The organism is Pseudomonas sp. BO3-4 (assembly GCF_034044115.1).
Lineage (GTDB): Bacteria > Pseudomonadota > Gammaproteobacteria > Pseudomonadales > Pseudomonadaceae > Aquipseudomonas > Aquipseudomonas alloputida.
Genome location: NZ_CP139018.1, coordinates 4,836,091 through 4,949,236, shown reverse-complemented (window position 1 = coordinate 4,949,236; position 113,146 = coordinate 4,836,091). Strand labels below are relative to the sequence as shown.

The following is a 113,146-nucleotide window of genomic DNA, read 5'->3' as shown; positions in this document are numbered from 1 at the left end:
GGAACTTTCCCAGGCTGGAGCGGTATTCCGGGCCTTGAGCAGGCCCGGAATGCTGGGGCGCAGGATTATTTGTCGGTGTCGACTGTCGCGTTGCTCAAGTTGTGCAGGTGCTGGCGGGACAGGGAGAGAAAGCGCGGTGTAGGACCAACGTCTTCGTACAGCGGGTCGCCTTCTTCGTCGGTGGCGATGACCTGGCGGCCCTGCACATAGGGGAAACTGGCTTCCAGTTCTTCAAGGGCGGCGGCGACCAGTTCGCCGAGCAGTTCTTCGGCGGTGCGCTTGGGGTACATGTCGATCAGCGCGGCCAGGCGCGCTTCGGACTCCAGGTCCAGATGCAGGACATGGCCGGTACGGCTGAGGGTACCGGCGGCATTCTGTTCCCAGTGCTGGGCGAGTTCACGGATTTTCATGATGACCTCTGTTGACGCCTGGAAAGGCTGCACTGCATGGGAGTGCTGTGCTTTCACTTTAGTTTGGTTTGGCCGATCACGGCTTGCCATCGTCGCCCGGCTGTGGGCACTCTTGGGGGATACCGCCCCCCTGTAGGAGCGGGTTTACCCGCGAACACCGGCAACGCCGGTGCCAGACACCGCATTGGGCTCTTCACGGGTTACCCCGCTCTGGCACAGGGCGCGCCAAGGCTGAGAGGGATGCAACGGAGAGAGCGCCAGTGACCGATATCGATGTGCGTTTGCGTGAAGATGTCCATGTGTTGGGGGAGCTGCTTGGCGAAACCATTCGCCAACAGCACGGCGATGCGTTCCTGCAGAAAATCGAGGACATCCGCCACAGTGCCAAGGCCGACCGCCGTGGCCCGGGTGAGCAGCTGAGCTCAACCTTGGCGGACCTGGCCGAAGAAGACCTGCTGCCCGTAGCGAGGGCCTTCAACCAGTTCCTCAACCTGGCCAACATGGCCGAGCAGTACCAGTTGATCCGCCGCCGCGACGCTGACCAGCCCGAGCCGTTCGAAGCGCAGGTACTGCCCGAGCTGCTGGGGCGCTTGAAGCAGGCCGGCCACAGCAACGATGCCCTGGCCCGGCAACTGGCCAAGCTCGATATCCAGTTGGTGCTCACCGCACATCCCACCGAAGTGGCCCGTCGCACGCTGATCCAGAAGTACGACGCGATCGCCGGCCAACTGGCCGCGCAGGACCATCGTGACCTGACCTCGGCAGAGCGCCAGCAAGTGCGTGAACGCCTGCGCCGGCTGATCGCCGAGGCCTGGCACACCGAGGAAATCCGCCGTACCCGGCCTACGCCGGTAGACGAGGCCAAGTGGGGTTTCGCAGTGATCGAGCATTCACTGTGGCATGCCATCCCCAGCCACCTGCGCAAGGTCGACAAGGCCCTGCTGGAGGCAACTGGCCTGCGCCTGCCGCTGGAGGCCGCGCCGATTCGCTTTGCCTCGTGGATGGGTGGGGACCGGGATGGCAACCCCAATGTAACGGCTGCCGTCACCCGCGAAGTACTCCTGCTGGCGCGCTGGATGGCCGCCGACCTGTTCCTGCGCGACATCGATGCACTGGCCGCCGAGTTGTCCATGCAGCAGGCCAACGACGCCCTGCGCAAACAGGTTGGCGACAGTGCCGAACCCTACCGCGCTGTGCTCAAGCAACTGCGCGACCGCCTGCGTGCGACACGCGCATGGGCGCATTCGGCCTTGACCAGCAACCAACCGGCCGGTGCCGACGTGCTGGTGGACAACCGCGAGCTGATCGCGCCGCTGGAGCTGTGCTACCAGTCACTGCACGAATGCGGCATGGGCGTGATCGCCGAGGGGCCGCTGCTTGACTGCCTGCGTCGTGCGGTGACCTTCGGCCTGTTCCTGGGCCGCCTGGACGTACGCCAGGACGCTGCCCGCCACCGTGATGCGCTGACCGAGATTACCGATTACCTGGGCCTGGGGCGTTACGCCGACTGGGATGAGGAGCAGCGCATCGCGTTCCTCCAGGCCGAGCTGAAAAACCGCCGGCCCCTGTTACCTGCGCATTTCAAGCCGCAAGCGGACACCGCCGAAGTGCTGGCGACCTGCCGGGAAGTGGCCGCTGCGCCGGCCGCCTCGCTGGGGTCTTACGTCATCTCCATGGCCGGTGCCGCCTCGGATGTATTGGCGGTGCAACTGTTGCTCAAGGAAGCCGGCCTGACCCGCCCCATGCGTGTGGTGCCACTGTTCGAGACCTTGGCCGACCTCGACAACGCCGGCCCGGTCATGCAGCGCCTGCTTGGCCTGCCGGGCTACCGCGCGGGCCTGCGCGGCCCGCAGGAAGTGATGATCGGCTACTCCGATTCGGCCAAGGACGCCGGCACCACGGCTGCTGCCTGGGCGCAGTACCGGGCTCAGGAAAACCTGGTGCGTATCTGTGCCGAGCATCAGGTCGAGCTGCTGCTGTTCCACGGCCGTGGCGGTACGGTCGGGCGAGGCGGCGGCCCGGCCCATGCCGCGATCCTGTCGCAGCCGCCGGGTTCGGTGGCGGGGCGTTTCCGCACCACCGAGCAGGGTGAAATGATTCGCTTCAAGTTCGGTTTGCCGGGCATCGCCGAGCAAAACCTCAACCTGTACCTGGCTGCCGTGCTTGAAGCCACGCTGTTGCCACCACCGCCCCCGCAGCCGGCCTGGCGTGAGGTGATGGACCAGTTGGCCGCCGATGGTGTCCAGGCCTACCGCAGCGTGGTACGGGAGAATCCCGATTTCGTCGAGTACTTCCGCCAGTCGACGCCAGAACAGGAGCTGGGGCGCCTGCCGTTGGGCAGCCGCCCGGCCAAGCGTCGTGCCGGGGGCATCGAAAGCCTGCGGGCCATCCCGTGGATCTTCGGCTGGACCCAGACCCGGCTGATGCTGCCGGCCTGGCTGGGCTGGGAAACGGCGCTGACTAATGCCTTGGCCCGTGGTCAGGGTGAGTTGCTGGCGCAAATGCGCGAGCAATGGCCGTTCTTCCGCACCCGAATCGACATGCTGGAAATGGTACTGGCCAAAGCGGATGCGCAAATTGCCGAGGCCTACGACGAACGTCTGGTGCAACCGCACTTGCGTCCTTTAGGTGCGCACCTGCGCGACCTATTGTCGCAGTCATGCCAGGTCGTGCTGGGTCTGACCGGGCAGCCGGTGCTACTGGCGCACAGCCCCGAGACACTGGAATTCATTAGCCTGCGCAATACCTATCTGGACCCGTTGCACCGCCTGCAGGCAGAGTTGCTGGCCCGCTCGCGCAGCCGCGAAGCCGCTCTGGACAGCCCGTTGGAGCAGGCCTTGCTGGTGACCGTGGCGGGTATTGCCGCCGGGCTGCGCAACACCGGCTAAGGACAAGCCCGGGTCATGTCTGGTGACGGCCATACAGGCCCGGCACAATGACGGGGAGGGCGGTTGCGCCAGGCGCAACCGCCTGCCCGGTCAGCCGCAAGTGGCGCATTCCTGCAACTTTGGGACGCTTGTCTGGCTGCCGGGCGCTGTGTATCTTGAGCAGCCTTCTGACCGATTTATGGTCATACCCGATTATCCGGACTTGGCCCTGGTCGCCGAATCCATTGAATTTCATAAAAAAATTTGAGGAGCACAAGATGCGCGTAATTCTGCTGGGAGCTCCCGGGGCCGGTAAAGGTACTCAGGCAAAGTTCATCACCGAAAAGTTCGGTATTCCACAGATCTCCACCGGTGACATGCTGCGTGCCGCCGTCAAGGCCGGCACCCCGCTGGGCCTGGAGCTGAAGAAAGTCATGGATGCCGGTCAGCTGGTCTCCGACGAGTTGATCATCAGCCTGGTGAAGGAGCGCATCGCTCAGCCTGATTGCGCCAACGGCTGCCTGTTCGACGGCTTCCCACGCACCATCCCGCAGGCCGAAGCCATGGTCGCTGCCGGTGTCGACATTGATGCCGTGGTCGAAATTGCCGTGGACGACGAAGAAATCGTCGGCCGCATGGCTGGCCGCCGCGTGCACCTGGCCTCGGGCCGTACCTACCACATTCAGTACAACCCGCCGAAAGTGGAAGGCAAGGACGACGAGACCGGTGAAGACCTGATCCAGCGTGACGACGACAAAGAAGAAACCGTTCGCCATCGCCTGTCGGTCTACCACAGCCAGACCAAGCCGCTGGTGGATTTCTACCAGAAGCTGTCGGCTGCCAATGGCGGCAAGCCGAAGTACAGCCACATCGAAGGTGTCGGCTCGGTTGAAGCCATCACCGCCAAGGTCCTGGCAGCCCTGAGCTGATCCGGCGCCTGACGCACCTCGACAACGGCCCGCTTCTGTGGGAGCGGCCTTGTGTCGCGAAAGGGCTGCAGAGCAGCCCCAGACAATGGTGTGATACCGCTGAAACCCTGGGGCCGCTTTGCGGCCCTTTTCGCGACGCAAGGTCGCTCCTCCAGGGCCAGTGCAGGCTTTGAAATCAGCGTGATGGGCCGCACAGCGGCCCCCTCGGGACACAACGCCGCTGCTGCTCTATACTGCCGCTCTTTTTCATTCGCATCTGGATACCCGTTCGATGACCACCCTGCTGGCCCTGGATACCGCCACCGAAGCCTGTTCCGTCGCGCTGCTGCATGACGGCAAGGTAACCAGCCATTACGAGGTGATCCCGCGCATGCATGCCCAGAAGCTGCTGCCGATGATCAAGCAACTGCTGGCCGACGCTGGCGTGGCACTGAATGCGCTGGATGCCATTGCCTTTGGCCGTGGCCCGGGCGCTTTCACCGGCGTGCGTATTGCCATCGGGGTTGTGCAAGGCCTGGCCTTCGCCCTCGAACGCCCAGTGCTGCCGGTGTCCAACCTGGCCGCTTTGGCCCAGGGTGCATTGCGCGAGCATGGCGTGCAGCAGGTGGCCGCTGCCATCGATGCGCGCATGGATGAAGTGTACTGGGGCTGCTACCAGGCCACGGCGGGCGAAATGCGCCTGGTCGGCCGTGAAGCCGTGTTGCCGCCCGAGCAGGTGGCGCTACCGGCAGGCAGCAATGGCGAGTGGTTCGGTGCCGGTACCGGATGGGGCTATGCCGAGCGCCTGGCGGTACAGGTGGCGGCTAGCAACCCGGGTGCCTTGCCCAACGCCCTGGACGTCCTCAGCCTGGCCACCTTTGCCTGGGCCCGTGGCGAGGTAATCGTCGCCGAGCAGGCGCAACCGGTTTATCTGCGCGATAATGTAGCCACGCCCAAGAAGCACTGAGTGCTGTTCGTCGATTATCGCCGAACACGCTAAAACCTTTTGCGCGATCTGTGGTCCAGTTATCACTCAAGCATTAGCGACGGAACTCTGATGCTGCTAAATTGCCATCATTGGTCCTGAGTGCTCATGCCATGCGTATCGACGGTTTCTCATCGCAGTCCTACCCGCTCAAGCGCATCTCGCGCAAAGCAGCGGTGCGTGACGAGGCCATCGACGATGCTGAGGTGATCGAGGAGGCAGAAGCCGCCCCGCAGGAAGCCACCGCCCGCCGCCCTGGTGGTGGCCTGCCAGCCCGCCAGCAGGATATGGTTTTCCCACGCGCCCGTGACCGCCGTACCGCCACCGCACTGGCCAGCTACCTGAGCACTGCAGGCTTTACTGACTGGGACATGGAAGTACTGGGGCTCGACCTGTACATTTGATGGATGAATCCCCTACCACTGCCTTACTTTCTCGGTTGCCCGTCGTGGAGCGAAAACGCCTGGCGCGACTACCTATACCCCGCTGACGCCAACAGTAATCAAATGCTTGGCTTCTACAGCCAGGTCTTCAACGCCGTCGAAGGCAACACCACGTTCTACGCACGTCCCGCTCCCGGCACCATTGCCCGCTGGGCGCAGGTCATGCCAGAGCACTTTCGCTTCACTGCCAAGTTTCCGCGGGATGTCAGCCATGAAGGCGACCTGCGAGACCAGCTTGAGCCTGCCTTCGACTTCACTCGGCTGATGGCCCCGCTGGGCCAGCGCGTATCACCCTACTGGTTGCAGTTGCCGGCCCAGTTCGGCCCGGCGCGCCTGGGTGAGCTTTGTCACTTCCTCGATCAGATTGCCGTGCCCGTGGCTGTGGAAGTGCGCAACCAGGCCTTTTTTGCCAAGGGTGAGGAAGAACGCCTGCTCAATCGCCTGCTGCACGAGCGCGGTGTGGAGCGTATCTGCCTCGACCCGCGTGCGCTGTTCAGTTGTACCTCGTGCGACCCTGCCGTGCTGCATGCGCAGTCGAAGAAGCCCAGGGTGCCACCGCGTCCGGCAGCCTTCAGCCAGCACCCTCAGGTTCGCTTCATCGGCCATCCGGAACTGGAGGCCAACCACACCTTCCTCAGCCCTTGGGTAGAAAAAGTCGCCGCCTGGATCGAAGAAGGCCGCAATCCCTATATCTTCCTGCACACCTCGGACAATCGCCTGGCTGCGGCGCTGGCCCAGCGTTTCCATCAGCGCCTGATGGCACGCCTGCCGGGCCTGGCACCTTTGCCGGAATTGCCGCGCGCCCCTGAGGTCGAACAATTGGGGCTACTCTGACCTTTCCCTGACTGCCGGAGGTTGAACCATGGATGTGCAAACCCTGCGAGCTGAGGCCTTCAAGGCGTTACACGCGCGCGACGGCGCGTTCGTCATCCCCAACCCGTGGGATGCCGGCTCCGCCAAGTTGCTCGCCAGCCTGGGTTTCGAGGCGCTGGCTACCACCAGTGCAGGCCTGGCCTTCAGCCTTGGCCGGCCGGACGCCGAACGCGCCTTGAGCCTGGACGATACGCTGGACAATGCCGGCGAGATCGTCGATGCCACCGCGCTGCCGGTGGCCGCCGATCTGGAAAACGGCTTTGGCGACTTGCCCGAAGACTGTGCCCAGACCATTCTGCGTGCCGCCGAAATTGGCCTGGTGGGCGGTTCCATCGAAGATGCCAGTGGCCGCAGTGATGCGCCCATCTATGACTTCGGGCTGGCTGTGGAGCGTGTGCGCGCCGCTGTGCAGGCTGCGCGAAGCCTGCCATTCCCGTTCACCTTGTGCGCCCGTGCAGAAAACCTGCTGCACGGGCGCATGGACCTCGACGATACCATCCTGCGCCTGCAAGCCTATGCCGAAGCCGGTGCCGACGTGCTCTACGCCCCCGGGCTGCGCACCGTGGAGGAAGTCCGTGCCGTGGTGCAGGCAGTCGCACCGCGCCCTGTGAATGTGCTGATGGGCATGGCGGGCGTGCCGCTGAGTGTCAACCAGTTGCAGGACCTGGGTGTGCGCCGCGTCAGCGTTGGCTCTTCGCTGGCCCGTGCTGCGCTCGGGGCCTTCTACCGGGCCGCGCAGGAAATTCGCGATGAGGGCACGTTCGGCTACGGTGAGCAGACCATGCCGTTTGCCCAGCTGAACGACCTGTTCCGTCGCTGATGCGGGCATTGCTGGCGCTACTGGCCGGCCTGCTGACGGTGGCCGGCCTGGCCTGGCACTTCGGCTGGCGCCTGCCTGCCGCATGGAACCCCTGGGCGCCGCTGGACGTACGCCAGCCGCCCAACCTGCTGACCCCCTACAAACTGTCGCGCCTGCGCGATGACCCAGCGCTGTGCCGGCAGGCGCTGGAAACCAGCCACCTGCGTTACCGGGCACAAGCCGACAGCCCGGCGTCGGCCAACTGCCCGCTGCAGAACGTATGGCGCATTGAGGGCGGCCAGGCGCGGTTGGGCAGCAGCTTTCTGGCCAGTTGCCCGTTGGCGGTGGCCTATGCACTGTTCGAAAACCATGGCTTGCAGCCGGCGGCGCAGGAGGTGTTTGGGCAACCGGTGACGCAGGTCGATCACCTGGGCAGCTTTGCCTGCCGCAACGTCTACCACCGCAAGCAGGGCCGTTTGAGCCAGCACGCTACGGCCAATGCGCTGGACATCAGCGGATTTCGCCTGAAGGACGGCCAGCGCATTATTCTGGCGCGTGACTGGCAGGCGGGCGGGCAGAAGGCGGAATTCCTGCACCGGGTGCAGCGGGCAGCTTGCGAGAGCTTCAGCACGGTACTGGGGCCGGACTACAACGCTGCGCACCGCAACCACTTCCATCTGGACATGGGGCGCTGGCAGATCTGTCGTTAGCTTCAGGCGTACGCGCGCACGTTGTTCAGCACCACTGGGCGCGCCCAGTGGATGTCGAACGCCAGGTCATTCTGCTGCTTGGCCAGGGTGGCGTCGTCGAACGGTTCGGGCGCCGGGTCCAGCAGGTTGGTCTCGAACTCGGCAATGGGCAGGAACAATGACCGTGGCGTGGGGCCAGGGCCGGGTTCGGCGATCGGCTGACCCTGGTTCATCACCACCGGGCGCAGCCAGCTGTTGTTGATGTCGAGCTGGCGCTGTTGCTCGATCAGTTCCATGGCGCTGAACGGCTCGGGGGCGGGCGGCAGCAGCTTGGCTTCAAGCTCGGCCTTGGGCAGAAACAACGGTTCGGGCGGCGCCACGATGGTGTCATGCACCGGGCAGGCGCGCTGGGCGTCGATCAACGCCAGTGCACGGGCGCCGCCGATGGGTTCGCCGCTGTCCTGGTCGTACTGCACGAACGACTGGCTGACGCCGTCTACGGGCTCTTCCTGCTGCTCGGCCATCGCCCGGGCAAAGAAATCCTGCCACAGGTGGCTGACGCCCCCGAGTGCCTGGGTGTTGTGCTGACTGTAGTTGCCGACAGGCGACAAATAGGTCAAGCCGATGGGAAGAGTATCTGACATGGCAGTCGTGCGCGCTGTGCTCTGGCAGAATAGCGGGATATTGCCTGTATCGGCCGTGGCTGCCGATTCATTAAGGGCTTGGTTTGATTTTTCGGGTGTGAACGATGGAAGAGCAAGGCACGGGTATCAGGGTCGAGGCGATGGCAGCTGAGTATGCGCAACAGGCCAGGGCGTGGGCTGAACGCCTGGGCCTGCCGCTGCAGGACGATACCGCCGCCTTCGCTGTGCAGGTGGGCGCCGACGGCTTGCAGATTCAGCAACTGGGCCCGCAGGCGCCCGGGCCGGTGCGTGTAGACTTCGTCGAAGGCCAGGCTGCGCATCGCCGCCAGTTTGGCGGTGGCAACGGGCAGATGATCGCCAAGGCTGTGGGCATTGCCCAAGGTATCCGGCCGCAGGTGCTGGATGCCACGGCGGGGCTGGGCAAGGACGCGTTCGTGCTGGCCAGCCTTGGCTGCCAGATGACCCTGATCGAGCGCCAGCCGCTGATTGCCGCGCTGCTGGAGGACGGCCTGGCGCGGGCGCGAGCGGATGAAGAAGTGGGCCCGATTGTCGGGCGCATGCGCCTGCTGACCGGCAACGCCATCGAGCGCATGCGCGCCTGGGAAGGGGAGGCGCCGCAGGTGATCTACCTCGACCCGATGTTCCCGCACCGCGACAAGAGCGCCCTGGTGAAAAAGGAAATGCGCGTGTTCCGGCCCTTGGTGGGCGATGACCTGGATGCCCCGGCGCTGCTCGAAGCCGCCCTGGCGCTGGCCAGCCACCGTGTGGTGGTGAAGCGCCCACGCAAGGCACCGATCATCGACGGGCCGAAGCCCAGCCATAGCCTGGAAGGCAAGTCGAGCCGGTATGACATCTATCCGAAGAAGGCTTTGAAGGCCTGACCTGCCCCTATCTGGCCGGCTAGCACGATTGTAGGAGCGGCTTTAGCCGCGAACACCGGCAACGCCGGTGCCATTCACTGCGGCGCCTCCTGCGCGGGAAACTCGCTCCCACAATGACCTGTTATTTCTGCCAGTAGTCATTAGTTGGCTAAGGGCGCGATCCTAACGGACATTTGATCCTGATGGAGGGTAATGTTGATGTCGCCTGCTCCTTATGCCCGGCAAGCTGGCCGCCAGTTTTTTTACTGTAACGGCAAGATAGTTGCTGAATTGAATGGCGATGCCCGCTGGCGTTTCTTTCAGGCTAATGACCTGGTGCTGGCTCAGAAAGATCATCAGTCCTCGGGCTTGTCCAGCATGCTGACGGCATCCGACCAGCAGCGCTCGGTCCTACTCATTTATGAAAAGAAACGCCTGGAATCACAGGCTTACTCGCCCTATGGGCATCACAATCAGGGTAGCGGCTTGCTGTCGTTGCTTGCCTTCAGTGGCGAGCGGCTGGATGCGAGTTCGGGGCTTTACCATCTGGGGAATGGTTACAGGCAATTCAGCCCGGTCATGATGCGCTTTTGCAGCCCGGACAGTTGGAGCCCATTCGGTGCAGGTAGTTTTAATGCGTATGCGTATTGTGTGGGAGATCCTGTGAACCGTATTGACCCGACGGGGCATGCTGGAGTTAGGGTGACAATTCAAAGAAAACAATCAAGGCCAAATAGACCCGTGCAGAAAGTAATGGAGTCTAACTCTCTAGTGTCGAAGGAAAGAATCTATAAGCGTAATGGGGCTGATCGTATCATACCAGAGAGTAGAGCAGGGGTTGGAGAGGATGTTTCATTTGAGTCATTATTCAATTCGCACGAAATCGCTGAGCAGCATCGTTTGTTTGCGCAGTTTAACGCACCTGCGAGAACATCTTCAGAAAGCAAGAAAGTATTCTTCCAATCGCATGATTCAGGTCCGGATGTTGAAGCCGGAAAGCGCTATGCTCAATCGTTGAATGTACACAAGGACTCGCTCGAAAGTGAAATCAAAGCGCGTGATTTGAAAGATCTTTTAAGTGATTTGGATGCGGTTAATGCTCGTATGTCCGCAGCGGGATCCTCGCGAGACCTAATGATTCAAGCCGCGTTAATAGCAGAGATCAGAAGGCGTCCCGCATAAATGGCTTGGGTGTGATGAGCTCTATATCAGCTGCCTTCTGCGTGCACTCACGTAGAAGGCAGAAGTTTGGCTAGTGAGTGATTGAAAAAGTATTAATGAAGATTTTTCTCAGTCCCTAAACGCCCGTAAGAACACTTTTACCACCTCGCGCACATGCGCCTCGGCTTCATCGCCTTCCAGCGGCCCCGCACATCCCAGCAGCAAGCGGTAATCTGGCGCCCCCTTGACCAGGCAGAAGAAGTGCTCCGCCGCCCTCAAGGGGTTGTCGATGCGCAGCAGTCCGCGCTCATGTGCCCCGCGCAGTAGCGCTTCCATGCCTGCGAGCACGCGCTTGGGCCCGGCTTCGTAGAAGTACTCGCCAAAACTCGGGTCCAGGCTGCCCTGGGCCATGATCAGGCGGCTGAGCTTGACCGCTTCGTCACTGCTGATAAGCGCCTGGAAGTTGCGGGCAATGGTCAGCAGCACGTCTTCCACCGGCACCCCCTCGGGATACTCGAACAGCAGGTCAGGCAACTGGATCTGGCAGGTGGCCATGACCGCCGAGCAGAACAGGGTCTGCTTGTCGGTGAAGTGGCTGTACACGGTGAGCTTTGAAACACCTGCCGCCGCAGCGACCGCATCCATGCTGGTGTTGGCGTAGCCAAGGCTGAGGAACAGCGCCTTGGCCGCTTCGAGAATCGCCTCGCGCTTGGCCAGGTCCTTGGGCCGGCCCGGGCCGATGGGTGCGTCGTTGGACATTGTGGTCTGCATCTGGTTGAAGGTTCACCATCTTAACGGGTCACGCGCCATCCGGCTAAAGCCAGGCTGCATTATCTGCTGTCTGCCAGTGGACAGTTGATTGACAAGAATGTCGTTGCGAAGGTGCCGTTGACCACCCACTGCGCACCCAGGCGCGAAACGCGGGGGGTAATGGGCTCAAACCGCACCCTCGAAAAACCCGCGCATACCCTTCCCGGCATCGTTGCGCTGATTTAATATACCAGCCAGTACAAATATTAAATGTGCACTCCGCGAAAGGATTCATCATGTTGCGCCATGCCTTGTCCATCGCTCTGCCCGCCGCCGCTGCCCTGCTTCTGGCGGCGTGTGGTCAGGAAGCCGCCCCACCCGCCGCGCCGCGCCCGGCGCTGGTGGTGCAGCCACAGCCTGCCGAAGCCGCTGCCGACAGTTACCCCGGCGAAGTGCGCGCGCGCTTCGAGCCGGAGCTGGCCTTCCGCATTGGCGGCAAGGTCAGCAAGCGACTGGTGGAGGAGGGGCAGCGGGTCAAGGCCGACCAGCCACTGGCCGAGCTGGACCCGCAGGACGTGCGCCTGCAACTTGAAGCCAACCGCGCCCAGCTGGCGGCTGCCGAGGCCAACCTGGCATTGGTGCGCGCCGAGCGCGACCGCTACCAGAAGCTGCTGGAACGGCAGATGGTCAGCCACTCCCAGTTCGACAACGCCGAAAACCTCTACCGCGCCGGCCTTGCCCGTCTGAAGCAGGCCAAGGCCGAGTTCGATGTGGCGGGCAACCAGGCCGAATATGCCGTATTGCGTGCGCCGCAAGCCGGGGTGATCGCCAAGCGCCAGGTTGAAGTGGGCCAGGTGGTCGCCGCCGGGCAGACCGTGTTTACCCTTGCCGCCGATGGCGAGCGAGAAGTAGCCATCGGCCTGCCGGAGCAGCAGTTCGCCCGCTTCGCTGTGGGCCAACCGGTGAGCGTGGAGCTGTGGTCTAACCCGCAGGCGCGTTTTCAGGGGCGCATTCGCGAGCTGTCACCGGCCGCCGACCCGCGCTCGCGCACGTTCGCGGCGCGCATCGCCTTTACCACGGCCGCCGTACCGGCCGAGCTGGGCCAGAGCGCCCGGGTGTTCATCGCCAAGGACGGGCTGATCCCGCTGGCGGTACCGCTGTCGGCCGTGACTGCGGAAAACGGTCAGGCCTATGTCTGGCGGGTGAACAAGGAAAGCCGCCTGGAGCGGGCGACCGTGCGCCTGGGGGCTTATGGCAGCGACAGCGTGCCGGTGCTCGAAGGCCTGGACCCGGGTGACTGGGTGGTTGCCGCTGGTGGCCATGTACTGCGCGAGGGCCAGGAGGTACGCCCCGTGGACCGCAGCAACCGTGTAGTGAACCTGACGGCCAAGGAGTAAGTCCCGATGGGTTTCAACCTTTCTGCCTGGGCGCTGCGCAACCGCCAGATCGTCCTGTTCCTGATGATCCTGCTGGCCGTCATTGGCGCCATGTCGTACACCAAGCTTGGCCAGAGCGAGGATCCGCCATTCACCTTCAAGGCCATGGTCATTCGCACCCTGTGGCCAGGCGCCAGCGCTGAAGAAGTGTCGCGACAGGTGACCGAGCGCATCGAAAAGAAGCTGATGGAAACCGGTGAGTACGAGAGAATCGTCTCGTTCTCTCGCCCCGGCGAATCGCAGGTTACTTTCATGGCCCGCGACTCGCTGCACTCCAAGGACATCCCCGAGTTGTGGTACCAGATCCGCAAGAAGGTTGCGGACATTCGCCACACCTTGCCGCCGGAGATCCAGGGCCCGTTCTTCAACGACGAGTTCGGCACCACCTTCGGCAATATCTATGCGCTGACTGGCGAAGGCTTTGACTATGCGGTGCTCAAGGACTACGCCGACCGCATCCAGATCCAGCTGCAGCGGGTCAAGGATGTGGGCAAGGTCGAGCTGATCGGCCTGCAGGACGAGAAAGTCTGGATCGAGCTGTCCAACCTCAAGCTGGCCACCCTCGGCGTGCCCCTGGAAGCCGTGCAGAAGGCATTGCAAGAACAGAACGCGGTGAGCACCGCCGGTTTCTTCGAGACGCCCAGCGAGCGCTTGCAACTGCGCGTGAGCGGGCGTTTCGACAGTGTCGAGCAGATCCGCCAGTTCCCCATTCGCGTGGGGGATCGCACCTTCCGGATTGGTGATGTCGCCGAGGTGCACCGTGGCTTCAACGACCCACCTGCACCGCGCATGCGCTTCATGGGCGAGGATGCCATTGGCCTGGCGGTGTCGATGAAAGACGGTGGCGACATCCTGGTACTGGGCAAGGCCCTGGAAGGCGAGTTCGAGCGCCTGGCGCATAACCTGCCTGCCGGCATGGCGCTGCGCAAGGTTTCGGATCAACCGGCGGCGGTCAAGGCCGGCGTGGGCGAGTTCGTGCAGGTGCTGGTCGAGGCGTTGGTCATTGTGCTGCTGGTGAGTTTCTTCTCGCTGGGCCTGCGCACTGGCCTGGTGGTGGCGCTGGCCATTCCGCTGGTGTTGGCCATGACCTTTGCCGCCATGCATTACTTCGGCATCGGCCTGCACAAGATTTCCCTTGGCGCGCTGGTGCTGGCCTTGGGCTTGCTGGTGGACGACGCGATCATTGCCGTGGAGATGATGGCGATCAAGATGGAGCAGGGCTATGACCGCCTCAAGGCAGCCAGCTATGCCTGGACGAGTACGGCCTTCCCGATGCTCACCGGGACGCTGATCACGGCAGCAGGCTTTCTGCCGATTGCCACTGCGGCCTCCAGCACCGGCGAATATACCCGGTCGATCTTCCAGGTGGTCACCATCGCTTTGCTGACCTCTTGGGTGGCGGCCGTGGTGTTCGTGCCTTACCTGGGCGAGCGCCTGCTACCCGACCTGGCCAAGCTGCATGCCGCGCGCCATGGCAAGGACGGCCATGCTCCAGACCCATACGCCACCCCGTTCTACCAGCGCGTGCGACGGCTGGTGGAGTGGTGCGTACGGCGGCGCAAGACGGTAATCCTGCTGACCGTTGCCGCTTTTGTCGGCAGCCTCCTGCTGTTCCGCTTCGTACCCCAGCAGTTCTTCCCGGCCTCCGGGCGCCCGGAGCTGATGGTTGACCTGAAGCTGGCCGAAGGCGCCTCGCTGGCCAATACCGCCGAGCGGGTCAAGCAGCTGGAGGCGCTGCTCAAGCAGCAGGACGGTATCGACAACTACGTGGCCTATGTGGGCACCGGTTCGCCGCGCTTCTACCTGCCGCTGGACCAGCAACTGCCGGCAGCCAGCTTTGCCCAGTTCGTGGTGCTGGCCAAGTCGATGGAAGACCGCGAACGCCTGCGCAGTTGGCTGATCAGCACGGTGGACCAGCAGTTCCCCGACCTGCGCGCCCGGGTCACGCGCCTGGAAAACGGCCCACCCGTGGGCTACCCGGTGCAGTTCCGGGTCACTGGCGAGCATATCGAGAAGGCCCGTGCACTGGCCCGTGAAGTGGCGGACAAGGTGCGCGAGAACCCGCATGTGGTGAACGTGCACCTGGACTGGGAGGAACCCAGCAAGGCGGTGTTCCTCGAAATCGACCAGGACCGCGCCCGTGCGCTGGGCGTGAGCACTTCGCACCTGGCGAGCTTCCTGCAAAGCTCGCTGATCGGTACCACGGTCAGCCAGTACCGCGAGGACAACGAACTGATCGAGATCCTGCTGCGCGGCACCCGGCAGGAACGCAGCGAGCTGGGCAACCTGGGTAGCCTGGCGTTGCCCACCGACAATGGCCAGAGCGTGGCGTTGTCGCAGGTGGCAACCCTGGAGTACGGCTTTGAAGAAGGCATTATCTGGCACCGCAACCGCTTGCCGACGGTGACCGTGCGTGCCGATATCTACGACCAGGAGCAGCCGGCGACGCTGGTGAAGCAAATTCTGCCGACCCTGCAGGACATCCGCGCCAAGCTGCCCGATGGCTACCTGCTGGAGGTGGGCGGCACGGTGGAGGACTCCGAACGGGGGCAGAAATCGGTGAATGCCGGCATGCCACTGTTCATCGTGGTAGTCCTGAGCTTGCTGATGATCCAGTTGCGCAGTTTCTCGCGCACGGTGATGGTGTTCCTCACCGCGCCGCTGGGGCTGATTGGTGTGACCCTGTTCCTGCTGGTGTTCCGCCAGCCGTTCGGCTTTGTCGCCATGCTCGGCACCATTGCACTGGCGGGGATGATCATGCGCAACTCGGTGATCCTGGTGGACCAGATCGAGCAGGACATCGCAGCGGGGATGGAGCGCTGGCAGGCGATCATCGAGGCTACGGTGCGGCGCTTCCGGCCGATCGTGCTGACCGCGCTGGCGGCGGTGCTGGCCATGATCCCGTTGTCACGTAGTGTGTTCTACGGGCCGATGGCGGTGGCGATCATGGGCGGGTTGATCGTGGCCACGGTGCTAACACTGCTGTTCCTGCCGGCGTTGTATGCGGCGTGGTTCAGGGTGAAGAAGGGCTGAAGACCGCAGGGGGAGGGCTTAGCCCTCCCTTCGCGGGTGAACCCGCTCCTACGACGGCCTGTGTCCAACCCCGCCGCCGTGTAGGAGCGGGTATACCCGCGAATACGGTGGCGGCAGCAACGGTGAGCGGCTGGTGAAAATTGGCCAGCAGGCCCGGCCCTTTCGCGGGTGAACCCGCTCCTACAGCGCGCCGAAGACCTTCTTGGCCAGGCTGGTAGCCGCAGCTGCCGGGTTCTGGCGAATACTCTGCTCCTGTTTGCCGATCATTTCGAACAGGCCATCCAGCGCCTTCTCGGTCACGTAGTTCTCGATGTTGGCGTCATCCTTGACCAGCCCCAGGCCTTTGGCCTGGGCGGCGAAGGCATTGTACTGCTGGGCCACGCCAACCTTGTCGGTGGCCTGCTTGACGATTGGCAGGAACTTGGCGCGGATCTGCTCGCGGCTGCTCTTGTTCAGGTACTGGGTGGCCGAGTCGTCACCGCCGCTGAGAATGCCCTTGGCATCGGTCACGCTCATGTTCTTGACGGCATCCACCAGAATCGCCTGGGCCTGCGGCACGGCTGCCTCGGCGGCTTTGTTCATGCTGGTTTCCAGGGCTTCGACCTGTTCACCCTTGCCGAACATTTTCATCGCCTTGGCGGCTTTGCCCAGGTTGCCTGGCAGCTCGATGCGCACGTCCGGGTTGTTGCTGAAGCCGCCTGGGGTGCTCAGTTGCTTGACGGCCAACTGCGCACCTTGGGTCAGGGCATCTTTCAGGCCGCCGGTGGCGTCTTTCTGGCTCAGGTCGCCCAGCGACAGGGCCAGGGCACTGGCCGACAGCAGCAGGCCGGCGCACAGGGTGGTGAAGCGCAGGGAAGTGCGGATCATGAAGCTTTCCTTGTAAACGGATGAGTGCGGGTATCAGCGAACCTGATCTACCTTGATGCGTACCGATTGCGGGTCACTGCCATCAAGCGCGACACCGTGGTGTTCGGTATTGATGAACAGCAACTTGCCATTCAGCTCGATGCGCGCGCTCACCGCATAGCGGTGGCCAGGCTTGACCTGCGCGGGGTCATAGGTGAGATGGAACGGCAGCGGCACGTTGCCTTTGACCGGGCCGGCCTGGCGCGCCAGGGTCACGGCAGGGGCGTCCATCAGCGACACATCCTGCAGTTCCACGCTCAGGGTGGCGGCAGGCGGCAGGGCAATGCGCTGCAGGTAGAAGACTTCACCGTCCAGGCTGGCCTGGTTGGGTGGGGTTTGGCTGGAGCAGGCTGCAAGCAGGGATGCGCAACACAGCATAAAGAGCTTTTTCATGGAATCTCCGGTGTCCTTGGAGCTGGCTTGTGGCCAACCCCACGGACTTTAGCGGATTTTGCCGACCGATGAACCGTTAGAGGGTCGAAGTTTCCAACCCGTCGTCACGGTGCAGAGCCACTTGGCGGATCGACAGGCGCAGCTCGGCCGACAGCACTCGCTTGGCCACGCCCTCGGCCAGCTCGCCGAGTTTGTCGTGATAACCCAGCTTGCCTTGCGCATCGGCGTGCAGAACCCCTTGCTGGAGCAGGGTCTGGATGAAGTGGCGGAACAGCGTCTTGTCGAAGAACTCCGGTGCGTTCAGGCCATGCAGGATCGACAGGCGCTGGGCCATCATCACGCACAGGTCTTCCAGCGCTTCGGCGCTCAGGCTGTTCTGCCCGCTGTTGATCAGCAGCGAGGTGGCCATGTAGAAGCGCTGCAGGGTCTGGGTGATGGTGCGGGCGAGCAGGGTCAGCAACACGAACTGCCGCGAGCTGGGCGCCGGGCGCACGTACAGGTCGTTGTCCTGGCGCAGCAGGCCCTGTTCCACCAGCGCGACCAGCCATTGGTCGATGACCTCGTCCAGCTGTTCTGGCGTCCAGCGCAGGAACAGTTCGGCCTGTAGGTAGGGGTAAAGCGCGTGCACATACTGGCCCAGCAGTTCACGGCTCATGCGTGAACTGCTGAGGAAGAAGCTGGCCAGCAGCGCCGGCAGGGCGAAGATGTGCAGCACGTTGTTGCGGTAGTAGGTCATCAGCACCGCGTTGCCTTCATCCAGGTAGAGGATGCGGCCCAGGGCATCCTTCTGCTCGGCCACCAGGTTCATGCTGCGCACATGTTCGATCAGTGCCTGGCCGTCGCCCTCGGGCAGGGTGGTGTGCGGCGAGTAGGGCACTTGGCGCAGCAGCGCCAGGTACAGGTCGAGAACGCGGGTCAGGGCGCGCTCGTCCAGGGCAAGGCGGCTGGTGGACAGCAGTGCCAGGGCCACCAGGTTGACCGGGTTGATGGCCGCCGCCTCGTTGAGGTGGCGGGCCACGGTTTCTCCCAGGCGGGCGGTGGTGGCGTTGAGCCAGTCCGGCCGGTACTGCGGACCGTGATCCTGTTCACGCCAGCCGGGCTGCTGCTGGTCGAGGAAGCCAGCCAGGCGGATGGGTTCGCCGAAGTTGACGTAGACCTGGCCAAAGCGCTGCTTGAGTGCGCCGAACACCTTGAAGATGTCCAACACCGACTCCTTCTTCTTGCTGGCGCCGCGCAGTTCGCCCAGGTAGGTACGGCCTTCAAGCACGCGCTCGTAGCCGATGTACACCGGCACGAACACGATTGGCGTACGCGACGAACGCAGGAAGCTGCGCAGGGTAATGGCCAGCATCCCGGTGCGCGGCTGCAACATGCGCCCGGTGCGCGAGCGGCCGCCTTCGACGAAGTACTCGACCGGGAAGCCCTTGGTGTACAGGGTATGCAGGTACTCATTGAACACCGCCGTGTAAAGCGGGTTGCCCTTGAACGTGCGGCGCATGAAGAAGGCGCCACCACGGCGTAGCAGGTTACCCACCACCGGCATGTTGAGGTTGATGCCTGCAGCCACGTGCGGCGGAGTGAGGCCGTTGCGGAACAGCAGGTACGACAGCAGCAGGTAGTCGATGTGGCTGCGGTGGCACGGCACGTAGATCACTTCATGGCCAGGGGCGATACCCTGCACCTGTTCGATGTGGTTGACCTTGATGCCGTCGTAGATCTTGTTCCAGAACCAGCTGAGCACCACTTCGAGGAAGCGGATGGCGGTATAGGTGTAGTCCGAGGCTATCTCGTTGCCATAGCGCAGTGCCTGGGCCTCGGCTTTGGCCTGCGGAAGGTTCTCGCGCTGCGCTTCGTCGGCAATCGCCTGGCGCACTTGCGGGGCATGGACCAGGCCTTTGACCAGGGTGCGTCGGTGCGAGATGTCCGGGCCGATGACGGCAGTCTTGAGGTTGCGAAAGTGCACGCGCATCAGGCGCTGGGCCATGCGCACGGTGCGCTCGTGGCCTTTGTTGTGCTGCACCAGCTCGCGCAGGTGGATTGGCGCGGAGAACTGTACCCGGGTCTTGCGCCCCAGGATCAGTACGGTCAGCAGCCGGCGCAGGCGCCCGGTTACCGCCCAGCTGTCGGCGAACAGCAGCTTCCAGGGGCTGGACTCGCTGGCCGGGGTCTGGCCCCAGAACACGCTGACAGGAATGATCTGCGCATCTTCTTCAGCATGCTGGCTGACGGCAGCCACCAGGCGTTCGAGGGTGGGCGGGGCGCCGCTTTTGTCCTGGCGGCCGAGCCAGTCCGGGTCGGGGGTCAGGTAGAAGAACGCGGCGGGTTCCTGCAGTGGGCCGACAGCTACCGGCAGCACCGGGCGCGGTAGCCCCGCCTTGGTGCACTCGTGGTCGAGCACGGCCAGGTCGGTGAGCGCGGGCGAGGGCAGCGCATAGAACACCGGCCGGCTGCGGTCGAGGTTGAGGGTCATGGAAGACTGGTTGATGGTCTCGGAGCGCACCCACAGGTACAACAGGCGACGCAGGCCGCCGAAGATCAGGCGGTGCAGGGGGGAACGGGTCATGGGGTGTGTGCCCTGGGTGTGATGTTCAGGTGGGTATTCTGCTATTTAGTCTGCCGTATCGGCGTAAGTTCAGCAAAATTCGGCCAACGGCGGCGCCGTCATCAATTTTTTTTGTTCTGTGTCATATACTCGGCCTGCCACTTGCAGGATATTTCGGCAAGCGGCGTTGGCACGGGGCAGGTGACCTCATGCCTGCAAGGCGATCTTCACAATAAAAATCCGGAGTAGTTCAGATGTCGTCTCGTGAGACTGGGAATGTAAAGTGGTTCAACGATGCCAAGGGTTATGGCTTCATTCAGCGCGAAGGTGGTGCGGATGTGTTCGTCCACTATCGGGCGATCCGCGGTGAGGGGCATCGTACCCTGGTCGAAGGGCAGCGGGTGGAGTACGCCTGCGTGCAGGGCCAGAAAGGCCTGCAAGCCGAAGACGTAGTGGGCCTCTGAGCCTCTGGTTTCAAGCCGTAGGAGCGGGCTTGCCCGCGAAGCAGCCACCACGGTGGCTGCCACGGGCATAGCCCGTGTTCGCGGGTAAACCCGCTCCTACAGAAACGAGCAAGGCTGCCGTTTCATGATGTACGCCAGGTGATTTCCTCTTCACCGTCGGCGCTGATGCGGACCCAGCGGTCGGCATCTTCTTCCCCGTCTTCCTCGACCCAGCCACCCGGCGCGCAGCGCACTTCCACACCCAGCGCGGCAAATGCGGCGCGGGCGCAGGCAACGTCGTCGGCCCACGGCGTCTGGTCGCTTTCCAGGTACAGGCTGTTCCATTTCCCTACAGCCTTGGGTAACCAAGTGACCGGAATGTTACCGGCCTGGCATTTGAAGGTTTGGCCTTTCTGCTTCCACTCGGTGCACGGGCCGATTGCCTGGGCGAGCCACTCGGCAATCTGCTTGTGGTCGACGTCGGCGTCCTTCAGGTAGATCTCGATATCAGGTTGACGCATAAGGGCTCCGGGTGTGCTCAGTCTTGGCGCACGAAATAGTCATAACGCATGGAAACCGTGACCTCGAACGGCTCGGGCTGGTCGATCACCCGGGCACGTTTTTCGGCGCTGGCGCGCCAGCCGTGTGGGGTCATGGCCAGCAGATCGGCGCGGGCCTTGGGCGCGGCCAGGCTCAGGCGGAACTCGAGGGTTTCGCTGTGTGCATGGGCCATGCCTTCAGGGACCAGGGCCAGGTGCTTGTCGTCGGCGTAAGGGCGTACTTCATCGTAGAGCACTTCACGCAGTTCCATCAGGTGGCCGCTGGTGGGGCCGACCCGCATCAGGCCGCCGCCGGGGCTGAGCAAACGCTTGGCCTCGGCCCAGTCCAGCGGGCTGAAAACGCTGGCGATGAACTGGCAGCTGGCGTCGGTCAGCGGCACGCGGGCCATGCTGGCGACCATCCAGGTGACCGCCGGTGCCCGGCGGCAGGCGCGCTTGACCGCTTCGCGGGAGATGTCCAGCGCATAGCCGTCGGCGGCCGGCAAGGCCTGGGCGATCTGTGCGGTGTAGTAACCCTCGCCGCAGCCGATGTCCAGCCAGGCGCCAGGCTGGCGCTCGGCGGCCAGCTCGGCCAGGCGGCGGGCGACTGGCGCGTAATGGCCGGCGTCGAGAAAGTCGCGGCGTGCCTCGACCATCGCCTGGTTGTCACCGGGGTCGCGGCTGTTCTTGTGCTGCACCGGCAGCAGGTTCAGGTAACCCTGGCGGGCGCGGTCGAAGCGGTGGCCGGCCGGGCACACCACACCATTGTCGAGCCGGCTCAGCGGCGCCTGGCAAAGCGGGCAGGCAAGCATCAGGCGAGCAACCGGACCAGGGTCTGGTAGTAGATTTCGGTCAGCAGATCGAGGTCGCTGGCCAGGATCCGCTCGTCAACCTGGTGGATGGTGGCGTTGACCGGGCCGAGTTCGACCACCTGGGTGCCCATGGTTGCGATGAAGCGGCCATCGGAAGTGCCGCCGCTGGTGGAGGGCTGGGTATCGCGACCGGTGACGCCCTTGATGCTGGCCGCCACGGCGTCGAGCAGCTCGCCTGGTTCGGTCAGGAACGGCAGGCCCGACAGTGCCCAGTCGACCGACCAGTCCAGTTCATGCTTGTCGAGAATCGCCGACACTCGGGCCTGCAGGCCTTCGACGGTGGACTCGGTAGAGAAGCGGAAGTTGAACAGCGCGGTCAGCTCGCCCGGGACCACGTTGGTGGCGCCGGTGCCGGAATTGAGGTTGGAGATCTGGAAGCTGGTTGGCGGGAAGAACGCATTGCCTTCGTCCCAGTGCTCGGCAGCCAGTTCCGCCAGGGCCGGGGCGGCCAGGTGGATCGGGTTGCGCGCCAGGTGCGGGTAGGCCACATGGCCCTGTTTGCCGCGTATGGTCAGCTTGGCGCCCAGCGAACCGCGGCGACCGTTCTTGACCACGTCACCCAGCAAGGTGGTGCTGGACGGTTCGCCGACGATGCACCAGTCCAGGCGCTCGTTGCGCGCTTTCAGGCGCTCGACCACCGCTTTGGTGCCGTGGTGGGCGGGGCCTTCCTCGTCGCTGGTGATCAGAAACGCGACCTTGCCGCGGTGGTTCGGGTAGTCCTGCACGAAGCGCTCGCTGGCGATGACCATGGATGCCAGGCTGCCCTTCATGTCGGCGGCGCCACGGCCGCAGAGCATGCCGTCGGCGTCGATCAGTGCCTCGAAGGGTTCATGCTGCCATTGCTGGACCGGGCCGGTAGGCACCACGTCGGTGTGGCCGGCAAAACACAGTACCGGGCCGTCCTGGCTGCCGTGGGTGGCCCAGAAGTTGTCGACGTCTTCAATGCGCATCGGCTCCAGCTGGAAACCGACGGCGCCCAGACGGTTCATCATCTGCGCCTGGCAATCGGCGTCGACGGGGGTGACCGAGGGGCGACGGATCAGGTCGCAGGCCAGTTGAAGGGTAGGCGAGAGCTCGGCAGGGGCCGTCATGGGGGACTCCGGGGCAAGGCGGGGAAATCTGAGGGGCGTTATCTTATATCAAATGGTTTCGGGCAGCACGGCCCATTCGCGGGCACGCCCGCTCCATCAGGTACCGCACAGCTCTGAATGCCTGTGCCAGGCCTGTGGGAGCGGGCGTGCCCGCGAATGGGCTGCACAGGTCAGCCCCGGCAATCTCAAGCCTGCTGCGCTTGGGCAGCCTTTTCTGCGGGCTTGGGCAGCGACGACAGAAACGCCATCACCAGCGCTGCCACATAAGGCAACGACTGCACCAGCAACATTGCCACCCAGAAGCGCATGTCCGAACTCGGCAGCCCCTGAACCAGGTAGATGCCCAGCGCCGCGCCCCACAGCAGCAACATGATGAACAGCTCTTCACGGGCTTCGGAAATCGCCACCAGCAACCCATGGCTGTCAGCGTTCTTCGGCGTGCGGAAGAACGGCATGCTGCTGGTGAAGAAACCATACAGTACCGCCTTGGCGATGGTGTGCGACAGCGCCAGCCCGGCCAGCGCAGCTGCGAAGGCATCCTTGAGGTTCACCCCCACCGCTCGGCGGTACAGGAAGATGATCTTGCCGACCTTGAAGAAGAACAGCGCCAGCGGCGGGATGGCGAAGATCATCAGGGGCGGATCGACCCGATGCGGCACGATGATCATCGCCGCCGACCACAACAGCGCGCCGATGGTGAAGAAGATATTCATGCCATCGGCGATCCACGGTAGCCAGCCGGCCAGGAAGTGGTAGCGCTGGCCACGGGTCAGCTGGCTGCCTTTGCCGCGCAGCAGCGCGCCGGCGTGGTGCTTGATGATCTGGATGGCGCCGTAGGCCCAGCGGAAGCGTTGTTTCTTGAAGTCGATGAAGGTGTCGGGCATCAGGCCCTTGCCGTAGCTGTTGTGGGCGTAGGCGGCGGACAGGCCTTTCTCGAACACACGTAGGCCCAGTTCGGCGTCCTCGCAGATGCACCACTCGGCCCAGCCCAGTTCTTCCAGCACACTGCGCCGGGTCATGGTCATGGTGCCGTGCTGGATGATCGCGTCACGGTCGTTGCGGGTAACCATACCGATGTGGAAGAAGCCTTTGTATTCGCTGTAGCACAGCTTCTTGAAGGCGCTTTCGTGCTGGTCACGGTAATCCTGCGGTGACTGCACCACGGCAATTTTCGGGTCGGCGAAGTGCGGCACCATGTGCTTGAGCCAGTTGCGGTCGACGCAGTAGTCCGAGTCGATCACCGCGATCACTTCGGCGTCCTTTGCCGTGTGCGGGATCAGGTAATTCAGCGCGCCACCCTTGAAGCCGGCCAGCGGCGCGACGTGGAAGAACTTGAAGCGCTCGCCAAGCTTTTCGCAGTGGGCCTTGAGCGGCTCCCACACGGCCGGGTCCTTGGTGTTGTTGTCGATCACCAGCACTTCGTAGTCGGGGTAGTCCAGGGCGGCCAGGGCGTCCAGGGTCTGTTTCACCATCTCAGGTGGCTCGTTGTAGCACGGCACATGCACCGACACCTTGGGCCGGTAGGCACTGTCGGCCTGCACGGGCAGGAACTCGCGGCGGCGCTTGTGTATCCAGACCGCCTCGGCCAGTTCGTGGGCCTCGGTGAGCAGCACGATGAACACGCCCAGCGCGCCGAGGGCCAGCAGCACGCCCACGGTAAGGCTGAACCAGGTGCTGTATTGCTGGCTGTAGTCGTAGGCGATCCACACCAGTACCGACCCGCACAGGAAGGTGATGAACGTCAGGAAGGTACGGCCACGCTGGCGCAGGGCCGAGCCATCGATGAACAGCACCATCAGGGCGATCATTGCCAGCACCACCGACGCCACTGCCAGGGCCCGCCACTGCGGGATCGCCACCACGGGGCCGTCGAAGTTGAACTTCTGCTGGCGCTCGGCGTTGTAGACACCCCAGTAGGCGCCTACCGAACCTTCGTCGCTGGCCTTCCAGGGTTGGTCATAGGCTTCAATGACAAAGTAGTTGTAGCCACGGCGGTTGAGGGTGTTGACCAGGGTGCGCAAGTAGATGGCCTGGTCGGCCTGTGTGGCATCGGCACCACCGCGCATGCGGCCGTTGCTCGGCCAGCCGACTTCCGACAGCAGCAGCGGTTTGCGCGGGAACTGGTGCTTCAGTTCACGGGCGCGCTCGAGGACGAACTCGACCGAATCCTTCATCGGCACGAACTCCCAGTAGGGCAGGATGTGCGCGGCAATCAGGTCGACGTGCCTGGCCAGCTCAGGATGTTCCTTCCAGATGTGCCATTGTTCACTGGTGGTCACGGGCACCTTCACGGCTGCGCGTACCCGGTCCAGGTATTTGATCAGGTTTTCCGGTGTGACCTCTTCACGGAACAGCGCCTCGTTGCCGACCACCACCCGCACCACGCTGCGCGACGTGTTGGCCAGCTGGATGGCCGTGGCGATTTCGCGCTCGTTGCGCTCCAGGTCCGGGCTGATCCATATCCCCAGCGTCACCCGCAGGCCGAACTCCTCGGCCAGGCGCGGGACGTCGGCCTGGGTGCCTTCCACGGTATAGATACGGATGCTGTCGGTCAGTTTGCTCAGTTGCTCCAGGTCCTGGCGCATTTCGTCGTCAGTGGGGTACTGACCCTTCTGTGGGCTTTCGCCCAGGCGGAACGGCGAATACGAAAAGCCAGAGATCTGTTCTGGCCAGGCGGGGGCGGAGACCGGGCGGTTGATCAGTGCCCAGAACCCGGTGAACAGTGCGGCGATGGCCAGCACCACTACCAGGTTCAGGCCGAATTTACGTGAAGACATCGTCGTCCATTCATGTCGAAGTGATAGGACATTAAAGCAGGGTTGGCAGTCTCTTTCCTAACGATGCAGGCCAAGGGCTCACTGGCATATAATGCGCGCCGGTTTTTTGGGGTATGAACATGAGCACAGAAGATCCACGCTTTGCCGGCGTTGCCCGGTTGTATGGCGACCAGGGGCTGCAACGTCTGGGCCAGGCCCATGTGGCTGTGGTCGGTATTGGCGGGGTGGGCTCGTGGGTGGCCGAAGCACTGGCACGCAGCGGCGTGGGCGAGATCACCCTGTTCGACCTGGACGATGTCTGCGTCAGTAACACCAACCGCCAGGCCCATGCGCTGGAAGGGCAGGTGGGGCGGCCCAAGGTCGAGGTCATGGCCGAGCGCCTGCGGGCGATCAACCCGGGGTGTACGGTGCATGCGGTGGCCGACTTCGTCACCCGCGAGACCATGGCCGAGTACATCACCGAGCACCTCGACTGCGTGATCGACTGCATCGACAGCGTCATGGCCAAGGCGGCGCTGATCGCCTGGTGTCGGCGGCGCAAGATTGCCATTGTCACTACCGGTGGCGCGGGTGGGCAGATCGACCCGACGCAGATCCAGATCGCCGACCTGAACAAGACCTTCAATGACCCATTGGCTTCGCGGGTGCGTTCCACCCTGCGCCGCGACTACAACTTCTCGCGTAATGTCAGCCGCAACTATGGCGTGCCGTGCGTGTTCTCCAGTGAACAACTGCGTTACCCCAAGGGGGATGGCAGCGTTTGCCTGCAGAAAAGCTTCGTGGGTGAGGGCGTGCGCCTGGACTGCTCGGGTGGCTTTGGTGCAGTGATGATGGTGACTGCGACCTTTGGCATGGTAGCGGCGAGCAAGGCGATAGAAAAACTGGTGGCTGGAGCGCGCCGGCCGTCGGAACGGGTCAAGCCTGAATAGACCGCGTGGGCGTCTTCGCGGGCCCGCCCGCTACAGGTATTGCATCTCTTCCAAGCATGATGCCGTACCTGTGGGAGCGGGCAGGCCCGCGAAGCAACCAGCGCCGATTCAGCGGTTGGACGCCAACTCCGCCATCCGCTGCAACACCGCATGCAGCCCATTGCTGCGCGACGGCGACAATTGGCGCTCCAGCCCGAGCTGGGTAAACCACTCGCGCAGATCAATCCCGGCCAGCTCCTCACTGGCCAGTCCCTGCACCCGCACCAGCAACAGCGCCAGCAGCCCACGCAACAAGCGGGCATCGCTGCTGGCCTTGAACCGCCACACGCCCTCGATCTGCTCGGCCACCAGCCACACCAGGCTCTCGCAGCCATGCACCCGGTTGGCCTCGGTCTTTTCGGCGTCTGCAAGCGGCTCCAGGCGGTCACCCCACTGCATCAACAGCCGCGCACGCTGTTCCCAGCCTTTGCCCTGTTGAAACGCTTCCAGCGCTTGGTGCGCCTGTTCCGGCAGGCTCATCGCAACAGCTCCAGGCCTTGGTCCAGCGCGTCGAAGAAACGCTGCACGTCATCGCTGTCGTTGTACAAACCCAGCGATACCCGTATCGCGCCCTCCAGCCCCAGCCCCTTCAGCAGTGGCATGGCACAGTGGTGACCGGCACGCACGGCAATGCCCTGTTCAGTCAGCAGGTGAGCGATATCGGCGTTGTGCACGCCCTCGATGACGAAACTGGCCAGGGCCGTCTGCGGTGTGCCCAACACCCGCACGCCCTCGCGATCGCCCAAGCCACGCAGCAGGTGCTGGTGCAGGCTGGCTTCATGCGCTGCGACCGCATGGGCATCGAGGCTGGCCAGGTAGTCCAGCGTTGCACCCAGGCCGATCACCCCGGCAATCGGCGGCGTACCCGCTTCGAAGCCCAGGGGCGCGGGACGGAAGCTGGCGCTGTGGTACTCGGCCAGCTGCACCATCTCGCCACCGAACTGCCAGTGGCGTAACAGCTCCAGGGCCTGGGCGCGGCCATAGAGCACGCCGACGCCGTCCGGACCGTACAGCTTGTGGCTGGAAAATACATAGAAGTCGCAGCCCAGTTGCTGCATGTCCTGGCGACCATGCACCACGCCCTGGGCACCATCAACCACCGTCAGCGCGCCCTGGGCGCGGGCATGGGCCAGCAGCGCTGGCAGCGGTTGCCAGGTACCCAGCACGTTGGACAGCTGGCTGATGGCGAGCACTCGGGTGCGCGGGCCGATCAGTTGCAGTGCCTGGTCCTGGTCGATACGACCCTGGGCGTCCAGTGGCAGCACCACCAGGCGCAGGTTGCGTCGGTGCGCCAGCTGTTGCCAGGGCAGCAGGTTGGCATGATGCTCCAGGGCACTGACGGCAATTTCGTCACCGGCTTCGAGGCGGCGCTCCAGGCCATAGGCCAGCAGGTTCAGTGCCGAGGTGGCGCCGTGGGTGAACACGATCTGCCGCGAGTCTGCGGCATTGAGCCAGGTGGCGACCTTGTCGCGGCTGGTTTCGAAGGCCTGGGTCGCCAGCGCACCTGGCAAATGCTGGGCACGGTGCACGTTGGCCGCGCCATGGCCGTAGTAATGGCTCAGGGCATCGAGCAAGGCTTGCGGCTTCTGGGTGGTGGCGGCGCTGTCCAGATAGGTCTGGTGCTGCCGTTGCAGGGCGGCGATGGCGGGGAAGTCGGCACGCCAGGGAGAGGGCTGGAACATGTTTGCGAGGCCTGGAATGAAAATCGGGTCTGGTGCATTGGCGCCAGACCCGATCTTAACACCTCAAACCCGGCAGGGTTCTCAGTTGTGAGCGTGCAGCGCTTCGTTCAGCTCGATGGCCGACTTGTGGGTCTTGCACTCTACCGCGCCGTTCAGCGAGTTGCGGCGGAACAGCAGGTCGGTCTGGCCGGCCAGGTCGCGGGCCTTGACCACTTTGACCAGTTCGTTGTTCTCGTCCAGCAGGTTCACCTTGGTGCCCGCGGTGATGTACAGGCCGGCTTCGACGGTGTTGCGGTCGCCCAACGGAATACCGATACCGGCGTTGGCGCCGATCAGGCAGCCCTCGCCGACTTTGATGACGATGTTGCCGCCACCGGACAGGGTGCCCATGGTCGAGCAGCCGCCGCCCAGGTCCGAGCCCTTGCCGACGAATACGCCAGCGGAAACGCGGCCTTCGATCATGCCCGGGCCTTCGGTGCCCGCGTTAAAGTTGACGAAGCCTTCGTGCATGATGGTGGTGCCTTCGCCAATGTAGGCGCCCAGGCGCACACGGGCGGTGTCGGCGATACGCACGCCGGCCGGGACCACGTAGTCGGTCATTTTCGGGAACTTGTCCACCGAGAACACTTCCAGCAGCTCGCCCTTCAGGCGTGCTTCCAGTTGCAGCTCGGCCAGTTCGCCCAGGTCGACCGCGCCCTGGTTGGTCCAGGCCACGTTCGGCAGCAGCGGGAAGATACCGGCCAGGCTTACGCCATGCGGCTTGACCAGGCGGTGCGACAGCAGGTGCAGCTTGAGGTAGGCCTCTGGGGTCGAGCTCAGGGCAGCGTCTTCGGCCAGCAGGGTGGCGACCAGCGGCTTGTGGCTCTCTGCCAGGCGGGTCAGCAGGGCGGCCTGGGCAGCGTCCACGCCCTTCAGGGCTTCGGCCAGTTGTGCGGCCTGGGCGTTGCTGAAGGCGATGGCCTGGTTGCCACCTTCGTAACCGAGAACAGGGGCTACTGCAGCAACCAGTTCGGCGCTCGGGTTGAGCAGCGGTTGTGCGTAGAACACTTCCAGCCAGGCGCCCTGGCGGTTCTGGGAGCCGACACCGAAGGCCAGGCTGAACAGGGTATTGGACATGTGATTACCTCGTGCGAAATAGGGTAGGGGCTCAGGCCAGGGCAGCGGCGTACAGGTCGGGCTTGAAGCCAACCAGGGTACGCGCGCCAAGGTCGAGCACCGGGCGTTTGATCATCGACGGCTGGGCCAGCATCAGCTCGACGGCCTTGGCCTGGTCGAGGTCTGCCTTGCTGGCGTCGTCCAGCTTGCGGAAGGTGGTGCCGGCACGGTTGAGGATGACTTCCCAGCCGTGTTCGTCGCACCAGCGGTTCAGGCTGTCGCGGTCGATGCCTTGGGTTTTGTAATCGTGGAATTCGTAGGCGATGGCTTTGTCTTCGAGCCAGGTACGCGCCTTTTTCATGGTGTCACAGGCTTTGATGCCGTAGAGCGTGTAGGTCATTGTGTACATTGGGGATACAGGTTGCCCCAATCTCTCCGTTTTTCGATGTCAGTCGCGGGATTATGCGGGAACGAGACTGGGAGCGCCACGGGTGTGCAAGTCTTGGGGGTTGGTGGGGCGTGGTTAGGTCTGCCTTGAGTCTTGTAGCGCGTTTGAGATCGAACGCCGCCTGGTTCCTGGCTTAAGAGATTCAGCGCCTGTGAGAACGAGCGCCGCCAGGTTCCGGCTTAAGATATTCAGCGCCTGTGAGAACGAGCGCCGCCAGGTTCCCGGCTTAAGAGATTCAGCGCCTGTGAGATCGAGCGCCGCCCGCGCGGCGCTCGTTCTCGCAGGCGCTGAATCTTTTAAGCCGGAACCTGGCGGCGCTCGATCTTGGCGCACGCCTCGATATCGCGTCGTACAAACAAGGCGGTCGCGCGGGTCTGGCACAGGCGATACTGGCCCGAAACAAACGTAGGAGCGGGTTTACCCGCGAAGCGCCGCGCGGGCGGCGCTCGATCTCGCAGGCGCTGAATCTCTTAAGCCGGGAACCTGGCGGCGCTCGATCTCTTGGCGCACGCCTCGATATCGCGTCGTACAAACAAGGCGGTCGCGCGGGTCTGGCACAGGCGATACTGGCCCGAAACAAACGTAGGAGCGGGTTTACCCGCGAAGCGCCGCGCGGGCGGCGCTCGATCTCGCAGGCGCTACAAGACTCAAGGCAGGCCCTACCATCAAACCTAAGTATCATCATGTTACATATTCAACCGCCACCTGCGACTATCGTGCAGCGGCCCCAGCTCGCCGATCGCCGCTAACATATTGTTTCAATGGCGATGTTTCGCCCCGTTGTCGTTTCTGGTTCACAAAGGAAGCCTTACCGGATGCAGTCCGCCTACACCGTCCTCATCCTGCTGACCCTGGTCAGCCTGTCGAAGCTGGTCGGCCGTGTGATCCCGCTGCCATTGCCGCTGGTACAGATTGCCGCCGGTGCCTTGCTGGCGTGGCCGACGCTGGGCCTGCATGTAGCCCTTGACCCCGAATTGTTCCTGTTCCTGTTCCTGCCTCCGCTGCTGTTCGCCGACGGCTGGCGCATCCCCAAGCGTGAGTTATGGCGCATTCGTGGCCCGGTAGTGGCGCTGGCCGTGGGGCTGGTGTTGTTCACCGTGGTCGGCGCCGGTTACTTCATCCACTGGTTGCTGCCGAGCATCCCGTTGCCGGTGGCCTTCGCCCTGGCCGCAGTGCTTTCGCCGACCGACGCCGTGGCCGTTTCGGCCATTACCCAGGACCGCCTGCCCACTCCCCTGATGCACATGCTGCAGGGCGAGGCGCTGATGAACGACGCGTCGGGCCTGGTAACCTTCAAGTTCGCCTTGGCGGCGGCGATCACCGGGGTGTTTTCGTTGGCTGACGCCAGCTTCAGCTTCGTGTTGGTCGCACTGGGCGGCCTTGCGGTGGGCGTGGTACTGAGCTGGTTGATCGGTCGCCTGCGCATGTGGATGATCACCCGGGGCTGGGACGATCCGGCTACCCATGTGGTGTTCATGTTGCTGCTGCCGTTCGCAGCCTACGTGCTGGCCGAGCGCCTGGGCGTTTCGGGTATTCTCTCGGCAGTGGCGGCCGGCATGATGCAGAGCTGGCTCGACCTGCTGCCGCGTCAGACCAGTACCCGCCTGCTCAACCGCAGTGTCTGGTCGTTGCTGGAGTTTGCCTTCAATGGCCTGATCTTCCTGTTGTTGGGCTTGCAGTTGCCAGACATCATCAAGGCTGTGGTCAGCCACGAAGCGACCCTCTGGCCGACATTGGCCTACCGCTGCCTGGACGTGGTGGCGATCTTTGCCGCACTGATTGTGTTGCGGTTCATCTGGGTCCAGAGTATCTGGCGCTCGATCGGCGTGGTCCGTCGCTGGCGCGGCAAGCCGGCACTGGTGCTGATGCCTACGGCGCGTTCCTGCTGGTTGCTGACCTTGGGGGGGGTGCGCGGCGCTGTCACCCTGGCGGGTGTCATGTCGATCCCGTTGCTGATAGGGGCTGGCACCGCTTTCCCGGAGCGTGATCTGCTTATCTTCATTGCTGCGGGGGTAATCCTGCTGTCGTTGATCAGCGCCTGCATCGCGCTGCCGATATTACTGCGCGGGGTGACCAAGAGCCCGGACGAGCGCTTGCACCAGGAAGTGCAGGAAGCCTGGCGGCGCACGGCCGAGGCGGCGATTCATGCCTTGGAGGCAGAAGAGGTGATCGACAGCAACGCCCCGCAGGATGCTGCGCAGGCAACGTTGGCGACCGAGTTGAAGGCGCGCTTGATGGCTGAATACCGGGATGAGCTGGAAAGCTACGACGACAGTGCTGAAGCCAAGGCCCTGGCCGCACAGATGGACTTGCTGGAGCGGCGTTTACGCTTGCGTGCCCTGAGGGCGCAGCGGCTGGAATTGTATAACCTGCATCGTCAGCACCTGGTGGGGGATGAGGTGGTGCGGCAAGTACTGGGTGAGCTGGATATGAGTGAGGCGAACCTGGGGCAGGTCAAGTAGACCCTATCAAGGCCCTTCGCGGGCACGCCCGCTCCCACAGGTACTGCGCTGCGCTTGAAATCAGCGCAGTACCTGTGGGAGCGGGCGTGCCCGCGAAGGGGTTGATCAGCTGTTTTGCAGGAAGGCGCGAATCCGCTCGGCCGCCTCGATGCATTCGGCCAGCGGTGCAACCAGTGCCATGCGCACGCGCCCGGCACCCGGGTTCACCCCATCTACTTCACGCGACAGGTACGACCCCGGCACCACGGTCACATGCTGGGCTTCGAACAGGTCGCGGGTGAACTCGGCATCGTCGCCCGGTACCTTGGCCCACAGGTAGAAACTGCCGTCCGGGCGTTGCACGTCCAGTACCGGCTGCAGAATATCCAGCACGGCATCGTACTTGGCTCGGTATTGGTCGCGGTTCGCGCGTACATGCGCCTCGTCCTGCCAGGCAGCGATGCTGGCCAGCTGGGTTTGCACCGGCATCGCGCAGCCGTGGTAGGTGCGGTACAGCAGAAACGGCTTGATGATCTGGGCATCGCCCGCGACGAAGCCCGAGCGCAGCCCAGGCAGGTTGGAGCGCTTGGACAGGCTGTGGAACACCACGCAGCGCGCAAAATCGCTGCGGCCAAGCTCGGCGCATGCCGACAGCAGGCCTGGCGGTGGCGCGTCCTCGTCGAAGTACAGCTCGCTGTAGCACTCGTCGGCGGCGATCACGAAGTCGTGTTCGTCAGCCAGGGCAATCAGCTTCTTCAGGGTGTTCATTGGCACCAGCGCACCGGTAGGGTTGCCCGGCGAGCACAGGAACAGGATCTGGCAACGCTTCCACACCTCGGCCGGTACGGCGTCGAAGTCCGGGTTGAAACCGTTGTTTTCCAGGCACGGCAGGTAGTGCGGGGTGGCACCGGCCAGCAGCGCTGCGCCTTCGTAGATCTGGTAGAACGGGTTGGGGCTGATCACCAGGCCGTCATCGGCGCGGTTGACCACGGCCTGGGTGAAAGCGAACAGCGCTTCACGGGTGCCGTTGACCGGGAGGATGTGGCGGTCGGCGTCCAGCCAGCCGGCGGGCACGCCAAAGCGTCGTTCGCACCACTGGCCGATGGCCTGGCGCAGGGCTGGCAAACCAAGGGTGCTGGGGTAAACCGCCAGCTTGTCGAGGTTGTCGGCCATGGCCTGGGCAACGAACGCCGGCGATTCGTGCTTCGGCTCACCGATCGACAGGGCGATGGCGCGTTTGTCCGCCGCAGGCTTCACGCTGCCCAGCAGGGCGCGAAGCTTTTCGAACGGATAGGGCTGAAGCTGGGTCAAGGCATGGTTCATCGGCGCAAGGTCTCGTCAATCGTCTAATCGTTAAAAGGTCACGCGGGTCTGGCTGGTGTCGCCACCTTGGCCGGCCTGCAGTTGCTGCACGATGGCTTCCTGCAGGCGGCTGCACAGCTGCGGGTCTGACAGCGGCTGGTTGTCGGCATCGGTAATGAAGAACACGTCTTCTACCCGCTCGCCGAGGGTGGCGATCTTGGCGTTTTGCAGTGACAGGTCGAACTCCAGGAAGATCCGCCCCAGCCGGGCCAGCAGGCCCGGGCGGTCTGGCGCGGTGATTTCGAGGATGGTCACCGGCCGCTGGGCATCGTTGAGGATGGTCACTTGCGGTGGGAAGTCGAAGTGCTTGAGCTGCCGCGGTACCCGGCGCTGGATGATGGTCGGGTAGTCCTCGGGGTTGCGCAGCGCTTCGGTCAGGCCATCGCGAATCTGCTTGACCCGCTGCGGGTTGTCGCCGATCGAGCCACCGTCGTTGTCCAGCACAATATAGGTGTCGAGGGTGAACTGGCTGCTCGACGTGATGATCCGTGCGTCGTGGATGTTCAGGTTCAACTGCGACATGGCCGCCACCGTCACGGCGAAGAAATCGTGCTGGTCGGGGGCATAGATGAAGATCTGCGTGCCGCCTTCGAACTCGCGCTGGGTGGTTTCCTTGATCAGCACCAGCGGCCCGCCATCGGCCGGTTGCTGCAGGATCGCATCCGTGTGCCAGGCCACGTCGGCGGCGGTGTGCTTGAGGAAATAGTCATCGCCCAGTTGCGCCCATAGCTGCTCGACGTCGTCCGGGTCGGTGCCCTCGCGCACCAGGATATCCAGCGCTGAAGACTGGGTCTGGCGAATCTGCTCTTCGCGGTCCAGCGGGTTTTCCAGGCCGCGGCGCAGGGCGCGCTTGGTTTCGGTGTACAGCTGGCGCAGCAGGCTGGCCCGCCACGAGTTCCACAGGCTGGGGTTGGTGGCGTTGATGTCGGCCACGGTCAGTACGTACAGGTAGTCAAGGCGCGTCTCGTCGCCCACGTGCAGGGCAAAGTCGTTGATCACCTGCGGGTCGGACAAGTCCTTGCGCTGAGCGGTGGTCGACATCACCAGGTGGTTCTGCACCAGCCAGACGATCAGGCGGCTGTCCCAGGCCGGCAACTGGTGCCGTTCGCAGAACTTCTGCGCGTCCACTGCACCGATTTCCGAGTGGTCGCCCTGGCGACCCTTGCCAATGTCGTGGTACAGGCCGGCCAGGTAGATCAGCTCGGGTTTGGGCAGGCGTCCCATGAGCTTGCTGGCCAGCGGGAATTTCTCGGACACCGGCGTGTATTGCAGCTTGCGCAGGTGCTTGATGAGGTTGAGGGTATGCGCGTCGACCGTATAGATGTGGAACAGGTCGTGCTGCATCTGCCCGACGATCAGGCCGAACTCTGGCAGGTAACGGCCGAGAATGCCGTAGCGGTTCATCCGGCGCAGGTTGCGGTGGATGCCGATTTCGCACTTGAACAGCTCGATGAACAGGCTGGTATTGCGGATGTCGGTGCGGAACGTGTCGTCGATCAGGTGGCGGTGTTCGCGCAGCAGGCGCACGGTATCGGCACGCACGCCCTTGATCTCGGGGTGTTGGGCCATCAGCACGAAGATTTCCAGCATGGCGAATGGCGTGCGCTTGAACACGTTCGGATGGGCGGCCTCGATGTAGCCGTCATGCAGGCGGAACCGCGCATTCAGCGGCTGGGTGCTGCCACTTTCCTCGTCGGCAAGGATAACCTCTTCGAAGTGCTGGATGATCAGGTCGCACAGCTGGCTGATGCTCATCACCACCCGGTAGTACTGCTGCATGAACTGTTCGATCGCCCGCTTGGGGTTTTCATCGCTGTAGCCCAGCAGCGTGGCGATGCTGCGCTGGTGGTCGAACAGCAGGCGGTCTTCGGCGCGTCCGGCCAGCATGTGCAGGGCATAACGGACTTTCCAGAGGAAGTCCTGGGACGAAGCCAGCAGTTCATTCTCGCTTTCCAGCAAGAAGCCTTCGCCGGCCAGTGCATGCAGGTTGAGCGTCCCGTACTGGCGGCGGGCCACCCAAAGGACCGTCTGGATGTCACGCAGGCCACCTGGCGAACCCTTGACGTTGGGTTCGAGGTTGTACTCCGTGTCGTTGTACTTGTGGTGGCGGGCCTTGAGTTCGGCGCGCTTGGCCAGGAAGAACTCCTTGCTCGGCCACATGTGCGCGGTGCTGGTGACTTCCAGCATGCGCTGACGCAAGGCCTCGGGGCCGGCGATGGTGCGGCTTTCCATCAGGTTGGTGATTACCGTCAGGTCGGCACGGGCCTGTTCGGCGCACTCGTCGACGGTGCGCACGCTCTGGCCGACTTCCAGGCCAATGTCCCACAGCAAGGTCAGAAAGCGCTCGATGGCGTCGCGGTACTGCTCGTGCTCGGCAGCGCCCAGCAGAATCAGCAGGTCGATGTCCGAGTGCGGGTGCAGTTCACCGCGCCCGTAGCCGCCCACCGCAACCAGGGCGATGCCGCTCTGGTCGCCCCAGTCGAACTGGTTCCACGCCTGTTGCAGGATATTGTCGACGAGCCAGGCGCGGGCCTCGATCAGCGGGCGGATGTCGCTGCCGGCGCTAAAACGTTTGTCGAGCACCTCGCCGGCCAGGCGGATGGCTTTCTTGAAGGCGGCGATGGGGCTCGCCTTGAGGGCCAGTTCCGCCTGGAACTGGCCACGGTCGAACAGCTCGGGATCCACCTGGGGCATCGCGTCACTTTCCTGTCGTGGGGTGGCCTGTCGGAGTGCGGTCAGGCCGAAGTGCGCGGGATGGTGTCGTCCTTGCGCAGGGTGAAGATCTCGTAGCCAGTGGCAGTCACCACCAAAGTGTGTTCCCACTGGGCCGAGAGCTTGCGGTCCTTGGTGATGGCGGTCCAGCCGTCGCCCAGCACCTTGGTGTCGGCCTTGCCTTGGTTGATCATCGGCTCGATGGTGAAGGTCATGCCTTCCTTCAGCTCCATGCCCGTGCCCGCGCGGCCGTAGTGGAGGATCTGCGGCTCTTCATGGAACACCTTGCCGATGCCATGACCGCAGAACTCGCGCACTACCGAGAAACCGTTCTTTTCCGCGTGCTTCTGGATCACTTCACCGATGTCGCCCAGGCGGCAGCCCGGCTTGACCAGCTCGATGGCCTTGTACATGCATTCCTGGGTGACCTTGGACAGGCGCTCGGCCCAGACCGGCACGTTACCGACGTGGAACATGCGGCTGGTGTCGCCGTGGTAGCCGTCCTTGATCACGGTGACGTCGATATTGAGCGTGTCACCGTCCTTGAGCGGCTTGTCGTTGGGGATGCCGTGGCAGACCACATGGTTGATCGAGGTGCAGATCGACTTCGGGTAGCCCTTGTAGTTGAGCGGGGCCGGGATGGCCTGCTGAACGTTGACGATATAATCGTGGCACAGGCGGTCGAGCTCTTCGGTGGTGACACCGGGCTTGACGTGTTCTTCGATCATTTCCAGCACTTCGGCGGCCAGGCGGCCAGCGATGCGCATCTTCTCGATGTCTTCTGCGGTCTTGATGGTGACGGTCATTACAGGCTCTCTACGGCGCCGTGCACGGCGCGAACAAACGGGAAAGGCCGGATTCTAGCAGAGCAGGGCGCCGATCGGTCGGGATAAAGGCGGCCATGCTGTTGTCTATAGCTGGCATTCTGGCGCGAAAGCCGAGGTGCTGCAAAAAGTGCTGACAGACGCAACAGTATCCGGGTTCCGTTCGCTCGCGGTCTGTGGTATAAAATGCGCCGCTTTCGGGGACGACCCCGTCAGCACTTAACCCACACACGTGTCGACACGATGACCTGGGTGCCCCGAGTTGCAGAATTCGCGGGTTGGTCATTGGGATACGTGGAGGCCCAACCCGACTTATCAAGGAACTATCATGTCCCAAGTCAACATGCGCGATATGCTGAAGGCCGGTGTGCACTTCGGCCACCAGACCCGTTACTGGAACCCGAAAATGGGCAAGTACATTTTCGGCGCGCGTAACAAGATCCACATCGTCAACCTGGAAAAAACCCTGCCAATGTTCAACGACGCTCTGTCGTTCGTAGAGCGCCTGGCCCAGGGCAAGAACAAGATCCTGTTCGTCGGCACCAAGCGTTCCGCCGGCAAGATCGTCGCCGAGCAAGCAGCTCGTTGCGGTTCGCCGTACGTTGACCACCGTTGGTTGGGCGGCATGCTGACCAACTACAAGACCATCCGCGCTTCGATCAAGCGTCTGCGCGACCTGGAAACCCAGGCCGAAGACGGCACTTTCGCCAAGCTGACCAAGAAAGAAGCCCTGATGCGCTCCCGCGACCTGGAAAAACTGGATCGCAGCCTGGGCGGCATCAAGGACATGGGCGGTCTGCCAGACGCTCTGTTCGTTATCGACGTTGATCACGAGCGCATCGCGATCACCGAAGCCAACAAGCTGGGTATCCCGGTTATCGGCGTTGTCGATACCAACAGCAGCCCGGAAGGTGTTGACTACATCATCCCAGGTAACGATGACGCCATTCGCGCTATCGAGCTGTACATGACTTCGATGGCTGACGCAGTCATCCGCGGCCGCAACAACGTTGCCGGCGGCACCGAAGTTTACGCTGAAGAAGCGGCTGCACCTGCTGCTGAGTAATAGGCGCTAGCGTCTACTTGGCACGCAAAAAGGGGGCTTTGCCCCCTTTTTGCCACCTTGAAATCCTGCTGTCAGCATCGGCCCCGCATCATGGGCCTGCTGAAATGAAAACAGCGGATTTGCAGAATTGAACGCCCGTGATTGACGGGTGGAATGGTTGAAAAACTTTCCAAGAGGATTTTGAAATGGCAGCAATTACTGCAGCGCTGGTAAAAGAACTGCGCGAGCGTACCGGCGAAGGCATGATGGATTGCAAAAAGGCCCTGGAAAAGGCCGGCGGCGACATCGAGAAAGCCATTGACGACATGCGTGCCTCGGGCGCCATCAAGGCCGCCAAAAAGGCTGGCAACGTCGCTGCTGAAGGCGCTATCGCCGTCAAGACCGACGGTACATCCGCCGTCCTGCTGGAAGTGAACTCGCAGACCGACTTCCTGGCCCTGCAAGACGACTTCAAGAACTTCGTGGCCGAAAGCCTCGAAGAAGCCTTCGCCCAGAAGCTGACCGACGCCGCTCCGCTGATCGCCTCGCGTGAAGCTGCTCGTGAAGCCCTGGTTGCCAAGTGCGGCGAGAACGTCAACATCCGTCGCCTGGTGCGCGTTGAGGGTGACGTTGTCGGTGCCTACCTGCACGGCAACAAGATCGGCGCTGTCGTCGTTCTGAAAGGCGGTGACGTGGAGCTGGCGAAGAACATCGCCATGCACGTTGCAGCTTCGAACCCTGAGTTCCTGGATTCGTCGGAAATCTCCGCCGAGGCCATCGAGCGCGAGAAGAATGTCTTCCTGCAGCTGAACGCCGACAAGATCGCCGGCAAGCCGGAAAACATCGTTGAGAACATGATCAACGGTCGTATCACCAAGTTCAAAGCCGAAGCCTCGCTGAAAGAGCAAGCCTTCGTCATGAACCCGGAAGTCAAGGTTGGCGAGCTGGCCAAGAAAGCCGGTGCTGAAATCGTTTCCTTCACCTACTTCAAAGTAGGCGAAGGCATCGAGAAGCCAGTCGACGACTTCGCTGCTGAAGTTGCCGCTCAGGTAGCTGCTGCCAAGCAGTAAGACAGCCCCGTCTGTCGCCCCAAAGAGGCTGCCCGCTCACGCGCGCAGCCTCTTTGTCAAAACGGAGAGGGGTTTATACGACTCCCTCTTCGCTGGCACCGAAGCGGTGCCACGCTACAGTTAGCAGGCTGCAAACAGCCCGCACGAATTTTCTAAAAGTACGCCGCAGGAGAGACTCGCAATGGCTCAGCAGGTGAGTGGTCGCCAACCTCGCTATAAACGCATTTTGCTCAAACTTAGCGGCGAGGCCCTGATGGGCTCGGAAGACTTCGGGATCGACCCGAAAGTGCTGGATCGCATGGCGCTTGAAGTTGGCCAGTTGGTAGGGATCGGCGTCCAGGTCGGCCTGGTGATCGGTGGTGGCAACCTGTTCCGCGGCGCCGCGCTCAGCGCAGCCGGCATGGACCGCGTCACGGGTGACCACATGGGGATGCTGGCTACCGTGATGAACGGCCTGGCCATGCGCGATGCGCTGGAGCGCTCGAACATCCCGGCCCTGGTCATGTCGGCCATTTCCATGGTGGGTGTCACCGATCATTACGATCGCCGCAAAGCTATTCGTCACCTCAACTCCGGGGATGTGGTAATTTTCTCCGCCGGTACCGGCAACCCGTTCTTCACCACCGACTCCGCGGCCTGCCTGCGCGCCATCGAAATCGATGCTGACGTGGTGCTGAAGGCGACCAAGGTCGATGGCGTGTACACTGCCGATCCATTCAAGGACCCGCATGCCGAGAAATTCGATCACCTGACCTACGATGAGGTTCTGGATCGCAAGCTGGGTGTGATGGACCTGACCGCAATCTGCCTGTGCCGTGACCACAAGATGCCATTGCGGGTATTCAACATGAACAAGCCTGGCGCCCTGCTGAACATCGTGGTGGGTGGCGCTGAAGGCACACTGATCGAGGAAGGCCAAGCATGATCAACGACATCAAGAAAGACGCGCAGGAGCGCATGGGCAAGTCCATCGAAGCCCTGTCCCGCAACCTGGCTGCAATCCGCACCGGTCGCGCTCACCCAAGCATCCTGGACAGCGTCAAGGTTACCGCCTGGGGCAGCGAAATGCCGTTGAACCAGGTCGCCGCGATCACCGTCGAAGATGCCCGCACCCTGAAGATCGTCGCTCACGACAAGAACCTCAGCGCTGCCATCGAAAAGGCCATCCTCACCTCCGATCTGGGCCTTAACCCGTCCAGCGCCGGTACCACCATCCGTGTCCCGATGCCGGCCCTGACCGAGGAAACCCGCAAGGGCTACACCAAGCAGGCCAGCGGTGTTGCCGAGGATGCCAAGGTAGCCGTGCGCAACGTGCGCCGCGACGCCCTGGCTGACCTGAAAAAGCTGACCAAGGACAAGGAAATCAGCGAAGACGAAGAGCGTCGCGCCGCGGACGAGATCCAGAAGCTGACTGACAAGTTCGTCGCCGAAGTCGATGCTGCCTTCAAAGCCAAGGAAAAGGACCTGATGGCCGTCTAAGGCCGGGGTTTTTTAATGGAAAAGACCAAGCCAGCGGCGCCGTCCTCGGTGCCGCGTCATGTCGCGATCATCATGGATGGCAACAACCGCTGGGCGAAAAAGCGCCTGCTGCCCGGCGTGGCCGGGCACAAGGCGGGTGTGGACGCCGTTCGCGCGGTCATCGAAGTCTGTGCCAAGTCCGGGGTCGAGGTACTGACCCTGTTCGCCTTCTCCAGCGAGAACTGGCAGCGCCCTGCCGAAGAGGTCGGTGCGTTGATGGAGCTGTTCTTCTCGGCGCTGCGCCGTGAGGCCAAGCGCCTTGACGAGAACAATATCAGCCTGCGCATCATCGGCGACCGTTCGCGTTTCCATCCTGAGCTGCAGGCCGCCATGCGCGAGGCCGAGGCAGTGACCGCTGGCAACAACCGCTTCATTCTGCAGATAGCAGCCAACTACGGTGGTCAGTGGGACATCGCCCAGGCTGCCCAGCGGCTGGCGCGGGAAGTGCAAGCCGGGCACCTGCGCCCGGAAGACATCACCCCGGGTCTGCTGCAGACCTGTCTGGCAACCGGCGACCTGCCGTTACCGGACCTGTGCATTCGCACCGGTGGCGAGCACCGCATCAGCAATTTCCTGTTGTGGCAGCTGGCCTATGCCGAGTTGTATTTCTCCGACCTCTACTGGCCGGACTTCAAACACGAGGCCATGCGCAATGCCCTGGCCGATTTCGCTTCGCGCCAGCGCCGCTTCGGTAAGACCAGCGAGCAGGTCGAGGCTGGAGCTCGTGCTTAATGCTTAAACAACGCATCATTACTGCGCTGATCCTGCTGCCGGTCGCGCTGGGTGGTTTCTTCCTGCTCAATGGCGGGGATTTCGCCCTGTTCATCGGCTTCGTAGTGACCCTCGGTGCCTGGGAGTGGGCGCGCCTGGCCGGGCTGATGGCCCAGCCGCTGCGCATTGCCTATGCAGCGGTGGTCGCGGGGGCGCTGATGCTGCTGTACATCCTTCCGGAACTGGCGCCCTGGGTACTGGGCGCTGCGGTGATCTGGTGGGGGCTGGCCACCTGGCTGGTGCTTACCTACCCGCGCAGCAGCGACCTGTGGGCCAGTGCTGCCTGTCGGTTGCTGATCGGCCTGCTGGTGTTGCTGCCGGCCTGGCAAGGGTTGGTGCTGCTCAAGCACTGGCCCCTGGGCAACTGGCTGATCCTGTCCGTCATGGTGCTGGTGTGGGCCGCCGACATCGGTGCGTACTTCTCTGGCCGGGCATTCGGCAAGCGCAAGCTGGCTCCGCAGGTCAGTCCGGGCAAGAGCTGGGAAGGCGTGTACGGTGGCCTGGCGGTCAGCCTGTTGATTACCCTGGGTGTCGGCATCAGCCGCGACTGGGGCTTTGGTCAGATCCTGCTGGGCCTGTTGGGCGCTGCGTTGCTGGTGATGTCCTCGGTGGTCGGTGACCTGACCGAGAGCATGTTCAAGCGTCGCTCCGGTATCAAGGACAGCAGCAATCTGTTGCCCGGGCATGGGGGTGTGCTCGATCGCATTGACAGCCTGACTGCGGCAATCCCGATCTTCGCCGTCCTGTTGTGGGCTGCCGAATGGGGTGTGATGTGAGTCGCCCGCAGCGTATTACCGTACTCGGGGCCACCGGCTCCATTGGCCTGAGCACGCTGGATGTGATTGCGCGTCATCCTGACCGTTATCAAGCGTTTGCCCTCACTGGCTATTCGCGCATCGACGAGCTGTTGGCCTTATGTGTGCGTCATCGCCCGGCATTCGCTGTGGTGCCGAGCACTGAGGCGGCGGTGAGGTTGCGTGCGGGTCTGGCTGCGGCCGGCTGCACCACCGAGGTGCTGGAAGGTGAGGCCGGGCTTTGTCAGGTGGCGTCGGCCGCTGAAGTGGATGCAGTGATGGCAGCCATTGTCGGTGCTGCCGGCCTGCGGCCCACGCTGGCAGCGGTCGAGGCCGGCAAGAAGGTGTTGCTGGCCAACAAGGAAGCACTGGTGATGTCGGGCGCACTGTTCATGGAGGCGGTGCGGCAAAAAGGGGCCGTGCTGCTGCCGATCGACAGCGAACACAACGCTATCTTCCAGTGCATGCCAGGCGACTACACCCGTGGTCTGAGTGCCGTCGGTGTGCGCCGGATCCTGCTTACCGCGTCCGGCGGGCCGTTCCGCGAAACGCCGGTCGAGGCGCTGCTGGACGTGACCCCGGAGCAAGCCTGTGCGCACCCTAACTGGTCCATGGGGCGCAAGATTTCCGTGGATTCGGCCAGCATGATGAACAAAGGCCTCGAGTTGATCGAAGCCTGCTGGTTGTTCGATGCCGTGCCATCCAAGGTTGAGGTAGTGGTGCACCCGCAGAGCGTAATCCACTCGCTGGTCGACTACGTGGACGGTTCGGTACTCGCGCAGTTGGGCAACCCGGACATGCGTACGCCGATCGCCAGCGCGTTGGCCTGGCCGGAACGGATCGATTCCGGGGTTGCCCCTCTGGACCTGTTCGCCATCGCCCGTCTGGATTTCCAGGCGCCCGACGAACAACGCTTCCCTTGCCTGCGCCTTGCGCGGCAGGCTGCCGAGGCCGGCAACAGCGCGCCTGCCGTGCTCAATGCGGCCAACGAAGTCGCGGTCCAGGCATTTCTTGAACGGCGCATCCGCTTCCCGGAGATCGCGGGTATGATCGAACAGGTACTCGACCAGGAACCCGTCGTACCGCTGCCGTCGCTGGATGCGGTATTTGCCGCCGATCAGCGTGCCCGGGAGCTTTCCCGTGAGTGGCTGAGGCGTCACGGCCGCTGATGCAGGCCCGCCAAGGTTCGTGAGGGGGCTGGGCAGGATGCCGGCCCGCTGAACATCATTCGGAGATGGACATGACAGCGCTCTACATGATTATCGGCACCCTCGTGGCGTTGGGTGTGCTGGTCACTTTCCACGAATTCGGTCACTTCTGGGTGGCGCGCCGCTGCGGCGTCAAGGTGCTGCGTTTCTCGGTGGGTTTCGGCACGCCGCTGCTGCGGTGGCATGACCGCCACGGCACCGAGTTCGTTGTTGCGGCCATTCCTCTGGGTGGCTACGTCAAGATGCTCGACGAGCGCGAAGGCGATGTGCCGCCGGCGCTGGCCGGGCAGTCGTTCAACCGCAAGTCGGTGCGCCAGCGTATTGCGATTGTCGCGGCAGGCCCGATCGCCAATTTTCTGCTGGCTATCCTGTTTTTCTGGGTGCTGGCGATGCTGGGTGCCCAGCAAGTCCGCCCGGTTATCGGCGCGGTCGACAGTGGCAGCCTGGCAGCATCTGCAGGGCTGACCGCAGGTCAGGAAATCGTTTCTGTAGATGGCAAGCCGACCAACGGTTGGTCGGCGGTCAATTTGCAGCTGGTTCGTCGTCTGGGCGAGAGCGGTACCTTGCAGATTGGTGTGCGCGATGAGGGCGCCAGCGCCGAGCGTCAGCTGCAGGTCAAGCTGGACAATTGGCTCAAGGGCGCCGACGAGCCGGACCCGATTCAATCCCTGGGGCTGCGCCCTTGGCGACCGGCGATCACACCTGTGCTGGCCGAGATCGATCCGAAGGGGCCGGCTGCCGCTGCGGGCCTGAAAACCGGTGACAAGCTGCTGGCTCTGGACGATGTGGCAGTGACTGAATGGCAGCAGGTTGTCGACCGCGTGCGCGCCCGCCCGGATGCCAAGGTCGTGGTGCGAGTGGAGCGCGATGGCGCTGCCCTGGAGCTGCCGGTGACCTTGGCCCGCAAGGGGGAGGGCAAGGCCGTCGGTGGCTATCTTGGCGCTGGCGTCAAAGGTGGCGAATGGCCTGCCAACATGCTCCGCGAAATCAGCTACGGCCCGCTGGATGCGGTGGGTGAGAGCTTGTCGCGTACCTGGAACATGAGCGTCCTGACCCTTGAATCGCTGAAGAAAATGCTGTTCGGGGAGCTCTCGGTAAAAAACTTGAGTGGACCGATAACCATTGCTAAAGTGGCGGGCGCTTCAGCCCAGTCCGGCGTGGGGGATTTCCTGAATTTCCTGGCCTACCTGAGCATAAGCCTGGGGGTTCTTAACCTGCTGCCCATTCCAGTACTGGACGGGGGGCATTTGCTGTTTTACCTGGTCGAGTGGGCGCGCGGTCGTCCGCTGTCGGATCGGGTGCAAGGTTGGGGGGTTCAGATCGGTATCAGTTTGGTCATAGGGGTGATGTTGCTCGCCCTGATCAACGATCTGGGTCGACTATAAAGCTTCGCTCAATTGCGAACCTGCCGTTCTGTGACGGCAGGTTGTTTATTGCCAGTTGGAATAAAAGGACTTCATGAAACGTCTGCTGCTAACTGCGGTCATGTCCGCACTGATGATCGCTGAAGTTCACGCCGAGTCCTTCACCATCTCCGATATTCGCGTCAACGGCCTGCAGCGGGTTTCCGCTGGCAGTGTGTTCGGTGCCTTGCCGCTGAACGTTGGCGACCAGGCCGACGACCGCCGCCTGGTGGACTCGACTCGTTCCTTGTTCAAGACCGGGTTCTTCCAGGACATCCAGTTGAGCCGCGATGGCAATGTGCTCATCATCAACGTGGTCGAGCGCCCGTCGGTGTCGAGCATCGAGATTGAAGGCAACAAGGCGATCAGCACCGAAGACCTGATGAAGGGCCTGAAACAATCGGGCCTGGCCGAAGGCGAGATCTTCCAGCGTGCCACCCTCGAAGGTGTGCGTAACGAGCTGCAGCGCCAGTACGTGGCCCAGGGGCGCTACTCGGCCGAGGTCGACGCCGAAGTGGTGCCGCAGCCGCGCAACCGTGTGGCGCTGAAGATCAAGATCAACGAAGGCACCGTCGCCGCCATCCAGCACATCAACATCGTGGGCAACAACGTATTCGATGATGAGACCCTGGGGCAGCTGTTCGAGCTGAAGACCACCAACTGGCTGTCGTTCTTCAAGAACGACGACAAGTACGCCCGTGAAAAACTCTCCGGTGACCTGGAGCGCCTGCGTTCCTACTACCTGGACCGCGGCTACATCAACATGGACATCGCCTCCACCCAGGTGTCCATCACGCCGGACAAGAAGCACGTCTACATCACCGTCAACATCAACGAAGGCGAGAAATACACCGTTCGCGACGTGAAGCTGTCCGGTGACCTCAAGGTGCCGGAAGACCAGGTCAAGTCGTTGCTGCTGGTGCAGCCGGGCCAGGTGTTCTCGCGCAAGGTGATGACCACCACGTCCGAGCTGATCACCCGCCGCCTCGGTAACGAAGGCTACACCTTCGCCAACGTCAACGGCGTGCCGCAACCAAACGACCAGGACCACACCGTCGACATCATGTTCGTGGTCGACCCGGGCAAGCGTGCCTACGTCAACCGCATCAACTACCGCGGCAACACCAAGACCGAAGACGAAGTGCTGCGTCGCGAAATGCGCCAGATGGAAGGCGGCTGGGCGTCGACCTACCTGATCGACCAGTCCAAGACCCGTCTTGAGCGCCTGGGCTTCTTCAAGGAAGTCAACGTCGAGACCCCGCAGGTGCCTGGCACCGACGACCAGGTCGACGTCAACTACAGCGTCGAAGAGCAGGCCTCCGGCTCGATCACCGCCAGCGTCGGTTTCGCCCAGAGCGCCGGCCTGATCCTGGGGGGGTCGATCAGCCAGAGCAACTTCCTCGGTACCGGTAACAAGGTGTCCATCGGCCTGACCCGTTCGGAATACCAGACCCGTTACAATTTCGGCTTCGTTGATCCCTACTTCACTGCCGATGGCGTCAGCCTGGGCTACAACGCCTTCTACCGCAGCACCGATTACGACGACCTCGACGTCGACGTTGCCAGCTATGCGGTGGACAGCTACGGTGCCGGCGTCAGCCTGGGCTACCCGATCAGCGAAACCTCGCGCCTGACCTACGGCCTGAGCGTGCAGCAGGACAAGATCAAGACCGGCAAGTACACCGTTGACGAGATCTTCGACTTCCTCGAGCAGGAAGGTGACAACTTCCTGAACTTCAAGGCCTCGATCGGCTGGTCCGAGTCGACCCTGAACAAAGGCGTACTGGCCACCCGTGGTCACTCGCAAAGCCTGACCCTGGAGTCCACCGTTCCGGGCAGCGACCTGTCGTTCTTCAAGCTTGACTACCGTGGCCAGCTGTTCAAGCCGATCACCAGCGACTACACCCTGCGCCTGCATACCGAGCTGGGCTATGGTGATGGGTACGGCAGCACCTCCGGCCTGCCGTTCTACGAGAACTATTTCGCGGGTGGTTTCAACTCCGTCCGTGGCTTCAAGGACAGCAGCCTGGGCCCGCGCAGTACCCCGAGCATCGGCGAGGCCGCAGGTGGCAAGCCAGGCACCATCGCCGACCCGGATCAGGATCCGTTGCCGTTTGGTGGTAACGTGCTGGTGCAAGGCGGTGCCGAGCTGCTGTTCCCGCTGCCGTTCGTCAAGGACCAGCGTTCACTGCGCACTTCCGTGTTCTGGGACGTGGGTAACGTGTTCGACACCAATTGCGGCAACAAACCTGATTGCGAGAAGGTCGGGTTCTCGGGCATGGCCAGTTCGGTCGGCCTGGGCGTGACCTGGATTACCGCACTGGGCCCGCTGAGCTTCAGCCTGGCAATGCCGGTCAAGAAGCCGGACGATGCCGATACCCAGGTGTTCCAATTCTCTCTGGGCCAGACCTTCTAAGGTCGGCCCTTGCTTAATGACAACGGTTTATCCAGGAGTGCATCGTGCGTAAATTGGCTCAATTGGCCGTAGTGGCCGCGGCGCTGGTCGCCACCCCGGCTTTCGCCGAAATGAAGGTTGCCGTCCTGAACTACCAGATGGCCCTGCTCGAGTCGGATGCCGCCAAGAAGTATGCGGTTGATGCCGAGAAGAAATTCGGTCCGCAACTGACCAAGCTGAAAAGCCTGGAAAGCAGTGCCAAGGGCATCCAGGACCGCCTGATCAAGGGCGGCGACAAGATGCAGCAGCAGGAGCGTGAGCGCCTGGAGCTCGAGTTCAAGCAAAAGGCCCGCGATTTCCAGTTCCAGTCCAAGGAACTGAACGAAGCCAAGGCCGTTGCTGATCGCGACATGCTCAAGCAACTGAAGCCGAAGCTGGATGGTGCTGTCGAGGAAGTGATCAAGAAGGGCGGCTACGACCTGGTCCTCGAGCGTGGTGCGGTCATCGATGTCAAACCTCAGTACGACATCACCCGCCAAGTCATCGAGCGCATGAACCAAGCCCGTTGATATGAGTGTGACCATGACGCTAGGCCAGCTGGCCGAGGTACTCGGAGCTACCCTCAAGGGGCCCGAGGCGCTGCAGATTACCGGGTTGGCCACCTTGCAAGAGGCTGGCCCGACGCAGTTGAGCTTCCTCGCCAACCCGCAGTACCGCAAGTACCTGGACAACAGCCAGGCCGGCGCGGTGCTGCTCAAGGCTGCGGATGCCGAAGGCTTTGCCGGCAATACCCTGGTCGTGGCGGACCCGTACCTGGCTTACGCGCGGATTTCCCACCTGTTCGATCCCAAACCCAAGGCTGAGGCGGGAATACATCCCAGCGCCGTGGTGGCGGAAGATGCCCAGGTGGACGCCAGCGCCAGCATCGGGCCGTTCGCGGTCATCGAAAGTGGTGCGCGCATCGGCGCCAACGTCAGCATCGGCGCACACTGCTTCATCGGTGCCCGCTGTGTGGTCGGTGAAGGTGGTTGGCTGGCACCGCGGGTCACGCTGTATCACGACGTGACCATCGGTAAGCGTGTGGTCATCCAGTCGGGTGCCGTGATCGGCGGCGAGGGCTTCGGCTTTGCCAACGAGAAGGGCATCTGGCGCAAGATTGCGCAGATCGGCGGCGTCACCATTGGTGATGACGTGGAGATCGGTGTCAATACGGCTGTCGACCGTGGCGCGCTGTCCGATACCCGGATCGGCGACGGGGTCAAGCTGGATAACCAGATCCAGATCGCTCACAACGTGCAGATCGGTGATCACACTGCCATGGCCGCTTGCGTCGGAATCTCCGGCAGCACGCGCATCGGCAAGCACTGCATGCTGGCCGGTGGTGTGGGGCTGGTTGGGCACATCGATATTTGCGATAACGTTTTCGTTTCCGGAATGACCATGGTTACCCGTTCGATCACTGAACCGGGTTCCTATTCTTCCGGCACTGCCATGCAGCCGCTGGCTGACTGGCGCAAGAGCGCCGCGCGTATCCGCCACCTGGACGACATGGCCAAGCGTCTCCAGCAGCTGGAAAAACGCGTCGATACCGTGACCTCAGGTGGCCTGCCGACATCAGAAGGCTGATACCATTCCCTGAGCAAGAGTGAACAGTCGCTAGCTGGCTCCTCTTTGGATTGCAAAAGGAGCGTGTGGTCAGCACCTGCGCTCCCTATTCTTATTACAGGCTTCCCCACCGAAATGATGGACATCAACGAGATTCGCGAATACCTGCCTCACCGCTACCCGTTCCTGCTGGTAGACCGTGTGACGGATCTGGACTTCGAGGCCCAGAGCATTCGTGCCTACAAGAATGTCAGCATCAACGAGCCGTTTTTCAATGGCCACTTCCCGGCACACCCGATCATGCCGGGTGTCCTGATCATCGAAGCCATGGCCCAGGCGGCCGGCATCCTTGGTTTCAAGATGCTCGATGCCAAGCCGGCCGATGGCACCCTGTACTACTTCGTCGGTTCCGACAAACTGCGTTTCCGTCAGCCGGTTCTGCCGGGTGACCAGCTTGTGCTGGAGGCGAAGTTCCTCAGCCGTAAAAGCATGATCTGGAAGTTCGAGTGCCGCGCCCTTGTCGATGGCAAGCCGGTCTGCTCGGCAGAAATCACCTGTGCGGAACGCTCCCTATGAATTCGATTGATCCTCGGGCCATTATCGATCCGTCGGCCAAGCTGGCCGACGGCGTCGAGGTCGGCCCTTGGTCGATCGTTGGCCCTGATGTCGAAATCGGGGAGGGCACCGTTATCGGCCCGCATGTTGTGCTCAAAGGCCCGACCCGCATCGGCAAGCACAACCGTATCTTTCAGTTTTCCTCGATCGGTGAAGACACCCCGGACCTTAAGTACAAGGGTGAGCCGACGCGCCTGGTGATCGGCGATCACAATGTGATTCGCGAAGGGGTGACCATCCACCGCGGTACTGTTCAGGACCGCTCGGAAACCACCGTGGGTGACCATAACCTGATCATGGCCTATGCCCACATTGGCCACGACAGTGTCATCGGCAACCACTGCATCCTGGTCAACAACACGGCGTTGGCAGGTCATGTACATGTGGGTGACTGGGCGATCCTGTCCGGTTACACCCTGGTTCACCAGTACTGCCATATTGGCGCCCACGCGTTTTCCGGCATGGGCACGGCCATTGGCAAGGACGTTCCGGCCTTCGTTACCGTGTTCGGCAGCCCGGCCGAAGCCCGCAGCATGAACTTCGAGGGCATGCGCCGCCGCGGTTTCAGCGACGAGGTGATCCATGTGCTGCGTCGTTGCTACAAGATTGTCTACCGTCAGGGCCTGACCGTCGAAGACGCGCTCAAGGAGCTGGCCGAACCGGCCACGCAACACCCTGAGGTCGAGCTGTTCCGTCAGTCGATCCTGAGCTCCGCTCGCGGCATCACGCGCTGATATGGCCCAGCTTTGCGTAGCGCTGGTCGCGGGTGAGGCCAGTGGCGATATTCTTGGTTCAGGCTTGATGCGTGCCCTCAAGGCACGCCACCCCGACGTGCGGTTCATCGGGGTTGGCGGCCCCTTGATGGAGGCCGAGGGCCTGCAATCCTATTTCCCCATGGAGCGCCTGGCCGTCATGGGGCTGGTCGAGGTACTGGGGCGTCTGCGCGAGCTGCTCAAGCGCCGCAAGCTGCTGATCCAGACCCTGATCGAAGAAAAACCCGACGTATTCATCGGCATCGACGCCCCTGACTTCACCCTCAACATCGAGCTGAAGCTGCGCCAGGCCGGGATCAAGACCGTGCACTATGTCAGCCCGTCAGTGTGGGCCTGGCGGCAAAAGCGGGTGCTGAAGATCCGCGAAGGCTGCGACCTGATGCTGACGCTGCTGCCGTTCGAGGCGCGGTTCTACGAAGAGCAGGGTGTGCCAGTGCGTTTTGTTGGCCACCCGCTGGCAGACACCATCCCGCTTGAAGCCGACCGCCCGGCCGCGCGCGCCGCGCTGGGCCTGGGCGAGGGGCCTGTGGTGGCGTTGATGCCGGGCAGTCGAGGGGGCGAAGTAGGGCGCCTGGGCGCGTTGTTCCTCGACGCCGCCGAGCGCCTTTGCCAACAAGTGCCGGGTGTGCGCTTCGTGTTGCCCTGCGCCAACGCCACGCGGCGCACCCAGATCGAACAGATGCTTGAAGGGCGCCAACTGCCGCTGACCCTGCTCGATGGCCAGTCGCACCAAGCCCTGGCAGCCTGTGACGCGGTACTGATCGCCTCGGGTACCGCCACCCTCGAGGCGCTGCTGTACAAGCGGCCGATGGTGGTGGCGTACCGCCTGGCGCCCTTGACCTTCTGGATTCTCAAGCGTCTGGTGAAAAGCCCTTACGTGTCATTGCCGAACCTGCTGGCCCAGCGAGAGCTGGTGCCCGAGTTGCTGCAGGACGACGCTACCAGTGAAGCGCTGGCCAACACCCTGGCGCCGCTGGTGCGCGATGGAAGCCAGCAGACCGAACGTTTCGACGAAATTCACCGCACCCTGCGCCGTGACGCCTCCAATCAGGCGGCCGAGGCGGTACTGGCCCTGCTCAAGGACCGCTGACATGCAAATTGGACTGGACTTCAACCTGGTAGAAGACCTGGTCGCCGGCGTTGACGAAGTGGGCCGCGGCCCGTTGTGCGGCGCGGTGGTAACGGCGGCCGTGATTCTTGATCCCGCGCGGCCGATTCTCGGTCTGAACGATTCGAAGAAACTCACCGAAGCCAGGCGTGAGGCGCTGTTCGACGAGATCTGCGAAAAGGCCTTGAGCTTCTGCATCGCCCGCGCCGAAGTCGAGGAAATCGACAGCCTGAACATCCTGCAGGCCACCATGCTGGCCATGCAGCGGGCAGTGGAGGGCTTGCACATTACACCAAAGCTGGCCCTGATTGATGGCAATCGCTGCCCGAAGCTGGCGGTGCCGGCAGCACCGGTGGTCAAGGGGGATAGCCAGGTGCCGGCCATTGCGGCGGCATCGATCCTGGCCAAGGTGACCCGTGATCGGGAGATGAGTGCGTTCGAACTGATCTACCCGGGTTACGGCATTGGCGGGCACAAGGGCTACCCGACCCCGGTGCATCTCGAGGCGTTGGCGCGCCTTGGGCCTACGCCCATTCATCGGCGTTCCTTCGCCCCGGTGCGGGCGGCTTGGGAAGCGCGCGAAGGCGTCACCGATTCCCTGATCTGACCTATTGGGGCCGCTTTGCGGCCCTTCGCGGGCACGCCCGCTCCCGCAGGATTCATCGGTCTGAGCAGCGGGGCCGTACCTGTGGGGGCGGGCGTGCCCGCGAAGGGCTGCAAAGCAGCCCCAAAAAAAGCCCCCAGTTAGGCTACAATCCCGCCCTTGTCGTTAAGCTCTGCTACAGGATCTTCCATGTCGGTTCCCTTCGTTCACCTGCGCGTCCATTCCGAATTCTCGCTGGTCGACGGCCTGGTGCGGATCAAACCGCTGGCCAAGGCGCTGACCGGGATGAACATGCCGGCGGTCGCGATCACCGATCAGAGCAACATGTGCTCGCTGGTGAAGTTCTACAAGACGGCCATGGGCGCCGGCATCAAACCGATCTGCGGTGCCGACCTGTGGCTGGCCGGTGCCGACCCGGAAGCCCCGCTGTCGCGCATCTGCTTCCTGGCCATGGACCCCAAGGGCTATCGCAACCTCACCGAACTGATCTCGCGCGGCTGGACCGATGGCCAGCGCAATGGCCTGGTCATCCTCCAGCGTGAATGGATCGCCCCGGCCAGCGAGGGCCTGATTGCCCTGTCCGCGGGCAAGGAAGGCGACATTGGCATGGCGCTGCTGGCGGGTCGGCAAGACGAAGCCGAAGCGCTTCTTCAAGACTGGATGGGCATGTTCCCCGAGCGCTTCTATGTTGAAGTGCAGCGCACCAATCGGGCACGCGACGAAGAATACGTGCACGCGGCGGTCGCATTGGCCGACAAGCTTGGCGCCCCGCTGGTGGCTACCAACGACGTACGTTTCATCAAGCAGACGGACTTCGACGCCCACGAAACCCGCGTATGCATTGGCGAGGGATGGACCCTTGACGACCCGCGCCGTCCGCGTTGCTACAGCGACCAGCAGTACCTGAAGTCGGCCGAGGAAATGGCCGAGCTCTTCAGCGACCTGCCCGACGCCATCGCCAACACCGTCGAAATTGCCAAGCGCTGCAACATCCAGGTACAGCTGGGCAAGTACTTCCTGCCTGACTTCCCCACGCCCAACGGCATGGGCATCGACGACTACCTGCGGCATGTGTCCCACGAAGGCCTGGAAGAGCGCCTGGCCGTGCTGTGGCCGAAAGAGACCACGCCCAATTATGAAGAAAAGCGTCAGGTTTACCTGGACCGCCTGAAGTTCGAGCTGGACATCATCATCCAGATGGGCTTCCCCGGTTACTTCCTGATTGTTATGGACTTCATCAAGTGGGCCAAGAACAACGACGTACCGGTTGGCCCGGGCCGCGGTTCGGGTGCTGGCTCGCTGGTGGCCTATGTACTGAAGATCACCGATCTCGACCCGCTGGCCTACGACCTGCTGTTCGAGCGCTTCCTCAACCCTGAACGTATTTCCATGCCCGACTTCGACGTCGACTTCTGCATGGACGGCCGTGACCGGGTGATCGACTACGTGGCCGAGGCCTACGGCCGTAATGCGGTGAGCCAGATCATCACCTTCGGTACCATGGCCGCCAAGGCGGTGGTGCGTGACGTGGCGCGGGTGCAAGGCAAATCCTATGGCCTGGCCGACCGCCTGTCGAAGATGATCCCCTTCGAAGTGGGCATGACCCTGGAGAAGGCCTACGAGCAGGAAGAAATCCTGCGTGACTTCCTCAAGGGCGACGAAGACGCCCGTGAAATCTGGGACATGGCCCTGAAGCTGGAGGGTGTGACCCGGGGTACCGGCAAGCACGCCGGTGGTGTGGTTATCGCACCGACCAAGCTCACCGACTTTTCGCCGATCGCCTGTGATGAAGAGGGTGGTGGCCTGGTAACCCAGTTCGACAAGGATGACGTCGAGGCCGCCGGCCTGGTGAAGTTCGACTTCCTCGGCCTGCGTACCTTGACCATCATCAAGTGGGCGATGGAGATCATCAACCGCGAGCAGGCCAAGAAGAACCTGCCCGACCTCAACATCGACTTCATCCCGCTGGACGACCGCAAGACCTACGAGCTGCTGCAGAAGGCCGAAACCACGGCGGTGTTCCAGCTGGAATCGCGCGGCATGAAGGAGCTGATCAAGAAGCTCAAGCCCGACTGCCTGGAAGACCTGATCGCACTGGTTGCGTTGTTCCGCCCGGGCCCGCTGCAATCGGGCATGGTGGACGACTTCATCAACCGCAAGCACGGCCGCGCCGAGCTGGCCTACCCGCACTCCGACTACCAGTACGAAGGCCTCAAGCCGGTACTGGCGCCAACCTACGGCATCATCCTGTACCAGGAACAGGTGATGCAGATCGCCCAGGTGATGGCAGGTTATACCCTGGGTGGCGCCGACATGCTGCGCCGGGCCATGGGTAAGAAAAAGCCCGAGGAAATGGCCAAGCAGCGCGGTGGTTTCATCGAAGGTTGCGTAGCCAACAATATCGATGCGGACCTCGCCGGTAACATCTTCGACCTGGTAGAGAAGTTCGCGGGCTACGGCTTCAACAAATCCCACTCCGCCGCCTATGGCCTGGTGTCGTACCAGACCGCCTGGCTGAAAACCCACTACCCGGCGCCGTTCATGGCCGCGGTCCTGTCGGCGGATATGCACAACACCGACAAGGTGGTGGTGCTGGTGGAGGAGGTGCGCAGCATGAAGCTGCGCCTCGACGCGCCGGATGTGAACTTCTCGGACTTCAAGTTCACCGTCAACAACGACGGCCGTATCGTCTACGGCCTTGGTGCCATCAAGGGTGTCGGCGAAGGCCCGGTGGAGGCGATTGTCGAGGCCCGTGCCCAAGGCGGTCCCTTCAAGGACCTGTTCGATTTCTGTGAACGCATCGACCTCAAACGGGTCAACAAGCGTACCCTTGATGCGCTGGTGCGCAGTGGCGCGCTGGACCGCCTTGGCCCGCACTTCCATGACGAGATCAAGGCCTACCACGCCAACATCGACATCAACCGGGCAACCTTGCTGTCGGCGCTGGGCGAGGCCATCAAGGCAGCCGAGCAGGCCGCACACACCGCTGACAGTGGCCATGTCGACCTGTTCGGCAGCATGTTCGACGCGGCAGATGTCGATGTGTATGCCAACCACCGCAAGGTGCGCGAGCTCACCCTCAAGGAGCGTCTGAAGGGGGAGAAGGACACCCTTGGCCTGTACCTCACCGGCCACCCGATCGACGAGTACGAGACCGAGATCCGTCGCTTCGCCCGCCAGCGCATCGTCGACCTCAAGCCGTCGCGCGAAACCCAGACCATCGCGGGCATGATCATTGCGCTGCGGGTGATGAAGAACAAGAAGGGCGACAAGATGGGCTTCGTCACCCTGGATGACCGTTCCGGGCGGATCGAGGCATCGCTGTTTGCCGATGCCTTCATGGCGGCACAGTCCTTGCTGCAGACCGACGCGATGGTGGTGGTGGAAGGCGAGGTCAGCAATGACGACTTCTCCGGGGGCTTGCGCCTGCGGGTGAAGCAGGTGATGACCATGGAAGACGCACGCACCAAGCTGGCCGAGAGCCTGCGCCTGAAGGTGGCGCATGACGCACTGAAGGGCGACCGGCTGAAGTGGCTGGGCGAGCTGATCACCCGCCATCGCGGTGCCTGCCCGATCACGCTGGAGTACACCGGCAGCGACGCCAAGGCCATGCTGCAGTTTGGCGAGCAGTGGGCGATCGATCCGGCCGATGGGCTGATTCAGGCGCTGCGTGACCAGTTCGGGCGTGAGAACGTCTTCCTGCAATATCGTTGAACCGACAAAAATTTAATCTCGACCTGAATGCGCCTGATCCCTTAAGGTATGGCGCCAAACGGATCAACCGGCCGGCCGCCTGGCCGTAGACCCAAGACGGATGACTATGAACCCGAATTTCCTCGACTTCGAACAGCCGATTGCCGACCTGCAAGCCAAGATCGAAGGCCTGCGCCTGGTGGGCAACGACAACTCGCTGAACATCAGCGATGAAATTGCCCGTCTGCAAGACAAGAGCAACACCCTGACCGAAAGCATCTTCGGCAACCTGACCAGCTGGCAGATCGCCCGCCTGGCCCGTCACCCGCGTCGTCCATACACCCTGGACTACCTGGAGCACATCTTCACCGAGTTCGAAGAGCTGCACGGGGACCGTCACTTCTCTGACGACGCCGCCATCGTGGGTGGTACTGCGCGTCTGGACGGCAAGCCGGTCATGGTCATTGGCCACCAGAAGGGCCGTGAAGTGCGCGAGAAAGTGCGTCGCAACTTCGGCATGCCGCGCCCGGAAGGTTACCGCAAGGCCTGTCGCCTGATGGAAATGGCCGAACGCTTCAAGATGCCGATCCTGACCTTCATCGACACGCCGGGCGCCTACCCGGGCATCGACGCCGAAGAGCGCAACCAGAGTGAAGCCATCGCCTGGAACCTGCGGGTCATGGCACGCCTGAAAACCCCGATCATCGCTACCGTGATCGGTGAGGGTGGTTCCGGTGGGGCACTGGCCATTGGCGTGTGCGACCAACTGAACATGCTGCAGTACTCCACCTACTCGGTTATCTCGCCGGAAGGCTGTGCTTCGATTCTGTGGAAAACGGCCGATAAAGCAGCAGACGCGGCCGAGGCCATGGGCATCACCGCCGAGCGTCTGAAGAGCCTGAATATTGTCGACAAGGTCATCCAGGAGCCGCTGGGCGGCGCCCACCGTGACCCGGCTAAGATGTCCGAAAGCATCCGTGCCGATCTGGTGCAGCAGCTGGACATGCTCGGCAAGTTCGACAACGATGCGCTGTTGGCCCGTCGTTACGAGCGCCTGATGAGCTACGGCCTCTGATTCTGATTAGCCCTGGGGCCGTTTTGCGGCCCTTGTGATTGATGGCACCGGCTTCGCCGGTGTTCGCGGGTAAACCCGCTCCTACAGGTTGCGCTGCCCTTGAGGCTTGCGCCGTACATGTGGGCGCGGGCATGCCCGCGAATGCTTTCTTGAATCGAGCGAGGGCTAGATGATCAACCTCACTCCTTGGCTCAACGCCCCCACCTGGCACGTCGCCTTCTCCGGCGGCCTCGATTCCACCGTCCTCCTGCACCTGCTGGCCGAATACGCCCGCAACCACGCCTCCCCCCCGCTGCGCGCCATCCATATCCACCACGGCCTGCAAGCCGCTGCCGACGCCTGGCCCACCCACTGCCAAGCCATCTGCGACAATTTCGACGTTGAACTCCAGGTCATCCACGTCCAGGTTTCCCCAGGCGCCAGCCTGGAACAGGCGGCCCGAGAGGCCCGCTATGCCGCCTTCAGGCAAGTGCTCGGCCCGGGCGATATCCTGTTCACCGGCCAGCACCGCGACGACCAGGCCGAGACCCTGCTGTTCCGCCTGTTGCGCGGCGCCGGCCTGCGTGGCCTGGCGGCAATGCCGGGGCAGCGGGCGCTGGGGCAGGGCAGCCTGGTCAGGCCGTTACTGACCTGTTCCCGGCAACATTTGCAGGATTATGCCCAAGCCCAAGGGCTGACCTGGATCGAAGACCCGTCAAACGTCGACACACAATTCGCCCGCAACTACCTGCGCGGCGAAGTGATGCCGCAGTTGCAGCAACGTTGGCCACAGGCCAGCCAGAACTTCGCCCGGGCAGCAGAGCATCTGGGCGAGGCGCTGGGTTTGCTGGACGAACTGGCCCAGGAGGATCTGACGCTTGCGCGCAAAGGGGCGCCTCTCGCCTGGCCGGGGCTGGATTCCCTCGACCTGGCCGCCCTGCTGGCGTTATCGCCGGCCCGTCAGCGCAATGCCTTGCAGTACTGGCTTAGCCAGCGCACCCGTTTGCCCGATACCCGGCACTGGGCCGGCTGGGCAGACCTGCGCGATGCCGGTGCCGATGCCCGGCCAGTCTGGCGGCTTGCCGATGGACGGTTGGTGCGTAGCCACGGGCGCATCTGGTGGTTGAGCGGTGATTGGCTACAGCAACCGGCTGGCTCGCTGGCCTGGCCCGACCCTGATGGGCCGTTGCGGTTGCCGGGCAATGGTTGCGTGCGTCTTGTTGGCGCAGCCGTGCCGAGCGGGTTGCGCATTGCCTACCGTCAGGGGGGGGAAATGCTGGAGGTTCCCGGCCGTGGTCGGCGGGACCTCAAGCGCCTGCTCAACGAACAGCAGGTGCCGCATTTCCTGCGCTCGCGCCTGCCGTTGCTGTATCACGGCGAATGCCTGCTGGCGGTGGCCAACCTGCCCGGGCTGGTGCAGGCGGATTGCCAACTGCACTGGCAGTTACCGACGAACGCGCAAGGTTTGAGCTGAAGGGTACATTCCGGTAGACTACCCTCCCTTCTTGATACAACTTCTGTGGGTTCCGCGAAAACACAGGAGTTGCCGATTACCAAGCAGTTTTTTGCCGAGCTGATTCTGGAAATGACGAGCGAACGCCATGCCGGGTATACCCTGGCTGTACAGACGCGGCAGTTTTTCGAGATGCACTGTGATTGACGCAGGTGATCGGGGGCTTCGGCCTTCCTTCGCTTTCTCCGGCGGCGCTGGCCGCCTTAACGCAGACTTCTAGGGTTTTTCATGACGCGCTACATATTCGTCACGGGCGGTGTTGTTTCTTCATTGGGGAAAGGCATTGCCTCGGCTTCCCTGGCGGCCATCCTGGAAGCGCGGGGCCTGAAGGTCACCATGCTCAAGCTGGATCCGTACATCAACGTCGACCCGGGTACCATGAGCCCGTTCCAGCACGGTGAAGTTTTTGTCACCCACGATGGCGCCGAGACCGACCTCGACCTGGGTCACTACGAGCGGTTCATCCGCACCACCATGACCCAGAACAACAACTTCACCACTGGCCGTATCTACGAGCACGTGCTGCGTAAAGAGCGTCGTGGTGATTACCTGGGCGCGACCATCCAGGTCATCCCGCACATCACCGACGAAATCAAGCGTCGCATCATCAAGGGTGCCGGCGATGCCGACGTGGCCCTGGTGGAAATCGGCGGTACCGTGGGGGATATCGAGTCGCAGCCGTTCCTCGAGGCGATTCGCCAGCTGCGTGTCGAAGTGGGCTCCAAGCGTGCCATGCTGATGCACCTGACCCTGGTCCCGTACATCGCCACCGCTGGCGAAACCAAGACCAAGCCGACCCAGCACTCGGTCAAGGAGCTGCGCTCCATCGGCCTGCAGCCTGACGTGCTGATCTGCCGCTCCGACCACCCGGTGGATGCTTCGTCGCGTCGCAAGATTGCGCTGTTCACCAACGTTGAAGAGCGTGCGGTGATTTCGCTGGAAGACGTCGACACCATCTACAAGATCCCGGGCGTACTGCATGCTCAGGGCCTGGACGACTTCGTCGTCGAGCGCTTCGGCCTGCAGTGCAATGGTGCCGACCTGTCCGAGTGGGACAAGGTGGTTGATGCCAAGCTCAACCCGGAGCACGAAGTGACCATCGCCATGGTCGGCAAGTACATGGAGCTGCTGGATGCGTACAAGTCGCTGATCGAAGCGATGAGCCACGCCGGCATCACCAACCGGACCAAGGTCAACCTGCGCTACATCGATTCGGAAGACATCGAGAACCAGGGCACCAGCCTGCTCGAAGGCGCCGATGCCATCCTGGTACCGGGCGGTTTCGGCCTGCGCGGTGTGGAAGGCAAGATCACCGCGGTGCAATACGCCCGTGAGAACAAGGTGCCGTACCTGGGTATCTGCCTGGGCATGCAGGTGGCCGTCATCGAATTCGCCCGTAACGTGATGGGCTGGAAAGACGCCAACTCCACCGAGTTCGACCGTAACAGCGGCCACCCAGTGGTCGGCCTGATCACCGAGTGGGCCGATGCCACCGGTGCCGTCGAGACCCGCGACGAGGCTTCCGACCTGGGCGGCACCATGCGCCTGGGCGCACAGGACTGCCAGCTGGCTGCCGGTTCCAAGGTGCACGACTGCTACGGCAAGGACGTGATCACCGAGCGTCACCGTCACCGCTACGAAGTGAACAACAACCTGCTGCCACAACTGGTGGAAGCTGGTCTGGTGGTTTCCGGCCGTTCCGAAGACGGCGCGCTGGTGGAAGTGGTCGAGTCCAAGGACCACCCATGGTTCGTCGCTTGCCAGTTCCACCCGGAGTTCACCTCCACCCCGCGTGACGGCCACCCGCTGTTCAGCGGCTTCGTCAAGGCAGCCCTGGCTCAGAAGAACAAGGCCTGATCGATGACCCAGAAGATCATCCGCGTCGGTAACATCGAAATCGCCAACGACAAGCCTTTCGTCCTGTTCGGCGGCATGAATGTTCTGGAGTCCCGTGACCTGGCGATGAAGGTCTGCGAAGAGTACGTGCGGGTTACCGAGAAGCTCGGTATCCCGTATGTGTTCAAGGCCAGCTTCGACAAGGCCAACCGTTCGTCGGTAACGTCCTACCGTGGCCCTGGCATGGAAGAGGGGCTGAAGATCTTCGAAGAGATCAAGCGCACCTTCAACGTGCCGGTGATCACCGACGTGCACGAGCCTTACCAGGCCGAGCCCGTCGCCAAGGTATGCGACATCATCCAGTTGCCGGCTTTCCTGTCGCGGCAGACTGACCTGGTAGTGGCCATGGCCAAGACCGGCGTGGTGATCAACATCAAGAAGGCTCAGTTCCTCGCACCTCAGGAAATGAAACACATCCTGGCCAAGTGCGAAGAAGCCGGTAACGACCAGTTGATACTCTGCGAGCGTGGTTCGAGTTTCGGCTACAACAACCTGGTGGTCGACATGCTGGGCTTCGGCATCATGAAGCAGTTCGACTACCCGGTGTTCTTCGACGTGACCCACGCCCTGCAGATGCCGGGTGGCCGCGCCGATTCCGCCGGCGGCCGTCGTGCCCAGGTCACTGACCTGGCCAAGGCCGGCATGAGCCAGGGCCTGGCCGGGCTTTTCCTCGAAGCCCACCCCGATCCGGACAACGCCAAGTGCGATGGCCCATGCGCCTTGCGCCTGGATAAACTGGAGCCGTTCCTGGTCCAGCTCAAGCAATTGGACGACCTGGTGAAAAGTTTTCCGACGGTAGAAACCGCGTAAAGCTCATTTCTCGGGTAAAGTACCGCCCGATCCACCCCTGACCAGTCGGTCAGGGGCTCCCTTCATCAGGCCTGCCCAAAGCAAGTTCGCCTGGTGAACGGCAAGAATTTCCTAAGCTAAGTTGTTTTCGTCAAATTCTGGAGTGCTTACAACAATGGCAAAAATCGTCGACATCAAAGGTCGTGAAGTTCTCGATTCGCGTGGCAACCCCACTGTGGAAGCCGATGTACTGCTCGACAACGGCATCATCGGCAGCGCTTGCGCGCCGTCCGGTGCTTCTACCGGCTCGCGCGAAGCGCTGGAGCTGCGTGATGGCGACAAGAGCCGTTACCTGGGCAAGGGCGTGCTGAAGGCCGTCGCCAACATCAACGGCCCGATCCGTGACCTGCTGCTGGGCAAGGATCCTTCCGACCAGAAGGCGCTGGACCGCGCCATGATTGAACTGGACGGTACCGAGAACAAGGCCAAGCTGGGCGCCAACGCCATCCTGGCTGTTTCCCTGGCTGCCGCCAAAGCTGCTGCCCAGGACCAGGACCTGCCGCTGTACGCGCACATCGCCAACCTGAACGGCACCCCGGGCCAGTACTCGATGCCGGTTCCGATGATGAACATCATCAACGGTGGCGAGCACGCCGACAACAACGTCGACATCCAGGAGTTCATGGTTCAGCCGGTTGGCGCCAAGACCTTCTCTGACGGCCTGCGCATGGGTACCGAAATCTTCCACCACCTCAAGGCCGTCCTGAAGGCCCGTGGCCTGAACACCGCCGTAGGTGATGAAGGTGGTTTCGCCCCGAACCTGGCATCCAACGAAGACGCCCTGGGCGCCATCGCTGAAGCTGTCGAAAAAGCCGGCTACAAGCTGGGCACCGACGTGACCCTGGCCCTGGACTGCGCGGCTTCTGAATTCTACGAAGACGGCAAGTACAACCTGTCCGGCGAAGGCAAGTCGTTCGACGCCGAAGGCTTCGCCGACTACCTGAAAGGCCTGACCGAGCGTTTCCCGATCATTTCGATCGAAGACGGCCTGGACGAGTCCGACTGGGCTGGCTGGAAAATCCTCACTGACAAGATCGGTGAAAAAGTCCAGCTGGTCGGTGACGACCTGTTCGTGACCAACACCAAGATCCTCAAGGAAGGCATCGAGAAAGGCATCGGTAACTCGATCCTGATCAAGTTCAACCAGATCGGCTCGCTGACCGAAACCCTGGAAGCCATCCAGATGGCCAAGGCTGCTGGTTACACTGCAGTGATCTCGCACCGTTCCGGTGAAACCGAAGACTCGACCATTGCCGACCTGGCTGTGGGTACTGCTGCTGGCCAGATCAAGACCGGCTCGCTGTGCCGTTCCGACCGCGTTTCCAAGTACAACCAGCTGCTGCGCATCGAAGAGCAACTGGGCGCCAAAGCGGTTTACCGCGGTCGTGCCGAGTTTCGCGGCTAAGCAAGAGATGGTAAAAAGGCAGCAGCCGAAGTTGTAGGAACGTTCGTACTGAACTTTCCTACGTACTAACGGGTTTCTGTCGACGAAGCCTGGCCTCGGCCAGGCTTCGTGCTATTCGAGGCCCCGAAGTAAAAACGCGGCAGCCTTTTTAACCTGGATAACGTGATGCGCAGTCCCTATTGGTTGTTCCTCGTTCTGCTCTTGCTGTTGGGTGGCCTGCAGTACCGCCTGTGGGTGGGTAACGGCAGCCTGGCGCAAGTGACCGAACTGAAGCAGCAGATTGCCGATCAGCATGCCGAAAACGAGCGCTTGCTCGAGCGTAATCGTGTGCTCGATGCTGAAGTGCTAGAGCTGAAAAAAGGCATGGAGACCGTTGAAGAACGGGCCCGCCACGAATTGGGGATGGTCAAAGAGGGCGAAACCCTCTTCCAGTTGCCACAGAAATGATCGATACCTTGCCGGCCTTCTGGGCCGTGATTCCTGCGGCGGGTGTGGGTGCCCGCATGGCTGCCGACCGCCCCAAGCAATACCTGGAGCTGGCTGGGCAGACCCTTCTCGAGCACAGCCTCGACTGTTTTCTTGGCCACCCGGCACTTAAGGGCGTGGTGGTCAGCATTGCCGAAGACGACCCGTACTGGCCTGGCCTGCGCTACGCCAGCGACCCACGCATCCAGTGCGCGGCGGGCGGGCGTGAACGCGCTGACTCGGTGCTTAACGCCTTGCTGGTGCTGCATGCCCAGGGGGCGGGGGACAGCGACTGGGTGCTGGTGCACGATGCTGCGCGGCCGAACCTGGCACGCAGCGACCTGGACAAGCTGTTGTCGGAGCTGGCGGACGACCCGGTGGGTGGCCTGCTGGCGGTGCCGGCGCGCGATACCCTCAAGCGTGCCGACAGCCATGGCCGGGTGAGTGCTACGGTGGACCGCAGCACGATCTGGCAGGCGTACACACCGCAGATGTTCCGCCTTGGAGCGTTGCACCGGGCGCTGGCTGAGTGCCTGGTGTCGGATGTGGTGGTGACCGATGAAGCCTCGGCCATCGAATGGTCCGGTCAGGCGCCGCGGCTGGTGGAAGGGCGCAGTGACAACATAAAGGTAACCCGGCCCGAAGATCTCGAATGGTTGCGCCAGCGCTGGGCGGGTAAACGCTGAGCGTTCTACTGGGGCGGCCAATTTCCACCCGGCGTTCACCGTTGGCGCCGCCGCCGTATTCGCGGGTAAACCCGCTCCTACATACGCATCGGTGCTTGGGCACAGGTCGTCGTAGGAGCGGGTTCACCCGCGAAGAGGCCAGTACATGCAGCACATCCCGTCAGCCGAAACGATACTCCGGCAACCCCGCCAACCCCTCCTTCAGGTAATCCACCAGCCGCCGTACCTTCGGCGACAGGTGCCTCTGCTGCGGATACAGCGCCCACACCGCCGTATTCGGCGGTTGGTGCGCCTCCAGCAGCGACACCAGCGCACCACTGTTCAGGTGTTCCAGCACGTAGTAATCCGGCAACTGGCACAACCCGATCCCTTGCAGCGCCGCATCCAGCACTGCCTGGCCACTGTTGCAGCGCCAGTTACCCTGTACCCGCTGGCTGATCTCACGGCCATCCTGCTGTAGCGCCCACAAGTCCGAACTCCCCACCAGGCAATTGTGCCGCGCCAGCTCCGACAGGCTGTGTGGCCGGCCATAGCGCTCAAGATAGGCCGGCGAGGCGCACAGGTACATGCGCCTTGGCGCCAGGCGGGTAGCCACCAAGCGAGAGTCGGCCAGGCGGCCAAGACGGATGGCCAGGTCCATGCCTTCATGCAGCAGGTCGAGGGTGTGGTTGCTCAGCTCCACATCCACGCGCAGCTGCGGGTACAGCGCCATGAATCGCGTCACCAGCGGCACGATGAAGCGCTCGCCGTAGGCCACTGCGCACGTCATGCGCAACAAGCCCTTGGGTTCGCTGGCCAGGTCGCCCATGGCGCGCAGCGCTTCCTCGCGGCCATCCTGCAAGCGTTGGCAATGCTGCAGGAAAGTCTGCCCTGCCTCGCTCAGGGTTACCCTGCGGGTACTGCGGTACAGCAAGCGCGTTTGCAGGCGGTCCTCCAGCCGGGCGATCTGCCGGCTGATGTGCGATGAGGAAACCCCCAGGCGTTCGGCGGCGGCAGTGAACTGGCCCGATTCGGCCACGGCGACAAATTCGTCGATGCCTTCCCATCGGCTGCTCATCGATTATCCCTGTATGGCAATAATGTTTTGTCTTTGGCCTGATTATTAATCAAATGACGCTGAATTACACTGCAAGACTGAATCGATCCACTGTCTGGAGACCTTTGATGATCAAGTCCCGTGCTGCCGTTGCCTTCGAAGCCAAGAAACCCCTGGAAATCGTCGAAGTCGACGTGGCCATGCCAAAGGCCGGTGAAGTGCTGCTGCGCGTGGTCGCCAGCGGTGTCTGCCACACCGATGCCTATACCCTGTCCGGTGCTGACCCGGAAGGTATCTTCCCGTCGATCCTCGGCCACGAAGGCGGTGCCATCGTCGAAGCGGTGGGCGAGGGGGTGACCTCGGTCGCCGTGGGTGACCACGTCATCCCGCTGTACACCCCAGAATGCGGCAAGTGCAAGTTCTGCCTCTCGGGCAAGACCAACCTGTGCCAGGCCATCCGCGCCACCCAGGGCAAGGGCCTGATGCCGGACGGCACCACGCGCTTCTCGTACAAGGGCCAGCAACTGTTCCACTACATGGGCACCTCGACGTTCTCCGAATACACCGTGCTGCCGGAAATTTCCGTGGCCAAGATCCAGAAAGAAGCACCACTGGAAAAGGTCTGCCTGCTGGGCTGCGGCGTCACCACCGGTATCGGCGCGGTACTCAACACTGCCAAGGTCAAGCCAGGTGATACCGTGGCCATCTTCGGCCTCGGTGGCATCGGCCTGTCAGCCGTGATCGGTGCGGTCAAGGCCAAGGCCTCGCGTATCATCGCCATCGACATCAACCCGGCCAAGTTCGAAATCGCCCGCCAACTGGGTGCCACCGATTGCATCAACCCGAAAGACTACGATCGCCCGATCCAGGAAGTGATCGTCGACCTCACCGATGGTGGCGTGGACTTCTCCTTCGAGTGCATCGGCAACGTTCAGCTGATGCGCGCCGCCCTGGAATGCTGCCACAAGGGCTGGGGTGAGTCGGTGATCATCGGTGTGGCCGGTGCCGGCCAGGAAATTTCCACGCGTCCGTTCCAGCTGGTTACCGGTCGGGTCTGGCGTGGTTCGGCGTTCGGCGGGGTGCGTGGCCGCAGCGAACTGCCGAGCTACGTGGAAATGTCCGAGAAAGGCGAGATCCCGCTGGACACCTTCATCACCCACACGATGGGGCTGGAAGACATCAACAAGGCCTTCGACCTGATGCATGAAGGCAAGAGCATCCGTAGCGTGATCCACTTCTGAGGTCTGCCATGAGCCTGGATAACATCTCCTGCCAGAAGAGCTTCGGCGGCTGGCACAAGCGTTACCGGCATCATTCCAAGGTGCTGGGTTGCGATATGGTGTTCGCCGTGTACCTGCCACCGCAGGCCGAGCAGGGCGAAAAGCTGCCGGTGCTTTACTGGCTCAGCGGCCTCACCTGCACCGACGAGAACTTCATGCAGAAGGCCGGCGCCCAGCGTCTGGCCGCCGAGCTGGGGCTGATCATCGTTGCCCCCGATACCAGCCCGCGTGGCGAGCAGGTGCCGGGCGATCCGGACGGCGCCTGGGACTTCGGCCTGGGCGCTGGCTTCTACCTCAACGCCACCCAGCAACCCTGGGCCCAGCACTACCGCATGCACGACTATGTGGTGGAGGAGTTGCCAGCCCTGATCGAGGCCCACTTCCCGGCGTCGGGCGAGCGCAGCATCAGCGGCCACTCCATGGGTGGGCATGGCGCGCTGGTGTGCGCCTTGCGCAATCCGGGGCGCTACCGCTCGGTGTCGGCATTCTCGCCAATCAGCAATCCGATGGATTGTCCGTGGGGCGAGAAAGCCTTCAGCCGCTACCTGGGTGAAGACCGTGGGCGCTGGCGTGAGTGGGATGCCAGCGTGCTGCTGGCCGAAACCCCGGCAGGCCAATGCCCGCCGTTGCTGGTGGATCAGGGCGACCGTGACGACTTCCTCGAGAAGCAACTCAAGCCTGAAGCGCTGGAACAGGCGGCACGCAAAGGTGGCCATGCAATGACCCTGCGTATGCAGCCGGGTTATGACCATAGCTACTACTTCATTGCCAGCTTCATCGAGGAGCACCTGCGCCATCATGCGGTGGCACTGGGGCGGGTTTAACGCTTGCTGTGGGAGCGGGCGTGCCCGCGAAGGGCTGCACAGCAGCCCCAATCCCACAAATCCCCTGCAAAGCAGGTAGAATCACGCCCTGACTCATTCAGGGCGTTTTTTTATGCGTATTGGCCACGGCTACGATGTGCACCGTTTCTGCGACGGTGATTTCATTACCCTGGGCGGGGTGCGTATCCCCCACAAATACGGCCTGTTGGCCCATTCTGACGGTGACGTGCTGTTGCACGCCCTGAGCGATGCCTTGCTTGGCGCTGCGGCGCTGGGCGACATCGGCAAGCACTTCCCTGACACTGACCCGCAGTTCAAGGGGGCTGACAGCCGCGCGCTGCTGCGCCATGTGGTCGGCATCGTCAAGGCCAAGGGCTGGAAGGTCGGCAACGTTGACGCCACCATCGTCGCCCAGGCACCGAAAATGGCCCCACACATCGAAACCATGCGCCAGCTGATCGCCGAAGACCTGCAGGTCGAGCTCGACCAGGTCAATGTCAAGGCCACCACCACAGAGAAGCTTGGCTTTACCGGCCGCGAGGAGGGCATTGCCGTGCATTCGGTCGCCCTGCTGCTGCCAGCATGACCGAACTGGAATTGCTGGGCCCGCGCGCATCGGGCGAACCCCTGGGCACCGCCGTCCTCAAAGCGGTTGCCGAAGACTTTCAGGTTGACGAAGTTCTGGATATACCGCTATCCGGCCAAGGCGAGCACCTGTGGCTGTGGGTCGAGAAGCGTGACCTGAACACTGAAGAAGCCGCCCGGCGCCTTGCCCGCGCCGCTGGCGTGCCCGTGCGCAGCATCAGCTATGCCGGCCTGAAGGACCGCCAGGCGCTGACCCGCCAGTGGTTCAGCCTGCACCTGCCGGGCAAGGCCGACCCGGATCTGTCGCGTGCCGAGGATGCCAGCCTGCGTGTGCTCAAACAGGTGCGTCACCAGCGCAAACTGCAGCGCGGCGCGCATTCGGCCAACGGGTTCACCTTGCGCCTGACCGCCCTGGCTGCCGATCACCAGGCGGTGGATGCGCGCCTGGAGCAGCTCAGGCAGCAAGGTGTGCCCAACTATTTCGGCACCCAGCGCTTCGGGCACGGGGGTGGCAACGTCCATGACGCCCTCGATTGGGCCGCACGCAAGGCTTTGCCTGAACAGCGCAACGTGCGTTCGCGGCTGCTTTCGGCCGGGCGCAGCTACCTGTTCAATCAGTTGTTGGCTGCGCGTGTCGCTGATGGTAGCTGGGCCCGAGCCCAGGTCGGCGACCTGCTGGCGTTCACCGAAAGCCGCAGTTTCTTCCCGGCGGGTGAGGCGGAATGTGCCGACCCGCGGCTGGCGATTCTCGACTTGCATCCAACCGGCCCGATGTGGGGGGAGGGCGCTTCACCTGCTGGCGGTGCGCCTGCCCAGCTGGAAAACGCTATCGGCGCACGTCAGCCGGCACTTTGCCAGTGGCTGGCTCAGGCGGGCATGGATCACGAACGGCGAATTCTGCGGCTCCCTATTGGCGGCCTGACGTGGCATTATCCCGAGCCTGATATCCTGCAACTGGAATTCGTCCTGCCGGCCGGATGCTTCGCCACCGTGGTGGTGCGTGAAGTCGTGGATCTGGTGTCGGCAGGGCAGACGGACAGCCCATGCGTATTCTGATTTCGAATGACGACGGTGTTACCGCACCTGGCATCGCCGCGCTGCACGCTGCGCTGGTGGATTATGCCGAGTGCGCGGTGATCGCCCCGGATCAAGACAAGAGCGGCGCCAGCAGTTCGCTGACGCTGGACCGGCCACTGCATCCGCAGACCCTGGCCAATGGCTTCATCAGCCTCAACGGCACGCCGACCGACTGCGTGCACCTGGGGCTCAATGGGCTGTTGCCGCAGACGCCGGATATGGTCGTGTCGGGGATCAACCTCGGTGCCAATCTGGGCGATGACGTGCTGTATTCGGGAACGGTCGCTGCGGCGCTGGAAGGCCGCTTCCTCGGCGGTACCTCGCTGGCGTTCTCGCTGTTGTCGCGCCAGCCGGACAACCTGCCGACTGCGGCCTATATCGCCCGTCGTCTGGTCGAGGCACAGTCGCGCCTGGTGTTGCCGCCACGCACTGTACTCAACGTCAATATTCCCAACTTGCCACTGGAGCACATCCGTGGCATCCAGCTCACCCGTCTCGGTCACCGCGCGCGGGCGGCGGCGCCCACCAAGGTGGTCAACCCGCGTGGCAAGGAAGGCTACTGGATTGCCGTGGCCGGTGATGCCGAGGACGGCGGCCCGGGCACCGACTTCCACGCGGTGATGCAAGGCTACGTATCGATTACCCCATTGCAGCTCGACCGCACCTTCAATGATGCCTTCGAGCAGCTCGATGGATGGCTGGAGGGCCTGCTCTGATGCGCGAGGACGATATGCTGCGGCGTGGCATCGGCATGACCTCTCAGCGTACCCGGGAGCGGCTGATACAGCGTTTGTGCGAAGAGGGGGTTTCGAACACCAAGGTGCTCGACGTGATCCGTCGTACGCCGCGCCACCTGTTCGTCGACGAGGCGCTGGCGCATCGAGCATACGAAGACACCGCGCTGCCGATCGGCCACAACCAGACCATCTCCCAGCCGTTCATGGTTGCTCACATGAGCGAGCTGTTGCTCGAGGCCGGGCCGCTGGACAAGGTGCTGGAGATTGGCACCGGTTCGGGCTACCAGACGGCGATCCTGGCTCAGCTGGTCGAGCGGGTGTTTTCGGTAGAGCGCATCAAGGTGCTGCAGGACCGGGCCAAAGAGCGCCTGGTGGAGCTTAACCTGCGCAACGTGGTATTCCGCTGGGGTGACGGTTGTGAGGGGTGGCCGGCGCTTGCGCCGTACAACGGCATCATCGTCACCGCCGTGGCGCCGGAAGTGCCACAGGCACTGCTCGACCAACTGGCACCCGGTGGACGCATGGTCATTCCGGTAGGGCCGGCCGGCGAAGCGCAGCAACTGATGCTGATCGTGCGCGAGGAGCATGGATTCTCCCGTCGCGTACTGGGGGCTGTGCGCTTCGTGCCGCTGCTCAATGGGCCTCTGGCCTGAGGCCTGTTGATCTGAGCTGCGCAGGCATGAGGCGCGGTGTATTTTTGTGCCGGTGGCGAATTCTTGTCGCTTCGCCCTGTCTATCAGGCGGTGCGAAGCGCTAACGCACAGCGTGCACCGGGGTTTTATGCCCGTCTTTTGAACCCGTCTGCCATTACCGGCTGGCTTGGTTATAATTGCAACAATATTGCATTTCTTGTCTTCATATCGATTTTCGGCACCATGAGGGGAGCGCGGGTGGGTCACACAGTCATTCGGCAGCGCAAGGACGGGTCGGGTTTCAAGCTTCTGGTGATTGCATTGGCCATGGGCACGCTTCTGGTGGGTTGCTCAAGCACCAGCAGCAACAGCGCGCGGGTGGTCGACCGCAACAACACCGTGCCCAAGCGCCCGGCGGTGACTTCTGGGCAATACATCGTCAAGCCAGGCGACACCCTGTTCTCCATCGCCTTCCGTTATGGCTGGGACTACAAGGAGCTGGCTGCACGCAACGGCATTCAGGCGCCTTATACCATCCGCCCGGGCCAAGCGATTCGTTTCAGCAGCGGTTCCAGCAGCCGCACCACGGTGGTGTCCAGCCCGTCCTCGTCAAGCCGCACCACGGTCACGCGGCGGCCTGTGGGCAGCACTGCCACGGCGCCTGCCAGCACCAGCAAACCGGCCACGTCGGCGCCTTCCACCCCTGCCCCTGTGGTCGCTACCGTACCAGCCGCAGAGCGCGCGGTAGGTGGTTGGACCTGGCCTGCCAATGGCGTGCTGATTGGAAAATTTGCTTCAAACGGTAGTTTGAATAAAGGCATTGATATCGCCGGTGATTTGGGACAGCCTGTTTTTGCTGCGTCTGATGGTGCGGTGGTTTATGCCGGGAGTGGTTTGAGGGGCTACGGCGAGCTGATCATCATCAAGCACAGCGACACCTACGTCAGTGCCTACGGTCATAACCGCAGGCTGTTGGTTCGGGAGGGGCAGCAGGTCAAGGCAGGGCAGTCGATTGCTGAAATGGGGTCTACGGGCACAGATCGGGTGAAGCTGCATTTCGAGATTCGCCGCCAGGGCAAACCCGTCGATCCACTCCAGTTCCTGCCACGTCGTTGACCGTTGTACCCAGCCTGTTCCTGTGATGTAGAGGGGACAGGCTCAAGCGCTGCCAGGGAGAAAGGTGCCGCTCGAGTCTGAGTTCGAACTCAGCAAAGGATTATAACAATGGCTCTCAGTAAAGAAGTGCCGGAGTTTGACATCGACGATGACGTCCTCCTGATGGAGACGGGTATCGTTTTGGAAACGGATGTGGTGTCAGACGAACCTGCTGTATCTTCGGTTCGGACGAGGGCCAAATCGGGCTCTTCGCTCAAGCAACACAAGTACATCGATTACAGCAGGGCGCTCGATGCCACCCAGCTGTATCTCAACGAGATTGGTTTCTCGCCGCTGCTTTCGCCGGAAGAAGAAGTGCATTTTGCGCGCTTGTCGCAAAAGGGTGACCCTGCCGGCCGCAAGCGCATGATCGAAAGCAACCTGCGCCTGGTTGTCAAAATTGCCCGTCGTTACGTGAACCGTGGCCTGTCGTTGCTCGACCTGATCGAGGAGGGCAACCTGGGGCTGATCCGGGCGGTCGAGAAGTTCGACCCGGAGCGTGGTTTCCGTTTTTCGACCTACGCGACCTGGTGGATTCGCCAGACCATCGAACGGGCGATCATGAACCAGACTCGCACCATTCGCCTGCCGATCCATGTGGTCAAGGAACTGAACGTCTACCTGCGCGCCGCGCGCGAGCTGACGCAGAAACTCGACCACGAGCCCTCGCCGGAAGAAATCGCCACCTTGCTGGAAAAGCCGGTCGCCGAGGTCAAGCGTATGCTCGGCCTGAACGAACGGGTGTCTTCGGTAGACGTGTCGCTTGGCCCGGATTCGGACAAGACGCTGCTCGATACCCTGACCGACGACCGCCCGACGGACCCGTGCGAACTGCTGCAGGATGACGACCTGTCGCAGAGCATCGATCAGTGGCTGGGCGAGTTGACCGACAAGCAGCGTGAAGTGGTTGTACGCCGCTTTGGCCTTCGCGGCCATGAAAGCAGTACCCTGGAGGATGTTGGGCTGGAGATCGGCCTTACCCGTGAACGCGTGCGGCAAATCCAGGTGGAAGGGCTCAAGCGCTTGCGCGAGATCCTTGAAAAGAATGGTCTGTCCAGCGAGTCATTGTTCCAGTAGCTAGCGCTGTAACAAAAGACGCCCCGATGCTCTCGGGGCGTTTTTGTTTGTGGCGAAAAGCGAGGTTCCCTTTCAGATTGCCGGGGCGCATGGCGCCCAGACGCTACCTGGTAAGACACCTATCAAATGTGTACCGCGCTACCCCAGTAACATCGCGTGTAAGCCTTTACTTACTCGTTGTGTAAGCTTTCCATGCAACCTTCAGTAAATCAAAGTCGTTTCCAAAGGCTGAATTTTTACAACCCATTGAAAAGCATGGTTTATTCACCGGTGAGTAAATGTGTCCGCGGAAATACCTTGCAAGCTCCATCGCTTGCTCGCCTGGCTGAACCCGCTAGTATTCGAACTGTGCGCAGGGACATGCACAGGCTTTCAGGATGAAGGCCAGGGACATCGCAAGAAGCGATTTCATCAGGATGATGTTTGGGACAAGCAGGGACTACGGAAAAAAATGTGGGCGGGTCAAACCGCCCCTTTTTTTGCCCGTAGGAAAACAAAAAAGGCCCCGAAGGGCCTTTTTTGCGTCTGGGCGCTATCAGCGCTCCAGGTCGGCAATCTTGCCAGGCTTGCCATCCCATTCTTCAGCGTCCGGCAGGGCGTCCTTACGCTCGGTGATATTCGGCCAGATTTCCGCCAGCTCGGCGTTCAGCTCGATGAAGTTTTCCATGCCAGAAGGCACTTCGTCTTCCGAGAAGATGGCTTGCGCTGGGCACTCCGGCTCGCACAAGGCGCAGTCGATGCACTCGTCCGGGTGGATGACCAGGAAGTTCGGGCCTTCGTAGAAGCAGTCCACCGGACAGACTTCCACGCAGTCGGTGTATTTGCATTTGATGCAGTTGTCGGTGACGACGAAGGTCATTTCTAATTCTCTCCTCAGGCGACGGCGGCGGCCCTTCCTCTCAGGGCCGCGCGGTTTACGGGTATGTGGCTGCAGGCCAGGCTAATAACCTGCAGCACCAGCAAACCGCGGCGGATTCTACCAGCTTGTAATGGGCGCCGTTATAACAGGTTCTTTAGTTGATATAGCATTTCGATAGCTTGACGCGGGGTCATGTCGTCCAGCTGCAGCTTGCCCAGCTTCTCGATGGCTGGATGAGGGAGGCTGGCAAACAAGTCGCTCTGGTGTGGCACTTGTGGCGCGTCCTTGGCCTTGTGGGCCGCAGGCTGCTCATGGGGCAGGCTGGTGGTTTCCAGCCGGCCAAGGTGTTCGCGAGCACGCTGGATCACTGCCGTCGGTACGCCGGCCAGCTGTGCAACGGCCAGGCCGTAGCTTTGGCTGGCAGGGCCGGGTAGCACGTGGTGCAGGAACACGATGCGTTCATTGTGCTCGGTGGCGTTCAGGTGCACGTTGGCCACCAGCGGCTCGCTCTCCGGCAGCACGGTCAGTTCGAAGTAGTGGGTGGCGAACAGTGTGTAGGCACGCAGCTGGGCCAGGCGCTCGGCGGCGGCCCAGGCCAGCGACAGGCCATCGAAGGTGCTGGTACCGCGGCCCACTTCGTCCATCAGCACCAGGCTGCGGTCGGTGGCGTTGTGCAGGATGTTGGCGGTCTCGCTCATCTCCACCATGAAGGTCGAGCGCCCGCCGGCCAGGTCGTCACTGGAGCCGATGCGGGTGAAGATGCGGTCGACCAGCGACAGCTCGCAGCTGGCTGCCGGCACGAAGCTACCGATGTGGGCCAGGAGCACGATAAGCGCAGTCTGGCGCATGTAGGTCGATTTACCGCCCATGTTAGGGCCGGTGATGATCAGCATGCGCGTACTGTTGTCCAGGCCCAGGTCGTTGGCCACGAACGGCGTGGTCAGTACCTGTTCCACCACCGGGTGGCGGCCCTGCTCGATGCGCAGGCAAGGCTCGTCGACAAAGCGTGGGCAGCTCAGGTCGAGGTTCAGTGCGCGCTCGGCCAAGTTGCTGAGCACATCCAGTTCGGCCAGGGCGGCGGCGCTGTCCTGCAGCGGTGCCAGGTGGCTGATCAGGGTTTCCAGCAGCGCGTCGTAGAGCATCTTCTCGCGGGCCAGGGCGCGGCTCTTGGCCGACAATGCCTTGTCCTCGAACGCCTTGAGCTCCGGGGTGATGAAGCGCTCGGCGCCTTTGAGGGTCTGGCGGCGGATGTAGTCGCCCGGGGCCTGCTCGGCCTGCTTGGTCGGCAGTTCGATGAAGTAGCCGTGCACGCGGTTGTAGCCGACCTTGAGGTTGGCAAGGCCGGTGCGGGCCTTTTCCCGGGTTTCCAGGTCGATCAGGAACTGACCGGCGTTCTCGCTGATTGCCAGCAGCTCGTCCAGTTCGTTGTCATAGCCGGCTTTCAGTACACCGCCGTCGCGGATCACCGCCGGCGGGTTATCGATGATCGCCCGCTCCAACAGGCTGGCCAGTTCCGGATAGGTACCGGTAATGGCCGCCAGACGCGCCAGGTGCGGCGCTTCGAGCTCGGTCATGGCGTTCTGCAGCTCTGGCAACGCGCCCAGCGCATCGCGCAGGCGTGCCAGGTCGCGCGGGCGGGCATTGCGCAGGCCAATACGGGCGAGGATCCGCTCGATATCGCCAATCTCCTTCAGCTGCGGCTGCAGCTTCTCGAAGCGGTAGCTGTCGAGCAGGCAGCGGATCGAGTCCTGGCGTGCTTGCAGCACCTTGAGGTCGCGCAGTGGGCGGTTCAGCCAGCGGCTCAGCAGGCGGCTGGCCATGGCGGTCTGGCAGCGGTCGATCACCGATTGCAGGGTGTTGTCGCGCCCGCCGGCCAGGTTGATGTCCAGCTCCAGGTTGCGGCGGCTGGCCCCATCGAGGATGACCGTATCGTCCAGGCGCTCGTGGCGCAGGCTGCGCAGGTGCGGCAGCGCGGTGCGCTGGGTTTCCTTGGCGTAGGTCAGCAGGCAGCCGGCGGCACCGATGGCCAGGGTCAGCTTGTCACAGCCGAAGCCCTTGAGGTCCTTGGTCGCGAACTGCTGGCACAGGGCCTTGCGTGCCGAGTCGCGGTCGAAGTCCCAGGGGGCGCGGCGGCGGGCGCCTGGGCGTTTTTCCGCAGGCAGGTCCCGTGGCCAGTCGTCGGGGATCAACAGCTCGACCGGGTTCAGGCGCTCGAGTTCGGCCAGCAGGTTTTCCCAGCCCTTGATTTCTTGCACGCTGAAATTGCCGCTGGTGATGTCCAGTACCGCCAGGCCGAACAGGCGCTCGTCACCGAGCAGTGCGGCAATCAGGTTGTCGCGGCGCTCGTCGAGCAGTGCCTCGTCGCTGACCGTGCCGGGGGTGATGATGCGCACCACCTGGCGCTCCACCGGGCCCTTGCTGGTGGCGGGGTCGCCGATCTGCTCACAGATCACCACCGACTCGCCGAGCTTGACCAGCTTGGCCAGGTAGCCCTCCAGCGAATGGAACGGAATCCCGCACATGGGGATGGACTGGCCGGCCGACTGACCGCGGGCGGTCAGGGTGATATCCAGCAGTTTCGCGGCCTTTCTCGCATCTTCGTAGAAGATCTCGTAGAAGTCGCCCATGCGGTAGAACATCAGCTGGTCCGGGTGCTGGTTTTTCAGCTTCCAGTACTGCTGCATCATCGGTGTGTGTGCGGAAAGATCTGACATTCAGGGCCTTACAGGGGGGATCTGGTTGGCGATGGTAAACCCGTAATGGTACAGGCTTTTTCGTTGCGATGCAGGCGCGTGCTTTGGGGCATGCGCGCAGTCTGGCGGGCAATGGTGGAGCTGCACCGCGTAACCCTCTAGAATGCGCGCCCCTCGACGAATGCCCCTAGCCGTGACCTGCACGATGAATGTGTCCAGCCCTGTCCCTTATATAACGCAACAGCTGATCTACCTCCTTTATGGCGAGCGCCGGATCTATCAGCTGGAGGCAAAACTCAGCATCCTCACCGCCCTGGCTCGTTGCAAGCCGGCTGAGCTGCCGGTGATCCGCGTGCTTACCGACCAGCCACAGGCTTTTGCCGGCTGGCCGGTGGAAGTGATCGCACTGGACGAGCAGACCTTGCAGGATTGGGCCGGCGACGGCGGCTACACCCATCGGCGCAAGGCCTGCGCCATTGCCCAGGCCGGGCAGTGGGCGGACAAGACCGTGTTCATCGATACCGATACGGTATTTCTGCAGTCGCCGCAAAAGCTGTTCAGCCAGGTCGATACCGGGCAATTCTTGGTCGACGAGGTGGAAATGAGCTGGGCCGAGGCCTCGCGCAGCAGCTATTACCGCAGCTTCGTCGAGGGGCTTGCGGAGTCGGGCGAAGCACCGGCCGATGACTTGCGGCTGTGTAACAGCGGTGTCATGGGCTTTACCCGCGACAACGTTGGCATCGCCGAGCGCGCCATCGTCCGGATTGACGACTGGACGCCGTATGCCCGTGACTTGCATACGATCGAGCAGATCGCCTTTTCCTTCGAATTGCATAGCGCGCCGATCAACATGCGCGCGGCGTGATCAGCCATTACTTTGCGATGAAGCAGTACGTGCATGCCATTCTAGAAATCTTCTTTGCCCGGCATGGCGAGCATTTTCATTCGAAGATGCCAGGTCTGGCCCTGAAGGTGCCGGCGCATCGCCCGGTGCCCTCGTGGCTGACTCGGCTCTCGGTGAAATGGAGCCTCAGGCATGTACCCCGGGAGCTGCGTGGCATCGGCCGCAAGTTGCTCTACGGCAGTGTGATGAATGCTGATGACTACCAGCGCGCGTGCAAGGTGGTCTGGTGGCGTTCGGCAATCGAGGACATGCGCACGCTGGGCGGCTTCGACTGGAGCCGGGAGTGGCCTGACGGGCTGCCGCGGCTGGGGCAGCGTGACGAACTGGCGTTCAGCGAAATCGCCCGGGCCAGCCTGAAAGTTTCCTGAGCCAGAGCCCGAAGCAGGGTGATAGGGTAGAGAGCCGCCCTCGAGGAGCACCCTACATGGACCCGATCACCACGCTCGCCACCCGCCTGGGTGAGCACCTGCGCCGATTCAATGCGCAGGTGACTACCGCCGAATCATGCACCGGTGGTGGTATTGCCGAAGCCATCACCCGCATACCTGGCAGCTCGGCCTGGTTCGAAGCCGGTTACGTCACCTATTCCAATGCCCAGAAAACCCGCCAGTTGGGGGTACCTGAAGCGTTGTTCGGTCAGGTGGGGGCAGTCAGCCAGGAAGTGGTCGAAGCCATGGTCCGTGGGGCTCAGGCTGCCAGTGGCGCACGGTTTGCCGTGGCGGTGAGTGGTGTGGCCGGGCCGGACGGCGGCTCGCCAGCCAAACCAGTGGGCACTGTGTGGCTGGCCTGGGGCGACGGTAGCCGGGTGTTCAGTGAGCGCCGCCAGTTCGACGGTGACCGCGAGGCGGTGCGCCGACAGACGGTGATCGCCGCGTTAGACGGCTTGTTACAGCTTGGTGCCGAGTAAATCGACGACAGGGGTTTGCGCGGGCGTCTGCCTGTGGAATAATACTGGCTACTTATACAGGTATTCCGGCCGTCAGGGCCAAGTCGAACACGTGAGGATTTCAATGGACGACAACAAGAAGCGCGCCTTGGCTGCGGCCCTGGGTCAGATCGAACGCCAATTCGGTAAAGGCGCGGTCATGCGCATGGGTGACCATGAGCGTCAAGGCATTCCGGCCATCTCCACCGGCTCGCTGGGCCTGGATATCGCCCTGGGCATCGGCGGTCTGCCAAAAGGCCGTATCGTCGAGATCTACGGCCCGGAATCGTCGGGTAAGACCACGCTGACCCTGTCTGTCATCGCTGAAGCGCAGAAGAACGGTGCTACCTGCGCCTTCGTCGACGCTGAACATGCCCTTGACCCTGAGTACGCCGGCAAGCTGGGCGTCAACGTCGATGACCTGCTGGTTTCGCAGCCGGACACCGGTGAGCAGGCCCTTGAAATCACCGACATGTTGGTGCGTTCCAACGCGGTCGACGTGATCATTGTCGACTCCGTTGCCGCGCTGGTACCGAAGGCTGAGATCGAAGGCGAGATGGGTGACATGCATGTGGGCCTGCAGGCCCGCTTGATGTCCCAGGCACTGCGTAAGATCACCGGTAACATCAAGAACGCGAACTGCCTGGTCATCTTCATCAACCAGATCCGTATGAAGATCGGTGTGATGTTCGGCAGCCCGGAAACCACTACCGGTGGTAACGCCCTGAAGTTCTACGCTTCGGTCCGTCTGGACATCCGCCGTACCGGCGCGGTCAAGGAAGGCGACGAAGTGGTCGGCAGCGAAACCCGCGTCAAGATCGTCAAGAACAAGGTCTCGCCTCCGTTCCGTCAGGCTGAGTTCCAGATTCTTTACGGGAAAGGTATCTACCGTAACGGCGAGATCATTGATCTGGGGGTATCTCAGGGCTTGGTCGAGAAGTCCGGTGCCTGGTACGCCTACCAGGGCAACAAGATCGGTCAAGGCAAAGCCAACGCTGCCAAGTACCTGGCTGAGAACCCGGCTATTGGTGCCGAGATCGAGAAGCAGATTCGTGAGAAGTTGCTGAAAGCGGGTGCTGCTGCTGAAGCCGGCAAAGCTGCGGCTGCCGAAGCTGATGCCGATGACATGGCCGACGCTGACGCCGGTTATTGATTGCGCAGTAGATAGCCAAATATGTCTGCCGTACTCGACACCCCCGTCGCCATCCGGCGGACAGCCATGGACCTGCTTGCACGACGTGAGCACGGTCGAGTCGAGCTGACGCGCAAGTTGCGTCAGCGCGGCGCTTCGGACGAGTTGATCGAGCCTGAACTTGATCGGCTCGCCGAAGAAGGGCTGCTTAGTGAAGCCCGCTACCTCGAGAGTTTCATTCGTTATCGTTCCGGCTCTGGCTATGGCCCTGCGCGTATTCGCGAAGAGCTGTGTCAGCGTGGTTTGGCGCGTGCAGATATCGACCAGGCCCTGCGTGAAAGCGAGGTGAATTGGGGCGAGCGTATGCGAGATGTGTGGCAGCGCAAGTTTGCCGGGCAGCGCCCGCAAGATCCGCGCAGCCGCGCCCAGCAGACCCGGTTCCTGGCTTACCGTGGGTTCCCCATGGACATGATCGGCCGTCTGCTCAGCGGGCGTGATCTCGACGATTATTGACGCTCGAAACCACAGTGGCACGTGCACGTCGCGGATAATCTGTTTTGCCAAATGCCCCAGGCTGTCTCCATTCCATTGTAGGCGCGGGTTCACCCGCGAATACGTTGGCGGCTGCGACGCTGAATGGCCAGGGATATTGGGCAGCAGGTCAGGCCCTTTCGCGGGTAAACCCGCTCCTACGACGGTCTGCGCCCAACAACCGATCAGGTGCAGGAGCAAACAGCCTAAGGATGCTCCTGCAGGTATCACGCGAGCTGATACAGAAAAGCATCAACTCACTTTCAGCGCCTGCCTGGCCCTCTGCGTGGTATGCATGGGTTGTGGCTTGGCCCAGTTTTCCGGCAGGTTGATGAAATCCACCAGCTCACGCAAGCGGCCCTGATCCCGGCCGTTGAAGGCGAATGACAGGCGGGTCAGGTGGCTGTAATTGCCAACTTCGTGCTCGGCGCTGCTATCCGCTTGCTGGTGATATTTGCCACTCAGGCGCAAATCGGCAAACCCTTCCTGAATGTCATACAACGCCGCTTCGCTGAGCGCATGGTGCATGCGGATCACGAACTGGCTCTTCAGCCAGCGGCTGGAGTGGTAGTTGCTGTAGAACTGGTTGATTTCCTCAACCGCTTCGTCAGCGCTGTGTACCAGGCGCACCAGCTTCAGGTCGCTGGGCAGGATGTAGCGGTTTTCTTCCAACTGGCGGCTGATGAAGTCCAGGCAGTCACGCCAGAAGCTGCCGCCCGGTGAGTCCAGCAGCACCACCGGCACCAGTGGGCTTTTGCCGGTCTGGATCAGGGTCAGCACTTCCAGCGCTTCATCCAGGGTGCCGAAGCCGCCAGGGCACAGCACCAGGCCATCGGCCTCCTTGACGAAGAACAGCTTGCGGATGAAGAAAAAGTGGAACGGCAGTAGTTTGTCGGTACCGTTCACCGTCGGGTTGGCATGTTGTTCGAAGGGTAAGGTGATGTTGAAACCCAGGCTGTGCTCGCTGCCGGCGCCTTCGTGGGCGGCCGCCATGATGCCGCCGCCGGCGCCGGTGATAACCATCAGGTCGGAGCGCGCCAGAGTGGCACCTAGCTCGCGGGCCAGCGCGTACATCGGATGCTCGAGCGGGGTGCGTGCCGAGCCGAACACGGTCACTTTGCGTCGGCCCTTGTAACGCTGCAGGGTGCGGAACGACTGGTCCAGTTCGCGCAGGGCCTGCAGGGTGATCTTGGCGCTCCAGCGGTCGCTGTCGTCATGGGCCATGCGCAGGATGGTCAGCATCATGTCGCGGTAGAGCGGCAGGTTAGGGCTGTTGGGGGCAACCAGTTGCAGTTGTGCTTCGATATTGCTCAGGTCGATATTGTTGTCGCGGAAATGGCTGAACAGCAGTTCATTCGAATGGTAAGGCATGCGACGTCTCCTTCTGCACCAATACCTCTGACCTCAATCTAGACCCTTGCGCCCGATCGTGCCGAGGTGTTCGGCGCAGCCGCCTGTCGGCCTGCGGCCATCGGCAGCACGGGTTTGGTTAACTGGTAGAGTGAAACGTGTCGATGCAGGAGGTGGCGGTATGCATCGCTTGGTCATCGAAGTGGACTGGCAGCTCTACCAGCAGCTGGAGAACGCGGCCCAGGTGCATCACCTGAGCCTTGAAGCCGAGTGCCGCCGCAGGCTGTCGGGGCTGGAGTGTCGGTCGCGATACTTGCAGGCGCTGTTGGCGGAGATGCGCGCCGATGCCGTTGAAGGGCGCTGGCGCGCTCATGAGGACGAGAAGGTGTAGCGTTAACGCTGTGCTTACTTCTTCTTGTTGCCGGCCACGCAGCTGGCGTTGTCGAAGGCCTGATCCATGACTGGCTGGTTGGTCTTGTAGACCGTAAAGCGGTAGACCATGACGGCGCCCTTGGACATCAGGTTGCGGAAGCCGTTGTTGCGGCACACGCTGTCGCCGAGCTGGCTGCGCACCTGCTCAGGGTTGGCCTGCATGCGTGCTGCGTGGCTCTGGCGTACGCTCAGGTGGTTGACCAGCGCCTTGCCTTCAACGGTGTAACCCTGATCGAGGATGTCCTCGTTGATTGCGCGTGGGGTGCCGACGCTGCTCTCTTTGGCGACCTTCTGCAGCAGGGTGTTCAGGTCGTAATCCTGCTTGGATGCCGCCTGGGCTGCCAGAGGCAGGGCGAGCAGCAGGCTCAGGGCGGGGGCGATAAGGCGCAGCATGAATCTCTCCTGGTTCGATGACTGGCGCTTTGACATGCGCGGGTCAACGGCGTTCCGTAAAATTACGCGTGGCGAGGACCGGCACGGTAGAAACCCGATTATAAGGAGCGCATTGCCGGCTGCACAGCAATTGCCACCTGTTCTGGTAGACTGGCCGCCTTGTTTTCTCCGAGTCATCCTTGTGCCCATTTTCAATCTGTCCAGAGGCCTGCCGGCATGAGCCATGCGGTAGCGCGTCTGCGCGCCGAACGCCTGGCCCGCAGCAACAAGCCTTTCATCGCCCGTGGCTCGCGTGCCGAGCGTTGCCCGGATTGCCGGGTCATCGCCACCCATTGCCTGTGTGCCTGGAAGCCTAGGGTGCAGGCTGACGCAGGTGTGTGCCTGCTGATGCACGACACCGAGCCGCTGAAACCCACCAACACCGGCTGGTTGATTGCCGACCTGATTGAAGACACCTGGGCCTTCGGCTGGTTGCGCACCGCGGTTGACGAGCGCCTGCTGGCCTTGCTCGATGACCCGCGCTGGCAGCCCTATATCGTTTTTCCGGGCGAGTTCGTTGCCCAGGAGCGGGTGGTCAGCGAGGTGGTGCGCGAGCCGGGCAAGCGTCCACTGTTCATCCTGCTGGATGCCACCTGGACCGAAGCGCGCAAGATGTTCCGCAAAAGCCCGTACCTGGACCGCTTCCCGGTATTGAGCCTGCAAGCCGAGCAGATGTCGCGCTACCGCCTGCGGCGCTCCAAGCGCGATGATCATTTCTGTACGGCAGAAGTTGCGGCGATGTGCCTGGACCTTGCTGGCGATGGCCAGGCTTCGCAGGCGCTGGATGCCTATCTGGATGTGTTCAGCCTGCATTACCTGAGCGGCAAGCGGCGGCTGCCGCTTGACGAGCAGGACGACACCCACCAGCGTTTGCATACCTTCCTATAGTCCAAGGGGCACAACCCCTGCTTTGGTTCATAATGACGGAGCTGGCAGCCAGGGTGGGCGAGACGGCAGGGCGATTGGCTTGATCTCCCTTGACCGTGCTCGGCATCCTTGGCGCCGATTCCCCGCCGGGCGCTTCCCTTCCACTCGAGTGCCTGGCACAGAACAGGATCCTTAGATCGATGGCCACATACGAAATCCTGATTGCCGATGACCACCCACTGTTCCGTGGCGCCCTGCGCCAGGCCGTTACCCTCGGGCTTGGCCCCGATGTGCGTCTGGTCGAAGTCGCGAGCATTGCCGAACTGGAAACCCGCCTGAGCGAAAAAGCCGACTGGGACCTGGTGCTGCTGGACTTGAACATGCCGGGTGCCTACGGTTTTTCCGGTCTGGTGCTGCTCCGCGGGCAGTACCCGCAGATCCCCGTGGTGATGGTTTCGGCACAGGAAGAGGCCGCCGTGGTGGTCAAGTCCCGCGAGTTTGGCGCCAGTGGTTTCATTCCCAAGTCCAGCACCCTGGAAGTGATCCAGGATGCGGTGCGCAAGGTGCTTGATGGTGAGGTCTGGTGGCCGCCGCAGGCGTTCGAAAAGGTCGATGTTTCGGCCGAGGCCAAGGCCGCCAGCGAAGGCTTGGCCAGCCTCACGCCACAGCAGTTCCGCGTACTGACCATGGTCTGCGAAGGCTTGCTGAACAAGCAGATCGCCTATGAGCTGAGCGTGTCGGAAGCGACCATCAAGGCCCACGTGACCGCGATCTTCCGCAAGCTGGGCGTGCGTACCCGGACCCAGGCTGCATTGCTGCTGCAACAACTTGAATCGGTTGCCAGCAACTGACTGCGCATGGCTTCACGCTTTTTTGACCCGAGCCGGTCTAGTCTGCTGGCCTTTCTGCTGTGAAGTGACTCACATGACATCGCCATTCAAGGGCCAGACCGGCCTCAAACGCATCTTCAACGCCGCTGGTTACTCGCTGGACGGTCTGCGTGCCGCCTTCAAGGGCGAAGCCGCATTCCGCCAGCTGGTGCTGCTCAACGTGGTGCTGATCCCGATCGCCTTCTGGCTGCCGGTCAGCCGCGCCGAGCGGGCAATCATGATCGCCGTTTGCCTGTTGGGGCTGATCGTCGAGCTGTTCAACTCGGCGGTGGAGGCGGCCATCGATCGCATTTCGCTGGAGCGCCACCCGCTGTCGAAAAATGCCAAGGACATGGGCAGCGCCGCACAGTTGGTGGCACTGACCATGGTGGCGCTGGTGTGGGGAGTGATCCTGCTTTAAGCGATCGGCGGCAGCACGATCTCGTCACTGCGGGTAAAGCCCGCAGTGAAGCTGCGGCATAGCTCCAGAAACTCACGCATGGCCGAGGTCTGGTACTTCTGTTTGTGCCAGATGAAGTAGAACTGGCGCAGCAGGTCCAGCTCTGGTGTTTCCACAGGTACCAGGCTGCCACGGCGGAAGGCGTCGCGCAGGGCCAGACGTGAAATGCAACCGATGCCCAGGCCCGACTCCACCGCGCGCTTGATCGCTTCGGTGTGCTCCAGCTCCAGGCGAATATTAAGGTTGGCGCGGTGATGGCGCATGGCCTGGTCGAAGGTCAGGCGCGTGCCTGAGCCTTGTTCGCGCAGGATCCACGCCTCTTGCGAAAGGCTTTCGATATCGGCGCGGCCCAGTTTCGCCAGTGGGTGCTGTGGCGCACAGAACACCACCAGTTCGTCCTCGACCCACGGCTGAACTTCCAGGTCGGGGTGATTGCAGTCACCTTCGATTAGACCCAGATCAATTTCGTAGTGCGCGACCTGTTGCACGATATGCGCAGTATTTTGAACATGCAGTTTTACCTGGCTTTCCGGGTGTGTCTGCATGTAGTTGCCGATCAGCAGGGTGGCCAGGTAGTTGCCGATGGTGAGGGTGGCGCCGACCGCCAGTGAGCCGAAACCGGATTTGCCGTTGAGCAGGTCTTCGATTTCCTTGGCCTGGTCAAGCAGGGCTACTGCTTGTGGCAGCAATTGATGGCCCAGGGCATTGAGGGCCAGGCGTTTGCCGGCACGGTCGAACAGCTGGCAGCTCGATTGCCGCTCCAGTTCCGTGATAGAGGTACTGGCGGCCGACTGCGACAGCGCCAACAGGCTGGCGGCCCGAGAGACGCTTTGGTGCTGGGCGACGGCGACGAAGACTTGCATTTGACGGAGTGTGAATCGCATATCGATATAACCGATAACACATATCTTGATAATCCAGTTAACAGATATTGTCGCTGCCCCTAAACTATTGCGCAACTGTGCGCTTTGCGCGCGCGTTTTTCTTCAGGAGCCCCATCGATGAGCAACATGAACCACGAACGTGTCCTCAGTGTGCACCACTGGAACGACACCCTGTTCAGCTTCAAGTGCACCCGCGACCCGGGCCTGCGCTTCGAGAACGGTCAGTTCGTGATGATCGGCCTGCAGCAGGACAACGGCCGTCCGCTCATGCGTGCCTACTCCATCGCTTCGCCAAACTGGGAAGAGCACCTTGAATTCTTCAGCATCAAGGTGCCGGACGGCCCGCTGACCTCGCAGCTGCAGCACCTGAAGGAAGGCGATGAGATCATCATCAGCAAGAAGCCTACCGGCACCCTGGTGCTCGACGACCTGAATCCTGGCAAGCACCTGTACCTGCTGAGCACCGGTACTGGCCTGGCGCCGTTCATGAGCGTCATCCAGGACCCGGAAACCTACGAGCGCTTTGAAAAAGTGATCCTGGTGCACGGCGTGCGCTACGTGAACGAAGTGGCCTACCGCGAGTTCATCACCGAGCACCTGCCGCAGAACGAGTTCTTCGGTGAGTCGGTTCGCGACAAGCTGATCTACTACCCGACCGTGACCCGCGAGCCGTTCGAAAACCAGGGCCGTCTGACCGACCTGATGCGCAGCGGCAAGCTGTTCAGTGACATCGGCCTGCCGCCGATCAACCCGCAAGACGACCGCGCGATGATCTGTGGCAGCCCGAGCATGCTCGACGAGACCAGCGAAGTGCTGGACAGCTTCGGCCTGAAGATCTCCCCGCGCATGCGCGAGCCGGGTGACTACCTGATCGAGCGTGCCTTCGTCGAGAAGTAAGGCGCAGGCGGGTACAGGAAGGCGACTCTCGGGTCGCCTTTCTTATGCCTGGGATGCGTGCATTGCCTGTTCCGGCCCTTTCGCGGGTAAACCCGCTCCTACGGGTGCAGCGCACGTCCCGGGAATTGCACAAACCCCGTAGGAGCGGGCTTGCCCGCGAAAGGGCCGGTGCAAGCGACCCCCGATCTATTCGATCCGCGTCTCGCCGCTGTACACCAGGACTTCCCGGCACCGCTTGCACAGGTATCGCCGCCCTTGGTGCACCAGCTTGTGCCGCTGCGCGGTAAACGGGAAGTCGCTTTGCGGGCACGGGCAGCGGTAGATGTAGCGGGTCACTGCGCGCCGTTGCACGTCATAGTTGTGGCAACGATTGGGCGGCAGTTCATACACCCCGCGCATGATCAACTGCCACTCTTCACCATGGGCCTGGATGCGGTCGCCAAACAGCTGGTGGGCAACCAGGTGTGCCACTTCATGGGCCACGGTCTGGCGCAGGAAGTCTTCCTGGTTTTCTCGGTAGAGCTGCAGGTTGAAGCGCAGCAGATTCTCGTGCAGGTGGGCGACGCCGGCTTTTTGCCCGCGCAGTTTGAAGCTGACTTCGGGGCGCGGGAAGCGGCGTTTGAAAAAGGCTTCGGCTTGCTGGTAACAGGTTTCGACGCGTTGTTTGAGCTGCTCGGGCATGGCGGGGCGGTTCTCCTGACCAGGCATTATGCCGCAAGCGCAGGTGGCTTGCCGAGTCACCGGTCAGCGCACAGCCAGAGGCCGCCTTGCGGCGGCCCCTGGTTGATGCCCCAGTGTTGGTTCGGTCTGTTCTAGTTGGTGTAGACGGGCCCCACGCCCAGTCCCCAGATAATCACGGTAGCGGCCATGATTGCCACCAGTACCACCAAGCCCACTGCCAGCACCGAGCTGGAGAACAGGAAGCCTTCATCCGACGGTATGTTCATGAACGTCGGCAAGCCGACATACAGCAGGTACACCGTGTAGCAGATGGCGGCAGTGCCGATCAGCATGCCCAGCCACAGGTGTGGGTAAAGCGCCGCCAGGCCGCCGATGAACAAGGGGGTGGCGGTGTAGGTGGCAAAAGCGATGCATTGCGCCATGGACGGGTTGGCATCGTAGGTGCGGGCCATCCAGTGGATGAATGCGCCCATTACCGCCACCCCGGCGAGCATGGCCAGGTAGGACATGATGCTCATCCAGATTGCGCTTTCCATGGTCAGCATCACTGCTGGCCGGTCACCGATCACCCAGCCCACCTGGGTAGTGCCAATAAACGCCGAAACGGCAGGAATCGCCGCGAGGATCAGGGTGTGTGTCAGGTACATGTGGCTGATGGTTTCTTCTTCGCCACGAATCTCCCGCCATTCCTGATCGGGATGGGTAAACAGCCCCACAACGTGATGAATCATGCCGATCACTCCTCTCAATGTTGCCAAACGCCCCCCAATATGGAGCGCAAGCGGCCCGAGGCCCTAACACCGATGCAAGCGGTAATGTGGCCTTATGTCGCAGTATAGGAAGCCGTTACCCACATAAACCGCGCTTTTTAGAGCAAATTGCGCTGTAAGCCGTGCTGTTGATTACATTGAAGTCTTTATCGGAATGCCTACAGCGGCGTCGCGTTTGTGCGTAAAATAGCCGGCTTTTGTCACACCTCGCGGATCCAAGCGCTATGGGCACCCTCTCGGTCAACCAGAACAAACTGCAAAAACGCCTGCGTCGTCTCGCTGGCGAAGCCATCACCGACTACAACATGATCGAGGATGGCGACAAGGTCATGGTCTGCCTGTCCGGCGGCAAGGACAGCTACACCATGCTCGACGTTCTGTTGCACCTGCAGAAGGTGGCACCGATCACGTTCGAGATCGTTGCGGTGAACATGGACCAGAAACAGCCGGGCTTCCCTGAGCACGTATTGCCGGCTTACCTCAAGGAACTGGGGGTCGAGTACCACATCGTCGAGAAGGATACCTACTCGGTGGTAAAGGAACTGGTACCCGAAGGCAAGACCACCTGCTCGCTGTGTTCGCGTCTGCGCCGCGGTACCCTGTACACCTTTGCCGACGAAATCGGCGCTACCAAGATGGCGCTGGGGCACCACCGCGACGACATCGTCGAAACCTTCTTCCTCAACATGTTCTTCAACGGCGCGCTCAAGGGCATGCCGCCAAAGCTGCGCGCCGACGATGGCCGCAACGTGGTGATCCGCCCGCTGGCCTACTGCAGCGAGAAGGACATCCAGGCCTACTCGGACATGAAGGCATTCCCGATCATCCCGTGCAACCTGTGCGGCTCGCAGGAAAACCTGCAGCGCCAGGTGGTCAAGGACATGCTGGTGGAGTGGGAACGCAAGCACCCGGGCCGTACCGAGAGCATCTTCCGTGCCTTGCAGAACGTGGCACCGTCGCAGCTGGCCGACCGGAACCTGTTTGACTTCACCAGCCTGAAGATCGACGAAAACGCTACCCCGCGCTTCCTCGACGTGCTGAACATCTGAGCCCATGCGTGATTACCCGTGGTTGCTTGAGTACTGCCTGAACCGCTTTGGTTCGGCCCAGGCGCTGGAGGCTTTCCTGCCGCAGCCGCGCACGCCGGCGCAACTGCGCGACATCAGTGACGACCGCTACCTGTCGACACTGGCCCTGCGCGTGTTCCGCGCGGGGCTCAAGCACAGCCTGGTGGATGCCAAGTGGCCGGCGTTCGAGCAGGTGTTCTTCGGCTTCGACCCGGAGAAAGTGGTGCTGATGGGCGCCGAGCATCTGGAGCGGTTGATGCAGGATGAGCGCATTATCCGCCACCTGGGCAAGCTCAAGAGCGTGCCGCGCAATGCGCAAATGGTGCTGGATATCGCCAAGGCGCATGGCAGTTTTGGTGCATTCATCGCCGATTGGCCAGTGACCGACATTGTCGGCTTGTGGAAGTACCTGGCCAAGCACGGCAACCAGTTGGGCGGGTTGTCGGCGCCACGGTTCTTGCGCATGGTCGGCAAGGACACGTTCATTCCGACCGATGACATGGCAGCGGCATTGATTGCGCAGAAGGTGATCGACAAGCAGCCGACCAGCCAGCGCGACCTGGCTCTGGTGCAGCAGGCGTTCAACCAGTGGCATGCAGAGAGCGGGCGGCCGCTGTGCCAGTTGTCGGTGATGCTGGCGCATACCGTCAACCATTGAGTCTTGTGTTGCTCCCATTCGCGGGCACGCCCGCTCCCACAGGAATCGCACCGCACTTAAGGCCTGTGCAGTACCTGTGGGAGCGGGCGTGCCCGCGAAAAATCTAACTGCCTTCGCCTGCCATGCGCCGTTCATGCTGGAACTTCCAGCGCACGTACAGTAGCCCGGCAATGAACAGCCCCAGGCTCACCAGCACTTCAAGCCAGCCGAATACCGCCCGCGCCGGGTCGAACGCTGCCAGCACGCCCTTGATGAAATAGATATTCACCACGAAGCAGGTCCAGGCATGCGCCCGGGCGCTGCCTTTCAGCATGCCGGGCAACAGCAACAGCAACGGCACCAGTTCGATCGCCAGGATCACCTCGACCCGGGCCCCATGCAGGTTGGCGAACCACAGGTTGTTCACCACCAGCAGGGCGATCAGGCCGAAGAAGCATGCCAGGCTCAATGCCCGCGTCAGGCGCAGGCGGGGTACCAGCCATTGGACCGGCGGCAATGCCTTGGGCTTTCTAGCCACGCGCCGCCTCCAGGGCCTTGGCCGTGGTCGCCAGGCGTTGGCCCAGGGCACGGCACAGGGCGATTTCGTGCGGGTCGAGTTCGCGCTTGCCATCGGCGCCTGCGTGGTGGCTGGCGCCATAAGGCGTGCCGCCGCCACGGGTCTCGAGCAGTGCCGACTCGCTGTAGGGCAGGCCCATCACCAGCATGCCGTGGTGCATCAGCGGCAGCATCATCGACAGCAGGGTGGTTTCCTGGCCGCCGTGCAGGCTGGCGGTGGAGGTGAACACGCCAGCCGGTTTGCCGACCAGCTCACCGCCTAGCCAAAGGCTGCTGGTGCCATCGAGGAAGTACTTGAGTGGCGCTGCCATGTTGCCGAACCGGGTCGGGCTGCCCAGTACCAGGCCAGCGCAGTGGCGCAGGTCGTCAAGGGTGGCGTACAGCGCGCCACTGGCCGGAATATCCGGGGCCACCGCTTCGCATTCGGTGGAAATCGCTGGCACCGTACGCAGGCGTGCCTCCATGCCGGCCAGCTCGATACCGCGGGCGATGTGCCGGGCCATTTCGCTGGTCGCGCCATGGCGGCTGTAATACAGCACCAGGATATAGGGCGCGCTCACGGCAGGATCTCCAGCACCTTTTCCGGCGGGCGACCGACCACGGCCTTGTCACCGGCAACCAGGATCGGCCGCTCGATCAGTTTGGGGTGCTGGGCCATGGCCTCGATCAGTTGCGCGTCGGTCAGTGCCGGGTCGGCCAGGTTCAGCGTTTTGTATTCGTCCTCGCCGCTGCGCAGCAATTGACGCGGGGCGATGCCCAGCTTGCCGAGCAGGGCCTTGAGGGTGACCGCGTCGGGCGGAGTTTCCAGGTAGCGCACGATGGTCGGGGCCAAGCCGCGGGCTTCGAGCAGTTCCAGGGCGCCGCGGGATTTCGAGCAGCGCGGGTTATGATAGAGCGTGAGATCAGTCATGTCGGGTCGCATCCAGCTGGGTGTGGCGGCTATTCTAACCGCAGCGACTGACCAATTTGCTTTAAAACTCGAGAAGGATTGACCCATGGCAAGGCGTCTGGCAGCAGTACTGGCCATCACCGCGAGCCTGTTGCTCGGTGGTTGCGGTGCCGATTACGGCGTGGACCAACACGGTAATACGGTTAAGGCCGAACAGATCGAAGGGCACTGGCTGGTGCTCAACTACTGGGCTGAATGGTGCGGACCGTGCCGTACCGAAATCCCGGAACTGAATGCGGCGGCCAAGCAATGGGCGGCTGAGGGCATCAAGGTGGTGGGGGTGAACTTCGACGGTTTGCAGGGGCAGGACCTGAAGCAGGCTGCCGAAACCCTGGGTATCGGTTTCACCGTGCTCGCCCAGGACCCGGCCGAGCGCTATGACCTGCCGCGTAGCGAGGCCTTGCCGGTGACCTACATCATCGACGACAAGGGCAAGGTGCGTGAGCAGTTGATGGGCGAGCAGACCCTTGAAGGGTTGCAGGCCAAGATCAAGGCCCTGAAAGGCGCCTGATGCATTCGGGGCCGCTTTCGCGGCCCTTCGCGGGCAGGCCCGCTCCCACAGGGGGGACGCGACAAACTGTGGGAGCGGGCGCGCCCGCGAAGGGCCGCAAAGCGGCCCAGGCAATCCTCAGCCTTCTTCAGGCCAGAAGCGCAGCGGCTTGCCTTCGGCCGGCCAGAAGCGCATCTGCTCCACCGGTGACACATCCCAACGCTCTACCGTTTCCAGCGCCTGCAGGAAGCGTTTTTCCTGTTCCATCAGCGCGGGTGCGCACAGCTTGCGGGTCTTGCCGACCTTGCCGAAGCTCAGGTGCTCGCCATCGAGCGTGTAAGGCGCAAACCAGTGGTTGCAGCCGCCGTTGCCATAGGCACGGCCGTCGCTGGCCAGGGTCAAGGTCAGGTGGCTGTAGTCGATCAGTGGTCGTTCGCCAATCCACTCCAGCACGTAGCTGCGTTCCTGCTGCAGCCGGGAAGGTTCCGTGGCGCAGCCGAGCAGGCCGGTTGCAATCAGCACGCCGGTCAGCAGATTCTTCACTCGGCGCTCTCCTGGCAACGCGGGCACAGGTGTTTTTCGCCACGGCTGGCCCAGCCCAGCGCTGCGATACGGGCGCTGGCAGCCGGTTGACGAGCTGCCTTGCCGAGCTTGGCGTCTACTGCGAACTCGAAGCTCAGCACCGCATCGCAGCGATCGCACTCGACCTGCCAGGTGAGGATTTCCAGCTCGTTGAATACCGGGCCACTCGCCACGGCAACCCACTGGCCGCGTGGGTTGATCAGGTGGCGCACGCTTTCCACGGTCAGGCGCATGGACAAATCCTTGCTGCCCTTGAGCGTGACCAGCAGGCTGTCGCCTTTTTGCATCGAACCGCCGTTGCCCGTGACCTGGTAGCGGCCCGGCACCAAAGCGCGGCACTCGATCAGGGTGTGTTGCGGGTTGAAAAGGGTGTAGCGAAAATCGTGTTCGACCATGGGTCCTCCAGAAATGCCGCGTATCCTAGCATTAACCCATCACCAGGTTCTGTGGATTGCCTGCCGCCCAGCGGTTGATGTTGTCCAGTGTGGTCGCGGCAATGGCATCCAGCGCCTCGCGGGTGAGGAAAGCCTGGTGAGCGGTGATGATCACGTTGGGGAAGGTCAGCAGCCGAGCCAGCACATCGTCTTGCAAGGGCAGGTCGGAGCGGTCCTCGAAGAACAGTTGGGCTTCTTCCTCGTAGACGTCCAGGCCCAGGTAGCCAAGCTGGCCGCTTTTCAGTGCGTCGATCAGCGCCGGGGTGTCGACCAGCGCACCGCGACCGGTGTTGATCAGCATGGCGCCGGGCTGCAACTGGGCCAGGCTTTGCGCGTTGACCAGGTGGCGAGTGTGCTCGGTCAGCGGGCAGTGCAGGCTGATGATGCGGGCTTCGCGCAACAGCTCGGGCAGGGGCATGTAGCGGGCGCCAAGGGCCAGCAGCTCCGGGTTGGGGTAGGGGTCGTACGCCAGCAGCTGGCAGCCGAAACCGGCCATGATGCGAGCGAAGGCGGCCCCGATCTGGCCGGTACCGACCACCCCGACGGTTTTGCCGTGCAGGTCGAAGCCGGTCAGCCCGTGCAGGGTGAAGTCACCTTCGCGGGTGCGGTTGTAGGCCCGATGCAGGCGCCGGTTGAGTGCCAGGATGAGCGCCACGGCGTGCTCGGCAACGGCGTGTGGCGAGTAGGCCGGCACCCGCACCACGGCCAGGCCCAAGCGCTGGGCGGCGGCCAGGTCGACGTGGTTGTAGCCGGCCGAGCGCAGGGCGATCAACCGCGTGCCCGCAGCGGCCAGGCGCTGCAGCACCGGCGCGTCGAGTTCGTCATTGATGAAGGCGCAGACCACCTCAAAGCCCTCTGCCAGGGCGGCGGTGTCGAGGGTCAGGCGGGCGGACTGGAAATGCAGCTCCAGGGTGGTGCCGCTGACAGCCTTGGTGAAGCTTTCCTGATCGTAGTGCTGGCTGCTGAACAACAGGGCGCGCATGGTGGAACTCCTTTGCAATGCATGTCTTGGTTGGGTCGCTGCCTGTCAAGGCATACCCAGCGTGGCCCAGAGCCACTCAAGCGCTCAATCTGGCCTGTGCCGACAGCCGGCTGATCGCGCTGTCCAGTTCATCCAGGGCCTGCTGCGCCTGCGGATTGTCCTGCTTCAGCAAGGTCTCGCTGCGTTGGCACGCTGCCCGTAACTGCGGTACGCCACAATAGCGTGAGGCCCCGTTCAGACGGTGTACTTGCTCGATCAGGCCATTGCGGTCATCGGCTTCGCGGGCGGCGCGTATGGCTTCGCGGTCCGTATCCAGGGAGGCCAGCAGCATGCTCAGCATGTCAGCGGCCAGATCTGCCTTGCCAGCGGCCAGGCGCAGGCCCTCTTCGGGGTCGAGTACCTTCAGTTCGTCGCCATTGGTCAGTAGCTCGGCCTGCGCCTGCTGCGGTGTGCCCAGGCTCAGGCCGGTCCACTTCATCACCACCTGGGCCAGTTGCCGTTCGCTGATGGGTTTGGTCAGGTAGTCGTCCATGCCGCTGTGCAATAACGCGCGCTTTTCATTGGCCATGGCATGGGCAGTGAGGGCGACGATCGGCAGCGGGTTGCCGCTCTGGGTGTTTTCCCACAGGCGGATCTGTTCGGTACAGGCGCGGCCGTCCATGCCGGGCATCTGCACATCCATCAGCACCAGGTCGAACAACTCCTCCTGCACGGCCTGTACCGCCGCATAACCATTGTTGACGGCCAGTACCTCGGCACCCAAGTCTTCGAGCAGGGTTTTTACCAGCAGCAGGTTGGCGGCATTGTCGTCGACGCAGAGTATTTTCGGGCGTCGCTGGCCGTTGGCGTTGCTCCCCTCGGCCAGTGGACGGCGAGGTTGTACCAGCTCCAGCAAGAGGCGCCGCAGCTTGCGGGTGCAGGTCGGCTTGGACAGCAACTGGCCATGGCCGTTGGGCAGGTACGGGTGGTACAGCGCCTGCTCGGTGGTCGGGCACAGCACCACGCATTGGCAGTGGTAACGCTCGAGCTGCTGATGATAATGGCCCAGTTGCTCGGGCGACAGGTTACCCAGGTTGGCCCCGAGCACCGCGAACTCGAAGGGCAGGCCGGCCTGGCTGGCGGCCTGCACCCCCTGCAGCAACTGGTCGTAGGAGGCGAACAGGCTCACGCTGAGGCCGCAGTCTTCCAGCTGGTGCTCCAGTGCCTGGCGCGCCAGTTCGTGGCCATCGACAATGGCGGCACGGCGGCCCAGCAATGGCTGCGGTGGCAGCGCTTCGGCATCGTCATGAGCCTTGGGCAGGTTGAGGCTGATCCAGAACTGCGAACCTTCGCCCGGGGTACTGTCGACACCGATCTCGCCGCCCATCTGTTCGATCAGGCGCTTGGAAATCACCAGCCCCAGACCGGTGCCACCGGGCTGGCGAGCCAGTGAGTTGTCAGCCTGGCTGAAGGCCTGGAACAGTGTGCGCACATCCTGGGGTGACAGGCCGATGCCGGTGTCCTGCACGCTGATGCGCAACTGCGCGCAGTCTTCGTGCTCGTCTTCCAGCATGGCGCGCACGACGATGGTGCCTTCGCGGGTGAACTTGATGGCGTTGCTGACCAGGTTGGTGAGGATCTGCTTGAGCCGCAACGGGTCGCCCACCAGCGAAGCAGGCGTGTCGCGGTAGATCAGGCTCAGCAACTCCAGCTGCTTGGCGTGGGCGGCCGGAGCGAGGATGGTCAGGGTGTCCTGGATCAGGTCCCGCAGGTTGAACGGTATGCTGTCGAGCACCAGCTTGCCGGCTTCGATCTTGGAGAAATCGAGGATCTCGTTGATGATTCCCAGCAGGTTGTCTGCAGACTTCTCGATGGTGTTCAGGTAGTCGAGCTGGCGCGGTGTCATCTCGCTTTTTTGCAGCAGGTGGGTAAAGCCGAGGATGCCATTGAGCGGGGTGCGGATTTCGTGGCTCATGTTGGCCAGGAACTCCGACTTGATGCGGCTGGCCTCAAGGGCCTCTTTGCGCGCCATGTCCAGCTCGATGTTCTGGATTTCGATGGTTTCCAGGTTCTGGCGCACGTCTTCGGTGGCCTGGTCGATGCTGTGTTGCAGTTCTTCGTGGGCGTTTTGCAGGGTTTCGGCCATGCGGTTGATGCCGTGGGCCAGTTCGTCCAGCTCATGGCTGCCCATGGTCGGCAGGCGTTCTTCGAGGTGGCCGTCCTTGAGCTGATTGACCGCGTGCTTGATGCGTTCGATGGGGTCGTTGATGGTGCGGCTCATGCGCAGCGCCAACAGGCCGCTGAGTGCCAGGCAGGCGAGGATCAGCAACAGGCTGGTGAACAGGTTGCGGTAGCCGCGCAGCAGCGTGCCGTCGTGCGACAGCTCGATCTCTACCCAGCCCAGCAGGCGCTCGGCTTCGGCCGGCACGGCGTCGGTGGCCAGGTCGCGGTGGTGGCCGAACACGGGCATCAGGTAGCGGGTGGCGTCGTTGCCACTGCGCTGCAGGAGTTGGGTGCCGGTACCGCCGCTGGGCGGCAGGTTGAGCATGCTCGGGCCGGCGTGGGCCAGGCGCGTGCGGTCCGGGGCCAGAAACGCCACTGCGCGCACATCGGCCTGCTCCAGGGTTTGTGCGGCAATTCGCTCCAGTTGCGCAGGCGCGAGCCGGGCAATGGCCGGTGCGGCCAGGGGCGCCAGTTGTTCGGCGATCATCTTGCCGCGCTGCAGCAGCTGGGTGCGCAGGTCGTTCTGTTGCAGCCAGGTGAAATAGCTACCCAGCACCAGGGCCATCAAGCCGGCCGGTAGCAGTGCCAGCAGCAGTACCCGGCTGCGGATTCCCAAGCGATCGAGCACACTCGCCTCCTCTGATGTGCCTGGATGCCGTCAAGTGGTAACGGCCAAGCCGCGAAGTTACTCCGCCTGCCGCACCATTGCATCTCTTTAGTACGTGTTATGCGCCGTTGCCGGGGCATTGGTCGCAGTGCGGTTGCCTGGCAGGTGGCGAATGCTCAATAATCACGTAATTGAGAATGCATGGCAGTTGCCAATGAATCCTGTATCTATTTACAACACCCACATCCTTGCCATCGAGGACGACCCGGTGCTTGGCGCCTATCTGCAGGAAGAGCTGCAGCGTGGCGGCTGCCAGGTCACCTGGTGCCGCAATGGCCTGGAGGGCTTGGAAACGGCTGGCCGCCAGGCTTTCGATGTTGTGCTCATGGACATCCTGCTGCCCGGGCTTGATGGGCTGGACGCCTTGGCGCAGTTGCGCAGGCACAGCGCTACACCGGTAATCATGATGTCGGCGCTGGGGGCCGAGGCGGATCGTATCAGCGGCTTTCAGCGCGGCGCCGACGATTACCTGCCCAAGCCATTCAGCATGGCCGAGTTGCAGGTGCGCATCGAGGCGATTTTGCGCCGCGTGGCCCTGGAGCGGCGGCATCAGGGCCCGCTGGAGCAAGCCGGCTGCGGCGAGTTGCAGTTCGATGAGGGGCTGTGTGACGTGCGCCTGAATAGCCGCCTGGCGGGCCTGACCCCCAGCGAATACCGCCTGCTGGACATCCTCAACCGCAACCTCGACGAAGTCCTCAGCAAGCCGTTCCTGTACCAGCACGTGTTGCAGCGCGGCTATTCACGGCATGACCGCAGCCTGGACATGCACGTCAGCCAGATCCGTCGCAAGCTCAAGGGCATCGGTTATCACGAACGGCAGATCCGCACCGTGTGGGGCAAGGGTTACGTGCTCAGTGCCAGCGAGGCGGAGTGAACCATGCTCGACCGCCATTCGCTGTTCTGGAAGCTGACCATCTTGCTGGTGGGCTTCTGCCTGCTGATGATCGGCCTCAGTTATACCTGGGGCCGACACATGGAAACCCAGAATGCCTTCCTCTCGGAGTCGGCACGGCAGACCTTGCGGGGTTATGCCGCCGAAGCTGAACAGGCCTGGCGCAGCGGCGGGCGGGAAGGGCTGGACCAGTGGGTGGCGGCCATGCATCAGCGCGAACGGGGCTGGGTCGGCGTGCTCGACATCAACCTGCGCCCGCTCGACAGCGCCTCCCTCAACCCACAGATCATGCAGCGTCTGACACGCCTGCGCGGTGTCGATTGGCCGATGAGTCGGCGCAGTGTCGACCAGCCGTGGGTGCGCATACCGTTCCCGGGGGCGCCGGAGCAGGGCATGCTGGTGATCGAACTGCCGCAGCGCTTCAATCCGGGCCAGCACCGCTTGCTGTGGCGCATTGTCACCAACGGCATCATCCCGGGGCTGTTCACCTTGCTGTTGTGTGTAGGCCTGTACCGCATGCTGATCGTGCCGCTGAACCAACTTCGCGAGCAGGCCAATGCCTGGCGGGCCGATCAGCTGTCGGCCCGCCTGGACTCGCGCACCATCGCCCGGCATGACGAATTGGGCGAACTGGCGCGTGCCTTTGACCAGATGGCCGAGCGACTGCAAGGCACGGTGGCTATGCAGCAGCAGCTGCTGCGCGACCTGTCCCACGAAATGCGCACGCCGCTGAGCCGGCTGCGGGTGGCCTGCGATGGTGAAACCGACCTGCAGCGTCTGCGTGATCGCCTGATCCGTGAAGTGGACTGCATGCAGCAACTGGTCGAAGACACCCTGCAACTGGCCTGGCAGGACGCCGAGCGTGCGCCGATGAACCTTGAGCCGATCGAGGTCCACGCCTTGTGGGAGTTGCTGGCCGAAAATGCCAGCTACGAGAGCGGCTGGTCGCCTGCGCAACTGCGCTGCGAAGTACCGGCCGACTGCTGGGTGCAGGGCAACCTCAACCACCTGGCTCAGGCGCTGGAGAACATGTTGCGCAATGCCATTCGCCACTCGCCGGCCGAGGGTGTGGTGCGGTTGGGTGGGCAGCGTGAGGGTAGCTATTGGTGGTTGTGGCTTGAGGATGAGGGTGGCGGTGTCGCTGAAGAAGACCTGGAACGGATTTTCGCGCCGTTCTCGCGGTTGGACGGTTCGCGGCCCGGGGATGGTGGCTTCGGCCTGGGGCTGAGCATCGCCCGCAGTGCCATCCAGCGCCAGGGCGGCACCTTGTGGGCGCAGAATGGCAAACGCGGGTTGCGCTTGTGGATGAGGTTGCCGTTGCATGTGCCGGCCGCTTCGCGGGTAAACCCGCTCCTGCACGCTAGCGAATCCCCGTAGGAGCGGGTTTACCCGCGAAGAGGCCAGCACATGTCACACCGTTATAGCTTGTAGCTATATGCACTACAGATTGCGTGATATGGCCGCGAAGGGTTTGCCGGTATGATAGGCACCCCCGCCGTCCGGATTGCGAAATACGCCATGACCGTGCAGTACCCAACCATCGCCGATTGCGTCGGCAATACGCCACTGGTTCGCCTGCAGCGCATCGCTGGCGAAACCAGCAATACCCTCCTGCTCAAGCTCGAAGGTAACAATCCTGCCGGCTCGGTGAAAGACCGCCCGGCACTGTCGATGATCGCTCGCGCCGAACTGCGCGGCCAGATCAAGCCAGGCGATACCCTGATCGAAGCCACCTCCGGCAACACCGGCATCGCCCTGGCGATGGCGGCGGCGATCAAGGGCTACAAGATGATCCTGATCATGCCTGACAACTCCACCGCCGAGCGCAAGGCCGCCATGACGGCCTATGGCGCCGAGCTGATCCTGGTGACCAAGGAGGAGGGGATGGAAGGCGCCCGTGACCTGGCCGAGAAGCTGCAGGCCGAAGGCCGTGGCCTGGTGCTCGACCAGTTCGCCAACGGCGACAACCCGATCGCCCACTACAACAGCACCGGCCCGGAGATCTGGCAGCAGACCCAGGGCACCATTACCCATTTCGTCAGCTCCATGGGGACCACCGGTACCATCATGGGCTGCTCGCAGTACCTCAAGGAACAGAACCCCGCGGTGCAGATCATCGGCCTGCAACCGATGGAGGGCTCGGCTATTCCGGGCATTCGCCGCTGGCCCGAGGAATACCTGCCGAAAATCTTCGATGCCACCCGCGTCGACCGCGTGGTCGACATGTCGCAGCAGGAAGCCGAAGACACCACCCGTCGCCTTGCGCGTGAAGAGGGCATTTTCTGCGGCGTGTCTTCTGGTGGTGCGGTCGCGGCCATGTTGCGCCTGTCCCGCGAAGTGGAAAATGCGGTCATGGTTGCGATCATTTGCGACCGCGGCGACCGTTATCTGTCCACCGGCCTGTTTGATCCACGCTAAATGTCCAAGAAAAAAAGCAACAGCGGCCTGCGCTTCCAGCCGGCCGGCGGCAATCGCACCCCCCAGGTCCCAGTGGGCAAGAAGCAGCGCCTGGACATCGAGCGCCTGGCCGGTGACGGCCGTGGCATTGCCTTCCTCGACGGGCGTACCTGGTTCGTCAGCGGCGCCTTGGCCGGTGAGGCCGTGGAGGCGCGGGTGCTCAACGCCCGTGGCAAAGTGGTCGAGGCACGCCTGGAGCGGTTGCTGCAGGCCGCGCCCGAGCGCCGTGAGGCGCCATGTCGCTACTACGACCGCTGCGGTGGCTGCAACCTGCAGCACCTGCCGCACGACGCGCAACTGGCGCTGAAGCAGCGCACCCTCGCCGAGCAGTTGCAGCGGGTGGCCGGCGTGCAACCCGAGGCGTGGGCTGCCCCCCTGAACGGGCCGGAATTCGGCTACCGGCGCCGCGCCCGTGTGGCCGTGCGCTGGGACGTCAAGGCGCGTCAGCTGGAGGTGGGTTTCCGCGCCGAAGCCAGCCAGGACATCATTGCCATCGACGATTGTGCAGTGCTGGTACAACCCTTGCAGTCCATTTTGCGCCACTTGCCGACGGTGCTGCGTTCGTTGAGCAAGCCGCAGGCGCTGGGCCATGTAGAGCTGTTCAGTGGCACCGCCGAGGCGGTTCTGGTGCGCCACGTCGCGCCGTTGCCGGCCGAGGACCAGGCCAGGTTGCAAGCGTTCTGCGAGCAGGCCAACGCCCAGCTATGGCTGCAAGGCGAAGGTGAGCCGGCGCCCGTGGACCCAGCGGCACGGTTGGGCTTCGCCCTGGCACCTTGGCAGCTGGAGCTGGCCTGGCGCCCGGGCGATTTCGTGCAGGTGAATGCCCAGGTCAATACGGCGATGATCGAGCAGGCTTTGGCCTGGCTCGCGCCACAAGCCGACGAGCGTGTGCTGGACTTGTTCTGCGGTCTGGGCAACTTTGCCCTGCCGCTGGCCCGCCAGGCGCGTGAGGTGGTGGCAGTGGAAGGTGTACAGGCCATGGTCGATCGGGCCGCGGCCAATGCCCGGAACAACAATGTGCATAACGCACGGTTTTTTCAGGCCGATTTATCGCAGCCTTTGGCAGGCACCGGATGGGCCGCCGAGGGCTTTTCTGCGGTACTCTTGGATCCACCGCGCGACGGTGCTTTCGAGGTGGTGCAAGGCATCGCCTGCCTCAAGGCCAGCAGGCTGGTCTACGTATCGTGCAACCCGGCCACGCTGGCGAGAGACGCCCAAGTGCTGGTCGGCCAGGGGTACCGGTTAAAAAGGGCCGGGATTCTCGACATGTTTCCTCAGACGGCGCATGTCGAGGCCATGGCGTTATTCGAAGCGGGCTAGCTGACTGGCCCCTTGGTGCGGTTGCCACGGAATGGCGGCCGCACGGTGATCGCCAGCACACCCGTATGGTGTGCTGCATGGAAAGGTAAAACAAAGATGGTACAGGTGAGAGTGCACCAGCCGGTCAACACCGACGGCAGTATCAATCTCGAAGCATGGTTGGACCATGTGGTAAGCGTCGATTCGGCACTGGATCGCGCAGCGCTGAAAGAAGCCTGCGAGTTTGCTCTTGAGGTAGAGAAAAAGGGCAACCCGGCCAAGCATTCCTGGGCGGATGGTACGTCCAGCTTCCAGGCAGGCCTGGAAATCGCCGAAATTCTTGCTGACCTCAAGCTCGACCAGGACTCTCTGGTGGCTGCGGTCATCTACCGCTCGGTGCGCGAGGGCAAGGTCACCCTCGCCGAGGTCAGCCAGCGTTTTGGCCCGGTGGTGTCCAAGCTGATCGACGGCGTGCTGCGCATGGCCGCCATCAGTGCCAGCCTCAGCCCACGACAGTCGCTGGTGCTGGGCTCGCAGGCGCAGGTCGAGAACCTGCGCAAGATGCTGGTGGCCATGGTTGACGACGTGCGCGTGGCGCTGATCAAGCTGGCCGAACGCACGTGCGCAATCCGCGCGGTCAAGTCCGCCGATGACGAGAAACGCCTGCGTGTCGCGCGTGAAGTGTTCGACATCTACGCGCCGCTCGCGCACCGCCTGGGTATCGGTCACATCAAGTGGGAGCTGGAAGACCTGTCCTTCCGCTACCTGGAGCCCGACCAGTACAAGCAGATCGCCAAGCTGTTGCATGAGCGGCGACTGGACCGCGAGCGCTTCATCAGCGACGTGATGAACCAGTTGCAGAACGAGTTGCTCGCCACTGGCGTAAATGCCGACATCAGCGGTCGGGCGAAACATATCTATTCGATCTGGCGCAAGATGCAGCGCAAAGGCCTGGAGTTCAGCCAGATCTACGACGTGCGTGCGGTGCGCGTGCTGGTGCCGGAAATCCGCGACTGCTACACCGCGCTGGGCATCGTGCACACCTTGTGGCGGCATATTCCCAAGGAGTTCGACGACTACATCGCCAACCCCAAGGAGAACGGCTACCGCTCGTTGCACACTGCGGTAATCGGCCCCGAGGGCAAGGTGCTGGAGGTGCAGATCCGCACCCACGGCATGCACGAAGAGGCCGAACTTGGGGTATGCGCCCACTGGCGCTACAAGGGCACCGACGTCAAGCCCAGCTCCAACCACTACGAAGAAAAGATTTCCTGGTTGCGCCAGGTGCTGGAATGGCACGAAGAGCTGGGCGACATCGGTGGCCTGGCCGAGCAGTTGCGGGTCGACATCGAGCCTGACCGGGTTTATGTGTTCACCCCCGACGGCCACGCCATCGACCTGCCCAAAGGCGCCACGCCACTGGACTTTGCCTACCGCGTGCACACCGAGATCGGCCACAACTGCCGCGGCGCGAAGATCAACGGCCGTATCGTGCCGCTGAACTACAGCCTGCAGACTGGCGAGCAGGTGGAGATCATCACCAGCAAGCACGGCAACCCTAGCCGTGACTGGTTGAACTCCAACCTGGGCTACGTGACCACCTCACGGGCGCGGGCCAAGATCGTCCACTGGTTCAAATTGCAGGCCCGCGACCAGAACGTTGCTGCCGGCAAGACCTTGCTTGAGCGCGAGCTCAGTCGTCTGGGCCTGCCGCAGGTTGATTTCGAGCGCCTGGCCGAGAAGACCAACGTCAAGACCGCCGAGGACATGTTTGCCTCGCTCGGTGCTGGCGACCTGCGCCTGGCTCATCTGGTCAACGCTGCCCAGCAGTTGCTGGAGCCTGAGCGTATCGAGCAGATCGAGCTGGTGCCGCGCAAGCCTACCGGGCCGCGTACCGGTAAGCGTGGCGACATTCAGATCCAGGGTGTCGGCAACCTGCTGACACAGATGGCCGGCTGCTGCCAGCCGCTACCGGGCGATGCCATTGTCGGTTACATCACCCAGGGCCGTGGCGTGAGCATTCATCGCCAGGACTGCGCCTCGGTACTGCAGCTGGCGGGCAAGGAGCCAGAGCGCATGATCCAGGTGAGCTGGGGGCCGATCCCGGTGCAGACCTACCCGGTCGACATCGTCATCCGTGCCTACGATCGCCCGGGCCTGCTGCGCGATGTGTCGCAGGTGCTGCTGAACGAGAAGATCAACGTGCTGGCGGTGAATACCCGTTCGAACAAGGAAGACAACACCGCGCTGATGTCGCTGACCATCGAGATTCCAGGCCTGGACGCGCTGGGGCGCCTGCTGGGGCGGATCTCGCAGTTGCCGAACATCATCGAGACGCGGCGTAATCGTACCCCTTGAGACCGGGGCGCCAGCTTCGCGGGCTTGCCCGCTCCCACAGGATGGATGCAGGTTTCGAAATCTGCACCGTACCTGTGGGAGCGGGCAAGCCCGCGAAGAAGCCACCACCGAAGGACCTGCCTGTATGACCTACACCCTTGACGACCTGCTGCACCTCATGGCCCGCCTGCGCGACCCGCAGTACGGCTGCCCGTGGGACCTGAAGCAGAACTACGCCAGCATCGTCCCGCACACTATCGAAGAGGCCTACGAGGTCGCTGACACCATTGAGCGCGGCGATTTCGAGCACTTGCAAGGCGAGCTGGGCGACTTGCTGTTCCAGGTGGTCTACTACAGCCAGCTGGCCCGCGAAGAAGGGCGTTTCGAGTTCGATGGCGTGGTTGACAGCATCACCCGCAAACTCATCCGCCGCCACCCGCACGTATTCCCCACTGGCGAGCTGTACGCGCCGGTGGACACGCCCAGCCTGAGCGAAGCCCAGGTCAAGTCGCGCTGGGAAGAAATCAAGGCCGAAGAGCGCGCGGAGAAGAGCCAGCCCGAACAGCTGTCGCTGCTTGATGACGTGCCGGCAACCTTGCCGGGGCTGTCGCGGGCAGCCAAACTGCAAAAACGTGCGGCCACGGTCGGTTTCGACTGGCCGGCGGCGTTGCCGGTGCTGGACAAGGTCCGCGAAGAGCTGGATGAAGTGCTGCAGGCCATGGCCGACGGCGACGCCGATGCGCTGGAAGATGAAGTCGGCGACTTGCTGTTTGCTGCGGTCAACCTGGCCCGCCACCTCAAGCAAGACCCAGAGCATGCGCTACGCCGCGCCAATCGCAAGTTCGAACGACGTTTCCGTTTTATCGAACAGGCATTGCGCGACAGTGGCCGCCCCATTGAAGATTGTGACCTTGACGAGCTGGATGCCCTTTGGGGGGAAGCCAAACGTCAGGAAAAGAACCTGCCCAGCTGCGGCTGAGCTGTTGCATAAGTGAGTGAATATTCATGAGCCTTTCCCTTCGCGACCAATTGCTCAAAGCCGGTCTGGTCAACCAGAAACAGGTCTCGCAGACCAACAAAGCTGAAAAGAAACAGAAGCGCATGGAGCACAAAGGCCAGGTCGAAGTCGACGACAGCCAGCAGCGTATGGCCAAGGAAGCCATGGCTGAAAAAGCCCGGCGTGACCAGGAACTGAACCGCCAGCAGCAGGAAAAGGCCGAGCAGAAGGCCCGTGCCGCGCAGGTCAAGCAACTGATCGAGGCCACTCGCCTGCCCAAGCTGAGCACCGAGGATTACTACAACTTCGTCGACGACAAGAAGGTCAAGCGCATTGCCGTCAACGCCCTGATGCGTACCAAGCTGAGCAACGGCGCGCTGGCCGTGGTAGCCCATGCCGGTGGTTACGAGGTTATCCCCCGTGAGGCTGCCTTGAAGATCCAGGAGCGCGACCCTGGCCGTATTCTGCTGCTCAACAGCCATGTCGAGGAAACGGACGAAGACGACCCGTACGCGGCTTACAAGATCCCTGATGATCTGATGTGGTAAACACGAAGACCCCGCCTTGGCGTTAATGCGGTTATTCAAGATCGCAGGGGCGCTCTGCGGCCCTTTCGTGACACGCGCGTTCTCCAGAGGACGCTGGCCTTGTGTCGCGAAAGGGTTCGCCGCTCACTGAACCGGCGCGGTTAGTCACTTGCACTATCGTCTTGGTTCTCTCCGTTCGTCGGACATTTCTTAGGGTTCCGGCACAACGGCTAGCCTCCAGCTTAGCGTCAGGGATAGCGCTGAACATTCGGTCCAGGAAGGGCCAGTACGCCTCGTCGTCCCGACGCTTTATCTGCTGAGGAGACGACAATGAAAATAACCCTGAAACGGTTGGCGTGCCTGGGTGCGAGCTTCACCAGTGCGTTCGCCATGGCCGATGCGGCCAGCCCGCCGGTGCTGTCACCTGCGATTCCCTTCGACGTCACAGCCAATCCCCCCTTCACCCTGGACAACCTGCAACACGATTTCGACGTGCTGTCGTGGCAAACCTTCGTCGCCCTGAACTGGCCCGCCAACGCCGACGGCAGTGCCAACACCTCGGCGAAGATCGGCGCGCCCGGCAAGACGGTGTGGGAATCGTGGAAAGAAAGCTACGAGATCTTCCTGCCCAAGGGGCAGAAGCCCGTCGCCTGGGACCAGCAGGCGCCGGTGCCCGCGGCCTGCCAAGGCAAGGGTGACTTGCCGGTGCTGCAACAGATGGGCAAGGTCGCCGGCGTGCTCGATGAGTTCATCCAGCCATTCAAGACTGGCCCGCTGGTCGACCAAAGCGGCACCTACACGCGCAACGCGATCATGGTCAACCAGCCAATGTTCGATGACATCGTCAACAATGGCCTGTACAGCAAGGAAGGCCAGCAAGCGTTCCTGAGCAAGGCCGAAAACCGCATCGCTTTCGCCTGCGGTTCGCAAAAGGCCCAGCAGGTCGGTGCGATCATGGTCAAGTCGGCCTGGAAAGTGCTCGGTGGCAGCGACAACCCGCAGGAGTTCCACGCCGTCGACGCGCTGGTCTACACCCCCGGCAACGCCGACCCGAACAAGGGGGCGGTGATCCCCGAATCGTGCAATGCGCAGAAGGTCGGGCTGGTAGGCCTGCACATCGTGCACAAGACCGAGGGCGCTCCGCAGTGGGTATGGTCGACGTTCGAGCACGTGCGCAACGTGCCGGAAAAGACCACGCCAATGAACGAGCGCAAAGGGCCCTACCTGTTCTACGACGCCCAGGCCAGCAACCGCCCGGTGAACGAGCCGCCCGCGCAACCGTGGGACCCGTCGAAGAAGGCCATCCCCTCGCAGATCGTGCGTGACATTCCCATCACCGCCGCCACCCAACAGCTCAACGCGCAGTGGCAAGGCGCGCTCAAGGGCACGGTGTGGGCCAACTACCACCTGATCAGCACCCAGTGGCCCACCGATCCGGCCGATGACTGCCAGGTGCCGTCGCCGACCAACCCGCTAGGTACGCCTGCGCCGAACTTCCTGGCTAACGCCACCCTGGAGACCTACAACCAGGGCACCACCCCGCAGGCCTCGTCCAGCTGCATGGAGTGCCACAACAACGCGACCACCCGCGTGACCCAGTCGCCACGCACCAGCTTCGCCGATTTCACTTTCCTGCTTGAACGTGCCCAATCCACCGGCGCCAAGGAGTGATGCCATGAGCGACCAGAACCTGCAGAACTTCATCGGCTTGTCCGCCGTGCTCACTGGCCTGTCGGCCAAGCTGCTGGCGCCTTCCGTCGACCCGATCAACCTGCCGCCGGTGTTCTTCGCCACCGCCCAGCAAGGCATGGGCCTTGAGGCGTTCAGCAGCCTGCTGGAGCTGTACGCCAGCATTCAGAGCCAGCCGCCCGCGCAAATCGCCAGTGCCGTGCTCGCTAACGCGAACCCGCAAATCGCCCAGGGCGCCCGCTCGATCATGAAGCTGTGGCTGCTCGGCAGCTGGTACCAACCCTACGACCTGGGCAACGCCCGCACGGGTGACACGCGTGTGGTCTCCGACCAGGCCTACAAGGAGAGCTGGGCGTGGAAGATCGCCCAATCTCACCCTATGGGCTACAGCCAGTTCCACTTCGGGTACTGGGGTGAACAGCCACCGACCCTCAAGCAATTCACCGGTGTCGACGCCAAGGAAGGGCAGCAGCCATGAGCAATGTACAAACCCAGAACATCGAAACTGCCGATGTGATCGTGGTGGGCGCCGGCATGGCCGGCAGTGTCATGGCCTACCAGTTGGGCCTGGCCGGGTTGAAAGTGCTGGTGCTCGAATCGGGCCCGGCCATTCCGCCCAATCGCAGCGAGTACCTGGAGCGTTTCTACACCGCGGTGCTCAAGGCGCCCGAGTCGCCGTACCCACCTGAGCAGAGCGAGCAGACCCCGGCCACGCAGTTCGCGCCACGGGCGACCATCCAGGACCTGATCACCGCGGGTAGCCAAGACCCGAACAAGGCGCAGAAAAGCTACCTGGTGCAGAAGGGGCCGCAGCTGTTCGCCAGCACCTACGAGCGGGTAGGCGGCGGCACCATGTGGCACTGGATGGGCACGGCCCTGCGCCTGTTGCCCAACGACTTTCGCATGCGCACTGCGTACAACGTCGGGGTCGACTGGCCGCTCAGTTACGACGACCTGCAGACCGCCTACTGCCGCGCCGAGGAAGAGATGGGCGTGTCCGCCGATGTCGCCTCGCAGACCTACCTGGGCGTGACCTTCCCGCAGGGCTACAAATACAGCATGCATGGCATCCCGCCGTCGCTGGTCGACCAGGGCCTGGGCAAGCACGTCACGGGCACCGTGTACCAGAGCCCGGAGAAGGGGCCCGACGGCAAGCCGTACCCAGGTGTCACCCTCAACGTCCGGCAGACCCCGGCCGGGCGCAACTCGCAGAATGATAACGGCCGTCGGGTGTGCGCTGGCAACACCAGCTGCACGCCGATCTGCCCGATCCAGGCCAAGTACGACGCCACCGTGACCATGGCCAAGGCACTGGATACCGGCAACGTGCGCATCCTCTACCAGACCGTGGCGAGCCAGGTGCAGGTCGATGCCAATGGGGTCACGGGCATCGATTTCATCCAGTACCAGAACAACGGTACGCGCCAGAACGGCACGGCCCAGGGCAAACGCTACGTAATCGCCGCCCACGCGATCGAAACGCCGAAATTGCTGCTCAACTCCATCGGCCCGAACAGCCCTAAAGGGGTCGCCAACAGCAGCGGCCAGGTCGGCCAGGCATTGGCTGACCACCCGGTGTACCTGGCCTGGGGCCTGATGCCTGAAGGCAAGCCGCTGTTCCCGTTCCGGGGGCCGTTGTCCACCTCGGGGATTGAGGACATGCGCGATGGCCCGTTCCGCAGCCAGCGTGCCGCCTGGCGTATCGAAATCGGCAACGAGGGCTGGAACTGGTCGGTGAACGACCCCTACACCTCGGTCTGCGATTTCATCGACGGCACCAACCACGGCGGCGCTAACCCCAGCAAGCTGGCGTTGTCCGGCCAGGCGCTGGTGCAGCAGCTCAACAGCGTGCTGACCCGCCAGTTCCGTCTGGGCTTCTTGGTCGAGCAGGTGGAGAAAGACCCCGATAATGCGCTGTGCCGGGTGGAGAGGAGCACGGAGTTCACCGACGGCCTGGGCCTGCCTCGGCCACAGATCACCTACGAACTGTCCGACTACACCAAGGAGGGTTTCAAGCAGGCGCGCCTGGCCGCCACGCACATCATCACCGAGCTGATGGGCGCCACCGAGCTGACCGACCTGAACCCTAAGCTCGAGCCCGGCTCGCAAACGGTGTTCGAGTACGACGGCCAGAACTACGCGTTCTACGGCGCTGGCCACCTGATGGGCACCTACCGCATGGGCTCGGACCGTACCACGTCGGTGGTGGACAAGGACCAGCGCAGTTGGGACCACCCCAACCTGTTCCTGGTCGGCGACGGCGTGTTCCCCACTACCGGCACCGCCAACCCGACCTTGACCATTACCGCGTTGACGTTCCAGGCCGCCGACGTGGTGGCCAGCGACCTGCTCAAGCGCACTGTGCAGGTGCAGGCCAACCAGGCATGGCAGGGTACGGGCATGCAGGTCAATGGGCAGAGCTGGCAGTTGGCGGTATGCACGGGCGGGCAGTGGACGGCGAACCCGGCCACCGGCATGGTTGGCGCGGCGGGCAACCCAAGGTTGATTGCCAAGCCCGGCTATGCCTTGCCTGGTCAACCGGAAGGGGCGTTGATCGGGCGTATCGGCAACAGCGGTGTGCCGTTCCTGGTCGGCAACCAGGTGCAATTGCCGCGTGGCCAGCAAGGTGAGCTGCAGTTGTGCATCAATGACGACCTGGACGGGCGTTACGGGGCTGGCCTGAGCGATAACCTGGGCAGCCTGTCAGTAGAGGTGCGTTTCGGGGCGGTGTAGGCCCTGACATGGCAACCCCACAATGCTCCGGTAATGCCGCAGTATTGTGGGGTTGCTCACTCAGCCCTGGTGAGTCAGGGGTTCGCCGCAATGGCCAGGGTCATTGCGTGGTGCGCTGGTTTTCCAGGTCTTCAAGCTCTACGCGGTATTGATGTGCTTCGTGTTCGTTATGGAACATGCCCACCAGTTGACCTTGTTGGTACACATCCCAGATCCGCACGCCAGCGGCCAGGCCTTCGTGGGACATTCTCGATTCGTCGCGTTCGGTTACTTGGACAGTCATCGGTAAACTCCACTTCTTCAAGATGGCTGCGACAGTGTGTCGCACGTCTTCTTTATAGAGTTTGTTAGCAGACTAAGTAAGTAAAACAGGCATGAAACAAGTTTCATGAAGCTCAAAGGGATGCTGCCTGGGTGGGCTTTTTCGCAGCAAAGAAAAGCCCCGCACAGGGCGGGGCTTCAGGTGTTGCAGGCAGGACGCGATCAGTTGCCCTTCACCGGCTTGCCATCGACCGTGCCATCCTGCAGCACGATCACGTACTCCTTACCATCGGTCTCCACCTGGCGCAGTTGCACCAGCAGGTAGTCCCAGTTCTTGGCGAACCACAGCTCGGTGATGCGCTTGCTCTGGCTTGGATCGCGCACGCGCTCGACCTTCACGGCATCGACCTGGCCGGTCTTGGTGGTGACCTTTTCGGTGCCCAGCACGCGGAAGTCGTAGGTGTCGATCTCGTCGCCGTCGACCACCTGGTAGGTCATGCTCTTCTTGCCTGCGGCCACGTCGTGCTGCAGGGCCAACTGGTAGGAGGACTTGTCCAGTACGCCGCGGTTCAGTGGCAGGCTGACGGCATCGCCACGGTCGCTGCCGGTGATCTTCTTGGTGCTCCAGTCGAAGTTCAGGTCGACCTTCTTGGCCTTGCCCAGGCCGCCACGCTCGAAGTGGTACTTCTGTGGCAGCAGGGTGTCGTTGTCCAGGCGCAGGGTGCTTTGCTCGGTCAAGCTGGCGATCATCATGGAAGCCTTGAAGTTAAGGTCCCAGGTACCGTTGGCATTTTTGACCAGGCTGCGCTCGGCGGTGCCGCTCATGGGCAGTTGCTTCCAGTCGGCGGTGTAGCTGGCCGAGAAGGGCTTCAGTTCAGCTGCCTGGAGGGGCAGGGCGAGCACGGCGAGAGCCAAGAGCAGGGCGCGACGCATAAATTCTCCTAGGATCGAATCAAGTGACCGCTGGCTGCCAGTGGCTGGCCGTCCAGTAATGCACCGTGTTCGCCGAGACGCAAGCGCCCTTCAGCGAACCAGCGCACCGCCAGTGGGTAGATCAGGTGTTCCTGATGGTGTACCCGCTGTGCCAGGCTTTCGACGGTGTCATCAGACGCCACCGGTACCACAGCCTGTACGACCAGTGGGCCGCCATCGAGTTCCTCAGTCACGAAGTGTACGCTGCAGCCATGCTCGGCGTCGCCAGCTTCCAATGCCCGGCGATGCGTATGCAGGCCCTTGTACTTGGGCAGCAGCGACGGGTGGATGTTGAGCAGGCGGCCCTGATAGTGGCGCACGAAGTCGCCACTGAGGATGCGCATGAAACCGGCCAGCACCACCAGGTCCGGGGCAAAGCCGTCGATGCGCGCCATCAGCGCGGCATCGAAGGCTTCACGGCCGTCGAACTGGGTGTGGTCGAGCACGACGCTGTCGATACCGGCCGCTGCGGCGCGTTGCAGGCCGTAGGCATCGGCGCGGTTGGAAACCACCGCGCGGATACGCACCGGGCTGTCCTGCCCTTGGCAGCTGTCGATCAGGGCTTGCAGGTTGCTGCCGGAGCCCGACAGCAGTACCACTACATTGCAGGTCTTGCTCGGCATCAGTGTGCCTTGAGGTTCTGCAGCTCGACCTGGGCAGCGCCTTCGGCGGCTTCGGCGATGTGGCCGATTACCCACGGTTGCTCACCGGCGGCGCGCAGTTCGTTCAGAGCGGCTTCGACCTGGTCCTGGGCCACGCAGATGACCATGCCCACGCCGCAGTTCAGTACGCGGTGCATTTCGTGCTCGTCGACGTTGCCCTTTTCCTGCAGGAAGTCGAACACCGCCGGGCGCTGCCAGCTGGCCACGTCAACCACGGCCTGGGCGTTTTTCGGCAGTACGCGCGGGATGTTGTCCAGCAGGCCGCCGCCGGTGATGTGGGCCATGGCCTTGACGGCGCCGGTGTTTTTGATCAGCTGCAGCAGCGGTTTGACGTAGATGCGGGTCGGCGCCATCAGCAGGTCGGTCAGCGGCTTGCCGTCCAGCTGGGTGTTCTCGATATCGGTAGCCGACACTTCGAGGATCTTGCGGATCAGCGAGTAGCCGTTGGAGTGCGGGCCCGAGGACGGCAGGGCGATCAGCGCATCACCGGTGGCAACCTTGGAGCCGTCGATGATTTCGGCCTTTTCCACCACGCCTACGCAGAAACCGGCCAGGTCGTAGTCTTCGCCTTCGTACATGCCAGGCATTTCGGCGGTTTCACCACCGACCAGCGAGCAGCCGGCCAGTTCGCAACCGGCGCCGATGCCGGTGACCACGGTGGCGGCTACGTCAACGTTCAGCTTGCCAGTGGCGTAGTAGTCGAGGAAGAACAGCGGCTCGGCGCCGCAGACGACCAGGTCGTTGACGCACATGGCGACCAGGTCCTGGCCGATGCTGTCGTGCTTGTTCAGGTTCAGCGCCAGGCGCAGCTTGGTGCCGACGCCGTCGGTGCCGGAGACCAGCACCGGCTGCTTGTAGCCGGCCGGGATCTCGCAGAGGGCGCCGAAGCCGCCCAGGCCACCCATGACTTCAGGGCGTGCGGTGCGTTTTGCCACGCCCTTGATGCGTTCGACCAGTGCTTCGCCGGCGTCGATGTCTACACCGGCGTCCTTGTAGCTCAGGGAGGGTTGCTTGCTCATTGATCCAGGCCTTTAGGAGGGAGGGATTCTTAAAAACGACCATGACGGCCAAGGCCGGCTGATAAGCGGCGGCGGTCTGAAACGTCAGTGGTCTGTGAAGGCGCGCGATTTTATCAGGGTTGCCGGGCAGCGGCCATCCTCAGGCCGACGGGCAGGGCGGTAATTGTTGAAAAAAGCGGGAGGGTGGTTGATGCGGTTGCATGTGTATAAGCTGCAAGCAACGAGCTTGCGGCTGCACGACAATGCAGCCTGGCGCTCGGCCTGCTTTTTCTTGCAGCTTGAAGCTTACGGCTTGAAGCTCGACTGGACAGGAATCCTCCATGCGTTTGTTCAATATTCTGGCAGCCGGTTGCCTGGCCCTGATCTCGGCCACGGCCCTGGCTGAAAATGTCTCCGGCCTTTATCAGGTGCGCGAGCCGGTCACCGGGCCGGGCGCCGAAGCCCGTACCGCGGCCACAGTCAAAGCCCTGGACACGTTGGTGCAGCGTCTGACCGGTGACCCGAAGGCCGTGCAGAGCCCTGCATTGGCCGAGCTGCGCAAGGACCCACAGCAGATCATCAACCAGGTGGGCAGCGAAGCCGGCCCGCCTGAGTCGGTCGTGGTCGAGTTCGACCCCGGTAGCACCGAGCGGGCTTTGCGCAAGGCTGGCCTGGCTTTGTGGGGCAGTAACCGGCCCTCGATACTGGGGTGGTGGTTGAACGACACCGTTGAGGGCAGCAACCTGGTCGGTGATGGCCAGGCCAGTGCCCAACCCCTGCGCCGCGCCGCCCAGCACCGTGGTCTGCCGTTGCGCTTGCCGCTGGCCGACTTGCAGGAGCAGCTGGTCGCCAATGCCAAGCAGGTCGAAGGCAACGATCCGGCACCGCTGCGCGAAGCTTCCGAGCGCTACGGCGCCGATGCTTTGCTGGCGGTACATGCCCAGGAAGCCGACGGCAAGTGGCAGGGCAAGTGGCAGCTGTGGCTGGGCGACCAGCGTGAGCAGGGCACTGCCGAGGGCGCCGACCAGGCCGCCTTGGCTGACGCGGTGATGATGGCGGTAAGCAGCCGCCTGGCGCCGCGCTACGTTACCCGGCCGGGTGCCAGCAGCCAGTTGCAGGTGCAAGTGCAGGGCATGAACCTGCAGCGCTATGCCGAACTGGCCCGCGTGCTGGAGCCCTATGGCCCACGCTTGCAGGCGGCTGAAGGCACTACCCTGACCTACGGGGTTACGGGCAATCGTGAACAGCTGCGTGCCCAGCTTGGCCTGGCCAAGCTGCAGGAAGTGCCGGTCGAGCAGGCACCGGCGGTGCCGGCCATGCCAGCACCGGCAGTGGACGCCGCAGCCGGGCAGCCCGCGCCTGCGCAGCCAGCACCCAAGCCGTTCGACGGCTTGCGTTTTCGCTGGTAAGGGGCGCTTACCGTGACTGACATGCGTCGCTGGATCTGGCTGGGCGCTGCACTGCTGATCGCTGTGCTGCTTTATAGCCTGCACAATATTCTTACGCCGTTCCTGGTCGGCATCATGCTGGCCTACCTGGCCGACCCGCTGGTCGATCGTCTCGAGCGCCTGGGGCTTTCGCGTACCTGGGGTGTGGTGGTGGTGTTCGGCCTGTTCACCCTGTTGCTGTTGGCGTTGTTGCTGGTGCTTGTGCCGATGCTGGCCAAGCAGTTGGTGCGCCTGTACGAGTTGGCGCCGCAGATGCTCGACTGGCTTGAGCATGTCGCGCTGCCGTGGGTACAGGGCCGCCTTGGCCTGGCCGATGGTTTCTGGAAGTTCGACAAGATCAAGGCCGCCATCGGCGCGCACATGGGGCAGACCACCGATATCGTCGGCATGCTGCTGTCCCAGGCCACCGCCTCAAGCCTGGCGTTGGTGGGCTGGTTGGCCAACATGGTGCTGATTCCGGTAGTGGGCTTCTATCTGCTGCGCGATTGGGACTTGATGATGGGCAAGCTGCGCGGCCTGCTGCCGCGCCAGCGCGAGCCACAAGTGATGGGCCTGGCAGGTGAATGCCATGAAGTGCTGGGGGCATTCGTGCGCGGGCAATTGATGGTGATGCTGGCCCTGGGCGTCATCTATTCAGCCGGCCTGATGCTGGTGGGGCTCGAACTCGGTCTGCTGATCGGCATGCTTGCAGGCCTTGCGGCCATCGTGCCTTACATGGGCTTCATCATTGGCATTGGTGCCGCGCTGGTGGCCGGCCTGTTCCAGTTCGGTGGCGA

General features: G+C 62.8%; 104 protein-coding genes and 1 pseudogene (1 of these 105 cut by a window edge). 69 read left to right on the top strand and 36 right to left on the bottom strand.

Annotation, left to right across the window (positions count from 1 at the left end; genetic code table 11):
- Window positions 1–65: 65 nt before the first annotated feature.
- A complete protein-coding gene (locus REH59_RS22720; RefSeq protein ID WP_003252225.1) occupies window positions 66–410 on the bottom strand; it encodes a hypothetical protein in 345 nt (114 codons plus the stop codon).
- Between the two features lie 260 nt (window positions 411–670).
- Here REH59_RS22720 and ppc point away from each other — a divergent pair, with 260 nt between their 5' ends.
- The 7 genes from ppc (at window position 671) to REH59_RS22685 (ending at window position 7,995) form a co-directional block, all read left to right on the top strand.
- Entirely contained in the window at window positions 671–3,298 is a 2,628-nt protein-coding gene (gene ppc, locus REH59_RS22715) for a phosphoenolpyruvate carboxylase (RefSeq protein ID WP_012053566.1), read from the top strand.
- 257 nt (window positions 3,299–3,555) lie between these two features.
- Entirely contained in the window at window positions 3,556–4,206 is a 651-nt protein-coding gene (gene adk, locus REH59_RS22710; protein WP_004575467.1) for an adenylate kinase, read from the top strand.
- Between the two features lie 271 nt (window positions 4,207–4,477).
- Window positions 4,478–5,152 (top strand): tRNA (adenosine(37)-N6)-threonylcarbamoyltransferase complex dimerization subunit type 1 TsaB, encoded by a 675-nt coding sequence (gene tsaB / locus REH59_RS22705; protein WP_014860589.1) that lies wholly within the window; start codon window positions 4,478–4,480, stop codon window positions 5,150–5,152.
- A 131-nt stretch (window positions 5,153–5,283) separates the two neighbouring features.
- The gene (locus REH59_RS22700) at window positions 5,284–5,574 is read left to right on the top strand and encodes a hypothetical protein (RefSeq protein WP_012053565.1); all 291 of its coding nucleotides are present in this window, start codon (window positions 5,284–5,286) and stop codon (window positions 5,572–5,574) included.
- Window positions 5,575–5,577: 3 nt separating this feature from the next.
- The gene (locus tag REH59_RS22695; protein WP_014860590.1) at window positions 5,578–6,447 is read left to right on the top strand and encodes a DUF72 domain-containing protein; all 870 of its coding nucleotides are present in this window, start codon (window positions 5,578–5,580) and stop codon (window positions 6,445–6,447) included.
- A 28-nt stretch (window positions 6,448–6,475) separates the two neighbouring features.
- Window positions 6,476–7,306 (top strand): isocitrate lyase/PEP mutase family protein, encoded by an 831-nt coding sequence (locus REH59_RS22690; protein WP_121784009.1) that lies wholly within the window; start codon window positions 6,476–6,478, stop codon window positions 7,304–7,306.
- Complete coding sequence (locus tag REH59_RS22685; RefSeq protein WP_014860592.1) at window positions 7,306–7,995, top strand: extensin family protein; 690 nt, start codon at window positions 7,306–7,308, stop codon at window positions 7,993–7,995. The genes REH59_RS22690 and REH59_RS22685 overlap by 1 nt, the downstream gene beginning before the upstream one ends.
- Window positions 7,996–7,997: 2 nt before the next feature.
- Here REH59_RS22685 and REH59_RS22680 read toward each other — a convergent pair whose 3' ends face one another.
- Window positions 7,998–8,618 carry a hypothetical protein gene (locus REH59_RS22680; RefSeq protein WP_014860593.1) on the bottom strand — a complete coding sequence of 207 codons (621 nt, stop codon included), beginning with the start codon at window positions 8,616–8,618 and terminating at the stop codon, window positions 7,998–8,000.
- 104 nt (window positions 8,619–8,722) lie between these two features.
- On the opposite strand from REH59_RS22680, the gene REH59_RS22675 reads away from it, so the two are divergent.
- Window positions 8,723–9,499: a class I SAM-dependent methyltransferase gene (locus tag REH59_RS22675; RefSeq protein WP_014592156.1), complete on the top strand. Its 777-nt coding sequence runs from the start codon at window positions 8,723–8,725 to the stop codon at window positions 9,497–9,499.
- A 192-nt stretch (window positions 9,500–9,691) separates the two neighbouring features.
- A complete protein-coding gene (locus REH59_RS22670) occupies window positions 9,692–10,660 on the top strand; it encodes an RHS repeat-associated core domain-containing protein (RefSeq protein ID WP_128573700.1) in 969 nt (322 codons plus the stop codon).
- Window positions 10,661–10,768: 108 nt separating this feature from the next.
- On the opposite strand, the gene REH59_RS22665 is transcribed toward REH59_RS22670, so the two are convergent.
- A complete protein-coding gene (locus REH59_RS22665) occupies window positions 10,769–11,410 on the bottom strand; it encodes a TetR/AcrR family transcriptional regulator (protein WP_014860594.1) in 642 nt (213 codons plus the stop codon).
- A 275-nt stretch (window positions 11,411–11,685) separates the two neighbouring features.
- On the opposite strand from REH59_RS22665, the gene REH59_RS22660 reads away from it, so the two are divergent.
- Together REH59_RS22660 and REH59_RS22655 are read left to right on the top strand one after the other, a co-directional pair.
- On the top strand, window positions 11,686–12,786 hold the full coding sequence (locus REH59_RS22660) for an efflux RND transporter periplasmic adaptor subunit (RefSeq protein ID WP_108190580.1): 1,101 nt from the start codon (window positions 11,686–11,688) through the stop codon (window positions 12,784–12,786).
- 6 nt (window positions 12,787–12,792) lie between these two features.
- Window positions 12,793–15,858, top strand: coding sequence for an efflux RND transporter permease subunit (locus tag REH59_RS22655; RefSeq protein ID WP_014754291.1), 3,066 nt, complete (start codon window positions 12,793–12,795; stop codon window positions 15,856–15,858).
- A 180-nt stretch (window positions 15,859–16,038) separates the two neighbouring features.
- Here the strand turns inward: REH59_RS22655 and REH59_RS22650 are convergent, their stop codons facing one another.
- The 3 genes from REH59_RS22650 to plsB form a co-directional block, all read right to left on the bottom strand.
- Entirely contained in the window at window positions 16,039–16,725 is a 687-nt protein-coding gene (locus tag REH59_RS22650; protein WP_003252248.1) for a DUF4197 domain-containing protein, read from the bottom strand.
- Window positions 16,726–16,758: 33 nt separating this feature from the next.
- Complete coding sequence (locus REH59_RS22645) at window positions 16,759–17,157, bottom strand: YbaY family lipoprotein (RefSeq protein ID WP_003252249.1); 399 nt, start codon at window positions 17,155–17,157, stop codon at window positions 16,759–16,761.
- Window positions 17,158–17,233: 76 nt separating this feature from the next.
- A complete protein-coding gene (plsB, locus tag REH59_RS22640; protein ID WP_014861536.1) occupies window positions 17,234–19,720 on the bottom strand; it encodes a glycerol-3-phosphate 1-O-acyltransferase PlsB in 2,487 nt (828 codons plus the stop codon).
- 233 nt (window positions 19,721–19,953) lie between these two features.
- Here plsB and REH59_RS22635 point away from each other — a divergent pair, with 233 nt between their 5' ends.
- Window positions 19,954–20,163, top strand: coding sequence for a cold-shock protein (locus REH59_RS22635; RefSeq protein WP_003252255.1), 210 nt, complete (start codon window positions 19,954–19,956; stop codon window positions 20,161–20,163).
- A 122-nt stretch (window positions 20,164–20,285) separates the two neighbouring features.
- On the opposite strand, the gene REH59_RS22630 is transcribed toward REH59_RS22635, so the two are convergent.
- The 4 genes from REH59_RS22630 to REH59_RS22615 form a co-directional block, all read right to left on the bottom strand.
- The gene (locus REH59_RS22630; protein ID WP_003252257.1) at window positions 20,286–20,663 is read right to left on the bottom strand and encodes a hypothetical protein; all 378 of its coding nucleotides are present in this window, start codon (window positions 20,661–20,663) and stop codon (window positions 20,286–20,288) included.
- 17 nt (window positions 20,664–20,680) lie between these two features.
- On the bottom strand, window positions 20,681–21,493 hold the full coding sequence (locus REH59_RS22625; protein ID WP_003252259.1) for a putative RNA methyltransferase: 813 nt from the start codon (window positions 21,491–21,493) through the stop codon (window positions 20,681–20,683).
- Window positions 21,493–22,644, bottom strand: coding sequence for a succinyl-diaminopimelate desuccinylase (gene dapE / locus REH59_RS22620; RefSeq protein WP_004574734.1), 1,152 nt, complete (start codon window positions 22,642–22,644; stop codon window positions 21,493–21,495). Before dapE ends, REH59_RS22625 begins: the two co-directional genes overlap by 1 nt.
- 185 nt (window positions 22,645–22,829) lie before the next feature.
- Window positions 22,830–25,421: a glycosyltransferase gene (locus REH59_RS22615; protein WP_014861537.1), complete on the bottom strand. Its 2,592-nt coding sequence runs from the start codon at window positions 25,419–25,421 to the stop codon at window positions 22,830–22,832.
- A 119-nt stretch (window positions 25,422–25,540) separates the two neighbouring features.
- Between REH59_RS22615 and tcdA the strand changes: the two genes are divergently transcribed.
- Window positions 25,541–26,350, top strand: a complete 810-nt coding sequence (gene tcdA, locus REH59_RS22610; RefSeq protein WP_003252264.1) for a tRNA cyclic N6-threonylcarbamoyladenosine(37) synthase TcdA — start codon at window positions 25,541–25,543, stop codon at window positions 26,348–26,350.
- 108 nt (window positions 26,351–26,458) lie between these two features.
- Here tcdA and REH59_RS22605 read toward each other — a convergent pair whose 3' ends face one another.
- The 4 genes from REH59_RS22605 to REH59_RS22590 all read right to left on the bottom strand — a co-directional run bounded on the left by REH59_RS22605 (window position 26,459) and on the right by REH59_RS22590 (window position 29,566).
- Window positions 26,459–26,869, bottom strand: coding sequence for a SufE family protein (locus tag REH59_RS22605; protein ID WP_003252266.1), 411 nt, complete (start codon window positions 26,867–26,869; stop codon window positions 26,459–26,461).
- Complete coding sequence (locus tag REH59_RS22600; RefSeq protein WP_014861538.1) at window positions 26,866–28,071, bottom strand: cysteine desulfurase; 1,206 nt, start codon at window positions 28,069–28,071, stop codon at window positions 26,866–26,868. The genes REH59_RS22605 and REH59_RS22600 overlap by 4 nt, the downstream gene beginning before the upstream one ends.
- 81 nt (window positions 28,072–28,152) lie before the next feature.
- Window positions 28,153–29,187, bottom strand: a complete 1,035-nt coding sequence (gene dapD / locus REH59_RS22595) for a 2,3,4,5-tetrahydropyridine-2,6-dicarboxylate N-succinyltransferase (RefSeq protein ID WP_004574732.1) — start codon at window positions 29,185–29,187, stop codon at window positions 28,153–28,155.
- 31 nt (window positions 29,188–29,218) lie between these two features.
- On the bottom strand, window positions 29,219–29,566 hold the full coding sequence (locus REH59_RS22590) for an ArsC family reductase (RefSeq protein WP_003252272.1): 348 nt from the start codon (window positions 29,564–29,566) through the stop codon (window positions 29,219–29,221).
- A gap of 863 nt (window positions 29,567–30,429) precedes the next feature.
- On the opposite strand from REH59_RS22590, the gene REH59_RS22585 reads away from it, so the two are divergent.
- Complete coding sequence (locus tag REH59_RS22585) at window positions 30,430–32,076, top strand: Na+/H+ antiporter (protein ID WP_265536539.1); 1,647 nt, start codon at window positions 30,430–30,432, stop codon at window positions 32,074–32,076.
- Between the two features lie 105 nt (window positions 32,077–32,181).
- Here the strand turns inward: REH59_RS22585 and dapC are convergent, their stop codons facing one another.
- The 3 genes from dapC to map are packed head-to-tail and all read right to left on the bottom strand — an operon-like array spanning window position 32,182 to window position 36,935.
- On the bottom strand, window positions 32,182–33,378 hold the full coding sequence (gene dapC, locus REH59_RS22580) for a succinyldiaminopimelate transaminase (protein ID WP_012053545.1): 1,197 nt from the start codon (window positions 33,376–33,378) through the stop codon (window positions 32,182–32,184).
- A gap of 30 nt (window positions 33,379–33,408) precedes the next feature.
- Window positions 33,409–36,111 carry a [protein-PII] uridylyltransferase gene (locus REH59_RS22575; protein ID WP_320450357.1) on the bottom strand — a complete coding sequence of 901 codons (2,703 nt, stop codon included), beginning with the start codon at window positions 36,109–36,111 and terminating at the stop codon, window positions 33,409–33,411.
- A gap of 41 nt (window positions 36,112–36,152) precedes the next feature.
- Complete coding sequence (gene map / locus REH59_RS22570) at window positions 36,153–36,935, bottom strand: type I methionyl aminopeptidase (RefSeq protein WP_003252286.1); 783 nt, start codon at window positions 36,933–36,935, stop codon at window positions 36,153–36,155.
- Window positions 36,936–37,281: 346 nt separating this feature from the next.
- On the opposite strand from map, the gene rpsB reads away from it, so the two are divergent.
- The 23 genes from rpsB (at window position 37,282) to ispD (ending at window position 63,423) form a co-directional block, all read left to right on the top strand.
- Window positions 37,282–38,019 carry a 30S ribosomal protein S2 gene (rpsB, locus tag REH59_RS22565; RefSeq protein WP_003252287.1) on the top strand — a complete coding sequence of 246 codons (738 nt, stop codon included), beginning with the start codon at window positions 37,282–37,284 and terminating at the stop codon, window positions 38,017–38,019.
- Between the two features lie 185 nt (window positions 38,020–38,204).
- Complete coding sequence (tsf, locus tag REH59_RS22560) at window positions 38,205–39,068, top strand: translation elongation factor Ts (RefSeq protein WP_003252290.1); 864 nt, start codon at window positions 38,205–38,207, stop codon at window positions 39,066–39,068.
- A 181-nt stretch (window positions 39,069–39,249) separates the two neighbouring features.
- The gene (gene pyrH, locus REH59_RS22555; protein WP_003252294.1) at window positions 39,250–39,993 is read left to right on the top strand and encodes a UMP kinase; all 744 of its coding nucleotides are present in this window, start codon (window positions 39,250–39,252) and stop codon (window positions 39,991–39,993) included.
- Window positions 39,990–40,547 carry a ribosome recycling factor gene (gene frr / locus REH59_RS22550; protein WP_003252296.1) on the top strand — a complete coding sequence of 186 codons (558 nt, stop codon included), beginning with the start codon at window positions 39,990–39,992 and terminating at the stop codon, window positions 40,545–40,547. Before pyrH ends, frr begins: the two co-directional genes overlap by 4 nt.
- Window positions 40,548–40,562: 15 nt before the next feature.
- Window positions 40,563–41,318 (top strand): polyprenyl diphosphate synthase, encoded by a 756-nt coding sequence (gene uppS / locus REH59_RS22545; RefSeq protein WP_010952675.1) that lies wholly within the window; start codon window positions 40,563–40,565, stop codon window positions 41,316–41,318.
- Complete coding sequence (locus REH59_RS22540) at window positions 41,318–42,133, top strand: phosphatidate cytidylyltransferase (protein ID WP_003252301.1); 816 nt, start codon at window positions 41,318–41,320, stop codon at window positions 42,131–42,133. Before uppS ends, REH59_RS22540 begins: the two co-directional genes overlap by 1 nt.
- Window positions 42,130–43,320 carry a 1-deoxy-D-xylulose-5-phosphate reductoisomerase gene (ispC, locus tag REH59_RS22535; protein ID WP_014860401.1) on the top strand — a complete coding sequence of 397 codons (1,191 nt, stop codon included), beginning with the start codon at window positions 42,130–42,132 and terminating at the stop codon, window positions 43,318–43,320. Before REH59_RS22540 ends, ispC begins: the two co-directional genes overlap by 4 nt.
- A 71-nt stretch (window positions 43,321–43,391) precedes the next feature.
- Window positions 43,392–44,744 (top strand): RIP metalloprotease RseP, encoded by a 1,353-nt coding sequence (gene rseP, locus REH59_RS22530; protein WP_108079131.1) that lies wholly within the window; start codon window positions 43,392–43,394, stop codon window positions 44,742–44,744.
- Window positions 44,745–44,817: 73 nt separating this feature from the next.
- Complete coding sequence (gene bamA / locus REH59_RS22525) at window positions 44,818–47,178, top strand: outer membrane protein assembly factor BamA (RefSeq protein ID WP_003252308.1); 2,361 nt, start codon at window positions 44,818–44,820, stop codon at window positions 47,176–47,178.
- Between the two features lie 44 nt (window positions 47,179–47,222).
- On the top strand, window positions 47,223–47,726 hold the full coding sequence (locus REH59_RS22520) for an OmpH family outer membrane protein (RefSeq protein WP_003252311.1): 504 nt from the start codon (window positions 47,223–47,225) through the stop codon (window positions 47,724–47,726).
- 1 nt (window position 47,727) lies between these two features.
- Entirely contained in the window at window positions 47,728–48,783 is a 1,056-nt protein-coding gene (gene lpxD, locus REH59_RS22515) for a UDP-3-O-(3-hydroxymyristoyl)glucosamine N-acyltransferase (protein ID WP_128573847.1), read from the top strand.
- A gap of 114 nt (window positions 48,784–48,897) precedes the next feature.
- Complete coding sequence (gene fabZ, locus REH59_RS22510) at window positions 48,898–49,338, top strand: 3-hydroxyacyl-ACP dehydratase FabZ (RefSeq protein ID WP_003252314.1); 441 nt, start codon at window positions 48,898–48,900, stop codon at window positions 49,336–49,338.
- The gene (lpxA, locus tag REH59_RS22505; protein ID WP_003252316.1) at window positions 49,335–50,111 is read left to right on the top strand and encodes an acyl-ACP--UDP-N-acetylglucosamine O-acyltransferase; all 777 of its coding nucleotides are present in this window, start codon (window positions 49,335–49,337) and stop codon (window positions 50,109–50,111) included. The genes fabZ and lpxA overlap by 4 nt, the downstream gene beginning before the upstream one ends.
- Window position 50,112: 1 nt before the next feature.
- The gene (gene lpxB, locus REH59_RS22500; RefSeq protein ID WP_003252318.1) at window positions 50,113–51,240 is read left to right on the top strand and encodes a lipid-A-disaccharide synthase; all 1,128 of its coding nucleotides are present in this window, start codon (window positions 50,113–50,115) and stop codon (window positions 51,238–51,240) included.
- Window position 51,241: 1 nt separating this feature from the next.
- Complete coding sequence (rnhB, locus tag REH59_RS22495) at window positions 51,242–51,865, top strand: ribonuclease HII (protein WP_003252319.1); 624 nt, start codon at window positions 51,242–51,244, stop codon at window positions 51,863–51,865.
- A 186-nt stretch (window positions 51,866–52,051) separates the two neighbouring features.
- Entirely contained in the window at window positions 52,052–55,576 is a 3,525-nt protein-coding gene (gene dnaE, locus REH59_RS22490; RefSeq protein ID WP_014861651.1) for a DNA polymerase III subunit alpha, read from the top strand.
- 106 nt (window positions 55,577–55,682) lie between these two features.
- A complete protein-coding gene (locus tag REH59_RS22485) occupies window positions 55,683–56,630 on the top strand; it encodes an acetyl-CoA carboxylase carboxyltransferase subunit alpha (RefSeq protein WP_003252323.1) in 948 nt (315 codons plus the stop codon).
- A 169-nt stretch (window positions 56,631–56,799) separates the two neighbouring features.
- Window positions 56,800–58,083 carry a tRNA lysidine(34) synthetase TilS gene (gene tilS / locus REH59_RS22480; protein ID WP_014861652.1) on the top strand — a complete coding sequence of 428 codons (1,284 nt, stop codon included), beginning with the start codon at window positions 56,800–56,802 and terminating at the stop codon, window positions 58,081–58,083.
- Between the two features lie 267 nt (window positions 58,084–58,350).
- A complete protein-coding gene (locus REH59_RS22475) occupies window positions 58,351–59,979 on the top strand; it encodes a CTP synthase (RefSeq protein ID WP_003252329.1) in 1,629 nt (542 codons plus the stop codon).
- Between the two features lie 3 nt (window positions 59,980–59,982).
- The gene (gene kdsA / locus REH59_RS22470; RefSeq protein WP_003252332.1) at window positions 59,983–60,828 is read left to right on the top strand and encodes a 3-deoxy-8-phosphooctulonate synthase; all 846 of its coding nucleotides are present in this window, start codon (window positions 59,983–59,985) and stop codon (window positions 60,826–60,828) included.
- Window positions 60,829–60,982: 154 nt separating this feature from the next.
- Window positions 60,983–62,272, top strand: coding sequence for a phosphopyruvate hydratase (gene eno, locus REH59_RS22465; RefSeq protein WP_003252333.1), 1,290 nt, complete (start codon window positions 60,983–60,985; stop codon window positions 62,270–62,272).
- 165 nt (window positions 62,273–62,437) lie between these two features.
- Window positions 62,438–62,719 (top strand): cell division protein FtsB, encoded by a 282-nt coding sequence (ftsB, locus tag REH59_RS22460; RefSeq protein ID WP_004576849.1) that lies wholly within the window; start codon window positions 62,438–62,440, stop codon window positions 62,717–62,719.
- Window positions 62,716–63,423: a 2-C-methyl-D-erythritol 4-phosphate cytidylyltransferase gene (gene ispD, locus REH59_RS22455; RefSeq protein WP_003252335.1), complete on the top strand. Its 708-nt coding sequence runs from the start codon at window positions 62,716–62,718 to the stop codon at window positions 63,421–63,423. The genes ftsB and ispD overlap by 4 nt, the downstream gene beginning before the upstream one ends.
- Before the next feature lie 160 nt (window positions 63,424–63,583).
- Here ispD and REH59_RS22450 read toward each other — a convergent pair whose 3' ends face one another.
- Window positions 63,584–64,480, bottom strand: coding sequence for a LysR substrate-binding domain-containing protein (locus REH59_RS22450; RefSeq protein WP_003252336.1), 897 nt, complete (start codon window positions 64,478–64,480; stop codon window positions 63,584–63,586).
- 107 nt (window positions 64,481–64,587) lie between these two features.
- Between REH59_RS22450 and REH59_RS22445 the strand changes: the two genes are divergently transcribed.
- The 8 genes from REH59_RS22445 (at window position 64,588) to rpoS (ending at window position 71,826) form a co-directional block, all read left to right on the top strand.
- Entirely contained in the window at window positions 64,588–65,700 is a 1,113-nt protein-coding gene (locus REH59_RS22445; protein WP_003252338.1) for an S-(hydroxymethyl)glutathione dehydrogenase/class III alcohol dehydrogenase, read from the top strand.
- Window positions 65,701–65,708: 8 nt separating this feature from the next.
- A complete protein-coding gene (fghA, locus tag REH59_RS22440; protein ID WP_003252340.1) occupies window positions 65,709–66,563 on the top strand; it encodes an S-formylglutathione hydrolase in 855 nt (284 codons plus the stop codon).
- Window positions 66,564–66,675: 112 nt separating this feature from the next.
- Entirely contained in the window at window positions 66,676–67,149 is a 474-nt protein-coding gene (ispF, locus tag REH59_RS22435; protein ID WP_003252342.1) for a 2-C-methyl-D-erythritol 2,4-cyclodiphosphate synthase, read from the top strand.
- A complete protein-coding gene (gene truD, locus REH59_RS22430; protein WP_014861653.1) occupies window positions 67,146–68,204 on the top strand; it encodes a tRNA pseudouridine(13) synthase TruD in 1,059 nt (352 codons plus the stop codon). Before ispF ends, truD begins: the two co-directional genes overlap by 4 nt.
- Complete coding sequence (surE, locus tag REH59_RS22425; protein WP_003252346.1) at window positions 68,192–68,941, top strand: 5'/3'-nucleotidase SurE; 750 nt, start codon at window positions 68,192–68,194, stop codon at window positions 68,939–68,941. Before truD ends, surE begins: the two co-directional genes overlap by 13 nt.
- Before the next feature lie 35 nt (window positions 68,942–68,976).
- A complete protein-coding gene (locus REH59_RS22420) occupies window positions 68,977–69,615 on the top strand; it encodes a protein-L-isoaspartate(D-aspartate) O-methyltransferase (RefSeq protein ID WP_003252348.1) in 639 nt (212 codons plus the stop codon).
- Window positions 69,616–69,852: 237 nt separating this feature from the next.
- The gene (locus tag REH59_RS22415) at window positions 69,853–70,710 is read left to right on the top strand and encodes a peptidoglycan DD-metalloendopeptidase family protein (RefSeq protein ID WP_004574839.1); all 858 of its coding nucleotides are present in this window, start codon (window positions 69,853–69,855) and stop codon (window positions 70,708–70,710) included.
- 108 nt (window positions 70,711–70,818) lie between these two features.
- Complete coding sequence (gene rpoS, locus REH59_RS22410) at window positions 70,819–71,826, top strand: RNA polymerase sigma factor RpoS (RefSeq protein WP_003252351.1); 1,008 nt, start codon at window positions 70,819–70,821, stop codon at window positions 71,824–71,826.
- A gap of 535 nt (window positions 71,827–72,361) precedes the next feature.
- On the opposite strand, the gene fdxA is transcribed toward rpoS, so the two are convergent.
- Window positions 72,362–72,685: a ferredoxin FdxA gene (fdxA, locus tag REH59_RS22405; protein WP_003252355.1), complete on the bottom strand. Its 324-nt coding sequence runs from the start codon at window positions 72,683–72,685 to the stop codon at window positions 72,362–72,364.
- Window positions 72,686–72,825: 140 nt separating this feature from the next.
- Window positions 72,826–75,399, bottom strand: a complete 2,574-nt coding sequence (gene mutS / locus REH59_RS22400) for a DNA mismatch repair protein MutS (protein WP_014861654.1) — start codon at window positions 75,397–75,399, stop codon at window positions 72,826–72,828.
- 184 nt (window positions 75,400–75,583) lie between these two features.
- Here mutS and REH59_RS22395 point away from each other — a divergent pair.
- The 4 genes and pseudogenes from REH59_RS22395 to recX all read left to right on the top strand — a co-directional run bounded on the left by REH59_RS22395 (window position 75,584) and on the right by recX (window position 78,852).
- Window positions 75,584–76,650 (top strand): annotated as a pseudogene (locus REH59_RS22395) (hypothetical protein).
- Between the two features lie 56 nt (window positions 76,651–76,706).
- Window positions 76,707–77,189 (top strand): CinA family protein, encoded by a 483-nt coding sequence (locus tag REH59_RS22390; RefSeq protein ID WP_003252362.1) that lies wholly within the window; start codon window positions 76,707–76,709, stop codon window positions 77,187–77,189.
- 103 nt (window positions 77,190–77,292) lie between these two features.
- On the top strand, window positions 77,293–78,360 hold the full coding sequence (recA, locus tag REH59_RS22385; protein WP_003252365.1) for a recombinase RecA: 1,068 nt from the start codon (window positions 77,293–77,295) through the stop codon (window positions 78,358–78,360).
- 21 nt (window positions 78,361–78,381) lie between these two features.
- Complete coding sequence (gene recX, locus REH59_RS22380) at window positions 78,382–78,852, top strand: recombination regulator RecX (protein WP_003252366.1); 471 nt, start codon at window positions 78,382–78,384, stop codon at window positions 78,850–78,852.
- Window positions 78,853–79,122: 270 nt separating this feature from the next.
- Here the strand turns inward: recX and REH59_RS22375 are convergent, their stop codons facing one another.
- Complete coding sequence (locus REH59_RS22375; protein ID WP_003252368.1) at window positions 79,123–80,241, bottom strand: LOG family protein; 1,119 nt, start codon at window positions 80,239–80,241, stop codon at window positions 79,123–79,125.
- 160 nt (window positions 80,242–80,401) lie between these two features.
- Here REH59_RS22375 and REH59_RS22370 point away from each other — a divergent pair, with 160 nt between their 5' ends.
- Window positions 80,402–80,611 carry a hypothetical protein gene (locus REH59_RS22370; RefSeq protein WP_003252370.1) on the top strand — a complete coding sequence of 70 codons (210 nt, stop codon included), beginning with the start codon at window positions 80,402–80,404 and terminating at the stop codon, window positions 80,609–80,611.
- Window positions 80,612–80,625: 14 nt separating this feature from the next.
- Here the strand turns inward: REH59_RS22370 and REH59_RS22365 are convergent, their stop codons facing one another.
- Window positions 80,626–81,045, bottom strand: coding sequence for a quorum-sensing-regulated virulence factor family protein (locus REH59_RS22365; protein WP_003252372.1), 420 nt, complete (start codon window positions 81,043–81,045; stop codon window positions 80,626–80,628).
- Window positions 81,046–81,261: 216 nt separating this feature from the next.
- On the opposite strand from REH59_RS22365, the gene REH59_RS22360 reads away from it, so the two are divergent.
- The 3 genes from REH59_RS22360 to REH59_RS22350 all read left to right on the top strand — a co-directional run bounded on the left by REH59_RS22360 (window position 81,262) and on the right by REH59_RS22350 (window position 83,241).
- A complete protein-coding gene (locus tag REH59_RS22360; protein WP_003252373.1) occupies window positions 81,262–81,972 on the top strand; it encodes a tRNA-uridine aminocarboxypropyltransferase in 711 nt (236 codons plus the stop codon).
- 179 nt (window positions 81,973–82,151) lie between these two features.
- The gene (erdR, locus tag REH59_RS22355) at window positions 82,152–82,802 is read left to right on the top strand and encodes a response regulator transcription factor ErdR (RefSeq protein WP_003252375.1); all 651 of its coding nucleotides are present in this window, start codon (window positions 82,152–82,154) and stop codon (window positions 82,800–82,802) included.
- Between the two features lie 73 nt (window positions 82,803–82,875).
- Complete coding sequence (locus REH59_RS22350; RefSeq protein ID WP_003252377.1) at window positions 82,876–83,241, top strand: diacylglycerol kinase; 366 nt, start codon at window positions 82,876–82,878, stop codon at window positions 83,239–83,241.
- Here REH59_RS22350 and finR read toward each other — a convergent pair.
- On the bottom strand, window positions 83,238–84,164 hold the full coding sequence (finR, locus tag REH59_RS22345; protein ID WP_004574844.1) for a LysR family transcriptional regulator FinR: 927 nt from the start codon (window positions 84,162–84,164) through the stop codon (window positions 83,238–83,240). The genes REH59_RS22350 and finR overlap by 4 nt on opposite strands.
- Before the next feature lie 117 nt (window positions 84,165–84,281).
- On the opposite strand from finR, the gene fpr reads away from it, so the two are divergent.
- Entirely contained in the window at window positions 84,282–85,061 is a 780-nt protein-coding gene (fpr, locus tag REH59_RS22340) for a ferredoxin-NADP reductase (protein WP_003252381.1), read from the top strand.
- A 186-nt stretch (window positions 85,062–85,247) separates the two neighbouring features.
- Here the strand turns inward: fpr and REH59_RS22335 are convergent, their stop codons facing one another.
- Together REH59_RS22335 and REH59_RS22330 are read right to left on the bottom strand one after the other, a co-directional pair.
- The gene (locus REH59_RS22335; protein ID WP_014861659.1) at window positions 85,248–85,742 is read right to left on the bottom strand and encodes a SprT family zinc-dependent metalloprotease; all 495 of its coding nucleotides are present in this window, start codon (window positions 85,740–85,742) and stop codon (window positions 85,248–85,250) included.
- Window positions 85,743–85,873: 131 nt separating this feature from the next.
- Window positions 85,874–86,473, bottom strand: coding sequence for a Yip1 family protein (locus REH59_RS22330; RefSeq protein WP_003252385.1), 600 nt, complete (start codon window positions 86,471–86,473; stop codon window positions 85,874–85,876).
- 263 nt (window positions 86,474–86,736) lie between these two features.
- Here REH59_RS22330 and ttcA point away from each other — a divergent pair, with 263 nt between their 5' ends.
- Window positions 86,737–87,561 carry a tRNA 2-thiocytidine(32) synthetase TtcA gene (gene ttcA / locus REH59_RS22325; RefSeq protein WP_012053468.1) on the top strand — a complete coding sequence of 275 codons (825 nt, stop codon included), beginning with the start codon at window positions 86,737–86,739 and terminating at the stop codon, window positions 87,559–87,561.
- Between the two features lie 4 nt (window positions 87,562–87,565).
- Window positions 87,566–88,237 carry a DNA-3-methyladenine glycosylase I gene (locus REH59_RS22320; RefSeq protein WP_014861660.1) on the top strand — a complete coding sequence of 224 codons (672 nt, stop codon included), beginning with the start codon at window positions 87,566–87,568 and terminating at the stop codon, window positions 88,235–88,237.
- A gap of 103 nt (window positions 88,238–88,340) precedes the next feature.
- Here the strand turns inward: REH59_RS22320 and REH59_RS22315 are convergent, their stop codons facing one another.
- From REH59_RS22315 to arsC, 3 genes are read right to left on the bottom strand one after another with little or no spacing between them, the layout of a single operon-like run.
- Entirely contained in the window at window positions 88,341–88,754 is a 414-nt protein-coding gene (locus REH59_RS22315) for a DUF2069 domain-containing protein (protein WP_010952704.1), read from the bottom strand.
- Window positions 88,747–89,352 (bottom strand): NAD(P)H:quinone oxidoreductase, encoded by a 606-nt coding sequence (gene wrbA / locus REH59_RS22310; RefSeq protein ID WP_003252400.1) that lies wholly within the window; start codon window positions 89,350–89,352, stop codon window positions 88,747–88,749. Before wrbA ends, REH59_RS22315 begins: the two co-directional genes overlap by 8 nt.
- Window positions 89,349–89,702 carry an arsenate reductase (glutaredoxin) gene (arsC, locus tag REH59_RS22305; protein WP_004575340.1) on the bottom strand — a complete coding sequence of 118 codons (354 nt, stop codon included), beginning with the start codon at window positions 89,700–89,702 and terminating at the stop codon, window positions 89,349–89,351. Before arsC ends, wrbA begins: the two co-directional genes overlap by 4 nt.
- An 85-nt stretch (window positions 89,703–89,787) precedes the next feature.
- On the opposite strand from arsC, the gene REH59_RS22300 reads away from it, so the two are divergent.
- The gene (locus REH59_RS22300; RefSeq protein WP_003252403.1) at window positions 89,788–90,252 is read left to right on the top strand and encodes a peroxiredoxin family protein; all 465 of its coding nucleotides are present in this window, start codon (window positions 89,788–89,790) and stop codon (window positions 90,250–90,252) included.
- A gap of 117 nt (window positions 90,253–90,369) precedes the next feature.
- Here REH59_RS22300 and REH59_RS22295 read toward each other — a convergent pair whose 3' ends face one another.
- From REH59_RS22295 to REH59_RS22280, 4 genes are all read right to left on the bottom strand, one after another.
- Entirely contained in the window at window positions 90,370–90,774 is a 405-nt protein-coding gene (locus REH59_RS22295) for an META domain-containing protein (RefSeq protein WP_003252405.1), read from the bottom strand.
- A complete protein-coding gene (locus tag REH59_RS22290; protein ID WP_004575339.1) occupies window positions 90,771–91,208 on the bottom strand; it encodes a hypothetical protein in 438 nt (145 codons plus the stop codon). The genes REH59_RS22295 and REH59_RS22290 overlap by 4 nt, the downstream gene beginning before the upstream one ends.
- 31 nt (window positions 91,209–91,239) lie before the next feature.
- Window positions 91,240–92,229, bottom strand: coding sequence for a 2-hydroxyacid dehydrogenase (locus REH59_RS22285; protein ID WP_108078894.1), 990 nt, complete (start codon window positions 92,227–92,229; stop codon window positions 91,240–91,242).
- A 76-nt stretch (window positions 92,230–92,305) separates the two neighbouring features.
- Window positions 92,306–95,059, bottom strand: coding sequence for a response regulator (locus tag REH59_RS22280; protein WP_014861009.1), 2,754 nt, complete (start codon window positions 95,057–95,059; stop codon window positions 92,306–92,308).
- A 193-nt stretch (window positions 95,060–95,252) separates the two neighbouring features.
- On the opposite strand from REH59_RS22280, the gene REH59_RS22275 reads away from it, so the two are divergent.
- The 10 genes from REH59_RS22275 (at window position 95,253) to REH59_RS22230 (ending at window position 108,029) form a co-directional block, all read left to right on the top strand.
- On the top strand, window positions 95,253–95,972 hold the full coding sequence (locus REH59_RS22275) for a response regulator transcription factor (RefSeq protein ID WP_004575336.1): 720 nt from the start codon (window positions 95,253–95,255) through the stop codon (window positions 95,970–95,972).
- A 3-nt stretch (window positions 95,973–95,975) separates the two neighbouring features.
- Window positions 95,976–97,367 carry a sensor histidine kinase gene (locus REH59_RS22270; protein WP_014861007.1) on the top strand — a complete coding sequence of 464 codons (1,392 nt, stop codon included), beginning with the start codon at window positions 95,976–95,978 and terminating at the stop codon, window positions 97,365–97,367.
- A gap of 141 nt (window positions 97,368–97,508) precedes the next feature.
- Entirely contained in the window at window positions 97,509–98,408 is a 900-nt protein-coding gene (cysM, locus tag REH59_RS22265; protein ID WP_003252416.1) for a cysteine synthase CysM, read from the top strand.
- Complete coding sequence (gene rlmD / locus REH59_RS22260) at window positions 98,409–99,767, top strand: 23S rRNA (uracil(1939)-C(5))-methyltransferase RlmD (protein ID WP_128573757.1); 1,359 nt, start codon at window positions 98,409–98,411, stop codon at window positions 99,765–99,767.
- Between the two features lie 96 nt (window positions 99,768–99,863).
- Window positions 99,864–102,104 carry a GTP diphosphokinase gene (gene relA, locus REH59_RS22255; RefSeq protein ID WP_003252420.1) on the top strand — a complete coding sequence of 747 codons (2,241 nt, stop codon included), beginning with the start codon at window positions 99,864–99,866 and terminating at the stop codon, window positions 102,102–102,104.
- A gap of 124 nt (window positions 102,105–102,228) precedes the next feature.
- On the top strand, window positions 102,229–103,062 hold the full coding sequence (gene mazG, locus REH59_RS22250) for a nucleoside triphosphate pyrophosphohydrolase (RefSeq protein ID WP_014861006.1): 834 nt from the start codon (window positions 102,229–102,231) through the stop codon (window positions 103,060–103,062).
- A gap of 26 nt (window positions 103,063–103,088) precedes the next feature.
- Window positions 103,089–103,628 (top strand): DUF2058 domain-containing protein, encoded by a 540-nt coding sequence (locus REH59_RS22245; RefSeq protein WP_003252424.1) that lies wholly within the window; start codon window positions 103,089–103,091, stop codon window positions 103,626–103,628.
- Window positions 103,629–103,937: 309 nt separating this feature from the next.
- Window positions 103,938–105,278, top strand: coding sequence for a hypothetical protein (locus REH59_RS22240; RefSeq protein ID WP_014861005.1), 1,341 nt, complete (start codon window positions 103,938–103,940; stop codon window positions 105,276–105,278).
- Between the two features lie 4 nt (window positions 105,279–105,282).
- The gene (locus REH59_RS22235; RefSeq protein ID WP_003252427.1) at window positions 105,283–105,774 is read left to right on the top strand and encodes a hypothetical protein; all 492 of its coding nucleotides are present in this window, start codon (window positions 105,283–105,285) and stop codon (window positions 105,772–105,774) included.
- Entirely contained in the window at window positions 105,771–108,029 is a 2,259-nt protein-coding gene (locus REH59_RS22230) for a GMC oxidoreductase (RefSeq protein WP_014861004.1), read from the top strand. The genes REH59_RS22235 and REH59_RS22230 overlap by 4 nt, the downstream gene beginning before the upstream one ends.
- Window positions 108,030–108,129: 100 nt before the next feature.
- Here the strand turns inward: REH59_RS22230 and REH59_RS22225 are convergent, their stop codons facing one another.
- The 4 genes from REH59_RS22225 to purM form a co-directional block, all read right to left on the bottom strand.
- A complete protein-coding gene (locus REH59_RS22225) occupies window positions 108,130–108,312 on the bottom strand; it encodes a hypothetical protein (protein ID WP_012053456.1) in 183 nt (60 codons plus the stop codon).
- 200 nt (window positions 108,313–108,512) lie between these two features.
- The gene (locus REH59_RS22220) at window positions 108,513–109,223 is read right to left on the bottom strand and encodes a DUF3108 domain-containing protein (RefSeq protein WP_014861003.1); all 711 of its coding nucleotides are present in this window, start codon (window positions 109,221–109,223) and stop codon (window positions 108,513–108,515) included.
- A gap of 8 nt (window positions 109,224–109,231) precedes the next feature.
- A complete protein-coding gene (gene purN, locus REH59_RS22215; RefSeq protein ID WP_003252434.1) occupies window positions 109,232–109,885 on the bottom strand; it encodes a phosphoribosylglycinamide formyltransferase in 654 nt (217 codons plus the stop codon).
- Window positions 109,885–110,943 carry a phosphoribosylformylglycinamidine cyclo-ligase gene (purM, locus tag REH59_RS22210; protein ID WP_003252437.1) on the bottom strand — a complete coding sequence of 353 codons (1,059 nt, stop codon included), beginning with the start codon at window positions 110,941–110,943 and terminating at the stop codon, window positions 109,885–109,887. Before purM ends, purN begins: the two co-directional genes overlap by 1 nt.
- Before the next feature lie 320 nt (window positions 110,944–111,263).
- On the opposite strand from purM, the gene REH59_RS22205 reads away from it, so the two are divergent.
- The gene (locus tag REH59_RS22205) at window positions 111,264–112,331 is read left to right on the top strand and encodes a DUF2066 domain-containing protein (protein ID WP_014861002.1); all 1,068 of its coding nucleotides are present in this window, start codon (window positions 111,264–111,266) and stop codon (window positions 112,329–112,331) included.
- A 12-nt stretch (window positions 112,332–112,343) separates the two neighbouring features.
- Window positions 112,344–113,146, top strand: partial view of an AI-2E family transporter gene (locus REH59_RS22200; RefSeq protein WP_128573756.1) — the 5' portion only. 271 nt of this gene lie beyond the right edge of the window; the window shows 803 of its 1,074 coding nt (coding positions 1–803); it begins with the start codon at window positions 112,344–112,346; its stop codon lies beyond the right edge, outside the window.

Excerpts from the sequence above, each read along its gene's own strand:
- eno (WP_003252333.1), top strand. The coding sequence starts at position 60,983 with ATGGCAAAAATCGTCGACATCAAAGGTCGTGAAGTTCTCGATTCGCGT.
- REH59_RS22330 (WP_003252385.1), bottom strand. The coding sequence starts at position 86,473 with ATGATTCATCACGTTGTGGGGCTGTTTACCCATCCCGATCAGGAATGG.
- lpxB (WP_003252318.1), top strand. The coding sequence starts at position 50,113 with ATGGCCCAGCTTTGCGTAGCGCTGGTCGCGGGTGAGGCCAGTGGCGAT.
- REH59_RS22270 (WP_014861007.1), top strand. The coding sequence starts at position 95,976 with ATGCTCGACCGCCATTCGCTGTTCTGGAAGCTGACCATCTTGCTGGTG.
- erdR (WP_003252375.1), top strand. The coding sequence starts at position 82,152 with ATGGCCACATACGAAATCCTGATTGCCGATGACCACCCACTGTTCCGT.
- rpsB (WP_003252287.1), top strand. The coding sequence starts at position 37,282 with ATGTCCCAAGTCAACATGCGCGATATGCTGAAGGCCGGTGTGCACTTC.
- fghA (WP_003252340.1), top strand. The coding sequence starts at position 65,709 with ATGAGCCTGGATAACATCTCCTGCCAGAAGAGCTTCGGCGGCTGGCAC.
- REH59_RS22645 (WP_003252249.1), bottom strand. The coding sequence starts at position 17,157 with ATGAAAAAGCTCTTTATGCTGTGTTGCGCATCCCTGCTTGCAGCCTGC.
- REH59_RS22600 (WP_014861538.1), bottom strand. The coding sequence starts at position 28,071 with ATGTTCCAGCCCTCTCCCTGGCGTGCCGACTTCCCCGCCATCGCCGCC.
- REH59_RS22230 (WP_014861004.1), top strand. The coding sequence starts at position 105,771 with ATGAGCAATGTACAAACCCAGAACATCGAAACTGCCGATGTGATCGTG.
- REH59_RS22670 (WP_128573700.1), top strand. The coding sequence starts at position 9,692 with ATGTTGATGTCGCCTGCTCCTTATGCCCGGCAAGCTGGCCGCCAGTTT.
- recA (WP_003252365.1), top strand. The coding sequence starts at position 77,293 with ATGGACGACAACAAGAAGCGCGCCTTGGCTGCGGCCCTGGGTCAGATC.
- REH59_RS22240 (WP_014861005.1), top strand. The coding sequence starts at position 103,938 with ATGAAAATAACCCTGAAACGGTTGGCGTGCCTGGGTGCGAGCTTCACC.
- REH59_RS22285 (WP_108078894.1), bottom strand. The coding sequence starts at position 92,229 with ATGCGCGCCCTGTTGTTCAGCAGCCAGCACTACGATCAGGAAAGCTTC.
- lpxD (WP_128573847.1), top strand. The coding sequence starts at position 47,728 with ATGAGTGTGACCATGACGCTAGGCCAGCTGGCCGAGGTACTCGGAGCT.
- kdsA (WP_003252332.1), top strand. The coding sequence starts at position 59,983 with ATGACCCAGAAGATCATCCGCGTCGGTAACATCGAAATCGCCAACGAC.
- REH59_RS22680 (WP_014860593.1), bottom strand. The coding sequence starts at position 8,618 with ATGTCAGATACTCTTCCCATCGGCTTGACCTATTTGTCGCCTGTCGGC.
- REH59_RS22485 (WP_003252323.1), top strand. The coding sequence starts at position 55,683 with ATGAACCCGAATTTCCTCGACTTCGAACAGCCGATTGCCGACCTGCAA.
- REH59_RS22720 (WP_003252225.1), bottom strand. The coding sequence starts at position 410 with ATGAAAATCCGTGAACTCGCCCAGCACTGGGAACAGAATGCCGCCGGT.
- REH59_RS22235 (WP_003252427.1), top strand. The coding sequence starts at position 105,283 with ATGAGCGACCAGAACCTGCAGAACTTCATCGGCTTGTCCGCCGTGCTC.
- REH59_RS22685 (WP_014860592.1), top strand. The coding sequence starts at position 7,306 with ATGCGGGCATTGCTGGCGCTACTGGCCGGCCTGCTGACGGTGGCCGGC.
- REH59_RS22205 (WP_014861002.1), top strand. The coding sequence starts at position 111,264 with ATGCGTTTGTTCAATATTCTGGCAGCCGGTTGCCTGGCCCTGATCTCG.
- REH59_RS22375 (WP_003252368.1), bottom strand. The coding sequence starts at position 80,241 with ATGCCTTACCATTCGAATGAACTGCTGTTCAGCCATTTCCGCGACAAC.
- ispD (WP_003252335.1), top strand. The coding sequence starts at position 62,716 with ATGATCGATACCTTGCCGGCCTTCTGGGCCGTGATTCCTGCGGCGGGT.
- rpoS (WP_003252351.1), top strand. The coding sequence starts at position 70,819 with ATGGCTCTCAGTAAAGAAGTGCCGGAGTTTGACATCGACGATGACGTC.
- dapC (WP_012053545.1), bottom strand. The coding sequence starts at position 33,378 with ATGAACCATGCCTTGACCCAGCTTCAGCCCTATCCGTTCGAAAAGCTT.
- REH59_RS22220 (WP_014861003.1), bottom strand. The coding sequence starts at position 109,223 with ATGCGTCGCGCCCTGCTCTTGGCTCTCGCCGTGCTCGCCCTGCCCCTC.
- finR (WP_004574844.1), bottom strand. The coding sequence starts at position 84,164 with ATGCGATTCACACTCCGTCAAATGCAAGTCTTCGTCGCCGTCGCCCAG.
- bamA (WP_003252308.1), top strand. The coding sequence starts at position 44,818 with ATGAAACGTCTGCTGCTAACTGCGGTCATGTCCGCACTGATGATCGCT.
- ttcA (WP_012053468.1), top strand. The coding sequence starts at position 86,737 with ATGGGCACCCTCTCGGTCAACCAGAACAAACTGCAAAAACGCCTGCGT.
- REH59_RS22335 (WP_014861659.1), bottom strand. The coding sequence starts at position 85,742 with ATGCCCGAGCAGCTCAAACAACGCGTCGAAACCTGTTACCAGCAAGCC.
- surE (WP_003252346.1), top strand. The coding sequence starts at position 68,192 with ATGCGTATTCTGATTTCGAATGACGACGGTGTTACCGCACCTGGCATC.
- REH59_RS22655 (WP_014754291.1), top strand. The coding sequence starts at position 12,793 with ATGGGTTTCAACCTTTCTGCCTGGGCGCTGCGCAACCGCCAGATCGTC.
- rseP (WP_108079131.1), top strand. The coding sequence starts at position 43,392 with ATGACAGCGCTCTACATGATTATCGGCACCCTCGTGGCGTTGGGTGTG.
- REH59_RS22625 (WP_003252259.1), bottom strand. The coding sequence starts at position 21,493 with ATGCTTGCCTGCCCGCTTTGCCAGGCGCCGCTGAGCCGGCTCGACAAT.
- REH59_RS22615 (WP_014861537.1), bottom strand. The coding sequence starts at position 25,421 with ATGTCTTCACGTAAATTCGGCCTGAACCTGGTAGTGGTGCTGGCCATC.
- ftsB (WP_004576849.1), top strand. The coding sequence starts at position 62,438 with ATGCGCAGTCCCTATTGGTTGTTCCTCGTTCTGCTCTTGCTGTTGGGT.
- mazG (WP_014861006.1), top strand. The coding sequence starts at position 102,229 with ATGACCTACACCCTTGACGACCTGCTGCACCTCATGGCCCGCCTGCGC.
- frr (WP_003252296.1), top strand. The coding sequence starts at position 39,990 with ATGATCAACGACATCAAGAAAGACGCGCAGGAGCGCATGGGCAAGTCC.
- REH59_RS22420 (WP_003252348.1), top strand. The coding sequence starts at position 68,977 with ATGACCTCTCAGCGTACCCGGGAGCGGCTGATACAGCGTTTGTGCGAA.
- rnhB (WP_003252319.1), top strand. The coding sequence starts at position 51,242 with ATGCAAATTGGACTGGACTTCAACCTGGTAGAAGACCTGGTCGCCGGC.
- map (WP_003252286.1), bottom strand. The coding sequence starts at position 36,935 with ATGACCGTCACCATCAAGACCGCAGAAGACATCGAGAAGATGCGCATC.
- purN (WP_003252434.1), bottom strand. The coding sequence starts at position 109,885 with ATGCCGAGCAAGACCTGCAATGTAGTGGTACTGCTGTCGGGCTCCGGC.
- ispF (WP_003252342.1), top strand. The coding sequence starts at position 66,676 with ATGCGTATTGGCCACGGCTACGATGTGCACCGTTTCTGCGACGGTGAT.
- REH59_RS22290 (WP_004575339.1), bottom strand. The coding sequence starts at position 91,208 with ATGGTCGAACACGATTTTCGCTACACCCTTTTCAACCCGCAACACACC.
- tsaB (WP_014860589.1), top strand. The coding sequence starts at position 4,478 with ATGACCACCCTGCTGGCCCTGGATACCGCCACCGAAGCCTGTTCCGTC.
- relA (WP_003252420.1), top strand. The coding sequence starts at position 99,864 with ATGGTACAGGTGAGAGTGCACCAGCCGGTCAACACCGACGGCAGTATC.
- dapD (WP_004574732.1), bottom strand. The coding sequence starts at position 29,187 with ATGTCCAATACCCTGTTCAGCCTGGCCTTCGGTGTCGGCTCCCAGAAC.
- pyrH (WP_003252294.1), top strand. The coding sequence starts at position 39,250 with ATGGCTCAGCAGGTGAGTGGTCGCCAACCTCGCTATAAACGCATTTTG.
- lpxA (WP_003252316.1), top strand. The coding sequence starts at position 49,335 with ATGAATTCGATTGATCCTCGGGCCATTATCGATCCGTCGGCCAAGCTG.
- purM (WP_003252437.1), bottom strand. The coding sequence starts at position 110,943 with ATGAGCAAGCAACCCTCCCTGAGCTACAAGGACGCCGGTGTAGACATC.
- REH59_RS22365 (WP_003252372.1), bottom strand. The coding sequence starts at position 81,045 with ATGCTGCGCCTTATCGCCCCCGCCCTGAGCCTGCTGCTCGCCCTGCCT.
- REH59_RS22320 (WP_014861660.1), top strand. The coding sequence starts at position 87,566 with ATGCGTGATTACCCGTGGTTGCTTGAGTACTGCCTGAACCGCTTTGGT.
- REH59_RS22275 (WP_004575336.1), top strand. The coding sequence starts at position 95,253 with ATGAATCCTGTATCTATTTACAACACCCACATCCTTGCCATCGAGGAC.
- arsC (WP_004575340.1), bottom strand. The coding sequence starts at position 89,702 with ATGACTGATCTCACGCTCTATCATAACCCGCGCTGCTCGAAATCCCGC.
- REH59_RS22360 (WP_003252373.1), top strand. The coding sequence starts at position 81,262 with ATGAGCCATGCGGTAGCGCGTCTGCGCGCCGAACGCCTGGCCCGCAGC.
- dapE (WP_004574734.1), bottom strand. The coding sequence starts at position 22,644 with ATGACGGCCCCTGCCGAGCTCTCGCCTACCCTTCAACTGGCCTGCGAC.
- REH59_RS22445 (WP_003252338.1), top strand. The coding sequence starts at position 64,588 with ATGATCAAGTCCCGTGCTGCCGTTGCCTTCGAAGCCAAGAAACCCCTG.
- REH59_RS22690 (WP_121784009.1), top strand. The coding sequence starts at position 6,476 with ATGGATGTGCAAACCCTGCGAGCTGAGGCCTTCAAGGCGTTACACGCG.
- tilS (WP_014861652.1), top strand. The coding sequence starts at position 56,800 with ATGATCAACCTCACTCCTTGGCTCAACGCCCCCACCTGGCACGTCGCC.
- cysM (WP_003252416.1), top strand. The coding sequence starts at position 97,509 with ATGACCGTGCAGTACCCAACCATCGCCGATTGCGTCGGCAATACGCCA.
- REH59_RS22370 (WP_003252370.1), top strand. The coding sequence starts at position 80,402 with ATGCATCGCTTGGTCATCGAAGTGGACTGGCAGCTCTACCAGCAGCTG.
- REH59_RS22540 (WP_003252301.1), top strand. The coding sequence starts at position 41,318 with ATGCTTAAACAACGCATCATTACTGCGCTGATCCTGCTGCCGGTCGCG.
- REH59_RS22575 (WP_320450357.1), bottom strand. The coding sequence starts at position 36,111 with ATGCCCCAGGTGGATCCCGAGCTGTTCGACCGTGGCCAGTTCCAGGCG.
- REH59_RS22665 (WP_014860594.1), bottom strand. The coding sequence starts at position 11,410 with ATGCAGACCACAATGTCCAACGACGCACCCATCGGCCCGGGCCGGCCC.
- recX (WP_003252366.1), top strand. The coding sequence starts at position 78,382 with ATGTCTGCCGTACTCGACACCCCCGTCGCCATCCGGCGGACAGCCATG.
- REH59_RS22605 (WP_003252266.1), bottom strand. The coding sequence starts at position 26,869 with ATGAGCCTGCCGGAACAGGCGCACCAAGCGCTGGAAGCGTTTCAACAG.
- fabZ (WP_003252314.1), top strand. The coding sequence starts at position 48,898 with ATGATGGACATCAACGAGATTCGCGAATACCTGCCTCACCGCTACCCG.
- REH59_RS22660 (WP_108190580.1), top strand. The coding sequence starts at position 11,686 with ATGTTGCGCCATGCCTTGTCCATCGCTCTGCCCGCCGCCGCTGCCCTG.
- REH59_RS22695 (WP_014860590.1), top strand. The coding sequence starts at position 5,578 with ATGAATCCCCTACCACTGCCTTACTTTCTCGGTTGCCCGTCGTGGAGC.
- fdxA (WP_003252355.1), bottom strand. The coding sequence starts at position 72,685 with ATGACCTTCGTCGTCACCGACAACTGCATCAAATGCAAATACACCGAC.
- mutS (WP_014861654.1), bottom strand. The coding sequence starts at position 75,399 with ATGTCAGATCTTTCCGCACACACACCGATGATGCAGCAGTACTGGAAG.
- tsf (WP_003252290.1), top strand. The coding sequence starts at position 38,205 with ATGGCAGCAATTACTGCAGCGCTGGTAAAAGAACTGCGCGAGCGTACC.
- REH59_RS22585 (WP_265536539.1), top strand. The coding sequence starts at position 30,430 with ATGCAGTCCGCCTACACCGTCCTCATCCTGCTGACCCTGGTCAGCCTG.
- rlmD (WP_128573757.1), top strand. The coding sequence starts at position 98,409 with ATGTCCAAGAAAAAAAGCAACAGCGGCCTGCGCTTCCAGCCGGCCGGC.
- truD (WP_014861653.1), top strand. The coding sequence starts at position 67,146 with ATGACCGAACTGGAATTGCTGGGCCCGCGCGCATCGGGCGAACCCCTG.
- REH59_RS22630 (WP_003252257.1), bottom strand. The coding sequence starts at position 20,663 with ATGCGTCAACCTGATATCGAGATCTACCTGAAGGACGCCGACGTCGAC.
- REH59_RS22635 (WP_003252255.1), top strand. The coding sequence starts at position 19,954 with ATGTCGTCTCGTGAGACTGGGAATGTAAAGTGGTTCAACGATGCCAAG.
- REH59_RS22450 (WP_003252336.1), bottom strand. The coding sequence starts at position 64,480 with ATGAGCAGCCGATGGGAAGGCATCGACGAATTTGTCGCCGTGGCCGAA.
- uppS (WP_010952675.1), top strand. The coding sequence starts at position 40,563 with ATGGAAAAGACCAAGCCAGCGGCGCCGTCCTCGGTGCCGCGTCATGTC.
- REH59_RS22650 (WP_003252248.1), bottom strand. The coding sequence starts at position 16,725 with ATGATCCGCACTTCCCTGCGCTTCACCACCCTGTGCGCCGGCCTGCTG.
- adk (WP_004575467.1), top strand. The coding sequence starts at position 3,556 with ATGCGCGTAATTCTGCTGGGAGCTCCCGGGGCCGGTAAAGGTACTCAG.
- plsB (WP_014861536.1), bottom strand. The coding sequence starts at position 19,720 with ATGACCCGTTCCCCCCTGCACCGCCTGATCTTCGGCGGCCTGCGTCGC.
- REH59_RS22225 (WP_012053456.1), bottom strand. The coding sequence starts at position 108,312 with ATGACTGTCCAAGTAACCGAACGCGACGAATCGAGAATGTCCCACGAA.
- REH59_RS22590 (WP_003252272.1), bottom strand. The coding sequence starts at position 29,566 with ATGACCTACACGCTCTACGGCATCAAAGCCTGTGACACCATGAAAAAG.
- REH59_RS22245 (WP_003252424.1), top strand. The coding sequence starts at position 103,089 with ATGAGCCTTTCCCTTCGCGACCAATTGCTCAAAGCCGGTCTGGTCAAC.
- REH59_RS22300 (WP_003252403.1), top strand. The coding sequence starts at position 89,788 with ATGGCAAGGCGTCTGGCAGCAGTACTGGCCATCACCGCGAGCCTGTTG.
- dnaE (WP_014861651.1), top strand. The coding sequence starts at position 52,052 with ATGTCGGTTCCCTTCGTTCACCTGCGCGTCCATTCCGAATTCTCGCTG.
- REH59_RS22475 (WP_003252329.1), top strand. The coding sequence starts at position 58,351 with ATGACGCGCTACATATTCGTCACGGGCGGTGTTGTTTCTTCATTGGGG.
- REH59_RS22390 (WP_003252362.1), top strand. The coding sequence starts at position 76,707 with ATGGACCCGATCACCACGCTCGCCACCCGCCTGGGTGAGCACCTGCGC.
- REH59_RS22350 (WP_003252377.1), top strand. The coding sequence starts at position 82,876 with ATGACATCGCCATTCAAGGGCCAGACCGGCCTCAAACGCATCTTCAAC.
- fpr (WP_003252381.1), top strand. The coding sequence starts at position 84,282 with ATGAGCAACATGAACCACGAACGTGTCCTCAGTGTGCACCACTGGAAC.
- REH59_RS22675 (WP_014592156.1), top strand. The coding sequence starts at position 8,723 with ATGGAAGAGCAAGGCACGGGTATCAGGGTCGAGGCGATGGCAGCTGAG.
- REH59_RS22700 (WP_012053565.1), top strand. The coding sequence starts at position 5,284 with ATGCGTATCGACGGTTTCTCATCGCAGTCCTACCCGCTCAAGCGCATC.
- tcdA (WP_003252264.1), top strand. The coding sequence starts at position 25,541 with ATGAGCACAGAAGATCCACGCTTTGCCGGCGTTGCCCGGTTGTATGGC.